Annotated in this window: 106 protein-coding genes and 1 other annotated feature (2 of these 107 running past the window's edge); of the genes, 94 read left to right on the forward strand and 12 right to left on the reverse strand. The window is 46.4% G+C overall.

Annotated features, from left to right (window positions below):
* The 38 genes from ACDJ59_RS06660 to ACDJ59_RS06845 all read left to right on the forward strand — a co-directional run.
* Positions 1–244, forward strand: the end of a protein-coding gene (locus ACDJ59_RS06660) for a hypothetical protein (RefSeq protein WP_413408030.1). Its footprint begins 536 nt before the window's first position; the window shows 244 of its 780 coding nt (coding positions 537–780); the start codon falls outside the window, past its left edge; the stop codon is at positions 242–244.
* A gap of 453 nt (positions 245–697) precedes the next feature.
* Positions 698–2176 carry a stage IV sporulation protein A gene (gene spoIVA, locus ACDJ59_RS06665; RefSeq protein ID WP_105409092.1) on the forward strand — a complete coding sequence of 493 codons (1479 nt, stop codon included), beginning with the start codon at positions 698–700 and terminating at the stop codon, positions 2174–2176.
* 217 nt (positions 2177–2393) lie between these two features.
* Positions 2394–3491 carry a sugar ABC transporter substrate-binding protein gene (locus ACDJ59_RS06670; protein WP_413408031.1) on the forward strand — a complete coding sequence of 366 codons (1098 nt, stop codon included), beginning with the start codon at positions 2394–2396 and terminating at the stop codon, positions 3489–3491.
* Between the two features lie 114 nt (positions 3492–3605).
* Positions 3606–5123, forward strand: coding sequence for a sugar ABC transporter ATP-binding protein (locus ACDJ59_RS06675; RefSeq protein WP_413408032.1), 1518 nt, complete (start codon positions 3606–3608; stop codon positions 5121–5123).
* Positions 5120–6106: an ABC transporter permease gene (locus ACDJ59_RS06680; protein WP_017687695.1), complete on the forward strand. Its 987-nt coding sequence runs from the start codon at positions 5120–5122 to the stop codon at positions 6104–6106. Before ACDJ59_RS06675 ends, ACDJ59_RS06680 begins: the two co-directional genes overlap by 4 nt.
* A gap of 217 nt (positions 6107–6323) precedes the next feature.
* Positions 6324–6596: an HU family DNA-binding protein gene (locus tag ACDJ59_RS06685; RefSeq protein ID WP_024630670.1), complete on the forward strand. Its 273-nt coding sequence runs from the start codon at positions 6324–6326 to the stop codon at positions 6594–6596.
* 169 nt (positions 6597–6765) lie between these two features.
* Positions 6766–6987, forward strand: a complete 222-nt coding sequence (mtrB, locus tag ACDJ59_RS06690; RefSeq protein WP_017687697.1) for a trp RNA-binding attenuation protein MtrB — start codon at positions 6766–6768, stop codon at positions 6985–6987.
* Positions 6988–7108: 121 nt separating this feature from the next.
* Positions 7109–7660, forward strand: a complete 552-nt coding sequence (locus ACDJ59_RS06695) for a hypothetical protein (protein ID WP_076209915.1) — start codon at positions 7109–7111, stop codon at positions 7658–7660.
* A gap of 101 nt (positions 7661–7761) precedes the next feature.
* The gene (locus tag ACDJ59_RS06700) at positions 7762–8625 is read left to right on the forward strand and encodes a heptaprenyl diphosphate synthase component 1 (protein WP_413408033.1); all 864 of its coding nucleotides are present in this window, start codon (positions 7762–7764) and stop codon (positions 8623–8625) included.
* A gap of 15 nt (positions 8626–8640) precedes the next feature.
* On the forward strand, positions 8641–9369 hold the full coding sequence (locus tag ACDJ59_RS06705; RefSeq protein WP_036607690.1) for a demethylmenaquinone methyltransferase: 729 nt from the start codon (positions 8641–8643) through the stop codon (positions 9367–9369).
* Positions 9362–10228 (forward strand): UbiA-like polyprenyltransferase, encoded by an 867-nt coding sequence (locus ACDJ59_RS06710; RefSeq protein WP_340013576.1) that lies wholly within the window; start codon positions 9362–9364, stop codon positions 10226–10228. The genes ACDJ59_RS06705 and ACDJ59_RS06710 overlap by 8 nt, the downstream gene beginning before the upstream one ends.
* Positions 10229–10849 carry a UbiX family flavin prenyltransferase gene (locus tag ACDJ59_RS06715; RefSeq protein ID WP_017687702.1) on the forward strand — a complete coding sequence of 207 codons (621 nt, stop codon included), beginning with the start codon at positions 10229–10231 and terminating at the stop codon, positions 10847–10849.
* Between the two features lie 343 nt (positions 10850–11192).
* On the forward strand, positions 11193–12167 hold the full coding sequence (locus ACDJ59_RS06720) for a polyprenyl synthetase family protein (RefSeq protein WP_017687703.1): 975 nt from the start codon (positions 11193–11195) through the stop codon (positions 12165–12167).
* 154 nt (positions 12168–12321) lie between these two features.
* Positions 12322–12765: a nucleoside-diphosphate kinase gene (gene ndk, locus ACDJ59_RS06725; RefSeq protein WP_017687704.1), complete on the forward strand. Its 444-nt coding sequence runs from the start codon at positions 12322–12324 to the stop codon at positions 12763–12765.
* Positions 12766–12790: 25 nt separating this feature from the next.
* Positions 12791–13585, forward strand: coding sequence for a CheR family methyltransferase (locus tag ACDJ59_RS06730; RefSeq protein ID WP_047843560.1), 795 nt, complete (start codon positions 12791–12793; stop codon positions 13583–13585).
* A 178-nt stretch (positions 13586–13763) separates the two neighbouring features.
* Complete coding sequence (gene aroC / locus ACDJ59_RS06735; protein ID WP_017687707.1) at positions 13764–14933, forward strand: chorismate synthase; 1170 nt, start codon at positions 13764–13766, stop codon at positions 14931–14933.
* 1 nt (position 14934) lies between these two features.
* Positions 14935–16029, forward strand: a complete 1095-nt coding sequence (gene aroB, locus ACDJ59_RS06740) for a 3-dehydroquinate synthase (RefSeq protein WP_036607679.1) — start codon at positions 14935–14937, stop codon at positions 16027–16029.
* Between the two features lie 5 nt (positions 16030–16034).
* Complete coding sequence (gene aroH / locus ACDJ59_RS06745) at positions 16035–16412, forward strand: chorismate mutase (RefSeq protein ID WP_036607677.1); 378 nt, start codon at positions 16035–16037, stop codon at positions 16410–16412.
* A gap of 503 nt (positions 16413–16915) precedes the next feature.
* Positions 16916–18484: an anthranilate synthase component I gene (gene trpE / locus ACDJ59_RS06750; protein WP_413408034.1), complete on the forward strand. Its 1569-nt coding sequence runs from the start codon at positions 16916–16918 to the stop codon at positions 18482–18484.
* 68 nt (positions 18485–18552) lie between these two features.
* Positions 18553–19593, forward strand: coding sequence for an anthranilate phosphoribosyltransferase (gene trpD / locus ACDJ59_RS06755; protein ID WP_413409737.1), 1041 nt, complete (start codon positions 18553–18555; stop codon positions 19591–19593).
* Complete coding sequence (trpC, locus tag ACDJ59_RS06760; protein ID WP_413408035.1) at positions 19583–20371, forward strand: indole-3-glycerol phosphate synthase TrpC; 789 nt, start codon at positions 19583–19585, stop codon at positions 20369–20371. Before trpD ends, trpC begins: the two co-directional genes overlap by 11 nt.
* Positions 20372–20406: 35 nt before the next feature.
* Positions 20407–21108: a phosphoribosylanthranilate isomerase gene (locus ACDJ59_RS06765; protein ID WP_076210319.1), complete on the forward strand. Its 702-nt coding sequence runs from the start codon at positions 20407–20409 to the stop codon at positions 21106–21108.
* Complete coding sequence (gene trpB / locus ACDJ59_RS06770) at positions 21105–22304, forward strand: tryptophan synthase subunit beta (RefSeq protein WP_017687714.1); 1200 nt, start codon at positions 21105–21107, stop codon at positions 22302–22304. The genes ACDJ59_RS06765 and trpB overlap by 4 nt, the downstream gene beginning before the upstream one ends.
* On the forward strand, positions 22301–23107 hold the full coding sequence (trpA, locus tag ACDJ59_RS06775) for a tryptophan synthase subunit alpha (RefSeq protein WP_076250004.1): 807 nt from the start codon (positions 22301–22303) through the stop codon (positions 23105–23107). Before trpB ends, trpA begins: the two co-directional genes overlap by 4 nt.
* Before the next feature lie 86 nt (positions 23108–23193).
* Entirely contained in the window at positions 23194–24294 is a 1101-nt protein-coding gene (gene hisC, locus ACDJ59_RS06780) for a histidinol-phosphate transaminase (protein WP_413408036.1), read from the forward strand.
* A gap of 26 nt (positions 24295–24320) precedes the next feature.
* Positions 24321–25415: a prephenate dehydrogenase gene (locus ACDJ59_RS06785; RefSeq protein WP_017687717.1), complete on the forward strand. Its 1095-nt coding sequence runs from the start codon at positions 24321–24323 to the stop codon at positions 25413–25415.
* A 726-nt stretch (positions 25416–26141) separates the two neighbouring features.
* Positions 26142–26735, forward strand: a complete 594-nt coding sequence (locus ACDJ59_RS06790) for an RNA polymerase sigma factor (protein ID WP_215076009.1) — start codon at positions 26142–26144, stop codon at positions 26733–26735.
* The gene (locus ACDJ59_RS06795; RefSeq protein ID WP_413408037.1) at positions 26732–27367 is read left to right on the forward strand and encodes an anti-sigma factor family protein; all 636 of its coding nucleotides are present in this window, start codon (positions 26732–26734) and stop codon (positions 27365–27367) included. Before ACDJ59_RS06790 ends, ACDJ59_RS06795 begins: the two co-directional genes overlap by 4 nt.
* A gap of 43 nt (positions 27368–27410) precedes the next feature.
* Complete coding sequence (locus ACDJ59_RS06800) at positions 27411–28010, forward strand: histidine phosphatase family protein (protein ID WP_074095634.1); 600 nt, start codon at positions 27411–27413, stop codon at positions 28008–28010.
* A gap of 234 nt (positions 28011–28244) precedes the next feature.
* Positions 28245–29363, forward strand: a complete 1119-nt coding sequence (locus tag ACDJ59_RS06805) for a hypothetical protein (RefSeq protein WP_036607656.1) — start codon at positions 28245–28247, stop codon at positions 29361–29363.
* A gap of 44 nt (positions 29364–29407) precedes the next feature.
* The gene (locus tag ACDJ59_RS06810) at positions 29408–29914 is read left to right on the forward strand and encodes a gamma carbonic anhydrase family protein (RefSeq protein WP_413408038.1); all 507 of its coding nucleotides are present in this window, start codon (positions 29408–29410) and stop codon (positions 29912–29914) included.
* 23 nt (positions 29915–29937) lie between these two features.
* On the forward strand, positions 29938–30117 hold the full coding sequence (locus ACDJ59_RS06815; protein ID WP_017687723.1) for an IDEAL domain-containing protein: 180 nt from the start codon (positions 29938–29940) through the stop codon (positions 30115–30117).
* 153 nt (positions 30118–30270) lie between these two features.
* On the forward strand, positions 30271–30693 hold the full coding sequence (locus tag ACDJ59_RS06820; protein ID WP_413408039.1) for a DUF2487 family protein: 423 nt from the start codon (positions 30271–30273) through the stop codon (positions 30691–30693).
* A gap of 192 nt (positions 30694–30885) precedes the next feature.
* Complete coding sequence (locus ACDJ59_RS06825) at positions 30886–31428, forward strand: ubiquinol-cytochrome c reductase iron-sulfur subunit (protein WP_017687725.1); 543 nt, start codon at positions 30886–30888, stop codon at positions 31426–31428.
* Positions 31429–31443: 15 nt separating this feature from the next.
* Positions 31444–32115 carry a menaquinol-cytochrome c reductase cytochrome b subunit gene (gene qcrB / locus ACDJ59_RS06830; RefSeq protein WP_017687726.1) on the forward strand — a complete coding sequence of 224 codons (672 nt, stop codon included), beginning with the start codon at positions 31444–31446 and terminating at the stop codon, positions 32113–32115.
* Between the two features lie 21 nt (positions 32116–32136).
* Positions 32137–33021 carry a menaquinol-cytochrome c reductase cytochrome b/c subunit gene (locus tag ACDJ59_RS06835; protein ID WP_047843551.1) on the forward strand — a complete coding sequence of 295 codons (885 nt, stop codon included), beginning with the start codon at positions 32137–32139 and terminating at the stop codon, positions 33019–33021.
* Between the two features lie 111 nt (positions 33022–33132).
* Positions 33133–33759, forward strand: a complete 627-nt coding sequence (locus tag ACDJ59_RS06840) for a DUF1405 domain-containing protein (protein ID WP_413409739.1) — start codon at positions 33133–33135, stop codon at positions 33757–33759.
* 66 nt (positions 33760–33825) lie between these two features.
* Positions 33826–34695, forward strand: coding sequence for a sporulation protein YpjB (locus ACDJ59_RS06845; RefSeq protein WP_413408040.1), 870 nt, complete (start codon positions 33826–33828; stop codon positions 34693–34695).
* A gap of 120 nt (positions 34696–34815) precedes the next feature.
* Here ACDJ59_RS06845 and ACDJ59_RS06850 read toward each other — a convergent pair whose 3' ends face one another.
* A complete protein-coding gene (locus tag ACDJ59_RS06850) occupies positions 34816–35685 on the reverse strand; it encodes a YitT family protein (RefSeq protein WP_413408041.1) in 870 nt (289 codons plus the stop codon).
* A gap of 171 nt (positions 35686–35856) precedes the next feature.
* On the opposite strand from ACDJ59_RS06850, the gene ACDJ59_RS06855 reads away from it, so the two are divergent.
* From ACDJ59_RS06855 to ACDJ59_RS06975, 25 genes are all read left to right on the forward strand, one after another.
* Positions 35857–36186, forward strand: a complete 330-nt coding sequence (locus tag ACDJ59_RS06855; RefSeq protein ID WP_017687732.1) for a nucleotide pyrophosphohydrolase — start codon at positions 35857–35859, stop codon at positions 36184–36186.
* Between the two features lie 50 nt (positions 36187–36236).
* On the forward strand, positions 36237–36761 hold the full coding sequence (locus tag ACDJ59_RS06860; protein ID WP_413408042.1) for a tetratricopeptide repeat protein: 525 nt from the start codon (positions 36237–36239) through the stop codon (positions 36759–36761).
* 80 nt (positions 36762–36841) lie between these two features.
* Positions 36842–37645, forward strand: coding sequence for a 4-hydroxy-tetrahydrodipicolinate reductase (dapB, locus tag ACDJ59_RS06865; protein WP_036607633.1), 804 nt, complete (start codon positions 36842–36844; stop codon positions 37643–37645).
* 11 nt (positions 37646–37656) lie between these two features.
* A complete protein-coding gene (mgsA, locus tag ACDJ59_RS06870; protein WP_017687735.1) occupies positions 37657–38097 on the forward strand; it encodes a methylglyoxal synthase in 441 nt (146 codons plus the stop codon).
* A complete protein-coding gene (gene bshB1 / locus ACDJ59_RS06875; RefSeq protein ID WP_211083466.1) occupies positions 38094–38792 on the forward strand; it encodes a bacillithiol biosynthesis deacetylase BshB1 in 699 nt (232 codons plus the stop codon). Before mgsA ends, bshB1 begins: the two co-directional genes overlap by 4 nt.
* Positions 38793–38891: 99 nt before the next feature.
* Entirely contained in the window at positions 38892–40052 is a 1161-nt protein-coding gene (bshA, locus tag ACDJ59_RS06880) for an N-acetyl-alpha-D-glucosaminyl L-malate synthase BshA (RefSeq protein ID WP_413408043.1), read from the forward strand.
* Between the two features lie 62 nt (positions 40053–40114).
* A complete protein-coding gene (locus tag ACDJ59_RS06885) occupies positions 40115–41413 on the forward strand; it encodes a CCA tRNA nucleotidyltransferase (RefSeq protein WP_413408044.1) in 1299 nt (432 codons plus the stop codon).
* Entirely contained in the window at positions 41400–42377 is a 978-nt protein-coding gene (locus tag ACDJ59_RS06890) for a biotin--[acetyl-CoA-carboxylase] ligase (RefSeq protein WP_413408045.1), read from the forward strand. The genes ACDJ59_RS06885 and ACDJ59_RS06890 overlap by 14 nt, the downstream gene beginning before the upstream one ends.
* 344 nt (positions 42378–42721) lie before the next feature.
* The gene (gene panB, locus ACDJ59_RS06895) at positions 42722–43600 is read left to right on the forward strand and encodes a 3-methyl-2-oxobutanoate hydroxymethyltransferase (protein ID WP_100527241.1); all 879 of its coding nucleotides are present in this window, start codon (positions 42722–42724) and stop codon (positions 43598–43600) included.
* Entirely contained in the window at positions 43597–44493 is an 897-nt protein-coding gene (panC, locus tag ACDJ59_RS06900; protein WP_413408046.1) for a pantoate--beta-alanine ligase, read from the forward strand. The genes panB and panC overlap by 4 nt, the downstream gene beginning before the upstream one ends.
* Positions 44486–44869: an aspartate 1-decarboxylase gene (gene panD / locus ACDJ59_RS06905; protein ID WP_017687742.1), complete on the forward strand. Its 384-nt coding sequence runs from the start codon at positions 44486–44488 to the stop codon at positions 44867–44869. Before panC ends, panD begins: the two co-directional genes overlap by 8 nt.
* A 117-nt stretch (positions 44870–44986) precedes the next feature.
* Positions 44987–45610, forward strand: a complete 624-nt coding sequence (locus ACDJ59_RS06910) for a tetratricopeptide repeat protein (RefSeq protein WP_313771433.1) — start codon at positions 44987–44989, stop codon at positions 45608–45610.
* A 142-nt stretch (positions 45611–45752) separates the two neighbouring features.
* Complete coding sequence (dinG, locus tag ACDJ59_RS06915) at positions 45753–48614, forward strand: ATP-dependent DNA helicase DinG (RefSeq protein WP_340029071.1); 2862 nt, start codon at positions 45753–45755, stop codon at positions 48612–48614.
* 219 nt (positions 48615–48833) lie between these two features.
* On the forward strand, positions 48834–49487 hold the full coding sequence (locus ACDJ59_RS06920; RefSeq protein WP_076317448.1) for a redox-sensing transcriptional repressor Rex: 654 nt from the start codon (positions 48834–48836) through the stop codon (positions 49485–49487).
* Entirely contained in the window at positions 49474–50781 is a 1308-nt protein-coding gene (locus tag ACDJ59_RS06925; protein WP_413408047.1) for an amidohydrolase, read from the forward strand. The genes ACDJ59_RS06920 and ACDJ59_RS06925 overlap by 14 nt, the downstream gene beginning before the upstream one ends.
* 37 nt (positions 50782–50818) lie before the next feature.
* Positions 50819–51349, forward strand: a complete 531-nt coding sequence (locus tag ACDJ59_RS06930) for a hypothetical protein (protein WP_413408048.1) — start codon at positions 50819–50821, stop codon at positions 51347–51349.
* A 301-nt stretch (positions 51350–51650) separates the two neighbouring features.
* Positions 51651–52178 (forward strand): hypothetical protein, encoded by a 528-nt coding sequence (locus ACDJ59_RS06935; RefSeq protein WP_413408049.1) that lies wholly within the window; start codon positions 51651–51653, stop codon positions 52176–52178.
* On the forward strand, positions 52171–53673 hold the full coding sequence (locus ACDJ59_RS06940; RefSeq protein ID WP_413408050.1) for an AAA family ATPase: 1503 nt from the start codon (positions 52171–52173) through the stop codon (positions 53671–53673). Before ACDJ59_RS06935 ends, ACDJ59_RS06940 begins: the two co-directional genes overlap by 8 nt.
* Before the next feature lie 133 nt (positions 53674–53806).
* The gene (locus ACDJ59_RS06945) at positions 53807–54679 is read left to right on the forward strand and encodes a 3-hydroxyacyl-CoA dehydrogenase family protein (protein WP_017687750.1); all 873 of its coding nucleotides are present in this window, start codon (positions 53807–53809) and stop codon (positions 54677–54679) included.
* Entirely contained in the window at positions 54676–55881 is a 1206-nt protein-coding gene (locus tag ACDJ59_RS06950) for an acetate/propionate family kinase (RefSeq protein WP_036671987.1), read from the forward strand. Before ACDJ59_RS06945 ends, ACDJ59_RS06950 begins: the two co-directional genes overlap by 4 nt.
* Positions 55882–55982: 101 nt before the next feature.
* Positions 55983–57278, forward strand: a complete 1296-nt coding sequence (asnS, locus tag ACDJ59_RS06955) for an asparagine--tRNA ligase (protein WP_017687752.1) — start codon at positions 55983–55985, stop codon at positions 57276–57278.
* Between the two features lie 20 nt (positions 57279–57298).
* Complete coding sequence (locus ACDJ59_RS06960) at positions 57299–58003, forward strand: DnaD domain protein (RefSeq protein WP_413408051.1); 705 nt, start codon at positions 57299–57301, stop codon at positions 58001–58003.
* A gap of 247 nt (positions 58004–58250) precedes the next feature.
* Positions 58251–58751, forward strand: a complete 501-nt coding sequence (locus tag ACDJ59_RS06965) for an RNA polymerase sigma factor (protein WP_152416945.1) — start codon at positions 58251–58253, stop codon at positions 58749–58751.
* Positions 58744–59196, forward strand: a complete 453-nt coding sequence (locus tag ACDJ59_RS06970) for a hypothetical protein (protein ID WP_413408052.1) — start codon at positions 58744–58746, stop codon at positions 59194–59196. Before ACDJ59_RS06965 ends, ACDJ59_RS06970 begins: the two co-directional genes overlap by 8 nt.
* Before the next feature lie 28 nt (positions 59197–59224).
* Positions 59225–60523, forward strand: coding sequence for a multi-tm2 domain protein (locus ACDJ59_RS06975; RefSeq protein WP_413408053.1), 1299 nt, complete (start codon positions 59225–59227; stop codon positions 60521–60523).
* Positions 60524–60686: 163 nt separating this feature from the next.
* On the opposite strand, the gene ACDJ59_RS06980 is transcribed toward ACDJ59_RS06975, so the two are convergent.
* The 7 genes from ACDJ59_RS06980 to ACDJ59_RS07010 all read right to left on the reverse strand — a co-directional run bounded on the left by ACDJ59_RS06980 (position 60687) and on the right by ACDJ59_RS07010 (position 68114).
* Positions 60687–61340, reverse strand: a complete 654-nt coding sequence (locus tag ACDJ59_RS06980; protein ID WP_036607600.1) for a methylthioribulose 1-phosphate dehydratase — start codon at positions 61338–61340, stop codon at positions 60687–60689.
* Positions 61341–61343: 3 nt separating this feature from the next.
* Complete coding sequence (locus ACDJ59_RS06985; RefSeq protein ID WP_413408054.1) at positions 61344–62021, reverse strand: 2-hydroxy-3-keto-5-methylthiopentenyl-1-phosphate phosphatase; 678 nt, start codon at positions 62019–62021, stop codon at positions 61344–61346.
* Complete coding sequence (locus ACDJ59_RS06990) at positions 62018–63241, reverse strand: 2,3-diketo-5-methylthiopentyl-1-phosphate enolase (protein ID WP_413408055.1); 1224 nt, start codon at positions 63239–63241, stop codon at positions 62018–62020. The genes ACDJ59_RS06985 and ACDJ59_RS06990 overlap by 4 nt, the downstream gene beginning before the upstream one ends.
* Positions 63238–64098: a pyrroline-5-carboxylate reductase gene (gene proC / locus ACDJ59_RS06995; RefSeq protein ID WP_413408056.1), complete on the reverse strand. Its 861-nt coding sequence runs from the start codon at positions 64096–64098 to the stop codon at positions 63238–63240. The genes ACDJ59_RS06990 and proC overlap by 4 nt, the downstream gene beginning before the upstream one ends.
* Before the next feature lie 36 nt (positions 64099–64134).
* A complete protein-coding gene (locus tag ACDJ59_RS07000) occupies positions 64135–65382 on the reverse strand; it encodes a glutamate-5-semialdehyde dehydrogenase (RefSeq protein WP_413408057.1) in 1248 nt (415 codons plus the stop codon).
* Between the two features lie 58 nt (positions 65383–65440).
* A complete protein-coding gene (proB, locus tag ACDJ59_RS07005) occupies positions 65441–66544 on the reverse strand; it encodes a glutamate 5-kinase (protein WP_413408058.1) in 1104 nt (367 codons plus the stop codon).
* 82 nt (positions 66545–66626) lie between these two features.
* Positions 66627–66841: a binding site (T-box leader), on the reverse strand.
* A 64-nt stretch (positions 66842–66905) separates the two neighbouring features.
* Positions 66906–68114: a pyridoxal phosphate-dependent aminotransferase gene (locus ACDJ59_RS07010; protein WP_413408059.1), complete on the reverse strand. Its 1209-nt coding sequence runs from the start codon at positions 68112–68114 to the stop codon at positions 66906–66908.
* Between the two features lie 259 nt (positions 68115–68373).
* Here ACDJ59_RS07010 and ACDJ59_RS07015 point away from each other — a divergent pair, with 259 nt between their 5' ends.
* The 4 genes from ACDJ59_RS07015 (at position 68374) to ACDJ59_RS07030 (ending at position 72366) form a co-directional block, all read left to right on the forward strand.
* Positions 68374–69369 (forward strand): ABC transporter substrate-binding protein, encoded by a 996-nt coding sequence (locus ACDJ59_RS07015; RefSeq protein WP_413408060.1) that lies wholly within the window; start codon positions 68374–68376, stop codon positions 69367–69369.
* A gap of 202 nt (positions 69370–69571) precedes the next feature.
* On the forward strand, positions 69572–71194 hold the full coding sequence (locus ACDJ59_RS07020) for an ABC transporter substrate-binding protein (RefSeq protein ID WP_413408061.1): 1623 nt from the start codon (positions 69572–69574) through the stop codon (positions 71192–71194).
* 73 nt (positions 71195–71267) lie between these two features.
* A complete protein-coding gene (locus tag ACDJ59_RS07025) occupies positions 71268–72089 on the forward strand; it encodes a carbon-nitrogen family hydrolase (RefSeq protein ID WP_076250027.1) in 822 nt (273 codons plus the stop codon).
* A gap of 91 nt (positions 72090–72180) precedes the next feature.
* Positions 72181–72366: a hypothetical protein gene (locus ACDJ59_RS07030; RefSeq protein ID WP_017687767.1), complete on the forward strand. Its 186-nt coding sequence runs from the start codon at positions 72181–72183 to the stop codon at positions 72364–72366.
* A 249-nt stretch (positions 72367–72615) separates the two neighbouring features.
* Here the strand turns inward: ACDJ59_RS07030 and ACDJ59_RS07035 are convergent, their stop codons facing one another.
* Entirely contained in the window at positions 72616–73536 is a 921-nt protein-coding gene (locus tag ACDJ59_RS07035) for a LysR family transcriptional regulator (RefSeq protein ID WP_036607891.1), read from the reverse strand.
* A 366-nt stretch (positions 73537–73902) separates the two neighbouring features.
* On the opposite strand from ACDJ59_RS07035, the gene ACDJ59_RS07040 reads away from it, so the two are divergent.
* The 5 genes from ACDJ59_RS07040 to leuD all read left to right on the forward strand — a co-directional run bounded on the left by ACDJ59_RS07040 (position 73903) and on the right by leuD (position 80621).
* Entirely contained in the window at positions 73903–75816 is a 1914-nt protein-coding gene (locus ACDJ59_RS07040) for a beta-glucoside-specific PTS transporter subunit IIABC (protein ID WP_413408062.1), read from the forward strand.
* Between the two features lie 36 nt (positions 75817–75852).
* Positions 75853–76692: a BglG family transcription antiterminator LicT gene (gene licT, locus ACDJ59_RS07045; RefSeq protein ID WP_221820387.1), complete on the forward strand. Its 840-nt coding sequence runs from the start codon at positions 75853–75855 to the stop codon at positions 76690–76692.
* Between the two features lie 45 nt (positions 76693–76737).
* The gene (locus ACDJ59_RS07050) at positions 76738–78195 is read left to right on the forward strand and encodes a glycoside hydrolase family 1 protein (RefSeq protein ID WP_413408064.1); all 1458 of its coding nucleotides are present in this window, start codon (positions 76738–76740) and stop codon (positions 78193–78195) included.
* Between the two features lie 370 nt (positions 78196–78565).
* The gene (gene leuC / locus ACDJ59_RS07055) at positions 78566–79987 is read left to right on the forward strand and encodes a 3-isopropylmalate dehydratase large subunit (RefSeq protein WP_036607575.1); all 1422 of its coding nucleotides are present in this window, start codon (positions 78566–78568) and stop codon (positions 79985–79987) included.
* Positions 79988–80018: 31 nt separating this feature from the next.
* Positions 80019–80621, forward strand: a complete 603-nt coding sequence (gene leuD, locus ACDJ59_RS07060; RefSeq protein ID WP_036607574.1) for a 3-isopropylmalate dehydratase small subunit — start codon at positions 80019–80021, stop codon at positions 80619–80621.
* 199 nt (positions 80622–80820) lie between these two features.
* Here the strand turns inward: leuD and ACDJ59_RS07065 are convergent, their stop codons facing one another.
* The 3 genes from ACDJ59_RS07065 to ACDJ59_RS07075 all read right to left on the reverse strand — a co-directional run bounded on the left by ACDJ59_RS07065 (position 80821) and on the right by ACDJ59_RS07075 (position 84104).
* Positions 80821–82164, reverse strand: coding sequence for a serine hydrolase domain-containing protein (locus ACDJ59_RS07065; protein ID WP_413408065.1), 1344 nt, complete (start codon positions 82162–82164; stop codon positions 80821–80823).
* Positions 82165–82347: 183 nt separating this feature from the next.
* Positions 82348–83445, reverse strand: coding sequence for an ATP-binding protein (locus tag ACDJ59_RS07070; protein ID WP_413408066.1), 1098 nt, complete (start codon positions 83443–83445; stop codon positions 82348–82350).
* Positions 83430–84104 carry a response regulator transcription factor gene (locus ACDJ59_RS07075; RefSeq protein ID WP_036607568.1) on the reverse strand — a complete coding sequence of 225 codons (675 nt, stop codon included), beginning with the start codon at positions 84102–84104 and terminating at the stop codon, positions 83430–83432. Before ACDJ59_RS07075 ends, ACDJ59_RS07070 begins: the two co-directional genes overlap by 16 nt.
* A 275-nt stretch (positions 84105–84379) precedes the next feature.
* On the opposite strand from ACDJ59_RS07075, the gene ACDJ59_RS07080 reads away from it, so the two are divergent.
* The 22 genes from ACDJ59_RS07080 to gyrA form a co-directional block, all read left to right on the forward strand.
* Positions 84380–85786 carry an N-acetylmuramoyl-L-alanine amidase gene (locus ACDJ59_RS07080; protein WP_413408067.1) on the forward strand — a complete coding sequence of 469 codons (1407 nt, stop codon included), beginning with the start codon at positions 84380–84382 and terminating at the stop codon, positions 85784–85786.
* Positions 85787–86044: 258 nt separating this feature from the next.
* On the forward strand, positions 86045–87454 hold the full coding sequence (locus tag ACDJ59_RS07085; protein WP_413408068.1) for an N-acetylmuramoyl-L-alanine amidase: 1410 nt from the start codon (positions 86045–86047) through the stop codon (positions 87452–87454).
* Positions 87455–87489: 35 nt separating this feature from the next.
* Positions 87490–88167 carry a GerMN domain-containing protein gene (locus tag ACDJ59_RS07090; RefSeq protein ID WP_413408069.1) on the forward strand — a complete coding sequence of 226 codons (678 nt, stop codon included), beginning with the start codon at positions 87490–87492 and terminating at the stop codon, positions 88165–88167.
* 72 nt (positions 88168–88239) lie between these two features.
* Entirely contained in the window at positions 88240–90978 is a 2739-nt protein-coding gene (locus tag ACDJ59_RS07095; RefSeq protein WP_413408070.1) for an S-layer homology domain-containing protein, read from the forward strand.
* Positions 90979–91141: 163 nt separating this feature from the next.
* The gene (nth, locus tag ACDJ59_RS07100; RefSeq protein WP_036607558.1) at positions 91142–91837 is read left to right on the forward strand and encodes an endonuclease III; all 696 of its coding nucleotides are present in this window, start codon (positions 91142–91144) and stop codon (positions 91835–91837) included.
* Between the two features lie 23 nt (positions 91838–91860).
* Positions 91861–92133 (forward strand): hypothetical protein, encoded by a 273-nt coding sequence (locus ACDJ59_RS07105; RefSeq protein ID WP_017687779.1) that lies wholly within the window; start codon positions 91861–91863, stop codon positions 92131–92133.
* A gap of 232 nt (positions 92134–92365) precedes the next feature.
* Positions 92366–92686: a transposase gene (locus ACDJ59_RS07110; protein WP_413405187.1), complete on the forward strand. Its 321-nt coding sequence runs from the start codon at positions 92366–92368 to the stop codon at positions 92684–92686.
* 23 nt (positions 92687–92709) lie between these two features.
* Positions 92710–93546 carry an IS3 family transposase gene (locus ACDJ59_RS07115; protein WP_413409674.1) on the forward strand — a complete coding sequence of 279 codons (837 nt, stop codon included), beginning with the start codon at positions 92710–92712 and terminating at the stop codon, positions 93544–93546.
* A gap of 200 nt (positions 93547–93746) precedes the next feature.
* Positions 93747–97433, forward strand: coding sequence for a dynamin family protein (locus tag ACDJ59_RS07120; protein ID WP_413408071.1), 3687 nt, complete (start codon positions 93747–93749; stop codon positions 97431–97433).
* 324 nt (positions 97434–97757) lie between these two features.
* Positions 97758–99530 (forward strand): ABC transporter ATP-binding protein, encoded by a 1773-nt coding sequence (locus tag ACDJ59_RS07125; protein WP_413408072.1) that lies wholly within the window; start codon positions 97758–97760, stop codon positions 99528–99530.
* Positions 99527–101377 carry an ABC transporter ATP-binding protein gene (locus ACDJ59_RS07130; protein WP_036672925.1) on the forward strand — a complete coding sequence of 617 codons (1851 nt, stop codon included), beginning with the start codon at positions 99527–99529 and terminating at the stop codon, positions 101375–101377. The genes ACDJ59_RS07125 and ACDJ59_RS07130 overlap by 4 nt, the downstream gene beginning before the upstream one ends.
* A 348-nt stretch (positions 101378–101725) precedes the next feature.
* The gene (locus ACDJ59_RS07135; protein WP_413408073.1) at positions 101726–103228 is read left to right on the forward strand and encodes a helix-turn-helix domain-containing protein; all 1503 of its coding nucleotides are present in this window, start codon (positions 101726–101728) and stop codon (positions 103226–103228) included.
* Between the two features lie 131 nt (positions 103229–103359).
* A complete protein-coding gene (locus tag ACDJ59_RS07140) occupies positions 103360–104349 on the forward strand; it encodes an ABC transporter substrate-binding protein (protein ID WP_413408075.1) in 990 nt (329 codons plus the stop codon).
* A 62-nt stretch (positions 104350–104411) separates the two neighbouring features.
* Entirely contained in the window at positions 104412–105434 is a 1023-nt protein-coding gene (locus tag ACDJ59_RS07145) for an NAD(P)/FAD-dependent oxidoreductase (protein WP_413408077.1), read from the forward strand.
* A 252-nt stretch (positions 105435–105686) separates the two neighbouring features.
* Positions 105687–106874 carry a formate-dependent phosphoribosylglycinamide formyltransferase gene (gene purT / locus ACDJ59_RS07150; protein WP_413408079.1) on the forward strand — a complete coding sequence of 396 codons (1188 nt, stop codon included), beginning with the start codon at positions 105687–105689 and terminating at the stop codon, positions 106872–106874.
* The gene (locus ACDJ59_RS07155) at positions 106864–107322 is read left to right on the forward strand and encodes a GNAT family N-acetyltransferase (protein ID WP_017687788.1); all 459 of its coding nucleotides are present in this window, start codon (positions 106864–106866) and stop codon (positions 107320–107322) included. The genes purT and ACDJ59_RS07155 overlap by 11 nt, the downstream gene beginning before the upstream one ends.
* A 259-nt stretch (positions 107323–107581) precedes the next feature.
* Positions 107582–108394 carry a CAP domain-containing protein gene (locus ACDJ59_RS07160; RefSeq protein ID WP_413408081.1) on the forward strand — a complete coding sequence of 271 codons (813 nt, stop codon included), beginning with the start codon at positions 107582–107584 and terminating at the stop codon, positions 108392–108394.
* Between the two features lie 289 nt (positions 108395–108683).
* Positions 108684–109556 (forward strand): GDSL-type esterase/lipase family protein, encoded by an 873-nt coding sequence (locus ACDJ59_RS07165; RefSeq protein ID WP_413408082.1) that lies wholly within the window; start codon positions 108684–108686, stop codon positions 109554–109556.
* Positions 109557–110522, forward strand: a complete 966-nt coding sequence (locus tag ACDJ59_RS07170) for an ABC transporter ATP-binding protein (protein ID WP_413408084.1) — start codon at positions 109557–109559, stop codon at positions 110520–110522.
* Entirely contained in the window at positions 110515–111504 is a 990-nt protein-coding gene (locus tag ACDJ59_RS07175) for an ABC transporter permease (RefSeq protein WP_036613298.1), read from the forward strand. Before ACDJ59_RS07170 ends, ACDJ59_RS07175 begins: the two co-directional genes overlap by 8 nt.
* Positions 111505–111580: 76 nt before the next feature.
* On the forward strand, positions 111581–113560 hold the full coding sequence (gene parE / locus ACDJ59_RS07180) for a DNA topoisomerase IV subunit B (RefSeq protein WP_036613300.1): 1980 nt from the start codon (positions 111581–111583) through the stop codon (positions 113558–113560).
* Positions 113561–113572: 12 nt separating this feature from the next.
* Positions 113573–115343: the 5' portion of a DNA gyrase subunit A gene (gyrA, locus tag ACDJ59_RS07185; RefSeq protein WP_405170019.1), read on the forward strand. Its footprint extends 692 nt past the window's final position; the window shows 1771 of its 2463 coding nt (coding positions 1–1771); its start codon is at positions 113573–113575; its stop codon lies beyond the right edge, outside the window.

Consider the following 115343-nt stretch of genomic DNA (forward strand, 5'->3'; position numbering starts at 1 on the left):
TCCTTCCATAACGTTGAATAGTGTATATTCAGGTCAGGCGTTACCTTTTATGATGGATGACGAAGGCAAGGTCTATGTAGATTATGCTTTTGACATTATGCAGGCAGTCGAAAAGTCTGACGTATCTCCAGCAGAGACTGAAGATGTTCGGGATTTGCTGGTGGAACACTCCTACTTCGTACCTGTAAAATCGGTTTTCTACGCTTGGCAAAATAATGCGCCAGTTGCCCAGCCGATAAAATAAGTATGGTTGCAATTCAAATGATTAAGCTGTATAACCACCATGGCTCTAATGGTTCAAAAAGAGATATTCCAAATAAGGGATATCTCTTTTTCTTTTGTCAGTATGAGCAATAACCGTCATAAAAGCTTCAGGGATCACATAAAGTAGATTGAAATAAAGACGCGCAGTCCGAGATCGGGGGATTCTCCTAATGTCATCACCTTAAGATAAAAAAACAAAAATACGCGTCATATTGCCGCATACGGATACATAAGATGATACTAGTCCAATTGCATGTACGAGTTAACGCCGCTCTCGCCGGTTTCATCAGAATGCAACGTTCGGCGGCGGACGACTTCCGGGCACTCACAAAGGCGGCTCTACCGTTGCAGGGATTTCAGTCTTCTGATTGAAAAAACGAAGCGGATGCTCTTTAGCATTTTTCCTTCGGAGTAATTTAGGGAGGGGATTTCATTGGAGAAAGTGGACATTTTTAAGGACATAGCTGAGCGGACCGGAGGGGATATTTATCTCGGGGTTGTCGGCGCAGTCCGGACGGGAAAATCAACATTTATTAAACGATTCATGGAAACCATTGTGTTGCCAAACATCACTAACGAGGCTGACCGTGCTCGAGCGGTGGATGAACTTCCACAGAGTGCAGCGGGTAAAACCATCATGACTACCGAACCGAAATTCGTACCAAATAACGCAGTCCAGATCAAGGTGGCAGAAGGACTCGATGTCAATGTGCGTCTTGTGGATTGTGTAGGTTACGCGGTGGAAGGAGCCAAGGGATACGAGGATGAGAATGGTCCACGCATGATCTCCACGCCTTGGTTTGAGGAACCAATTCCATTCCAGGAAGCCGCTGAGATTGGTACTCGCAAAGTTATTCAGGAGCATTCCACACTGGGTGTCGTGGTCACAACAGATGGCACAATTGCCGAAATTGCTCGCAGTTCCTATGTGGAATCCGAAGAACGGGTCATAGCGGAATTGAAAGAAGTGGGTAAACCGTTTGTCCTGGTCATCAACTCCACACGTCCTCGCAGTGAAGAAGCCCTGCAATTGCGTAGTGAGCTTGCTGCCAAATACGATATTCCGGTGATGACACTCAGTGCAGCGACCATGACGGAAGATGATGTGACGGGTGTACTTCGTGAAGTGCTCTATGAGTTCCCTGTGCATGAAGTGAATGTAAACTTGCCGAGCTGGGTTATGGTGCTCAACGAGACTCACTGGCTGCGTAGCAACTACGAAAATTCCGTACGGGATACCGTCAAGGATATTCGCAGACTTCGTGACGTGGATCGGGTTGTCGCACAGTTCATGGAATATGAATTCATTGATCGCGCAGGCCTGAGTGGCATGAATATGGGGCAGGGTGTAGCCGAAATTGACCTGTACGCGCCGGATGAACTGTATGATCAGATTCTCGTGGAAGTGGTTGGCATCGAGATTCGCGGTAAGGATCATCTGCTGCAATTGATGCAGGAATTCTCGCATGCGAAGAGAGAATATGACCGCTTCGCAGAAGCGCTAGAGATGGTCAAAACGACCGGATACGGCATTGCTGCTCCATCTCTTGCCGAGATGGCTCTGGATGAACCTGAGCTCATTCGTCAGGGCACCAAATTTGGCGTACGTCTGAAAGCAACGGCACCGTCCATTCACATGATCCGGGTTGATGTGGAATCGGAGTTCGCTCCAATCATCGGTACGGAGAAACAAAGTGAGGAACTGGTGAGATACCTGATGCAGGACTTCGAGAACGACCCGATCAAGGTATGGGATTCAGACATGTTTGGTCGTTCGCTGCACTCCATTGTGCGAGAAGGTATTCAGGGCAAGATTGCCATGATGCCGGATAATGCAAGATACAAACTGCAAGAGACGCTGGGAAGAATCATTAACGAAGGTTCGGGCGGCTTGATCGCCATCATTCTGTAAAACATCAAAAGACCGTAAGGGGGCATCCCCTCGCGGTCTTTTTTACGTGATTTCTTTATTTTGGATGAAATGGATAGGAAGATTAGTACTTTCGAAAAAACTTAGCGAGTTTTAGCTTTAAATTGCTAAAACCCATTTACATACTAGGGATTAGCCGTTATATTAATATTCAACTATTGTGATCGAGATCACAGAGAGTGGACAGGGGGATACAGAGATGAAAAGAAAAGAGACTAAATGGGTATGGTTGAGTGTGTTATTAGTATTTACATTGGCGCTGTCCGCTTGCGGAATCAAAAAAGAACCGGTAGCCACTCCGGCTTCGGGTGCATCAGATGATACACCAAAAACGGAAGCAGTTACAGGCCCTCTGAGCGGCAAGCGGATCGCACTTATTATGGAATTTAATACAGGTACTTTCTCGCAGCAATATGTACAAGGTGTAAAAGAAGAAATCGAAAAATTCGGTGGAGAACTGACAACGTTTGTTGCCGATAATGACAAAGCAAAGATGGTATCCTTGCTTGATAGCGCTATTAACCAGAAGTTCGATGCCATTCTCACGGATCACGGGGATTCCCTATTAGAGCCAGGCGTGAAGAAGGCAGTAGAACAGAATATTCCAGTGGTCGTGTTTGACGCAGCTATCAGTGTTCCGGGAGCCACAGTCCTGTCGCAGGATGACCAGAAGATGGCTGAACTGACGCTGGAGCAAATGAAAAAAGATATCAATGGACAAGGCAATATTGTAAAAGTATGGGTAGCTGGTTTCGCACCGATGGAACGCCGTCAGATTGCATACGGTGAATTCATGAAAGCAAATCCGGACATCAAGGAAATAGCAACATTCGGTTCTGCACAGAACCCTGCGCTGGATACTCAAGCCAAAATGGAAGCTATTCTCAAGCAATATCCAAAAGGTGAGATTACAGCTGTATGGACTGCATGGGATGAGTTCGCCAAAGGTGCAGCACGTGCGATTCAACAAGCAGGACGTGATGAGATCAAAGTATATGGTATTGATATGAGTGACGAGGACCTGCAAATGATTCAGGACCCGAAAAATCCTTGGGTTGCTTCTGCGGCTGTTGATCCAACGGATATTGGTCGCGTCCAAGTACGTTATGCTTATCAGAAACTGAACGGGGATGAGACGGAAGATGCAGTTGTTCTTAACCCGGTCTATGTTCAACGTGAAGCTCTGCCAGATAAACAAATCTCCACTTCGGAGCTGTCTGAGTTCGTTGAAGGTTGGGGTGGTAGCACACAAGGAATCAAGGACTGGATGAGCGAATACGGAATTACTGCTAAATAAGCAGCGTATGGGAAGCGCGCCGCAAGGCGCGCTTTTTCCAACCATAATAAAGACACGTGAGATATGGATGAGAAAAGGGATACTCCCGGAAGGGAACGATTGGAGGTTAACATCATGAGCACTGCACCAACTCTGCTTCAAATGGAACATATCCACAAGCAGTTTTCAGGTATTCCTGCACTGAAGGATGTGGATTTCTCTGTAAAAGGTGGGGAGATTCATGCGCTGCTGGGTGCCAATGGTGCCGGTAAAAGCACGTTAATGAAAATTCTGTCCGGTGCCTATCCATTGGATCAGGGAACGATTCAGTTAAGTGGACAAGCGCTTCATTTGAATTCTCCGGGAGACGCAAAGGCAAGTGGGATTCACTGTGTCTATCAGGAAGTGGACGCGGCACTGGTGCCACAGCTGACGGCTGCGGAGAACATTATGTTGGATCAGTTGGCTTCATCTGCTGGAGGTTGGTGGAAAAGTCCACGGAAGCTGCAACAGCGCGCGGTTGAGGCATTGAAGCAATTAGGGGCGGACATATCCGTTCACCAAAAAGTGGCCGATCTGACACTTGCAGAAAAACAGATGATTTTGCTGGCACGGATTTTGATTCAGGATGCCAAGGTCATCATTTTTGATGAACCGACTGCACCGCTGAGCCAGGAAGAAACGGATGCATTTTTCCGGATTGTTCATCTCCTGAAGGATCGGGGCGTTGCCTGTATTTTCATTACCCATCGTCTTGCTGAAGTGACGGTTCACTGTGATCGCGTTACGGTTATGAGAGATGGGCAACACGTATTTACCGGTGAAGCAAAGGGACTGACGATCAACGATTTGGTTACACAGATGCTGGGCAAACCATTCGAAGAAGAGTTTCCGAAGACAGAAGCGCCCTTGGGGGAACTGCTGTTGGAGGCGCGTGGGCTTCGTCGTGGAGTGAAGGTTAAAGGTGTTAACCTCTCTGTAAGCCGAGGTGAAGTACTCGCTGTGGTGGGTCTGGTAGGCGCGGGTAAAACGGAAAGCTCTCGTTTGCTGATTGGTGCAGATCGGCTGGAGGGAGGCGAGATCCGGCTTAACAACCGTAATCTCCGCCTGTCTCAGCCTGCGGATGCGGCGGCTCTGGGGATTGTTTCTGTACCGGAGGAGCGACGTAAACAAGGAATCCTGATTCAGGAGAACGTGGAACGGAATTTAAGTCTACCTTTGCTAAGCCGTCTTAGTACATTAGGTTTCGTAAGCCGCAAGCGGGAACGTCTGAATGCAGAGTCATTAGTGAAACAGCTCGGAATTAAAACATCGTCCGTGAAACAGGAAGTGAAATATCTAAGCGGTGGTAATCAGCAAAAGGTAGCCATTGGTAAATGGCTTAATGCGGATGCGGATGTATTTATATTTGATGAGCCAACTAAAGGCGTAGATATTGGGGCAAAAAGTGACATTTTCCGCATCATTAATGAACTGGCTTTGGCGGGCAAGGGTGTAATCTATTTCACCTGTGAACTGGATGAAGGCATGGGAATTGGTGACCGAATCGCTGTCATGTGCGAAGGTGTTATCGTAAAAGAGTTCAAACGAGGCGAGACTAACCAAGAACAGCTGCTATACTATGCAAGCGGTGGACAAGAGGTGCAATCATGAAGGATAAATCACTGGATTTTGCGTTCCGTTACGGGGCGATTATAGTCATCATAGGTGTTATCGCATTTTTCGGAATTAAATTGCCTTATTTCTTTACGTACAGTAACTTGACCGATATTTTGGGCTCGATCTCTATCGTTACGTTTGTAGCGATCGGTGTTACGTTATCTCTCATTGTTGATGGATTTGATCTCTCGGTTGGGGCGACTGTCTCATTAACTACCGTTGTTACTGCTTCGTTAATGATTTGGTATCAACAACCACTGGCAATTGTAATTATTGTGCCACTAATCATTGGCGCTGTTATTGGTTTACTGAACGCTTTGCTCATTGTAAAATTGCGTATTCCGGATCTGCTTGCAACCCTTGCCACGATGTACATCATCGGAGGTATTCACAAAACGTATGCACAGGGATATACCATTTACAATCACATGCAGTTCCCTGACGGGAGCAAAGCTGCGGGAGAGATGGACCCGACATTTCTGCTTATAGGGCAGGGTAAATGGCTTGGTATGCCGATATCGGTTATCATGTTACTTATTGCGGTAATAGGTGTGCATATCTTTTTGACGTATACGAAATATGGGCGCCAGATGTACATTACAGGTGGTAATGAGGAAGCTGCACGGTTGTCTGGAATCAAGGTGAAAAAGGTGCGTACACTCGCCTATGTAGCCGCTGGAGTGTTTGCAGCAATCGGGGGTATCATCTATGCTTCCAAAGTAGGATCTGGGCAAATTGATGCGGGATCACCGTTGTTAATGGAATCCGTAGCTGCAGTATTTGTCGGTTTCTCTGTGTTTGGCGCGGGTAAACCAAATGTCATCGGAACCTTCATCGGTTCGGTTCTGATTGGTGTACTTGTTAACGGTTTAACGATGATGAACGTACAGTATTTCACACATGATATTGTAAAAGGTGGGGTTCTCGTGCTTGCCCTGGCGGTTACATTTTACGTCTTAAACCGCAACCGGACTTGAAATTGTGGGCTGTCTGTATTAGTATGAAATTTGTTCGGCGTCTGAAATGCCAGTGGTTTCAGACGACATTCTGCCGAAAATGACTGTTGACCGCAGGCGGAGATTTGTGTTCAGCGCTCAAGATGTACGTAGATTTTTTGCGTATGAACGTATATTTCGCTATAAAACGGAAACACAGTATAACATTCAGGACATTGATACAGGAGGTGAAAAACAAATGAACAAATCAGACTTGATTACACACGTATCTGAAGCGACTGAATTGTCCAAGAAAGATGTAACGAAAGCGGTTGATGCCGTATTCGAAGCAATCTCTGAGGCTCTTCAAAGCGGAGATAAAGTACAATTGGTTGGTTTTGGGAACTTCGAAGTTCGCGAGCGCTCTGCACGTAAAGGACGCAACCCGCAAACAGGTGAAGAAATCGAAATTCCTGCGAGCAAAATTCCTGCATTCAAACCAGGTAAAGCGCTCAAAGACGGAATTAAATAAGATTTCTACATATTCCATATGTCGACAAAAAGACCGTGACTTGTTCACGGCCTTTTCTTTTGCCCTTTAACGATGATTCTTGCGGTTCATTCGTATAAGGCGCAGGTTGACAAATGAAACAATCTTAATCATCATTAACGCTATCGAACTAAAGAAGGGGACATGCGTGATGGATCATCCAACCGGCAATGATTATATTGTAATTAAGGCAGAGGAAAATGGTGTCCAGGTGATCGGATTAACCCGAGGTCAGGATACACGTTTTCACCACACCGAGAAATTGGACAAGGGTGAAGTGATGTTTGCCCAATTTACCACCCATACTTCAGCTATTAAAATCCGGGGCAAAGCCACGCTAATTACCAAGCATGGACAGATTGAATCGGAGTAATGGACAGATTGAATACATTCAAATGAAGATTGCAGGCATAGCCTGCTTTTTTTCATTGTACAATGAGGTATGAGCCTTTACCGGACAGACTACACTAACAGGTAAAGGCAGGGAGGCGTATATGAAACCGCGGATGATTGTTACTGCTTCAATGCTGGCAACGGTTGCGGCGGTCTTTCTGCTTGTTGCGATACAAACCTTACATATGCGTACATGGGGCGGGGACAACGTACAGCCTGCCTCTGCATCACATCATCCAGTTCAGCTAACAAATGACAATCTGGTTGATGTGCTAAGCTCCATGCAACTATCAACGCCCATTGCAAGAGTGGAATGGAAACAGTCCATTTTGACACTGGACCTCAAAGTTAAAGGAACGGGTACAAGTTACACTGAAATCTATGAGAACATGGCAGCTGTGGCGGATCTGGGCTTTCGGAGCCTGGATAACGTGGATCAGGTGCTGCTACGTGTGATGGCAGAAGATGAATGGATGCATAAACGACATCTGTTACTTGCTGCTGATATTCGGCGTGGAGAATGGCCTCTGTATGCGATTGAAACATTACGGAACTGGAAAAGTGCGGCCTTTTCAGATGAATTGAAGGACTGGTTTCATTTGATGGAGACCGAACTCTGGAAGAAGCAATTCGAAATGACAAGTCAGGGGTAATAGAATAGCAGGATTCAGTGCGTGCCCGTTCAACATATGCTATAATATATAAGATTGTAGTGCAGAAATGGTTTAACAATGTTAAGGCTCGGAGGCTGAGAATGAATTCATATCGCGTACCCCAACTAGCAAAGAAATATACGGATTACGACATGATTCGACAACATACGGAAATCCCATCATTTCCGGATAGCCGGGCACGTCTGTTGCAGATATTTGTGGGCCGCACAGACGAAAAGGTGCATCAAGAGTTATATGCTCTTGCAACTTCGCTCGTTCAGTTGGCCATGGATACGCATGATCGAATCGATACCATTTCCGGTGAGCGGAGAGAGCAGGAGATGCGTTCACGCCAGTTGAATGTACTCGCCGGGGATTATTTAAGTAGCCGTTTTTATCAATTGCTTGCCCAAGCGGGCAGAATTGAAATGATTGGCAAACTCAGTGGTGCTGTATCCGGAGTGAACGCACGCAAGATGACGCTGTATGAACGGATGAAGAAGCTTCTCGTTTCGGCTGACGAATACTTGCGTGAAACGGTACAGCTGAGGATGCAGCTGTTTCTTTCATTTACAGGCATGATTCAACATAACGAAGAGTCATTATGGAACAGCCTGTTGACCGAATTCAGCTCCTGCGAAACGATCGTGGAAGAACTGAAGCGGATGAATGACGCAAAACAATATCTTCACAGCTATGCATATTGGCACATATACGAGCATGGTAATGACGATGAGCGCAATGTGTTGCGTCAGTCTGAACCGGATGCACGTGCATGGAACGCTATGGTGCTGAAGCATAGGGTTGGCGAGGTTTTGCTGGACAAGCTTCGCGAGTGTACACACCGCATTCAACTGTTGTTGCAAGACGAGGAAGGGCGGATGGGCTTGCATGAGATACATGCAATTCTAGAGCCTTACTTGGCATATTTGCAGCCTTCACATGCGGCAGTAAGGGAAGATTGAGGGGGAGACAGACGAATGGGGAGTGGAGAGACCAAACCGAAAGAAGAATATGTCCATTCGGTTTTTCAGAGTATAGCCGGAAAATATGATGTCATGAATGATATCCTAAGTTTCCGCAGGCATAAGGCTTGGCGTAAATTCACCATGAAAAAGATGAATATGTCCAAAGGCGATACCGGTCTTGATTTGTGCTGCGGCACATGTGACTGGACGCTTGCTATGGCAGAGGCAAGTGAAACGGGGCACATGCACGGACTTGATTTCAGTAGCAACATGCTGGAGGTAGGCCAGACAAAGATCAATGCGGTGCAACGTCAAAAGCAGATTACCCTGACACAGGGAAATGCCATGTCACTTCCTTTTGAAGACAATTCATTTGATTATGTGACGATCGGGTTTGGGCTGCGTAATGTACCTGATCTCAGACAAGTGTTGTCTGAAATGAAACGTGTGGTCAAACCTGGTGGTATGGTTGTGTGCCTGGAATTGTCCAAGCCAACATGGCAGCCGTTCAAAGGCATTTATTATTTTTATTTTGAGAAGGTTTTACCGAATCTTGCCAAAGTGTTTGCTAAAAGTTTTGAGCAGTACAAATGGCTGCCGGACTCACTGGCCATTTTCCCGGGAAGGCAGGAACTGGCAGACATTTTTGCAGAAACTGGATTACAACAAGTGCAGGCCTACCCTCTGACCGGAGGTATCGCGGCACTGCATATTGGAACCAAGGAGAATCAGCATGTTTAGGAAAATTCGCATCTTTTTAGAAATGATCAAGATTGAACACACGCTTTTTGCTTTACCTTTTGCATTTATGGGGGCCATCCTGGGCTCCATGGTAGTGAATGATACCTTCCCAAGCTGGATGCAGATCATGTGGGTATTGCTTGCGATGGTCGGTGCACGTAGTGCGGCTTTTGGTTTGAACCGAATTATTGACCAAGCAATTGATGGCAAAAACCCGCGTACCGCGATGAGAGCCATCCCGGCAGGACTGTTGAAAAATGGGGAAGTTGTTATATTTGTCATTATCTCATTTATATTGTTATTCTGGGCCTCATCCAATCTTAATGTATTATCGATGCAGCTGTTACCTATTGCTGTGTTTATGTTGGTACTGTATTCGTACACCAAACGATTCACATGGTTATGCCACATTGTTCTCGGAATGACGATTGGTTTGGCACCACTTGGTGGCTGGGTAGCTGTAACAGGAACGATGGATTGGACAGCGATTGTGCTGTACGTTACGATTGTGTTCTGGACAGCGGGCTTTGATATTATCTATGCATGTCAGGATCTGGAATTCGATCAGGGAGAGGGTCTTCACTCCATACCTTCCCGTTTTGGCCTGGTTAAATCCTTGCAGATCGCTAAGTTCTTCCATGTGATTACTGCAATTGGTTTTCTTGCGTTATTGTTGATGACAGATCTGAGCTGGTGGTATGGCGCAGGCATGTTGGTGACGTATGGAATTCTGTTCTATCAACACTATATTGTATCGCCTAATGATATGAGCCGTGTTCAAACGGCGTTTTTTACCATGAACAGTTTGCTTAGTTTAATTGTATTTACGTTCACTCTGATTGATCTGGCGGTGAAATAAATGGTGCAGCAGCCGGACAATAAACGACTGGTTGTCGGAATTACCGGAGCGAGTGGCAGCATATATGGCATTCGATTAATTGAAACGCTGCTTGATTTGGAATATAACGTTCATCTGGTCATATCCAATGCAGGGTGGCGTGTACTGAAAGAAGAATTGGACTGGGATGTGACGAATCGGGACGCGGTGCTGGAAGAAAAATTCGGCAACCGTGCCGGTTCTCTGATCTATCATCCTGTGAGTGATATAGGGGCCTCCATTGCCAGTGGTTCTTATCTGGCCGACGGCATGATTATCATGCCATGTTCGATGGGAACTCTTTCGTCCATCGCGCAGGGATCGTCGGATAATCTGATGTCTCGCGCAGCCGATGTTATGATGAAAGAGGGAAGAACATTGATCCTCGTACCACGTGAGACGCCTCTTCATGCAATCCATCTGGAGAACATGCTGAAGCTTTCTCGTCTTGGTGTACGAATGATACCGGCTATGCCTGCTTTTTATTACAAACCTCAGACTATGGATGAGTTGATTCTGTTTTTGGTGGGGAAAGTGCTGGATAGCTTGCGCATCCCACATCAACTGTTTACAAGATGGGGAGAACCGGATGAACGGGGATAACGACTGAGTTCGATACAAGGCTGTTTTTTGCCAAAGTGTTGCTCGGTTTATTTGTCCCCCGAATCCCGGGGTATTGGTGAGCACTGATGGTGAGTCTTCATGAACCACAGTCTTGACCCATGCTCCGGCAACTTCTGTATTTTGTTTCAGAATAAGTCGCAGAGTTTAATTTTCGGGTGTCGGCTATGACATTCGGAGAAGAAAAATACGTTAGATTACCTTATAGAACAACACAAGCAAGAACGGTAAGCCGGGTTTTTCGTAACGCCTGCAGGCCCGACTTGCTGGAGGGGAAGGTAAGCATGAATTTATGGACTGACAATACGCTGATACGGGTGAACGAATGAAACTATTGGATATTTTCGGGTTGTTAAAAAAGGACATGGATTACATTGAAAAAGAGTTGTATCGCAGTGTTCGAGGAGAACAGAAGCTGCTGAGTGAAACGTCACTTCATTTGCTCAAAGCAGGAGGAAAACGGTTGCGGCCCGTTTTTGTGTTACTTGGTGGGAAATTTGGTACATATGACATTGAACGTCTGAAATTGGTTGCGGTTCCGCTGGAACTCATTCATTCGGCATCCCTCGTTCACGATGATGTCATTGATAATGCGGAGACACGCCGAGGCAAACCCACGGTGAAATCAAAATGGGATAACCGGATTGCCATGTACACTGGAGACTATATCTACGGTAAGGCACTTGAAATGACTGCCGGATTATCCGATCCAGCGATTCATCGTATTCTTGCCAAAGCTATGGTACAGATGTCCATCGGTGAGATGGAGCAAATTCGCGACTTTTTCAATACGGGACAAAGTGTTCGTAACTATCTGCTGCGGATTCGCCGCAAAACAGCACTTCTGATTGCAGTTAGTTGTCAGTTAGGGGCATTGGCTACACGTGCGCCTGAGCATGTATCTTCCCTGCTGTATACGTACGGATACAATGTGGGGATGGCTTTCCAGATTCAAGATGATGTACTTGATCTGGTGGGTACTGAGAAACAACTTGGCAAGCCACCTGGCAGTGACATGAAGCAAGGAAATATCACTCTTCCTGTACTTTATGCCTTGGAAGAATCCGATCTGCGGGAACCTTTGCTTAAGGAGATTTCCCGTGTCCAGCATGAAGAAGGACGGGCAAGTGCATCGGATGCAATTGGAATGATTCGCCAAAGTCAAGGAATTGCTAAAGCTGAAGCCCTTGCTGACCGATATATGAAGAAAGCGCTCGATGCTCTCGATCAGCTACCTAACATCAAGACGACCAAAAACCTGCGTGATATCGCTCATTTTGTGGTTAAACGTACGCATTAAACAATGTATGACCTTCGACTCTCAGATTACTCATACCCAAAGATGAACAGAACTGTGAGATTCCTCATTGGGAGGATTTGGACATGTATGTTACAATCAGAGGGATTGCGTTTACATAGTGATTAACTTTGAACCGTGAGTGAGGAGTGAGCTGATGGATCGTACATTTTTGATGGTGAAGCCGGATGGTGTGCAGCGTGGATTGATCGGTCGAATTATTAGCCGTCTGGAAGACAAAGGATTTAAGTTGGTGGCAGGCAAATTGGTGCAGATGTCTGAGGATCAGGCAAAACGCCATTATGCTGAACATGAGGGCAAACCATTTTTCGATGATCTGGTTCGTTTTATCACATCTGGGCCTGTATTTGCCATGGTGTGGGAAGGCGACGATATTGTGGCGCTTGCGCGCATCGTCATCGGAAAAACCAATGTGAAGGAAGCAGCTCCGGGTACCATTCGCGGAGACTTCGCCAGCCACACACCACATAATCTGATTCATGGGGCAGATTCACCGGAAAGTGCTTCCCGTGAAGCAGCAAATTTCTTTGCTTCAGATGAACTGGTGGTATACGACAAGAGCATCGCAGCCTGGTTGTAATTATTAGCCAAAAGGGTGATACACGATGCTGGAGCAAGAACAACTACTAGACCCGGATTACACCGGATTCATTCGTAAAATCAAAGAGAGCACAGGCATTGATCTTGCTCAATACAAGGAAGGCCAGATGAAAAGAAGGCTGACCACACTTCGCAACAAAAACGGGTTTCATACATTTTCTAACTTTTTTGAAGCTATGCAGAAAGATAAATCATTGTTTTACGAATTCCTTGATCGTATGACGATTAACGTGTCGGAATTCTGGCGTAATCCCAATCGTTGGGAAGTGCTGCGGGACGAGATCCTGCCTGAGCTGCTGGGGTCCAAGCGTCGTGCTAAAGTTTGGAGTGCGGCCTGTTCAACAGGTGAAGAACCTTATACACTTGCCATGATTCTGGACACGATGGGCATTTTGAAGGACAGCTCCATTACGGCAAGTGATCTGGATGAAGGTGCTTTGGCCAAAGCCAAGGAAGGGCGTTATATGGAACGCTCACTTAAGGATGTGCCAAAGGAAACGGCGAACCGTTACTTCAAGCAGGATGGCTTGGTATACCGTATTGATGAGCAACTCAAAAATTCGATCAAGTTCATGAAACAAAATTTGCTGGTGGACCGTTTTGACGATGGGTACGATCTGATTGTGTGCCGGAATGTCATGATCTACTTTACCGAGGAAGCCAAAAACCTGTTGTATCACAAATTTGCAGCAAGTTTGCGTCCAGGCGGTATTTTGTTTGTGGGCAGTACGGAGCAGATCTTCTCCCCGGGACAATATGGTCTGGAGACAGCAGAGACATTTTTCTATCGGAAAAAATAATGATAATGGTTGTTCAGCCGTCTGAAGCACATGTACATGTGTTCAGGCGGTTATTTGTATACCAAGTACAAGAAAGAGCCGACTTTCTTGTCAAAGCCGGTCAGCTATACTATAATAAGCAAAGAAATTATGGGATTTTAGCAATGTGAAGTTTAACAGTTTAAAGGGGGAACGTATTATGAGTTTACGCTATTTAACCGCAGGGGAGACGCACGGACCCCAATTGACCGCTATTATTGAAGGATTGCCAAGTAATTTGACGATTGATTTTGAAGAACTGAATTTCCAGCTTCACCGCCGCCAAAAGGGATATGGCCGTGGACGCCGGATGCAGATTGAGAAGGATCAGGCGAATTTTGTTGGTGGTATCCGTCACGGATATACAACAGGTGCTCCGGTAGCGCTGGTTGTTCAAAATAACGACTGGAAACATTGGCAGAATATTATGAATATTGAGCCGATTGAAGGCAGTGACGAAGAGAAACGTCGCGTTCATCGTCCACGTCCTGGACACGCTGATCTGAACGGTGGACTCAAGTATAATCTTAAAGACTTGCGTAACGTACTGGAGCGCTCCAGTGCACGTGAGACAACGGTACGTGTGGCATGTGGTGCCATTGCACGTCAATTCCTGGCTGAATTCGGAATCAAGGTAGCTGGACGTGTACTTCGTATTGGAGAGATCGAAGCTCCATATCAGGACCTTCCGATTGATGAACTGATCGCAGTGACAGAAGCTTCCTCTGTACGTGTTACGGATGCTGAGACAGAGAAGAAGATGGAAGCCTACATTGACCAGATTAAACAAGAAGGCGATTCCATCGGAGGAATAGTGGAATGTATCGTTGAAGGTGTACCTATTGGTCTTGGTAGTTATGTTCAATACGATCGCAAACTGGATGCACGAATCGCTCAAGGCGTAATGTCCATTAATGCATTCAAAGGTGTAGAGATTGGTATCGGATTCGAAGCCGGAGTCATTCGGGGATCACAGGTGCATGATGAAATCATGCATACGGATGAACGTGGCTACCACCGGGCAACCAACCGTCTGGGTGGATTCGAAGGTGGTATGACAAACGGTATGCCAGTCGTTGTACGTGGTGTGATGAAGCCGATCCCAACGTTGTATAAGCCACTGCAAAGTGTCGATATTGATACAAAAGAAGCATTTACGGCTCAGGTTGAGCGCTCGGACGCTTGTGCTGTACCAGCAGCGAGTGTGGTTATGGAGCATGTTGTAGCGTGGGAAATTGCCAAAGCATTCCTGGAGAAATTCGGCGGGGATTCCATGGAAGAGATCCGTGCTAATGTTGCTAGTTATAACGCTCAACTGGAGAATTACTAATATGCGTCAGCTGACGGTACAGTTGGAGGAACGCTCATATCCGATTCTGATTGGCAGCGGTCTATTGGCACAAGCCCCTCAATATTTTGAGCAATATGGGTTGACCAAAAAAAGTCCGTTACTCATCATTACAGATGAAAATGTGGCTCCCAAATACTTGTCAGGTTTGGAGCAAACGCTGCGTACGGCTGGTTATACAGTCGTATCGGCGGTTGTACCCTCTGGTGAAACATCGAAATCCCTTTCGGTGTACCAGGATATGATGACCGTTGCGATCGAAGGCAAACTGGATCGGAGTTCTGCGATTCTGGCCTTAGGTGGTGGTGTCGTAGGTGATCTGGCTGGTTTTGTTGCCGCTACATATATGCGTGGAATCAAGTTTGTTCAAGTACCTACAACGATTTTGGCGCATGACAGCAGTGTAGGCGGCAAGGTGGCTGTCAATCATCCGCTGGCCAAAAATATGATTGGTGCATTCCACCAGCCCGAGCTAGTGCTCTATGATGTGGACACACTTCAATCCTTGCCGCCACGAGATGTATCGGCAGGGTTGTCAGAGATGCTGAAGCACGGGCTGATCCGTGATGAGGCTTTTGCACATTGGTGTGAGGAACATGCGGAAGAACTGCTTGCGCTTAATCCGGAAGCACTTGGATACGGCTTGGAACGTGGATGTGGCATTAAGGCGGAGATTGTATCCAGAGACGAACGTGAAAATGGAGAACGTGCGTTGTTGAACCTGGGACATACGATTGGTCATGCCATTGAAGCGATCGCCGGTTATGGAGAATTTCTGCACGGAGAAGCGATCTCGATCGGTATGGCTGGATCAGCATTGCTTGGTGAGAAGCTTGGTGCGCCAGCAGGGCTCTATGAAGATACGGTCCGCATGTTGCGTTCACTTCGCCTTCCAACAACGATGCCTGCGCATCTCGACACGGATGCATTAATGGAAGCGATGATGCATGACAAAAAGTTCCGTGAAGGTCATATGGTGTTTATCATTCCTGATCGGATTGGGGCTGCAAGAATTGTGAAGGACGTACCTGTGTCGGCAGTTCGGGACGTCATTGAAATGCTCAGGAAGGGAGAATAACAGCGATGGTCACACGGGGAATTCGCGGGGCTACAACAGTCACGCAGAACAACGAAGAACAGATTTTGAAGGAAACGGCAGTATTGTTGCAGGAGATCGTGGATCGCAATGAGATCCAACCGGAAGATATCTGTAGTGTGTGGATTACGTTAACTGGGGATCTGGATGCTGCTTTCCCGGCAAAAGCTATTCGCCAACTGGATGGCTGGGAACTCGTACCACTAATGTGTGCACTGGAGGTTCCTGTTAAAGGTGCCTTGGCGCAGTGCATTCGTTTCATGGTGCATGTCAATACAAACAAAGCTCAGAATGAAATCAACCATGTATATCTGAACGGTGCACAGGCATTACGTCCGGATTTGGCAACACCTTCTGGTTCTTAAGTAGTGGGTTGTCAAACCGATCATAATGATGTATAGTGAGAACCAGTTGAGTAGAGTAGAGATTGAGCTGAGAGCAGCTGAGCTAGTGGAGTATATAGCAGAGTCCAGTGGGTGGTAACCGGGGCAACAGAAACCGGTCAACTGATTCACGGTACGTCGTGCTACGGAATAGGTAACAGGAACAGGGAAAACAAACGTGTCATAGGACATCTTTTGTTTTGATATATTTTGGTACAAACACAATCAATGCACTCTCCTATATTTTACGTAATATTGGAATGAGTAGTTGAAGTGTTATAACTAATTTATTTTCCCGATTTGGATGATGTGAGATGCATCAATTCAGCGACCTGTGAATAATCCGACAGCGAAGTATAGGGACTTGTTATTTATGAAGCATCACCCTGTTAAATACAGCTTATAACCAAACCTCTACCTGATGGTAGAGGTTTTTTTGTACATATACCCTTTTCTTCTACCTAAATCTGAAAGGACGTGATCTGATGATAACGCCAAACGTTAATCAAGTACTGAAAATGTCGAATGATTATAATCTGATTCCGGTAGTCAAACGGATTCTGGCAGATATGGAGACTCCGATTCGAATATTCCGCCGTTATGCTGACAACGACCGGGCATTCCTGTTGGAAAGTGTAGAGGGGGGTATCCAATGGGCGAGATACTCGTTCATCGGTACAGATCCGTTCCTGATGATTTCGGCCAAGAAGGGCCGGATTGTTGTAGAAGAAGCAGGGAAGACCCGTGAATTGCCAGGCAAACCGATTGAAGAACTGAAAGCACTGCTGCGTAAGTATCGCAGCCCAAAAGATGATGAACTGCCACCATTCACAGGTGGGGCAATTGGATTCTTTGGATATGATCTGCTCTCCTATTATGAGAAGCTTCCAGCTCACGCGCTGGATGACCTGAATATGGATGACATTCGCTTTATGTTCTGTGACCAGATTATCGTGTTTGACCATGTGAAGCAGCAGATGCTGCTCGTTGGTAATGTACACGTCAAGGACGGTGCAACGGATGATGAGATACGCCAAGCGTATGCAGTGACTTCGGAGAAGCTGGAGCAGGCCGCAGAACGTTTGCAGCAGCAAGGACCAGGAGAGAACCTGAATCCGCGTTCCATTCCGGGAGACGTGGAACTGGGGGATATTCGCTCCAACCTCACGAAGGAGCAATTTATCGGTAATGTAGAGCAAGCCAAAGATTACATTCGCGCAGGTGATATTTTTCAAGTGGTATTATCCCAGCGTTTCCACATTGATACGGAAGTTTCTCCGCTTCACGTGTATCGTGTGCTTCGGACCCTGAATCCATCACCTTATATGTACTACCTCAAAATGGATGATGAGATTATCGTGGGTACTTCGCCTGAAGCGCTGGTTAAGGTGGACGGGAATCGTGTGGAGACACGACCGATTGCAGGTACACGTCCAAGGGGGGCAACAGAAGCGGAAGATCGTGCACTCGCTGCTGATCTGCTCCAGGATGAGAAGGAACGCGCGGAGCATCTGATGCTGGTTGATCTGGGTCGTAACGATCTGGGCCGGGTATCCAGCTTCGGCAGTGTGAAGTGTGACATGTTCATGGAGATTGAACGGTATTCTCACGTCATGCACATGGTATCCAACGTTACGGGCGAGCTTAGAGAAGACAAGGATTTCTTCGATGCGTTTCTCTCATGCTTGCCAGCGGGTACTGTATCCGGAGCACCGAAACTGCGTGCAATGGAGATTATCGCGGAACTGGAGAAAGAGGCACGGGGTGCTTATGCAGGAGCCATCGGATACCTTGGTTTCTCGGGTAACATGGACTCCTGTATTACGATTCGTACGATTATTTTTAAAAAAGGAAAAGCATATGTACAGGCCGGAGCGGGAATCGTATGGGATTCTGTGCCTGAGAATGAATATGAGGAAACGGTTAACAAAGCTAAAGCATTGCTCAAGGCGATTCGAACAGCAGAAGCAATGTTTCCTGCCAAAGAAAAGGACAGCACGTTGAGACTGGCGAATGCAGACTACTTTGTCACACCAGCGGCCGCTAAAAACTGAGAGAGGAGAGACCGGAGATGAACATAAACCCAATAATGAATGAGAACCCTGTAACCCCTATTGCTGAGATTACTCGTGAGGAAGGCATGAAAAATGGCCTGGCGAAGATTCTAGAGGGCAGCCATCTGGAGCAAGCCGAAGCAAGAGATTTGATGTACTCGATCATGAGAGGTGAGGCAACGCCGGCTCAAATCGGAGGTTTGCTGATGGCGCTACGGATGAAGGGTGAAACGGTAGATGAGATCACCGGTTTTGCTGAAGCCATGCGTGGTCAGGGCGGACGAATTCTAACGGATGGCAGCGGCTTGCTGGACACTTGTGGAACAGGTGGATCGGGTATTCACAAATTCAACATTTCCACAGCATCCGCGATCATTGCTTCGGCCGTCTCGGTTCGGGTCGCCAAACATGGCAACCGTTCAGCTTCAGGCAAAGCGGGTAGTGCAGATGTATTAGAGGCACTCGGTGTAAATATCCATCTGAACGGCGAGCAGGCCAGACAATGTCTGGATGATATCGGAATCTGCTTCTGTTTTGCCCAGGTATATCACCCTTCCATGCGACATGCGGCAGGACCAAGAAAAGAGCTGGGTGTTCGTACCATTTTCAATATGCTCGGACCATTAACTAATCCTGCGGGAGCAGATCGCCAATTGCTTGGCCTGTATGATCGTTCTCGGACGCCGATGATTGCTGAAGTACTGAATCGTCTTGGTCTCAAAAGAGCGTTGGTTGTGGCCAGCCATGATGGTCTGGATGAAGTCAGTATCTCGGCACCAACTCAGGTATCTGAACTTCGCAATGGTGAAGTACACACCTATGATATTGATCCACGTGATATGGGCTTGTCTCTGCATCCGCTTGAAGCGGTACTTGGAGGAGATGCGGCACAGAATGCCGAAATTATTAAGAGGATCTTCCAGGGTGAGCAGAGTGCCTACCGAGATGTCGTTCTGTTGAACGCCGGAGCGTGCATCTATGTATCCGGTCTTGCAGATAGCATTGCTGAAGGGGTGACACTTGCCGCAGAAGCGGTAGATTCGGGCAAAGCTGCCGGGAAGCTTGAACAGTTAATTCATACAACGGAGGCGTACAGTCATGTATCTTGATCGAATCGTTGCAACCAAACATAAAGAAGTTGAAGTTCTGGCACAGACATTTCGCATGGATGAAGCTATCCAAAAAATTGAACAACTACCCGCAACCCGGGGGTTTGAACAAGCACTATCGAGCGGACGCAATCGCAAACTCGGCCTTATTGCTGAAGTGAAGAAGGCTTCGCCGTCCAAAGGGTTAATTCGTCCGGATTTTCATCCGGTAGAGATTGCTGAGGCTTATGAACGAGCGGGTGCAGACTGCATCTCCGTATTAACGGATGTATCGTATTTTCAAGGGAGCAACGAGTACTTGCAGGCTATCCATCAAGCAGTGAACATTCCGCTATTGCGCAAGGATTTTATTATAGATGAACGACAGATTGCCGAGGCAAGATTACTGGGTGCGGACGCGGTATTGCTGATTGCCAGCATTCTGACACCTGAACAGATTCGTCAATATCTGGAATTCGCCAAAAGTTTGGGGCTGGATGCCTTGATTGAAGTCCACGATCGAACAGAACTGGAGCAGGTATTGGAGATTCCGCAGGCAACACTTGTGGGCATCAATAATCGTAATTTGAAAACATTCGAAACTAGTCTGAACACGACACTGGATTTGATGGAATTGATTCCAAGTGGCGTTACCTTGATTAGCGAAAGTGGTATTGACGGACCAGAATCAACAGTTCCTCTGATCCAGGCCGGTGTTCATGGTATTCTCGTAGGTGAGCATCTCATGCGCAAGGATGATGTCGAGGCGGCTGTATATGATCTGATGGGACCCAAATGATGAATACTTCCATACACGATGGCACAGGCGACAGTATGTCAGAACTGAGAAACCCGCTGCCAGCGGCCGTAAAAATATGTGGACTTCAGGACGTTGAAGTGCTAAAATCGATGATAAACTTGCCTGTGGATTACATTGGTGTTGTTTTTGCCAAATCACGCCGCCGAATCGAACCCGAGCAGGCTGCTGCATTAAGAACGGTGTTGTTCGAATGGTCAACCTATGATCGGCCGAAGCTTGCGGGTGTATTTGTGAATCCTACGCTCGAAGAACTGGAACACATTATGGACATTGCTCAGCTGGATGTTATTCAACTGCATGGACAGGAGACTGCGGAATTTTGCCAGCAAGTGAAGCAGCGGTGGAATGCCAAAGTGTTCAAAGTTTTTTCTTTTCCCAAAGATGAAACGGGACCGGAAGCTGATGATGCAGCCATAAGGGCTCTTGATACTTATGATAAATTCGTGGATGCGATATTGCTTGATACCCATGATCCTCTATATGGAGGGGGCTCCGGGAAAACATTTGCCTGGGAGCGAATCCCTGCCTATGCTGAATGGGCAAAAAGTCGCGAAATTGCTCTGTTCGTTGCAGGAGGTTTGCAGCCGGACAATGTACAACAACTAATACAGACATATGCACCTTTCGGCGTCGATGTATCCAGCGGCGTGGAGACTGAAGGTGTGAAGGATATTGCCAAAATTACAGCATTCGTAGAAAGGGTGAAGCAGGCATGACACATCAATTGCCGGATCAACATGGGCGTTTCGGTCACTTCGGAGGCCGCTTTGTACCTGAGACACTAATGAACGCACTCATAGAGTTGGAGGAGGCATACAGCCACTTCTCTGAAGATGAGGAATTTAACAAAGAACTGAACTATCTGCTAAGCGAGTATTCTGGACGTGAAACGCCATTGTATCATGCAGAGCAATTGTCACGCCGATTGGGCGGACCGAAAATTTATCTGAAACGTGAAGATCTCAATCATACAGGCGCGCACAAAATTAATAACGCCATTGGACAAGGTTTGCTTGCCAAACGGATGGGCAAAAAGAAAGTTATTGCCGAAACGGGTGCAGGTCAACATGGCGTTGCGACCGCAACCGTAGCCGCATTGCTTGGACTGGAATGCAAAGTATTTATGGGCGAAGAAGATACAGAGCGTCAGCAGTTAAACGTATTTCGGATGAAGCTGCTCGGAGCAGAAGTGATTCCGGTGACGTCCGGAACACGGACACTGAAGGATGCTGGTAATGAAGCACTTCGCTACTGGGTCAGCAATGTGGAGGACACGTTCTATGTGCTCGGATCAGTCGTTGGTCCTCATCCATATCCGATGATGGTGCGGAATTTCCAACGTGTGATCGGTGATGAGACCCGTCGTCAGATTCAGGAGATCGAAGGACGTTTGCCGGATGTGATTGTAGCCGCTGTTGGTGGAGGAAGTAATGCGATCGGTATGTTCTATCCATTTATCGGTGATCAGGATGTGAAGCTTGTTGGTGTTGAAGCCGCAGGCAAAGGGGTCGAAACCGAGTATCATGCGGCGACGATGACCAAAGGTACGCATGGTGTATTCCAGGGATCTATGAGTTACCTGTTGCAGGATGAGTATGGACAGGTTCAGCCAGCGCATTCCATCTCGGCCGGACTTGATTATCCGGGTGTTGGTCCAGAGCATTCCTATCTCAAGGATATTGAACGGGCAAAATATGTACCGATCACGGATCAGGAAGCACTGGATGCCCTGCAACTCCTATGTCGGACGGAAGGAATCATTCCTGCTCTGGAGTCTGCACATGCGGTAGCTCAAGTTGTCAAACTGGCGCCTGAACTTACAGCAGATGATATTGTAGTCATTTGTCTGTCGGGACGTGGAGACAAGGATGTTGAATCCATCATGAAATACACGGGAGGTGACTTGGGATGAATCTGATGGACCAGACCTTCCAGCAATTGAAGGAACAGAATCGTACGGCACTTATTCCATTTTTAACCGTGGGAGACCCGGATGTGGACACAACGATTGATATCATCAAGGAGCTTGAACAGGCTGGAGCGGATATTTTGGAACTGGGTGTTCCCTATTCCGATCCGCTTGCAGATGGCCCAGTCATTCAGCGCGCTTCCGAACGTGCGCTGAAAAGCCAGATTACCATTCGTACTGTTATGGAAACCGCTGCAAAAGCTCGTAAGGCAGGTGTGAAACTGCCGTTTGTACTGTTCACCTATTATAATCCGGTATTGCAGACAGGTCTGGATGTATTCTTTGATGAATTGGTCAAACACGATATTAGTGGCATGATCATTCCGGACCTGCCAATTGAGGAAGCGGAAGAGATGCGAGAACGCGCAAATCGTGCTGGTGTGCATCTGGTGCCGCTTGTTGCACCTACATCTAATGCCCGGATTGAGCGGATTGTAACGGGCGCGAGGGGCTTTATCTATTGTGTATCATCCCTTGGGGTAACCGGAGAGAGAGCTTCTTTCTTTGATGGCGTAGAGAGCTTTATTGAGACGGTGAAAAGTCTGACAGACCTCCCTGTAGCGGTAGGTTTTGGTATCTCCAGTCATGAGCAGGTGGCACATTTCTCCCGCATCTGCGATGGCGTTGTTGTAGGTAGTGCCATTGTTCGTCAGGTGGAAGATGCGATTCCTCTGCTTGAAAATCCGGATACGCGTGCAGCGGGACTGTTGCAAATTCGCAACTTTGTGGCACAATTAAAGGGATAGAGATGTCCTGAAAGGACATCTTTTGGACACATGAGGTGCACGCTGATTCGTGTCTAACATTATTTCAATAACAGGAGGCGGTCGGGTTGAAACCGAAATCCCAGATTGTCAATCTGCCTGTGTACCAGCCGGGCAAACCGATTGAAGAAGTGAAACGTGAACTGGGGCTTGAACAAGTCATCAAGTTGGCCTCCAACGAAAACCCGTACGGCAGTTCTCCTGCCGCTCTGGAAGCCATTACGAAAGAAATGACTAATATAAGCATATACCCAGACGGTAGCTCGGTTGAGCTGACGGGAGTTCTTGCCAAGCATCTTGGCGTTGAACGGAACAACTTAATATTTGGTTGTGGTTCCGATGAGATTATTGCTTTGATCACGAGAGCTTTCTTCTTGCCGGGTGATGAGACCATCATGGCAGATCAGACATTTTCTGTATATAAAAGCAATGCAGATATTGAGGGTGCCGTGTCCATCGAAGTGCCTCTGAAAGATGGCACGCATGATCTGAGCGCGATGCTCGCGCAAATTAACGACAAAACCAAAGCAGTATGGGTGTGTAATCCAAATAATCCGACAGGTACGATTATCTCCGAGCAGGAACTTACAGCCTTTATGGACTGTGTGCCTGCTCATGTGATGGTCATACTGGACGAAGCTTATTATGAATTCGTAACCGATGAAGCATACCCGCAAAGTATACCATTGATCGAACGGTATCCGAACTTGGTCATCCTGCGGACATTCTCCAAAATTTACGGTTTGGCTTCGCTTCGGATCGGATATGGTATTGCACGTCCCGAAATTATTGATTTGATTAACCGTGTACGTGAACCGTTTAACACCTCCCGTTTTGGACAGGTTGCGGCAAAAGCTGCACTACTGGATCAGGATTTTGTTCAAGAGTGCTCGAAGCGGAATGCAACGGATCGGGATTACCTGCAAAATGAATTTACAAGGCTCGGATTGTCGTATTTCCCTTCACAGGGTAATTTCATTATGGTTGACCTGAATATGCCTTCGGCAATTGCGTTCCAATCCTTGCTCAAACAAGGCATTATCGTTCGCTCAGGATTCCACGTATACCCAACTTACATTCGTGTGTCCGTCGGAACATCAGAACAGAACCGTGCATTTGTCACGGCACTGGAGAACACGCTGGCTGAGAAGGCGGTAGCACGCTCTTAATACTGGCGATGAAAGAGTGAGGACCCATGAAACTAAAAATTGCAATGATTGGTGTAGGACTCATCGGCGGTTCACTGGCGCTCTGCTTCAAAGGCAAGCCAGATGTAACCGTGATGGGCTACGCCCACTTGGATGAACTGAAGGACAAGTACATAGCGAGCGGTGTAGTGGATGATGCTACGCTCTCTCTGGAAGAAGCGGTAGAGGATGCCGACTTTATTTTTTTGTGCGTTCCCGTAGGTTTGCTAGAATCCTATTTCGAAAAGCTCTCCAAGCTGCCCTTGAAAAAAGGATGTATCATCACGGACGTAGGCAGCACTAAAGCTTCCATTGCCGCTTGTGCCGAGCATGTGCGGTTGACTGACGCTTACTTCATTGGTGGTCACCCTATGGCGGGGTCGGAGCGTGCAGGCGTAGATGCGGCCTCAGCCGTGTTGTTTGAGAATGCATACTATGTCTTAACCCCTTCAGAACATGTACCTGAGGAAGCCTACAGCAGGTTGTCTGAGCTGCTTGCGTATACGCGGGCACAGATCGTGCGTGTGGAGCCTCTGTTGCACGATGACATCGTGGGGGCGATTAGTCATCTGCCACATGTTATTGCTGTTGCGCTGGTGAATCAGGTGCGTGAATATAATGAGTCGAATCCACTGTATAAAATGCTGGCTGCAGGTGGTTTCCGGGATATTACCCGGATTGCGTCCAGTGACGCGATTGTGTGGAGAGATATCTTGCTTAGCAACCGTGATGTACTGCTGGGCTTGCTTAAGGACTGGAATAGCCAGATGACGGCCTTTACGGATATGTTGGAGCATAAGAACGGTGAAGGCATAGAGGAGGCATTCCGTCAGGCCCGCGAGTTCCGCAGTATATTACCAGAACGACGCAAAGGCATGATTTCGCCGTTATTTGATCTGTATACTGATGTCCAGGATGCACCGGGTATGATCGGTAAGATTGCAACTGAGCTTGGGGCGAATGACATCAACTTGAGCAACTTGGAGATTATCGAAAACCGGGTGGATGTGCCGGGCATTATGCGTCTGTCTTTCCGTCAGGAAGAAGATATGGAACGAGCCAAGACGTTATTGGATTCCTTAGGCTATCAAGTGTGGATATAAGACGAGAAAGAGGGCGAAAGCCCTCTTTATTGTGAGGTTATATTGGAGTTGTTATTTGATTTTCAGTCACAGAAAAAAAGGATGTATTATCCTGATTTACCGAAAGATATAATTAATTCGAACAATTTTACTGAAAGTGTTGACAAAATGAAAACGTATACATATAATAAGGGTACAGTATGGTTTCTCTCCACTCCTATCCAATAACTGTATTGCTCCACGTGAGCAATGGCCGCTTATGTAAGCGGTCTTTTTTTTGTCTTAAAAAGTTATGGGAAAGGCATTGGTATGTTAATAGTTACATTTGAACTTACATCCTCTATTTACATCTCCCTCCTTAATCTGTTAGGATACCTTAGATCCAATAAATATCACATTTTTGTAACCTTTTCGGTATATCGTCCGTCTATATAAGCAAGGGTTACCAAAAAGGCTCAAAATGAAGTCATGAACGTGAAAATGACCGCATATGAATGACAGGTCGGGTTTTGTGGATACCGATGGATTTGCCAGGATGATGCAGACCGTTGTACAATAAATACTGTTAATGTAGAAACGTTGGGGAAATTGCCATTACATAGGGGAATTTGGCGGGAAGGCCAGTTATGGCGCTGAACGCTTTTTATATGCGGTGAGAACCGCAACTTTTTTGTGCCTGTTCGGTAATACATGGATAGAGTCGAACGGGGAGAAGCACATGGATGGGCGAGGAGGGGTCGCACTCAAATGACGGATTCCCAGTTGATTCGAGAGATCAAGGAAGGTAACCTGGAGTTATATTCCGAGCTGATGAGTCGTTATCAGCGTAAAATACTGGCTTTCGTATATCATATGTTGAAAAGTTCCAATATGGAGCTGCTTGCGGAAGATCTCTGTTCTGAGACTTTCTATAAAGCGTACCGCAGTCTGCACTCATTCCGCGAGGTGGATGCCTCATTCTCAACCTGGTTGTATACCATTGCGAGAAATACGGTATTGAGTGAGCTTCGCAAACAGCGCAGCGGGAATATTCCACTCGAAGAGAGCGGTTTTGTACCTGTTGCTCCGTCCGAGAATGCGCCAGAGTATGCTGTATTGCGCAGCGAGCGGGTGATGCTGGTTAGGGATGCGATTAACAATTTGCCGGAGAAGCAGCGTTCTGCGATTATACTCCGCGAGTATGATCAACTAGACTACCAAGAGATTGCGAATATTCTTGGGCAGAGCGTCAGTTCTGTGAAATCGCTATTATTCAGAGCAAGATCAAGCGTAAAAACTCAATTGGAACCTTATTTCTTCGAACCGGTGTACGAGCCATATGAAGGGATGAAGAACCGATGAATTGCAATGAAGCCCAGGAACTGTTTGCACTGGTCTGGGACTTGCCGGAAACTCATCCTCAGCGGATTGCATTTCATGCTCATCTCGCTGGTTGTGAAGAGTGCTCCGAGCAGTTTGAGGTCTGGGAAGAAGCTCAGATCTTGCTGCACAGCATTCCGGTTCCAGTGACAGAACAACAAGCAGAGAGAGTGAACCGTAACGTTATGGACCGGATCTACGCGGAGTCTCCATGGTTACTGCCGGAAGAGGTAAAGGTTAATCGTTTCTCTGCTGTGATCCGCAAGCATATGTCTTTGTGGATTGCCGCGTTCCTGGCTATTTTTTTATGCAGCTTTCTGTATATGGCAATGTTTAAGCCAGACGTATCAGAAGCTGAGCAAACCAAAGTTGTTACTACGGGTATCCTGGAGACAGGGATCGCCGGAAGCGGACCATCGTCCTCTGGAATGTATCAGTACAACATGACTGGAGCGGACAGAGGAAGTATCATAGAACCTTTTGTTGTGAGCATGGGACCTGCTTATCCGCAGTATTGGATGGCCCTCTCTTTACTTGCAATAGGAATGGCGTTATTTTCTCTTGGACGTATGCATCGAACAACGAATAAACGCAAACAAGGTGCGAGTGCATAGGTAATAACCTTTCGTTCGCCGTGTGGAGAAATGAGGGATGTAAGTGCGAATCGGGCTTATTCGTCACGGTCTTACAGACTGGAATGCGGCGGGCCGTATACAGGGTCAGACGGATATTCCTCTGAATGGAGAAGGTCGTGAACAGGCAGAGCGCCTGGGAAGACGTCTGCTGACGGAAGAATACCAATGGGACTATATCATCACAAGTGGATTATCGCGGGCACAGGAAACAGGGGAGATTATCTCTAAACTGTTGAATGTACCTTTGCTTGAGCCGGACGCACGGTTGAAAGAAAGGGCTTTTGGTCAGATTGAAGGTCTGACTTCAGAAGAACGGGTTGCCCGTTGGGGCCAAGCCTGGGAGACATTGGACTTGGGACAGGAGCAGATAGCGGATATCCAGATTCGTGCACTGGCGTTTCTGGAAGATCTATGGTCTGCCTATCCGGACCAAAACGTACTCATTGTCACTCACGGAGCTTTCTTAGCCAACCTGTTAACAGCTTTGTTTAAAGATCGGTATACAGAACGGATTGGAAACCTGTCACTGACGATCCTGGAAAAGGAACGTGATGACTGGAGTCCGCTGTTGTATAATTGCACACGACATCTGTCTTTGGACACAGCGAAACAACCTGAGTAATCCAACTTGGGTTGTTTTTTTTGCGTTTTATGGGGAAATAAAGACTTTATATGATTTCAAACCTCTCATTTTTCTTCTGATTGACCAACTCGGGGCATAGTATGGTTTAAAACATAAAAGATTTCCAAAAAGAGGTTTAGATTATGGGAATTCCGTCAACGATGTTTACAAAACCAAACTATTTCAGGCTCCGAATCAGCAGTCGAAGTAGTTAACGGGCGAGGCGATGGACCCATGAATCTAGCGGATATGCTTACTTTTGCCGATATTGGCCAGCTTAATCGAATAGCAGACTATTACCAATGTGAATGCAAGCCCAATTCCAAACATGAACTCATCCAGAGTATTCTCACTACATTGGGCAGCAGACCCTTTTTTGAGCAGCAGGTACGTCAACTGAATCAAGCAGATCAGCGCTTTTTGAACAACTTGTTGTTTGATCCTCGCCAGTATTATGGTATGGAAGAACTCATTGCCATAGCCCGTCAATCGATGGACAAAAAGGAGAGTGAGGCTGGCGCGAGTCCACGTGATCTCATCGTTCGCTTCAATAAGAGTGGATGGTTGTTCAATGGGACAACGCAGCAGACCAGGTATTTGTATCAGGTACCCCAGGATCTGAAATTAAGATTCAGGGATGTGTTATCCACACATCTGCGAGCAGGGATTACCAAAACAACGGAACCACCCATGTATCGGGATGAGTATCATCTCTTAGCGGATGATCTCAAGTTGTTCCTGCAGTTTGTCCAGCAGCACGAAATTGCCCTTAACGCTGAAGGTATGATGTACCGTCGCTCTCAACAGCAAATTATGGAGCATCTGCACATTAGTGAGGAATTGGTGGGCAAAGGTGGATGGAGATTCGGATATGGCCGTTCCTTCAAGGATTACCCGGATCGTTTCGCACTTCTCTACGACTATGCATTTCACCATCGGCTGGTTCGTGAGGAGCAAGGCACGCTGAAGTTATCACCAGCTGGAGAAGACAAGCTGGGAGCTGAGAAAACAGCCGAAATGATACAGCTATTTAGGTTTTGGTTAAGATTGTATAAAGGTGCTATTCCCAATCTGTCCTCTATTGTGTATTGGACAGGCGAATGTGCCCAAGAATGGTCAACCGCCGAGTCGCTGTTTCGTCAGATCGGTCCGTTCATTCAGCCGTTTTACTATGATACGGCCGAGGCCATCTATGATAACAGAATTGTTAAAATGATGTTGCATCTTGGCATGGTCCGTATTGGGGAACATGAGGAAGGCAGGACTATACAAATGACAGCCTGGGGCACACGTCTTGCTGCATCCTGTCGCTCCATCTCAGGAGACATTACGCCTATTATGTTTGACAAGTGAAGGACAAGTTGCTAAAATCACTCCCAAATTAAGGAGTGATAATAATGATAATTCCATACAAAGGTCTACAACCTCAGTTACACCCTTCGGTATATATGGCTGAAGGTGCAAAACTGATCGGTGATTTGAGAATGGGAGAAGAATCTTCCGTCTGGTTCAATGCAGTCCTTCGGGCTGATTTGGCTCCTATTATCATTGGAAAGCGCTGTAATATTCAAGATAACGTTGTCGGGCATGTCAATACTGATCAACCTTTGATTGTAGGAGATGATGTCTCAGTAGGACATACAGCGATCATTCATGGTTGTTGTATTGGAACAGGATCATTAATCGGCATGGGAGCCATTCTGCTGAATGGAGTCGATATTGGCGAATATACGCTGATTGGAGCCGGTTCTGTTGTTACTGAGAATAGTAAAATTCCGCCCTATACTCTTGCTTTGGGGACACCTGCCAAAGTGATACGTGAGCTGACTGATGCCGATCTGGAGCGGATGTCCAGAACTTCACTGGGTTATGTTACCAAAGGAAAAGAATATAGGAGCTCTTAAATCCGTTTTGGAGGTGCATCCTATTGGATAAAATGAAAGTTACGTATGAAGTCATGTTGGGGCTGGCAGCTGAGATGGTTTGGGACGAAGCGCTTCGCAAACAGCGCAGCGAGAAGCTCTATTTGGAAATCGATAAAGCGTTAGCTACCGGAGACGAAGTAGCTTTCCGGAGTCTGACGGATGAACTGAGGACCATAAACTGATTAGCAAAATAGTTCCTTTCTGAGATAAAAGGGAATGCGCAGATGCGTGTTTCCTTTTTTTAATATGTTTAATTCCGAAATGAATGTCTGGATTTATAAGATATAGTCATATATAATATGGGAATAAAATGGATAGAGAGGGGATATAGGGAATTGAAATTCAGTGAGATGACTCAAGACAGCTGGGCTGAACTGCAACTCTATCTGGATACATGCCTTATTCCATACACAGCTCTTAGCGGTGAGCAGTCGCCAGTTGAAGCTACCGAGGCGTTGGAGCGGCTGAGAGATTTTCTGGATCTGGTCGAAATTCCTTTCAAAGGGAGAATCATGACTTATCCAGCCTTTCATTATGTTAATTCGGAATTGTCAATGACATTAAATTCCTTGTCCGCACAGCTTAAATCCTCAGGATTCAAATATGTGGTTATTATGTCATCAGATGGTCATTTGGACGGCGTGGAAATTCCAGCTGCTGATCTGGTTTTGAGTCGGTCCGTCTTAACTCATGAGGTCGGAGAAGAAGGGATTGCGAGATTTATAGGGGAAAAGATACGAGAGTTGTGGAAAAAATAGTTTTTAGCAACAAATGTGACAATTTTACAACAATTTTTTAATAACGCTTACAATTGAACCTTAAAAATGTGTGACAAATTCTTGACGGTGTTCTAGGGCTACTATATGATTATGTATGTTCTAGTAAGTCGTGGAATTTATGAAAATGAAAACGTTTGAGAGAGTTGGCTGAAAAAGGGGGTTGGAGACAGTATGAGCAGTGAGCATGACCACCACGAAGCTTCATTGAAATTGCCAAGCCGCATGGAGATGTCACGCAGGCAGTTTTTGACGTACACGCTTGGTGGAGCTACAGCCTACATGGCCGCCGGTGCAATCCTTCCTATGGTCCGTTTTGCGGTGGACCCGATTTTGCAACATAAGGGAGAAGGCACCTCTGTCAAAGTAGCTGAAATCAGCAAAATTACGAATGAGCCTCAAGAATTCACCTTTGAACTTAAACAGCAGGATGGTTGGTATCTGAGTAATGCATCGTTAGTGGCGTGGATTCGCAAAGACGAGCAGGGTAAAATTTATGCACTCTCACCTATCTGTAAACATCTGGGATGTACAGTAGGCTGGAATAGTGACAAGCAATACCCTGACGAGTATCATTGCCCCTGCCATGGCGCGCACTATGACAAGGAAGGGAAGAATCTTGCCGTAGCCCCCAAACCGCTGGATGAGTACGTAGTCAAGGAAGAGCAGGGTTGGGTATATCTGGGCGACATTGTTCCGAACACCCGAGTGAATTAGGAGGCGTGAACGCAGATGTTTAAAAATGTCTATGACTGGATTGACGAGCGTCTTGACATCACGCCAATCTGGCGGGACGTTGCGGATCATGAAGTTCCAGAGCATGTAAATCCGGCTCATCACTTTTCCGCATTCGTGTACTGCTTTGGTGGATTGACGTTCTTTATTACTGTTATTCAAATTCTGTCAGGCATGTTCCTGACCATGTATTATGTACCTGATATTATCAATGCCTACGCAAGTGTGGAGTACCTGCAGACCAAAGTAGCCTTCGGCCAAATTGTTCGCGGCATGCACCACTGGGGAGCCAGTCTGGTTATCGTAATGATGTTCTTACATACGATGCGTGTGTTCTTTACAGGCTCTTACAAGGCACCGCGTGAAATGAACTGGGTTGTCGGCATGCTGATCTTTTTCGTCATGTTGGGCCTGGGGCTGACAGGATACTTGTTGCCATGGGATAACAAAGCCTATTTTGCAACAAAAGTAACACTGGAGATTGCCAATACGGTTCCTTGGCTGGGACCGATTATTAAAGAATTCCTGCAAGGCGGTACGATTGTCGGTGCACAAACATTAACCCGATTCTTTGCCCTGCACGTATTCTTCCTCCCCGCTGTGCTTCTGGTGCTTCTGGTCGGACACTTTATCATGATCCGTAGACAGGGCATTTCGGGACCACTATAAACTGAGAAGGGAGGAATCGCAATGGCTCACGGACATAAGAAAGATGATGAGGAAAAGGTTATCTTTGTCGGTGATTCACGGGTCCGTAAAGGGGCGGGTTTCATTACCCCGCCTGATTACACGGCGTATCCCGGCAAATCAGAAGCCTTTATCCCCAACTTCCTGCTGAAAGAATGGATGGTTGGTGTCGTTGTATTGGTGGGGATTCTGGTTCTCACGATCTCAGAACCTGCACCTTTGGGCTATCCGGCCAATCCGAGCGCATCCGTAATTCCTATGCCGGACTGGTACTTCCTTTTTCTGTATCAGTACTTGAAGTATCCATATGCATCGGGCGATTACGTTCTGCTCGGCGTACTGGGGGTCAGCGGAGTCGCTTTTGGAGCTTTGCTGCTGGCACCATTCCTGGATACAGGCAAGGAGCGGCGTTTCTATAAACGCCCAATTGCTTCATCACTGATGATTTTGTCGGTCATTTCTGTATTCTACCTGACGAATGTAGCGTGGACGCACTACGAGCATGAGTTGGAAGCAAGTGGACAGAAACCTGAACATATTCAACGTGAAGAAGAAGCGCTGGAGAGGCGTGAACAGGGACTCCCACCCGTTTCCAATGCACCTGGACAGCAAGAAGAAGTTGCAATCGTGGAACAGGATGATCCTGCAATGGAAACGTACAAGAAGGCCGGTTGTATTGGCTGCCATGCGGCTGATATGAAGGGCGCAAGTGGACCTTCACTTCGGGGTGTGGGTGACAAGCACAGCCAGGAAGAGATTCTGACCATCATTAAGGATGGTTATAACCAGATGCCTCCTCAGTACAATAACGCCATCGCTCAAGGTGTCACGGATGAAGAGATCACTCATCTGACCGAATGGCTTGCGAAACAGAAAGCAGAACAGTAAAATCAAAATAACCAATGAAACCTGATCGTTTATGCGGTCAGGTTTTTTGAAGTGTTTTTTTGGACAGCACTGTATCGTGCACAATATATGATGAAGGAAGGGGCAGGGAATGTGGCTTTATCGTATTTCTGGAGTAGGGAATTTCTAACCAATCGTTATTTCCTGTGGCTATTATTTTGGTGTAATGCGGTAGGAACGGTATACGGATACATCTGGTACGGAGAGCAAATGAAATTGACGCTGGCTGAGCAGCCGGTGTGGCAGATCGTATTTGTGCCAGATAGTCCAACAGCGAGTTTGTTTTTTACTTTAGCGTTGTTATGGGTCTTGTACCCACCACGGTCCATCATTATCAAACGGTTCGGACATGTGATTCAGGCGCTTGCCGTGGTCACATCTGTGAAATATGGCGTGTGGGCCGTATCCATTATTTTCGCTGGCTGGATGCAAGGTGGTACACAGCACTGGCAAGACTGGATGTTGATTGCTTCGCATAGTGCGATGGCCATAGAAGCTCTAATTTTTGTGCGCTTTTTCGGCTTCCGCTGGACTTCCCTTGTCGTTGCAGGTCTCTGGACGCTGTTGAACGATACGATGGATTATACATATGATATTTACCCTTGGTTACCCGCTTCCCTCTATGATCATGTAGATGGTGTGCGTAATTTCACATTCGGACTGACACTGGTGAGCATTCTGTGCGCGTGGCTGGCCTTAAGACAGGCGAAACGAACCTGATATCCGATCTCGAGCTTGTTCTAATGAACTGTCCCCCGCCATACATTGGTGGTGGGAGGGATGTCCATGAAGAGAACGTTTGGGATCAAAACTGGCTTATTGGTTGTATCGTTCATAGCTCTGCTGCTTTGGACGAACTTAGCATATCGTGTATCCGCGCAAAGTGAAGCATTAAATTCGAATTCAGATCAGCAAGTGTCCACAAGCAATTCAATTGCAAAACTGAATGAGGAAGCAGCCATATTGTATCGTCAGGCGCTCGAGAATAATATTGAAGAAGTGCGCGGAAGCATTCTGCGTATCAGTAAAAGTCTGGAGCATATCTCCTTTGAGGGACAAACAACAGTTGAGGGCATTCACGCCTTGTCCGAAACCATAGTTGAAGTGAAACAAGCCGTTGTGAAGGTGAAAAATGACGATGCTTCTCTTCAGCAGTCCTCAGCCAAGCTCAGACTTGCAGCAGATAGTCTCGCGAATCCAACCAAGCCTTTATGGCTTCAGTATTATAAAATCGTGAAAAACGATCTGGACGCTTTATCCGCTGCTACAAATCAAGGGCAAACTGCGGCCGTACTGGCAAACCGCTACACCGTTCTGGAGGAGCATTATGAGACGATTCGTCCTGCCGCACTGATTCGCCGTGAACCGTATGAAATTGCTCAGATGGACGCATGGTTATCTCATACCAAAGGGCTTACCAATGCAAAGCAGCCAGATCTGGCTCAGTTAAAGAGCATGGTGGGCCATGGTGAGGAACTGGTGAACCAGTTATTTGGTCGGGAGAAGGATGAGAGTGCGTTCGTACCATTTGTACAGGGCCCTGATCGCAGGGCGGCCGGGTTGCTCATCAGTTCGGTCATTGTGGCGACGTTAAGTTACGCCGGATATCGTAAATATCGTGCGCAGCAGCAGGGGATTTTTCCTTTTCGGCGTTAATAGAACATGAACTTGATCCTGGTCTATAAGTATTATATAAAAAAGACCTCTTTCCGCATGAATAGCCACGCTAACGGCTCTTCATGTAAAAAGAGGTTTTCTTGTAGTTTCTGTGTTATATCAGCTTTCTTTGAAACCTTCGCCATGTACATCGTGAACATCGCTGATGATGACAAAAGCTCTCGGGTCAATGGAACGTACAATGGTCTGCAATCGCCTGAACTCTTGCCTGGAGATCACGCAGTAGGCCATGTGTTTGGCCTGTTTAGAGTATGCACCAATGGCTGGAATGAGGGTGACGCCACGATCCATATCCCGTGTGATCTGGTCCGCAATCTCGGGTGCATGGTCACTAATGATCATAAATGCCCGGGCAGAATATGCACCTTCCTGAATAAAGTCGATGACTTTAGAGGCGATGAATACAGCTACAAGCGTATACAGAATTTTTTCTTTGGGGATGTAGATAAGAGAGAGCCCGATAATGATGAAGTCGATGCCCAGTAATACTCGGCCCATACTCCATCCATACTTGCGGTTGAGAATACGGGCAATGATGTCTGAACCGCCTGTCGTTCCACCCCAACGGAATACAATGCCAAGACCGGCTCCAAGAGTGACACCTGCATATAGGGCTGCGAGCAGGAGGTCATTCTCGGTATGTAATGGTTCAATCCAGCCCAGATGAATCAACTTCTCAAACAACCATAGAAAAACGGTCAATGCCCCAATGCCGATACCCGTATAGATCATCTGTCTGCCGCCCAAAATTTTGAGCCCAATCAGAAAGAGGGGAACATTCAGAATCAAGGTTGTAAGTGAAGGTGAGATGCCAAAAGCGTAATTGATCAGCACCGTAACCCCGGTGAGGCCACCTTCCATAAGCTGGTTGGGGATAATGAAATAGAGGAGCCCAAAGGCATATAAGGCTGTACCCAGCACGATGGGAAGAACCAGTTTAACTTGTATCCAGGTTTTGGCAGTGCTCATAAGATCCCTCGCTGTAGATAAATTAGAATGAAGAAGCAATCATTCCCATCTAGTATACCTGTTTATTGATTCTTTAAAAATGATTTGTCGCTGATGATGGTGGAAGTGAATCTAAATAACTGATATTATTAGGAACAAATACGACATCATTTCAAAGGAGAATCCGTTCTCATGGAGAAAAGCATCGCAGAAATGCAGCGTGAGGTTGATCAGTATATCTCCCAGTTCAAGGAGGGATATTTCAGTCCTCTGGCCATGTTGGCCCGGATGTCTGAAGAGGTTGGGGAGCTCGCCAGGGAAGTGAATCATGAATTCGGCGAGAAGCCGAAGAAATCTTCCGAAGCAGCCAATTCCATTGAACTTGAGCTTGGAGATATTTTATTTATCACGATTTGTTTTGCGAACTCACTGGGAATTGATCTGGCTGAGGCGCACGATAAAGTCATGCATAAATTTAACACCCGCGATGCCAATCGGTGGACTCCCAAAAACACCGATTAGGCGTAGATTACATATGCTGTACCATCACCCGATCGGGGAGGGTCAGCTTAATGATGAAACCGGAAGAATATATGCAGCAGGCTTACCGCTGTATATTGCAAAATGATTTTGAGCAGGCGATTCGTTGGTTCGAGTCAGCCATTCACGCTCATCCAAAACATGCGGAGTTATATTATCGCTGTTCCATTACACACGCCCGCAGCAAACATCTGGTTCCAGCGCTTGAATATGCACGCAAGTCGGTTGAATTGTCGCCAGGAACAGAAGAGTATATTTTGCATCTGCAGACGTTGGAATCAAAACAATTGACCTCCAGAGCGAAGTTGCTGTTGGAGCAGGCGGGTATTGCAACACAGGAGCGCTATGTGGAAGCATCTACGCTTCTGCAAGAAGCGGTCAAACTTGATCCGCTCTCAGTGGAAGCTCATGTTATGCTTGCGCTGGCTTACAGTGATTTGAATGAATTTGACTATGCAATTCAGGCGCTGCGTGAGGCAATTTTGCTGGACCCGCAGAATGGGCAACTGCATCAGATGTTACAGGAAATCAAGCAACGTATGAAATCCATTCAATAAGAATTCATTTTGCAAAGATTTTTTTTGATTAGAAATGGATTCAACGATATGATCCAACATAGCGAGGAGATGCAGTCAATATGAGTGAAGTAATCAGAGTTGCCGTGATCGGAGCGGCTGGCCGTATGGGCCGTGAAGTTGTGAAATTGGTACTTCAGGACCCGGAATTGGAGCTTGCAGCGGCTGTCAACCGCTCCGGAGCAGGCACGGATGCAGGAACCCTTGTTGGTTTGCCAGAGTGTGGGGTGCTGGTGACTGATGATATCGAAATGGCTTTTGCCGAAACAAAACCTCAAGTTATGGTTGATTTTACAGTACCACAATTTGCGTTTGCACATACTGAGATCGCGATCCGTCATGGAGTCAGACCTGTCATGGGTGTTACCGGCTTCACGCCGGAGCAGATTGAACAGTTGGACAAGCAGTGCCAGGATAAAGGAATTGGAGGGCTTATTGCCCCTAACTTCTCGATTGGTGCCATTTTGATGATGCGATTCGCAGCACAAGCTGCCAAACATATGCCAAATGTGGAGATCATCGAATATCACGGAGATCAGAAGCTGGATGCTCCTTCAGGAACTGCGATCAAAACAGCGGAACTGATTGCTGCCAATCGGGAAGAACTTCGTCAAGGTAATCCAAATGAGGAAGAAACGATTGAAGGATCACGAGGCGGGTATTACAATGGCTTCCGAATTCACAGTGTACGATTGCCTGGTGTATTCGCGCAGCAGGAAGTTGTTTTCGGAGACTATGGACAGTCACTCAAAATTCGGCATGACTCCTACGAGCGCGCAGGTTATATGCCTGGTGTTAAGATTGGTGTGCAAAAGGTTATGGAGTATACAGGAATGATCTACGGATTTGACCACTTTATCGACTAAAGGAGATTGTCATGTTGAAAATAGCATTTATCGCCCATGATCGTAAAAAAGAAGAGATGGTTAACTTCGTGACGGCATATGAGCCTGTTTTTACGGACCATCAATTATATTCTACAGGAACAACAGGCCTTCGTATTATGGAAGGAACGTCTCTGAAGATTCACCGATTCGAATCAGGCCCATTGGGCGGAGATCAGCAGATTGGAGCTTTGGTTGCGCAAAATGAGATGGATCTGATTATTTTCTTGCGCGATCCATTGATGGCACAACCTCACGAGCCGGATATTAATGCGTTGCTGCGTCTTTGTGATGTGCAGGGTATTCCACTTGCCACAAATATTGCAACTGCTGAGATTCTGGTTAAAGCTCTGGATCGTGGCGATTTTGCCTGGAGAGAGCTGGTACATAAGTACAAGCCGGAGGCTGGATTGAATTCGGGTGATTCCGAATGAGTCTGGATATTCTCATCTTTGGAGCACATGCAGACGATGCGGAGATTGGTATGGGTGGAACGATTGCCAAACATACCGCTGCTGGCTTGAAAGTAGGCGTGTGTGATCTGACTCGTGCTGAGATGTCTTCCAACGGAACAGTAGAGCGCAGAACCGAGGAAGCGGAGCAAGCCTCCCGCGTCCTCGGTCTTTCGTGTCGAACGAATCTGGGGCTTCCTGATCGTGGTTTATATCTTACGCCTGAACATGTACAGGCGGTGACGGCTGAGATACGACGTCATGCCCCTCGGATGGTATTTGCTCCGTACTGGGAAGATCGTCATCCGGATCATGTCAATTGCAGTAAGCTTGTGCAGGAGGCTGTATTTAACGCCAAGCTTCGCAACTACATGCCGGACATGCCTGCCGTGCAGGTGAAGGAACTTTATTTTTACTTTATTAATGACATCGGGCCTACGGATTTGATTGTTGATATTACGGAACACTATGAGCAAAAAGAAACATCATTGCTCTCTTATCGTTCCCAATTCGAACTGGGAGACGGAGCGGTCTCGACGCCATTGAATCAAGGGTATATTGAACGTGTAAGAGCCCGTGATTCCTTGCTCGGACAACGCAGTCTCATCCCGTTTGCAGAAGGTTTTGCTACAATTACACCTTACGTGGTTCATCAATTTGGCTCGGGTGCCCAATAAACGATTTCACATTTTACGTTTAATGAAACGAAGGGTTTCATTATTCCATTGCATTATATCAACCTGCATGAAGCGGGAGATCAAAGGAGCGTCCACAGGATGGATAAAAAGCTAAAAATCGGCATCACCTGTTATCCGTCCCTCGGCGGGTCTGGCGTTGTCGCAACGGAGCTGGGCAAATTACTTGCCGAACAGGGGCATCAGGTTCATTTTATTGCCAACAGTATCCCGTTCAGACTGGGTACGTTCCAGAAAAATATTTTTTATCACGAAGTTGAAGTAAATGATTATTATGTTTTCCGTTACCCTCCGTATGACCTGTCACTGGCAACAAAGATGGCTCAAGTGGCTAAGTCACAGCAGCTGGATCTGCTGCATGTTCATTACGCCGTTCCACACGCAGTATGTGCCTTTCTTGCGAAACAAATGGTAGGGGACGGCCTTAAAGTGGTTACCACGTTACACGGAACGGATATTACGGTTCTGGCTCAGGATGAATCTCTGAAGGATCTGATACGTCTAGCCATTAATGAAAGTGACGCGGTTACTGCCGTATCACAAGATTTGATTCGAGAAACGGTCGAATTGCTGGATATTCAGCGTCCAATCGATCTAACCTATAATTTTATTGACAAACGAATATATTATCCGCGGGATGCTGCCAGTCTGCGAAGAGACTTTGCTGCGCCCGACGAAAAAATATTAATGCACATCTCCAATTTCCGACCGGTGAAGAGAACTCAGGATGTGGTAGAGGTCTTCCGTCAGGTACAGGAGCAGGTTCCTGCCAAACTGTTATTTGTTGGTGAAGGACCTGATTTGCCGAAGATGCAATGGAAAATTAATGATCTCGGGTTGAATGATAAAGTTCATTTCCTTGGCAAACAGGATGACATTGCTCAGGTCATTTCCATGGCTGACGTGTTGATGCTTCCATCGGAGAAGGAAAGTTTCGGACTTGTGGCGCTCGAAGCAATGGCTTGTGGTGTACCCACGATCGGTTCACAGGCCGGAGGAATTCCGGAACTGGTCTTACATGGTAAGACAGGGTTTTTATCCGCGATCGGGGATACACAATCCATGGCTGAGAACACCATCCGTTTGTTGACAGACGATCGTTTGGCTGCGGAGTTCAGGGAAGCGTGTCTTCAACGCGCTCATCATGATTTTTGCAATGATAAAATTCGGCTTGAATACGAACAGATTTACTACCGGGTGTTGGGAAGGGAAGTTCCGAATCTGAAGCCGGTTTGCGGTTAATCATTTCTTTGACGAAATCATACTGTGCATACCACAACAGGCAAGAGAAGAGGTGATATGTGGTGGTTCAATGGACACAGGTAGATCGTGAAATGGCAATGCAAAGTGAGAATGTACTCACAACATTAAACAAACATGGCTACAAGGCATATTGGGTAGGTGGTTGTGTACGTGACGAATTGCTGGAACGAGTTGTAGATGATATGGATATCACTACTTCTGCTTCTCCTCAGCAAGTCATGGAACTGTTCGATGACTGCATTCCTACAGGTTTGCAACACGGTACGGTTACCGTGCGTTCAGGCGGTTATTACTTTGAAGTGACCACGTTTCGAACAGAATCCGAATATCAGGATAACCGCAGACCTGCTGCGGTTCAATTTGTTCAGGATATCAAGAAAGATCTACAGCGGCGTGACTTCACGATGAACGCTCTTGCTATGGACGTCACTGGGACAATCGTTGACCCGTTCGGTGGACAGGCAGATATCAAGGAAGAGCGAGTCAGATGTGTGGGTTCTGCGATGGAACGATTTGGTGAAGATGCACTGCGGATGCTCCGCTGTGTCCGGTTTGCTTCCGTATTTGATTTCAAAATTGCCCATAACACGTGGAAAGGTCTTGTAAGGCAGAAAGACCTGCTTCAACATATAGCGATGGAACGGGTACGCACCGAGATGGTAAAAATGATGTCGGGACCGCATCCTTTAAGAGGGTTGGAGCTGTTATACAGAAGTGATTCCCTTGCGCATATCAAAGCGCCGGTAAGCTCGACCCGATTTAACAAGATGTTGTTATCCAATCTGGAACAATTGTCAGGTCAGCATGTGTTGCTTCGTTGGTCACTCATCCTGATTGCTGGCGGTTATAGCAAGGATGAAGCAGATGTATTATTACGTCAGTGGACATTTTCCAATGAACATCGTTCTCGTATAACAGGGGTCCTCCAGGTGGAACAGTTGATTCATACTTTCGTTCAGGAGCCGAAGGATACGGTCAGTCTCCGTTCCGATTGGATCGTTACGGTTCTGGCTTGTGGCGTTCAGGCGGCGGATGATTGGCTTCGAATACAGTCTACACTGCCAGCAGGATGGCGGAATCAGTCCGAACAGGCAGAAATACAGGTTGTTTTGGTTCAAGAGCTTGCAGGCGAATGGAGTCAATCGATCCCTGTGCATGACTTGAAAGAGTTGGATATTACAGGGGAACAAGTGTTACAAATGGTGCAGCGCAAAGGCGGGCCTTGGCTGGGGCAACTAATGAAACATTTGTTACGAGAAACGGCGATTGGAACGATAGCGAATCAGCATGAAGCACTAAGTGCAGAAGTGAAGCGGGTGGTTCAAGATGACCAAACATGAAGATCTGTTACATATGTTATTAAATGCAGAAGGACGATTCGTATCGGGTGAAGAGATCAGCCGTAATCTGTCCATCAGTCGGACCGCTGTGTGGAAACATGTGAACAAGTTGCGAGACATGGGTTATGAGTTTGAAGCGGTATCCCGCAAAGGATACCGTCTGTTAACGAAGCCGGATAGCATTGACGCTACTGGGCTCCAATTGGCCCTGGATACAACCGTATTTGGCCGTAAGGCTGTTTTGTTGACCTCGACCCTGTCTACGCAAGGGGATGTTCTCAAGCTAGCTGAGCAAGGGCAGGCAGAAGGCGCTGTGGTCATTGCGGAAGAACAAACAGGAGGAAGAGGACGTTTCGGTCGACAGTGGTTCTCTCCTCCGGGTAAAGGAATCTGGATGAGTGTCCTGTTACGCCCTGATCTACCACTTCAGCATACGCCGCAGCTAACTTTATTAACAGGAGTGGCTGTATGTCGTGCCGTTCGAGCTTGTTCAGGAGCTGATGCGGGCATCAAATGGCCAAATGATGTGTTGATTGACGGACGCAAGGTATGTGGCATATTGCTTGAATCTACAGTGGAAGATCATGAAGTCAGATACTGTATTGCTGGTATAGGCGTTGACGTGAACTTTGATCCCGAGGATTATCCGGAAGATCTTACAACTATAGCTACTTCGCTCAAGATGGAGACGGGGCAATCCGTTGATCGCACCAAACTAACGGCTGCCATTTTGACGGAGCTTGAACAGTTGTATTTTTTGTATCAAAAAGAAGGATTTGGCGTGATCTCAGCTCTATGGGAGGCCCTGTCCGTATCGATGAATCGAGAGATTACAGTGACGAATCCTCATGGTGTCATTGAAGGGAAGGCAATCGGTCTTGACCCTTCTGGAGCACTTATCGTGGAGAAGCACGATGGAGAACATACACTAATCATCTCTGGTGAGATTTCCTGGAAATCATAAACAATTTGTCGAATTTTCACTGGTAAAATGAACATAAGACGTGAAGTTTGAGCAGAACTTTGGTATACTGTGTTCGTGAGGCGATATCGGCTAATGCAGACCGAATTGCACTCCCGTAACAGTAACCTTTGTTCTGCTTTGATGTGTTTTATACAAGCAGACCGCAGTGTAAGAATGAAGTACGTTTAAGTGAGTTGTTGGATTCTGCTCTGAGCCGAAGAGGACCGAGACAGAAGGGACGATCGCAAGTGACTCTTTTTTGACTTTTCGGGACTTTTTAGTGGAAAACTAAAAGGTTTTTTTGTTGCGTTTATTTGAAAAGAAGAAAGGAGCCATGAGAGAAAATGGCGAACAAACAAGCGTTGAATATTGTGAAAATGAAAAAATATAAGCAGGATGGCGTGCCGCTTACCATGATCACGGCTTACGATTATCCAACAGCGCTCCTAGCAGAGGAAGCAGGTATCGATCTGATCCTGGTGGGTGATTCACTCGGCAATGTAGTACTGGGTTATAATTCGACGCTTCCGGTGACCATCGATGACATGGTATACCACACACGTTCCGTAGTGCGCGGTGCTGAGAAGACATTTATTGTGGCTGATATGCCTTTTATGACGTATCATGGCAGCGTGGATGAGACGCTTAAGGGTGTCCGTCGACTGATGCAAGAGGGGCATGCCCATGCGGTTAAAATGGAAGGCGGAGTCGAGATAGCGGACACCGTCAGAGCAGTTGTGCAAGCAGGCGTGCCTGTTCTTGGACATATCGGACTGACACCTCAATCGGTTAATCAGATTGGTGGTTACCGCATTCAGGGCAAGGATGCAGCAGATGCGAAACGTCTGATGGACGAAGCCAAAGCCCTGGAAGCTGCAGGTGCGTTTGGCATTGTGCTTGAACTGGTTACGGAAGAAGTTGCACGGGCGATCTCGGAGGAACTGTCCATCCCTACCATCGGAATTGGAGCAGGACGAGGCTGTGATGGTCAGGTACTGGTATTCCACGATGTGGTTCAATACGCCTCTCCGTATACGCCCAAACGATTTGTCAAAACCTATGGAGATGTGGGTACATTAATCAGAACGAGCATCGAAGCTTACGTGAAAGATGTGAAAGATCGTTCGTTCCCGGCCGAAGAGCATGTATTCAATGCTGCGGATGGTGTTCTGGATCAACTGTATGGCGGACAACGCAAGGAAAAGGTGGGGAGTAACTCATGAAAGTATTACGGACAATCGCAGAGTTAAGACAGGAATTAAGCTTGAAGCGTCAAGCGATTCGGTCCAGTGCGTCCGTTGTAGGTCTGGTACCAACAATGGGTTTTCTTCATCAAGGTCATGCAAGTTTGATGCAGGCAGCCAGACAACAGAGCGATATCGTGGTATTAAGCATATTTGTTAATCCGATTCAATTTGGCCCTAATGAAGATTTTGACAGCTATCCGCGGGATGAAGCCAGAGATGTGGAAACAGCACGCTCACAAGGAGTGGATATCGTATTTATTCCCTCTGTTGAAGAGATGTATCCACAGGCAACACAAACGACGGTATCTGTCTCAAAACTGACGGAGCGCTTATGTGGCGCTTCCCGTCCGGGGCATTTTGACGGGGTAACAACTGTAGTCTCCAAGCTCTTCAACATCGTACAGCCACAGCGTGCATTTTTTGGTATGAAAGACGCTCAGCAGGTTGCGGTCATTCAACAGATGGTGAATGATTTGAATATGCCTGTAGAAATTGTACCCTGTCCGATTGTTCGCGAAGAGGATGGTCTTGCTCTCAGTTCACGTAATGTCTATCTTAGCGCAGAACAGCGTACACAGGCCTTGGTTCTGTCGAAGGCACTGCGTGCAGCTCAGGAAGCCGCAGATACAGGTGTAGCTACTACAGCCGCAGATATCCGTCGTATTCTGCGCGAGCACATTGCAACCTCACCGCTTGCCGTTATCGACTACGCCGAGATTCAGGCTTTTCCAAGTCTGGAGCCGCTCACAGATCAGGAAGAAGTTCAAGGCCGTGACGATCTGCTCATTGCACTTGCGGTGAAATTCGGAAAAACAAGATTGATTGACAATATAAGGTTGCAAAAATCGGAGGTACTGTCCCATGTTTAGAACACTGATGAAATCCAAAATTCACCGGGCTACGGTAACGGAAGCCAATTTGAACTATGTGGGTAGCATTACCATAGATGAAGATTTGATGGAAACATCCGACTTGATGGAAAACGAGAAAGTGCAAATTGTGAACAACAACAATGGTGCACGTCTGGAAACTTATGTGATTCCAGGACCACGCGGAAGCGGGGTCATATGTCTTAACGGCGCAGCTGCACGGCTGGTACAGCCTGGAGATAACGTCATTATCATTTCTTACGCCATGATGTCGCAAGAAGAGGCAAATACTCACAAACCAACCGTTGTATTTGTAGATGGACAGAATAAACCTGTACAAACGATGAAGCAGGAAGTCCACGCAACAATTATGTAATCGACTGGTAAGGAGAATGAAATCGGCCCTTGAAGCAAAAAATGAGTACAGGTCACTGCACTAATCCATTTTTTCAAGGGTGGGGATGCATCGATGTTCCAGCATGTTTTCGCAGAAATGAACGACATGTTAGATGAAATTATCAAGAGCTATCCTTCCGCTGAAGGCCTGAACAAACAGGAATTACTGCAAAAGTGGAATTTGCTTAAGCGGATGAGTGACGGAATGCTGGATGAATGGCTGATGTTTGAAGAAAAGATGAGCCAGGTGAGGGAGCGGGAGATGGATAAGCCTGCTTCCCTTGAACCGGAACAGGAAGCTGTTACCGCTCTGCCTGAACTCCATCTGGAATGTTTCAGTCGAGGTCAGGGGTATTTCAAATTACAGATGTATCCGCAGGCGATCATGCAGTTCTCCCGGGTTGTGACCGACCATCCGGAGAGTGCATTGACTCGTTTTTACCTGGCACTCGCGTATCTGAATCTGGAACAAATGGCGGAAGCCGGGACACATTTGCAGCAGATCATGTACCTTAAGGGTTCACCTCGCTTGAAAGGGCTTGTATGTAACGCCCTGGGCTGTATTCAAGCCAAGCTTGCGAATCCCGAAGCTGCATGTTCACTCTTTGCACAGGCCCTTCAGTATGACCCGACATTGACCGAGCCACTGTACAACATGGAAGCTTGCAGGTTGAACAGGGGAAAATTGCAATATGCTAATCAGCTGACGACCCTTCATTAAGCGGGAATTCGGCGACAAAAAAACGGTGTTCCCTCCTTTGGCATAGCGGCGGGGACACCGCTTTTTTGTCAGTTAATTTTCAAATCCTTTTTTTTTTGCTATGCTGTAACATAGACTGGAATGGAAGGGACCGTACATTGCAATGAAATTTGCCGTATTGGATTTCGAAACAACCGGCACGCAGTCCGACGGTGAGATTATACAGGCCGGACTTGCCATCATAGATCATGACTACAGCATAACTCAAATATATAGTTCTTATGTGAACCCTGGTGTACCGATTCCCCCGTTTATTTCGGGGTTGACGGGTATTACCGATGAAGATGTGGCGGACGCTCCTTCACTCGAAGAGATGATGATGGAGATGGTTCCGCTGCTTAATGATGTGGTGCTTGTTGGACACAACGTCGCTTTTGATTTTCACTTTTTGCAGAATGCTCTTGACCGTTGCGGTTATTTGCCGTTCACTGGCCGCATTCTGGACACGATTGATTTTCTGAAGATCACATTCCCATCACTGGGTTCTTATCAACTCGGTTATGTGTCTTCCGAATTTGGATTTCAACATGATCGCCCTCACCAGGCAGACAGTGATGCACTTGCGACAGCCTATGTGCTGCTCAAGTGTCTGGATGAGTTAAAGGAATTACCGCTCATAACGATTCAGCGCCTCAGTGACCTGTTTGCACCAGAAGACAGTGACTTGGGCTGGTTCTTGGACGGGATGCGCAGTGAGAAGGAAGCAGAGCCGATTCAGGATCTGGACGGACATACCTATTATCGTCAGCTTGCTCTTAATGTAAGTGATTGGACCGATATTGGTGCACCACGCGATGAGCGGGAGGCTAACCCTCTCGATGGTGTAAGCTTCGAACAGTTCATGGACCAGGTTCGGGAGAACCTGAAGGATACGCTGGATCATTACGAAGAGCGTGAAGCGCAGACTCAGATGTTCAGCAGTGTAAGGCAAGCCCTGGATGAAGAGAAACATCTCTTGATCGAAGCTGGAACGGGTACCGGTAAATCTCTAGGGTATCTGTTGCCTGCTATTTACGAAAGTGTGAAGCAAGAACAGAAAGTTATGGTCAGCACGCATACGATCAATCTGCAGGAGCAATTGAGAGAGCGAGACATTCCGATGCTGACCCAAGTGGTTCCATTCCCGTTTAAGGCTGCTGTATTCAAAGGACGTGGACATTACCTGTGCCTGCGCAAATTTGAACACAAAATCAATAAACGTGAATTCGCCACACCTAAAGAGGATTATTTCACAGCCGCTCAGATGATTGTCTGGCTTACGCAGACCGAAACCGGAGATGATGAGGAACTCAACCTTAGCGGACGCGGAGGGGACTTCTGGGAGACGGTACAGAGCGAATCTGAGTCTTGTCTGGGAAGATCATGTCCATGGTTCCGCAAATGTTTCTACCATCGTGCCAAACATGAGGCCGGGTTGTCTGATATCGTAATCACCAATCACTCCAAATTATTTACGGATGTGAAAGCCGCGCATCAGCTGCTGCCAGCTTATGAGAGTCTTGTGATCGATGAGGCACATCATCTGGAGGATGTCGCTGGTAAACATCTTGGAATGCATATGAAATATTTCACCTTGGTTCATACACTGACCCGCCTGTTTAAAGACAGTCGTAATGGTCAGCTGCCTATGCTTCGTTCGCAGTTATCCGGGCATGAAAATTCGGTGCAATGGGGCTCCATGGTGGATCAGATGTTCCCGCTCGCTCTTGAAGTTAAGGAGCTGTGGGATCGTATGAGCGATGCCTTGTTTGGTCTGTTGCCTGAACGAAGTGATGCTTCACCGGGAGAGACGGGGCAATTTTCACTGCGTCTGAAAGCATCTCAGAAACCTGCAAAATGGCAGGAGTTGCAGGATCTGGAGAACCAGATCTATGTGACTCTGGGTGATTTGGTTCGCAAAGGGGACAAATTGCTGCTTGAGGTGAAAGAGGATCAGGATGATTATCAATCGGACAGTCTGATCACGGACATTACAGGATTACTGAAAGATCTGACCACATTGAAGGAAAATCTACGTTTCTTCATGCGTATGGATGACGCCAAAACGGTGTACTGGATGGAAGCAAGCGGTCAGTTCCGCAGTAAATCTCTCCAGCTGTATGCCGTACCTGTAGATGTCAGTGCACAACTTAAGGATTTATTTTTTGACAAAAAGAAAAGTGTTGTGCTTACTTCGGCTACGCTCTCTGTAGATAAGTCATTCCAGTTCATGATTGAGCAGCTTGGCTTACAGGAAGCCTCTGAGAATAATCGGCTGTTAACGTCGATGTTGCCATCACCTTTCAATTATCGCGATCAGGCACTTCTGGTGATTCCGCGTGATTTCCCAAGTGTGAAGGGAAGTGTGGGAGATGCGCACTTTGTTAATATGCTGGTGCAATCACTCGCAGAGACGGCAATTGCTACGCGTGGACGCATGATGGTTCTGTTTACTTCATACAAGATGTTGCGACAGGTCTATGATCCGCTGAAGGAGGCGCTGTCTGGCAACGACATCTCGTTGCTTGGTCAAGGCGTTGATAGTGGAAGTCGTTCCAAATTGACTCGCAGGTTTCAAGATGCCAAAGCAACGGTACTTCTGGGCACAAGCAGCTTCTGGGAGGGTGTAGATATCCCGGGAGAGGCGCTAACCTGTCTCGCTATTGTGCGACTGCCTTTCCAGCCACCGAATCATCCGTTGGTGGAAGCCAAGAGTGAGTTGCTTCAGGAACAGAAGAAAAATCCGTTCATGAAACTGTCCGTGCCACAAGCGGTCATTCGTTTCAAACAGGGATTTGGCCGATTGGTGCGTACAGCAAAGGACAGAGGAATTGTCATTGTTTATGATACACGGGTGATTGAAGCGTATTATGGTAAATTCTTTTTATATTCATTACCTGGTCCCAAAATGGAACATATGCTCACGGAGCAGATGGTTCCACGAATTACCGAGTGGTTGGAAAAACCTGCTAATGAACAAAAATAATGGTTGTTTTGTTCGTTATATCATTGCATGACACTATCGTTTGGCGTTAAACTTTATTAGATATTTCCGTATCCGATTAAAGCAGTTGGACGTAAGAACTTATAACCTAAATTACAAGGAGCATTCTGTATAAAATGTCACGTTTATCTTTGAGTTTTATACAGAATGCTCATCTTTTCATCTATTATTTTATCGTGGCCTTGGTAAGGGGGAGCAAGAATGAAATCGGATAAAATTTCGGAAGCGGTGGTACGACGTCTGCCTGTATACTTGCGTTATTTGAACGAGTTGCATCAGCGTGAGGTGGCTACTGTTTCTTCTCAAGAGCTTGGACAGAGGCTGGATCTGAATCCGGCCCAAATTCGTAAAGACCTGGCTTACTTCGGTGATTTTGGTCGTAAAGGGATCGGGTATGATGTATCCTATTTGATCGAGAAAATTCGTCACATTCTCAAAATCGATCAGCAAATTAATGTAGCTCTGGTAGGCGCGGGTAATCTCGGACAGGCCTTGTCCAACTACAACGCATATCTGAAAGACAACATGAAGATTGTTGCTGTATTTGATGCATATGGACCAAAGATTGGTAGTCAAATCAACAGTTTGACGGTAAAACCAATGGATGAATTGACGGAAGCGGTTAAAATGGAAAACATTCGCATCGGAATTATCACGGTTCCGGATACGGAAGCCCAAAATGTAGCCGATCAGCTTATTGAATCAGGAATTGAAGCGATCCTTAATTTTGCACCAACCATTCTAAAAACACCGCCGCATATCCGCATTCACCATGCTGACTTTACAACAGATCTGCTTAGTTTGGCCTATTACTTGGAGACTGGAAAGGACGACGAGGAAGATGACAACAAATAGATGGGTAATTCACAACGGCAAATTTGCCGTTAATGAAGGCGGCACAACATGGAACGTGGTCCAAGGATACATGGTTGTTGAGAATGATAAGATTGTGCATATTGGTGAGACATTGCCGGATGAAGACAAAAATTGTACCAAAGTGGATGGAAAAGGACTGTTCTTCCTGCCGGGTCTGATCAATACGCATGGTCATGCAGCGATGTCGTTGCTCAGAGGGCACGGAGACGATCTTGCATTGCAAGTATGGTTGCAGGAAAAAATGTGGCCGATGGAAGCGAAAATGACTTCAGAAGACGTATATTGGGGAACTTCGCTATCGGTGCTTGAAATGTTGAAAGGCGGAACTACAGCATTCCTGGACATGTACGATCACATGGATCAAGTTGCCAAAGTTGTGGAGCAATCCGGCGTTAGAGCAGCACTGGCACGTGGTGTAATCGGGTTGTGCTCGGAGGAAGAACAATTGCGGAAGCTGGAGGAGTCGGCTGCGTTTGCGCGTGAGTGGAATGGACAGGCAGATGGTCGCATTACAACCGTAATCTCGCCACATGCACCATATACATGCCCTCCTGACTACATAGAGAAGCTTGTGCAGGTCGCGAACGACCTAAACCTTCCCCTTCATACACATATGTCGGAAACGCTTCGTGAAGTCGAGCAGAACGTGGCTGATTATGGACTGCGTCCTGTGGCACATCTGGAGAAACTGGGCTTTTTCTCTCGTCCATCCCTGGTTGCACATGCGGTGCATCTGAATGACGAAGAGATTGATATTCTGGCCCGTCATGATGTGGCTGTATCCCATAACCCGGGAAGTAACCTGAAACTCGCTTCCGGTGTTGCGCGGGTACCTGCGTTGCTGAAAGCAGGAGTTACCGTGTCACTCGGAACAGACGGACCGGCAAGCAACAACAACTTGGATATGTTCGAGGAAATGAGACTGGCTGCATTGATCCACAAAGGTGTATCCGGTGACCCGACGGCAGTGCCAGCAGGCGAAGCGTTATTACTCGGAACGTCATACGGTGCCAAATCTATCTTCTTGAACAATACCGGAGCACTCCAGGTCGGCATGAAGGCTGACTTTATTGCCTTGGACATTGAACAGGCACATTTCTATCCACATACAGACCTGATCTCACATACGATCTACTCGGCTTCTGCCAAAGATGTTGAGCACGTATGGGTGGATGGAAAACAAGTGGTGAAACATGGCGAATGTCTGACGCTGGATGAAGAACGCATTTTGCGTGAGTCTCAATTGGCATTTGATGGTCTGCTTGCTCGTTAATTGCAGGACAGCATCATAGGGAAAGGAAGTTCGGCTTTTGAAGAAAAAAAAGAAGTGGATATGGATTTCGCTGCTTGCACTGGTTCTGATTCTGTTTGGACTTCAGCGTTATTACGTCCATGTCACGCAGGACCAACGCAAGGAAGAAGCGCTCGCCATACAAGCAGCACAGGAGCAACTGGGCATTACATCCTATGATGAATTGCGTAAGTACATCTGGGGAGACAAAGAAGGCTCTGACAACATCTACTGGACCCTGATCGGCAAAAATAAGGATACCCAGGATGTTATGGTCTGGGTTAAATTCGATGCAAACAATCAACCGGCTAAGGGTGCAAACGCTGTACACAGTGAGCTACTGCAAAATGGCATGTCCGAAGCGCAGATACGCAATCGCTTCAGTTCTGAAGTTCCTGCCGGTGAGATTAAACGAATCATGCCCGGAGTTGTGAATGGAATATATGTGTGGCAAGTGTACTATAAAGACGGTACGCATAACCACTATCGCTTTTATCGTTTTAGCAATGGAGAACAGGTGGACCTTGTCTACACACTCCCGAACAGCTAGAACAAGATAGAGTGACATAGCTAGAGAATTAAAGAAATAAAAGAACCGGCAGACGGATATCCGACTGAACCGGTTCTTTGTGTTGTCTGTAAACATTTTTGATTTAAATAGTTAAAATTAATAATTTATTCATATTTTCGCCTTCGAAATTGTATATACGATGTGATATACTCAGATATGTACTCAAAGTTACATTCAAAACAAATAATCCTGTCGAAATTCTCGCAGGAGTCAATATGCACATATTCGTATATACCAATAAGCCAGTAGGTTAGGCCGAAATCTGGGAGGGGTAATTCACTTGAAGCTAAAAGTATTGCCTATTGCTTTAACTGCCGTCATTTCAGCCGTTGTGTTGTTTGGAGGTTGGTTTGTATATCGTCAGGTGGCCGTGCAGAATCCGATTGAAAAGATGGTTACCCAGTATGATGGAGTCAATGACGTTCAATTAACTATTAACCGCAATGAGGTACAATTGAAACTGGATCTGCAACCTGATGTTGATTTGGGCAGACTGGTACAATATATTCACAAAGAAGGACAGACCCTGATTGGAACACGTTCACTAAAGTTGGATGTTGTGGATCATTCAAGTGAAGCACTGGAAAGTTGGTGGGGTGATGCGATGTTCACCGTAGCTCAAGCGATGGAGAACAAGCAATACACCGAGATTACACCAACGTTGTCAAAGATGGCGACGAATGGAATTAAGGTAAATACAGCGATGGATGACAACAATGTATATGTCAGTCTCAGAGACGGAGATGCCAGCAAGTTTATTATTCTGCCGCGTGTGCCCGGTCAGATAGGAGTGTGGCCTAATGCCTAAGTGGACAAAAGAAGTTGCCATCGGATTTTTTCCCGTATTGATTATTTTCCTTGCTTTTACTGGTGTTAATATTGTTCCGATTCTGATTGCAGGGGTGCTTGTCGGAGCTTTATTGTTCATGATGCAAATGCGTGGCGGGATTACAGTAGGCGCTGCACAGGAACGTAAACGGAAGAAAAAAGGACCTTCCAAGCTTACTTTTGAAGAAATTGGAGGTCAGGACAGTGCCAAGCAGGAATTGCGTGAAGCGCTTGACTTTCTCATCAAACATGAAGAAATCCGGAAGTTCGGGATTCGTCCGTTAAAAGGGATCTTGCTGACGGGCCCTCCAGGGACAGGGAAAACGTTGATGGCCAAGGCTGCTGCCCATTACACCGATTCTGTTTTCGTAGCAGCATCCGGTAGTGAATTTGTGGAAATGTATGTTGGTGTAGGTGCCAGCAGAATTCGGGATTTGTTCAAGGACGCGAGAACCCGTGCCACCAAGGAAAATAAGGAAAACGCAATTATCTTTATCGATGAAATTGATGTCATCGGTGGTAAACGTGAAGGTGGTCAACAGCGTGAATATGATCAGACCCTGAATCAGCTCCTGACGGAAATGGATGGAATCTATACTTCTGATACGCCAAGAATTCTGGTTATCGCTGCAACAAACCGCAAAGAGATGCTGGATAGCGCCCTGACGCGCCCGGGACGTTTTGACCGCCACATTCAAGTGGACTTGCCTGACAAAAAGGGCAGAAAGCATATTCTGGAACTGCATGCGGTGAACAAACCTCTGATGAAGGAAGTTAATCTGGAGAAGACAGCGGAAGAATCATATGGTTTCTCCGGTGCACAGCTCGAAAGTGTGATGAACGAAGCAGCAATATACGCCATGAGAGACGGGCTGTTAAACATCGAGCAGCGGCATCTGTCCCTGGCTATTGATAAAGTCATGATGGGTGAGAAGACAGACCGTGAGTCCAGTGTGGAAGAGAAGAAAAGGGTCGCCATTCATGAATTGGGACATGCCATTATGGCTGAACTCGTTCGTCCAGGCAGTGTAAGTCAGGTAGCACTCAGTCCCCGTGGACAGGCGCTGGGATATGTACGTCATAACCCGCAACAGGAACAGTTCCTCTATACGAAGCGCTTCCTGGAAGAGCAGATTATGATTGCACTCGGAGGAGCAGCTGCGGAGGAAATGTACTACGGTGGTCGTTCCACAGGTTCACGCAATGACTTTGATCAGGCAACCAATGTTGTACAGACGATGATGGCTTCGGGATTGACTTCACTTGGGATTGTGAACATGGATATGGTCACAACCGAGGAACTGATGCGAGAGAATAAATTAATTCTGCAAGAACTGATGGAACAGACAAAGCAGTTGCTTGAAGAACAACGGACAATTTTCGACAATTCACTCGACATCTTGATTCGTGAGGAAGTTTTGTCTGGCGAGCAATTTCGTTGTCAATTTCGTGACAGTGCCCTTCTACCAGCATAATTTATTTATGCTGGTTATTTTTTTTTACATTTCACTCGTGCTAAGATATTATTATATGTTGGGTCGAAATTTGTAATTTTCGGCGAACAGGGTACAATAGAGAAATAGAGAACCGAAAGGATGGAGCAGAACCATGTTTTTCAAAAAAATAGGAGTTGTCGGCGGCGGTACGATGGGACAAGGTATTTCCCAGATGCTCGCAGCCAAAGGACTTGATGTGCTTCTCGTGGAGCATACAACACAAAAGCTGGATCATGCATATGACATGATCGAAACCAATCTGGATAAACAACTTGAGAAATGGGCGATTACAAAAGCGGAGAAGAAATTGATTCTTTCCCGTATTACCAAGGTAGCTCATTTAGCTGAACTTGGAACTTGCGACATGGTCATTGAGACAATTTCAGAGGATCTGGATGCGAAAAAAGCAGTATTCAGCCAACTGGACCAAGTTTGTCCAAGCAATGTCATTCTTGCAAGTAATACATCCACGCTGAGTTTGACCGAGCTTGCAAGCTCGACCAAATACCCAGAGCGTGTTATTGGTATGCACTTTATTCACCCGGTATCCCGGGTTGATCTTGTAGAGATTATTCGTGGACTGAAAACTTCGGATACAACATTCGAAGAGACCAGACGTTTTGTTGAAGAAGTAGCGGACAAAAAAGGAGTCATGATCTATGAATCACCTGGATTCGTAACCTCCCGCTTGATCTGCCTGCTAATTAACGAAGCGTTGCATGTATTGCAAGAAGGTGTTGCATCTGCTGAAGATATCGATGATGCAATGCGTATCGGATACAACTTCCAACATGGACCACTCGAAATGGCTGACCGTTTCGGATTGGATTCTGTTGAAGCTGCACTCGAAAGAATGTTCCGTGAATTCGGAGAATTGAAATATCGTCCTTCTACAGTCCTGAAGAAAATGGTGCGTGCAGGACACTTAGGTGCCAAAACAGGCGAAGGATTCTTCAAGTACGACAAGGATGGTGACCGACTGTGAAAGTACTCGTAATTAATGCGGGGAGTTCCTCGCTCAAATATCAACTGTATAATATGACTGACGAATCTGTACTGGCTAAAGGTTTGGTAGAACGGATCGGAATGGATTCCTCCATCCTGACACACAAACCGACAGGCCGTGAGGATGTTACAGAAGTTAGTGAGATTCTGGAGCATACAACAGCGATCCGTAAAGTCATTGATATTTTGACTCACAAAGAAAATGGTGTACTGGATTCTGTAAGTGAAATTCAAGCTGTTGGACACCGTGTTGTTCACGGTGGTGAAGCATTTAAAGAATCTGCATTGGTAGATGATGCTGCCAAAGCTGAAATTCGTCGTTTGTTCGACTTGGCTCCACTTCATAACCCTGCAGCAATGATGGGTATTCGTGCGGCTGAATTAAATATGCCTGGTGTGCCACAGGTTATGGTCTTTGATACAGCGTTCCATCAGACAATGCCTGAAAAAGCTTACCTGTATGCCATTCCGCGTGTACTTTACAAAAAATATAAAGTACGTCGCTACGGCGCACATGGTACTTCCCATGATTTCGTAAGCAAGGCAGCTGCTGAATATCTGGATCGTCCAGTGGAAGATCTGAAAATTATCACTTGTCACGTCGGTAACGGTGGTAGTGTAACAGCAGTTAAAGGTGGCGTATCCGTGGATACTTCGATGGGTATGACACCGCTTGAAGGACTGATGATGGGAACGCGTTCTGGTGACCTTGACCCAGCCATCGTACCTTATGTGATGAACAAGGAAGAACTGAGCGTAAGCGAAGTGAACTCCATGTTGAACAAACACAGTGGATTGCTTGCGATCTCCGGAATCAGCAGTGACATGCGTGAGATTACGGAAGGTATGGAGAATGGCGATGCCAACTCCACGCTTGCTTTTGAAATGTACGAATACCGTCTGCGTAAATACATCGGCTCATATGCAGCTGCAATGAACGGTGTAGACGTGATTGTCTTTACGGCTGGTGTAGGTGAGAACTCTGTTGTACTTCGCCAAAAAGTATGTGAGCAGCTCACTTATCTGGGTGTTGAACTGGATGAAGCGCTGAATGCCATTCGTTCTGGCGAACCACGCCGGATCACAACAGCGAATTCCAAAGTGGAAGTTCTCGTTGTGCCAACTAACGAAGAATTGGTAATTGCACGTGATACACACCGAATCGTATTGAATTCTCAGTAATCTAACTGTAAAGTAAATATAGAATGACAAGGAAGTGCAGGGGACAGGCATAAGCCTGCCCGCTGCATTTTCAAATTCAGGAACCAAGGGGAGATATGGGCATGAATACGAATTGTGTAATTCGTAATGTGAACGAGCATGTGGGCGAAACCGTAACAATCGGTGCCTGGATTAACAACAAACGTTCCAGCGGTAAAATTCAGTTTTTGCAGCTGCGTGATGGAACCGGATATATCCAAGGGGTTGTTGTGAAAAGTGAAGTTAGTGAAGAGATCTGGAACAATGCCAAGAGCCTGACTCAAGAAAGCTCTTTGTATGTTACAGGTATTATTCGTGAAGAACCTCGCAGTGCGTCCGGTTACGAGATGACGGTTACAGGGGTTGAGATCATTCACCTGACTGAAAACTATCCAATTACGCCTAAAGAGCATGGTGTTGATTTCTTGATGGACCATCGTCATCTGTGGCTTCGTTCTACGAAGCAACGTGCTGTTATGGTGATTCGGGCAGAGATTATTCGCGCTGTTCAGCAGTTCTTTGATGGTAACGGATTCACACAAGTTGATCCTCCGATTTTGACACCATCGTCTGCGGAAGGAACAACGAACCTGTTCCACATCAAATACTTTGATGAAGATGCTTATCTGACACAAAGTGGTCAATTGTATATGGAAGCCGCAGCTATGGCGCTAGGCAAAGTATATTCATTTGGTCCAACATTCCGCGCAGAGAAGTCCAAAACACGTCGTCACTTGATTGAGTTCTGGATGATTGAGCCGGAAATGGCATTTGTAGATCACGAGGAAAGTCTGCGCGTACAAGAGAAATTTATCGCTCATGTCGTTCAATCCGTGGTTAAAAACTGCCGTGCAGAACTGGAATCTATCGGTCGTGATGTATCCAAACTCGAAGGCATCGTAGCTCCATTCCCGCGTATTACGTATGATGAAGCGATTGAATTCCTGCATGGACAAGGCTTTGATATTCCTTGGGGAGAAGACTTTGGTGCACCGCACGAAACAGCAATTGCTGAGAAGTACAATACACCTGTCTTTATCACGCATTACCCTGCTGGAATCAAGGCATTCTATATGAAACCAGATCCGAATCGTCCTGAAGTTGTTCTCTGTGCTGATATGATTGCACCAGAAGGCTACGGAGAGATTATTGGCGGTTCGCAGCGTATCGATGATCCGGAATTGATGCAACAGCGTTTTGAGGAGCACAATCTCTCGGATGAAGCTTACCAATGGTATCTGGATTTGCGTAAATACGGATCGGTTCCTCACTCCGGTTTCGGTCTGGGATTGGAGCGGACGGTAGCATGGATCTGTGGATTGGATCATGTACGTGAAACAATCGCATTCCCACGTATGCTCTATCGTCTGTACCCTTAATGCTTAACCGAGGAGCGTCTATGGAAGACACCACATCCAAAGCTTGGTTGGATGGAGCAGCTTATGGCATGACATCGGGTACAGCTCATCTGCCGTATGCCTTGTTACGTTTTTATCACCAGCTTGGTCTATCAGATGCAGAAGTGCTTCTTCTGATTCAACTGCTAGGGTTCCGTCAGGCAGAGTTCAATGAGTTTCCCACGCTTGAAGAGCTTGCGACGCGCATGGGACTTGCACCTGAAGGCATTGCCAGAATGTTGCAACGTCTGATGAGGGATGGGTATATTGCAATTGACGAGCACCGTGACGAAGAACGGGACATCCAGTACGAGCGATATGACTTACATGGATTATATGCCAAGCTTGCAGCGTGCACTGCTGAAGAAGTAGCCGCATTCCGTGCGGAGCAGCAGAGTATCAATACAGCACGTCAAGATTCGAACAGTGTTCAAAAAGAAGAGGAAGAACGGAACATGTTCTCCATCTTTGAAAAAGAATTTGGACGTCCGCTCTCTCCAATGGAGTGCGAGACGATATCCGGCTGGTTGGATCAGGACCGTTATCAAGAGGAATTGATTCTAATGGCTCTGAAGGAAGCGGTTTTTGCAGGCAAAGTACATTTCAGGTATATCGATCGAATTCTGCTTGAGTGGAGTCGCAATCGTGTCAAGACCGTTCAAGACGCGAAGGCGTACACGCAGCGGTTTCGTAATGGTGGACGTTAATTCAAGTGTAGGCAGGGACAAGAAACAGGCCAGAAGTCATTCTGTGCCTGTTTTTTTTGGATTAAAGATTGGATGAGTGATCAGCAACATCAACCTTTCAGGCAATGAATTCATTTTGTTTTACAAAAATTTGATAGATCACGCAGGGGTTAACGCACAAGCTGTCGTCTATTGTATTGGAGAGGAGGGGAGAGTTATTGATGAAGCGCGCGTAATCGAACAAATCCGTCAAGGAGATACATCCCAGATGCGTACTCTGATTGATAAGTATAGCCAGCATGTATACCATGTGGCCTATTCCGTACTCAGGAACGATCAGGAAGCACAGGATGCAGCTCAGGAGGCGTTCATACAGATGTATAAGTCTCTCCCCGACTACCGTTCTGAAGGTTTCAAAACGTGGTTAACCCGAATTGCCTTTCACAAAGCGATTGATGCCAAACGCAAGCTGGGCAGACGAACTGCTGAGGATCTGGGTGGAGAAGAAAAAATAATCAATATGCCCGGACGGGATGAAGACGTTCTTACCCGTCTCGTTCGTGAAGAACGTCAGGATAAACTTCGCGAACGAATTAATCAGTTGCCTGCTCAGCATCGTGACATTATCACTGCGTATTATCTAAGCGAAAAAAATTATGAGCAGATTGCCAGTGATGCACAGGTGGCTGTGAAGACTGTGGAATCCCGCTTGTATCGTGCCCGGCAGTGGATTCGAAAACATTGGAAGGAGGATGAATGGCGTGAGTAAACAGGAGAAGTATACCGCTGGCCAATGGACTGATTATATTGAAGGCCATATGAGTGAAACTCAAGCGAACCAAATGGAACAGCTTCTGCTGGAAGACCCGGATGCGATGGACATCTATCTGGAAGCGCTTGGTATCCATGGAGAACTGCCTCCGTTGCCTGACCCGACAGGGTTTGCGGATTCAGTCATGCATCGGATTGAGGGTATTCAACCAACCAAATCACAACGAAAACCCCGCGCTGGACGAAACCGACGCTGGCTTGAACATAAAGTGTTTCATTATGCGGTAGCAGCCTGTTTGACATTGATCTTCCTCTCGTCTGGACTTTTTGACAAGGTAGCACCATATCACAAGTTCCAGGATGGCGACCACAGAGGGTCTTTTACCGAGAAATGGACGGAGGCAGCCACTTCATGGCTGGATAACCTCAAGCCTAAACCATAAATAGTTTCGCATTGCCTGAAAAGAAAGGATGACGACTGTGCACTCAGATCGTAACAAATTACTCGCATTTCTATTAAACTTGATACCCGGTCTTGGTTTTATGTATTGGGGACGGCCTACCAGAGCTGTGGTCTATCCATTACTCTTTTTTGGAACAGGCATTGGCTTCATCATGTTGGCGTTGTTGACTGATCAAAAGGAATTGATGATTGTCGGGTTCCTGGGAGCCATATTCTTCTGGTGTATCAGCATGCTGGATATGATTATCGTTCTACTCCGTGCCCCTTCATTGCACGAAGTTCAGTACCAAGGTTATGGGACACATTACGGTGGTCTCCATCAAGGCGCCGCTTACCAGAAAGCATATGCTGGCCAGGAAGAGCCTCTCGGACAGATGGATCAGGAGGAGCCACATCAGGATCATGGTGGAGTGTATGGTGTGCCCGAGGGGCCCTATGGTCAACCCATGTACCGAAAAGGCAGTGAGGGTGAACGGTTCTTCACCATTTTGCTCTCATTTGTTCCGGGATTGGGCCACCTTCATCTGGGATTGTTGCATCGCGGTTTGTCGTTCTTGATGGCGTTCTTTGGTTCATTTGCCATGATGGTTTTTGTAGCTTCGATCACCAATGAATCGGTATTTTTGATGTTCCTACTCATACTGCCTGTAATATGGGTATACTGCATGTTTGATGCGGTGCAGCATGTCCACCGTAAGCAGGCTGGTGAGATATTGCAGGATCGGACATTATTCGAAGAATTGGAGATGGGCAGAGTAGCCGGACGACGTAGCAAAGTGCTTGCAACGCTGCTATCCGCTTTTCCAGGTGCAGGTCATCTCTATCTGGGATTGCAGAAAAGAGGCATGCAATTGATGTTCCTGTTCCTGGGCAGCATCTATGTTCTGGACCTGCTTCACTTATCGGTGTTTCTGTTCATGATTCCGTTGATCTGGTTCTACAGCTTCTTTGACGGGCTCCAGTGCTCCAGTCGTTATGGACGCGAACCATTGGTTGATCAACCAATCTTCAAGGACTGGGCCCGCCATCAGCGTCTGATTGGATTCGGGATTGCCGCGCTGGGTCTATATTACCTGACGATCCGTCTTGTCATTCCACAGCTGAATGAGCTCTTCCCTAATGCATTTATGACGTATGAGATACGTTCCTATTTAAACACCGTCATCGTATCCTTGCTGCTCATTTTTGGCGGTTTGAAACTGCTGTTTGGCAAGCAACGGGGGACGGGTATCCAAAGTGCTGCTCATCAAAATGATGAGGGAGCAGACAGTCTCTTTTTATTCAAGGATCGGGATGATCGACTGTAATTTACGATCCAAGTTGAATTAAAGATTATTTACACTGACACTACGATGACAGAGCAACCTTCTAATCGCTGTTATCCTACAACATAAAAACACGCCAAGGACTATGTATATCAGCCTCTGGCGTGTTTTTGGTTGTGCAGCTTTGATTTCGAATAAATGATTGCTATTTCGTGGCACCCTTCAGCAGAAGTTGACGGTACATCACTTCGAACAGGAACTCGAACGCTTCCAGATGACGTTTCGCTTCAAAAGCATCCTTGCCCCACGCATATATACCGTGGTTACGTAGCAAGATCCCTGGTACGTTGGCATCAAGTACACCTGGCACCAATTCAGCGATAGATGGAATATCTGCAAAGTTAGGCAGGACGGGTACACGAATCTCCGCATTTTCTTCCCAAATGTTGAAAGCTTTGATCAATTCGATTCCTTGAATCGGTACGTGTCCATCTGCTCCAAAGAATTCACTGATTAGGTTGTTAAACACGGTATGCACGTGGAATACAGCACCACAACCCGTCAAGCGATAGATTTCGCAGTGAATCAACGTTTCAGCACTTGGTTTCAACGTTGTTGTTTCAATTGCTTTGCCATGCTTGTCTACAAAAAGGAAGTCTTCCGGTGTGCGAAGAGATTTGTCTTTGCCTGAGGCGGTAACCGCAAAATAAAATTGCTCCGGGTCAAAGTCTCCTACACGCATCGACAGATTGCCGCTTGTTCCAGGGAACCAGTTACGACTGGCGAACAACGCTTTAATATCAGCCAGTTCTTCAAGGACCTGACGTTTGTGTTCCAATGTAATCTTTTCAAAGCCCATCGTTTACAGCACTCCTTGTGTTTGCTTCTGTTTCATATCTTCGATGATATCGTAAAAGGTAGCGAATGGCACATGGTCCACACCAAGTTCAATACACTTATCCGTCAAAATGGAGCGGGAGTAGACGAGATCAGCGATCTTTGCACCCTCAAAATCTGTCAGACTGTCTCCAATAAGAATTCGATTATATTGATCTTCCGGGAAGGTACGAATCACGGTTGTTTTACACATGCCGCAGCCGTTCTCACAAGGAGGCTGGCAGGGATTCGGCCATTCAATCTGAATGGTTTCACCCGAGAAGTCAGCTCCGTTGCAATAGACATGATCCTGCGGGATATGAAATGGTGCGAGTAACGGTTCGATAAAGAAGTCCATACCACCGCTGGTCACATTGAATTCGATCCCTTCGCTGCGAACGTAGTCAAGGAACTCGCTGAATCCTTCACGGATCCCCGCTTGTCCAAGCACAAATTCCACAATTTCATCTTTCCGTGATGCAGGCAACAGAGCAAACATGGCTCCAACTCCTTCACGCAGCGAGATTTTTTGCTCAATCGTATCTTTCATAATCGCTTCAATGCCCTCAGGCTTGAAATGTTTCATGATTGCGACAATATTGTCCGAGAGAGTAATCGTACCGTCAAAGTCACAGAAAATGACTGTTTTTTTATCACTTCTCATCGTTCGCCACCCCACAGGTCCAATGCACTTTTCAGCTCCGGATGCTCGGTTGCATATTGCGCGAGTGGAATGGAACGCTGAGCTGCCTCAATGGCTTGCAGGAATGCACGTCCGCCTGCCTCAGTGCCCATAGGATGTCCATGAATACCGCCACCAGCATTAACGATAACATCTGTACCAAAGTCGCGCAAAATGAGCGGTACAAGGCCTGGATGGATACCGGCTGAAGGCACTGGCATACTGGTTCGTACTGGCAGATCAGCTGTCAGTAATTGCTCCGTGATCGCCATATTTTCTTCCTTCGGCATCGTAACCGAACCATAAGGAGAAGGGAAGAGCACCAGATCGGCACCCGCAAGACGCATCAACTGGCCTAGTACAACCGAAGCGGACATGCCGTAATGTGGTGAAGGATACAGTGCACCTGCAAGAGCAGGGTGAGCCATAATTGGCACATTGATGTCAGGATTACTGCTGAGTTCATGCAGCACATCATATCCGTAAGACAATACGTTGAATAGCAGGGCGTTGGCTCCTGCACCAATAGCGCGTTCAGCTTGCTCTTTCAGACGAGATGTAGGTCCTGTAAGATTGGTTGCATACAGAAGTTTCTTGCCGGTCTCCTGACGTGCCTGTTCGGCAGCTTTCATGCAGACCTCGACTCTTTTTTCGATAGGTGTCAATTTATTCTCAAACAGAATCTCATCGTCCTTGATCAGATCAACGCCACCAAGAGCCTGACGAATAAATTGTTCACGCAGTTCATCTGCATCCAGTCCGATAACTGACTTAAAGATACTCATTAACAGTGGACGATCATGCACACCAAGCAGATCACGAACACCATTCAGTCCAAACTTTGGACCCGGGAATGCACTGAGGAAGCCATCCGAGAAACCAAGCTTTGTTAATTTGATCCGGCCATCCATTGAGATTTTGCCAAAGACCGTCACGAGCAGGGCAGGGATATCACGGCTGAAGTTAACATCAGGATATCCGATGGTAATATCGGCGTAACGCTCACCCGCAGCTATTCCTTCCGCTTCATTTACTTCTATGCTGATTACTTCACCCAGATGTTTCTGCATCGCTTCACGCTGGGCTTGCGGCAACTCAGTCCAGCTACCCACGGTCATGCCAATCGCGATGGACTGAGCCTTCTTGCGAAAGTCTGCATGGTCATCATGCAGACGATATGTGGCTGTGCACATGTTATTCATTTTAAATCCCCTTCCAAAGCAGCTCCCATCTCCCGTGAGCGCTCTGCACAGCGGTTGACGGCTGCGATTACATTTTCAAAGAAATCTCCTTCGTCCAGCGTCTTCAGTGCTGCTTGCGTTGCCCCTCCTGGGGATGTCACATCACTACGAAGCTTCATCGGTTCCAAACCGGTTTGTTGTACCATACGTGACGCGCCCAGCACCGTCTGAACAGTGAGATCACGAGATTGCTGGCTGGATAAACCACCACGAATACCTGCGGCAATCATGGCCTCCATTAAATAGTATACATAAGCAGGGCCGCTTCCGGAAATCCCTGTGAGTACTTCGAGTTTATCTTCAGGCACGATGGTCACGATACCAACCGCTTCAAACATGGTCATCACCGTACTACGCTGTTCATCCGTAATTTCCGCAGAGAAGGCAAGCCCGGTTGCACCGAGTCCAATGGTACTGGATGTATTCGGCATGGTTCTTGCGATGGGCTGTTTACGACCGAGCAAGGACTGCATTGTACGGATCGATAAACCAGCAATGACAGACACGATCAGTTGATCCGGTGATAACAGCGGACCCAGTTCGCGCAGCGCTGCGGCAGCATCTTTGGGTTTCATACAGAGTACAATGACCGGAGTGGAGGCAAGATGATCCAAGGAATGCGAGGCAGTTCCGGTATGTACAGCATAACGGGTGCTGAGCTCCTCCTGACGTTTCTGGTTGCTGCGGTTCAGCATCGTAATATCCTGAGGACGAACGACTAGGCGGGAGATCAGTCCGCGCACGATGGCTTCAGCCATCGCGCCTGCTCCGTGGAAAGTAATCTTCTGTTGTAGTAACGTCTGTTGCTCTTGACTCATATTTATCGTTCCTCCTATATAACTGGTGCTGGGATATTATTGACGAATCTGTCCATTGCCTGTAATCCGATATTTGGTTGATGTCAGTGCTGGTAGTCCCATCGGTCCACGTGCATGCAGTTTCTGAGTACTGATTCCGATTTCGGCTCCATAGCCAAATTCAAACCCGTCGGTGAAACGTGTGGACGCATTGTGATAGACGGCTGCTGCATCCACATCATGCATGAAGCGCTCTGCATGGGCTGTATCCCGGGTTACGATACACTCGGAATGTTTGGTTCCGTAATGTGCGATGTGCTGCATCGCTTCTTCCAGGTTCTCGACCACCCGGATATTTAAAATATAGTCGTTGTACTCGGTCGCATAGTCTTCCTCGGTTGCCTCAAGGGCAGAAGGAACAAGACGGCGCACCGTGTCGCAACCTTTCAAGACCACATTGGCCTCACGGAATTGCTCGGCAAGAGCAGGCAGATGCTCTTCCGCGTATGCGGCATGCAGCAGCAACGTTTCCATGGAGTTACATACGGATGGACGTTGTGCCTTGGCATTGATGGCAATTTCGGCTGCCATAACTGGATCGGCTGATTCATCCACATAGGTATGGCAGATGCCCGCCCCAGTTTCGATGACAGGTACCGTTGCGTTGGCAACTACATTACGAATGAGGGAAGCTCCTCCGCGTGGAATGATGACGTCCAGCAGTCCGTTCAACTTGAGCATCTCATCTACGGAAGCACGATCTGCATCTTCAACCAGTTGCAAAGCATCAGCAGGCATGTCTGTCGTTGTGAGTGCCTGATGCAGCACCTCCACAATTTTTCGATTGGAGGACAGGGCAGAGGAGCCGCCGCGCAGAAGCACTGCATTACCTGTTTTGAGACATAATCCGGCTGCGTCTACAGTTACATTAGGACGAGCTTCGTAGATGATGCCAATCAGGCCAATCGGCACTCTTAATTTTTCAACATGCAATCCGTTTGGACGGGTGAATGTCTCTAACACTTCACCGACTGGATCAGGCAGATCTGCAATCTGACGTAACCCCTCAGCAATGCCTGCGATCCGCTCCTTATTAAGGGCGAGTCGATCCAGCATGGAATCCGGCGTACCTTGTTCTCTGCCTCGTGCCAGATCTTCGGCGTTTGCCGTAATGATGGAATCCGTCTCCTTAATCAAAGCATCTGCCATAACACGCAGGGCCGTATTTTTCTGTTCTGTATTCAATCGGTTCAGCTGTGGAACCGTGGCTTGAGCTTTGATGGCTTTTTCTCTGACCTCACTCATCTTAATTCCTCCTCATATATATAAAGTTGAGTATTCCAACCACTATATTGCTTCATGTTTATTTTAACGTAATCCATTCGTCTCTATGAATAACTTCAAGTCTGTGGATGCTAGCGAGTTGTTTCATCACTTCGCCACTGGGAAGTCCGGCAATGAGTCGAAGCTGGTCATCATCATAATTGACAATACCGCGACCGAGCAAGGTTTCGTCCATGCCAATGACCTCTACAACGTCTCCTGCATGAAACGTTCCCAGTACCCGCTTGACCCCTACAGGTAGAAGACTATGGCCCCCATGGACAAGGGCTTCTTCAGCACCATCATCCACAACGACGGTACCCAGCGGAGTAGACATGAAGCCCAGCCACTGCTTTTTACGGGATAGCGAAGCAAGTCGTGTCTCAAAGTAAGTTCCTTTGCCCGTGCCCTCAACCGCCTTCTGCATATCTCCGGGTTCTTTCACACTTCCCACGAATACAGGTACGCCTCCACGTGTAGCAACCTTGGCTGCATCAACTTTGGATCGCATTCCGCCTGTACCAACCGTTGATCCTGAACCACCGGCAAAAGCATAGATCTCCGCCGTGATTTCGGGGATACGGTCGTAACGCATGGCAGAAGGATCTTTACGCGGATCTGCGGTGTACAGGCCGTTGGTATCGGTAAGAATGATCAGATGCTGTGCCTTCACCAGGTTTGCAACCAATGCGGACAACAGATCGTTATCACCAAACTTCAATTCGTCCACCGATACCGTATCATTCTCATTAAAAATCGGAATCACTCGCTGTTTAAGCAGCTCTTCTACGGTCATACCTGCGTTACCCATGCGTTTACGACTGTGAAAGTCTGTACGAGTTAACAAAATTTGCGCTGTAGTAACGCGGTGCGCTGCAAAAGCCTGTTGATATGCCTGCATCAGTAATGCCTGCCCAACGGCCGCTGCGGCTTGTTTCTCATGTAGCAGTTTGGGGCGCTGAGGGTAACCGATCTCCCGGAATCCGGCCGCTACCGCTCCTGAGGTGACCAGAAGTACTTCATGACCCTGATCAGCCAATGCTGCAATTTCTCCGGCAAAAAAAGTGATCGAACTGCGATCCAGACCGCCTTCTTCCGTTGTAAGCGAGCTGCTTCCAATCTTAACTACAATACGTGAAGTCATGGTTTCACTTCCTTAAACATGATTAATAAGTGCTTCTGGAGCAGGCTTTAGCGGGTACAAAAAAAACTTCCGCCCTTTAGTTAAAAAGGACGAAAGTTCGTTACTTCCGCGGTACCACCTTTATTGATGATTAGATCATCCGGCTTCATGCCCTGTAACAGAAGGCACTGTCCTGCACGTAACAGGCCGCTCAGGGGTAGGTTTCAGAGAAGAGCCGCGGTAAATTCTTTCAGCAGGGTGGAATTTACTCTCTGGGCGCGACTGATATTCTCTTACTGGTCCCGTCATCACGTTTCGTTCAATATTTCTTATAACATACCATGGAAACTTGGCATATGCAAAGGTGTTATGGTCCTGTAAATTACTTGAATAAATTCAGCTTGCCAATCCGCTCGACAGCTTCGCGTAATCGGTTTTCATCACTTAACAGTCCCGCGCGCACATAGCCTTCGCCATGCGAACCAAAACCAATACCTGGGGCTACGGCCACCTTGGCTTCTCGCAGTAACAAGTCTGCAAATGAAGCGGAGGTATAACCGGCAGGTACAGGTAACCAGCTGAAGAATGAACCCGCTGGTTTCGAAGCTTGCCAGCCAATCGAGGAAAGAGCGTCATAAAACGTATTGCGACGGGATTCGTAACGTGAAACGAGCGAAGTAACACATTCCTGAGAGGCAGTAAGTGCTTCCGTTGCCGCAGCCTGAATTCCACCGAAGAGACTGACATAGATATGATCTTGAAGCAGATTGATTTTAGAGACAATCTCTGCATTACCAAGTGCGAATCCAACACGCCATCCAGCCATATTGTACGTTTTGGATAACGTATAGAACTCAATGCCCACTTCTTTGGCACCAGGGGCTTGCAGGAAACTTACGGGACGATGTCCGTCAAATCCAATTGCACCGTAAGCAAAGTCGCTGGCAATGACGATTTGATTTTGAATGGCAAATTCAACCGTATCTTCGTAGAACGAAAGGGGTGCCGTTGCTGACGTTGGGTTGTTGGGATAGTTCAGGAACATCAGCTTGGCCTTCTCCCGATCTTCGGCTGTAACAGCTTCGTAATCCGGCAGGAATGCATTGGACTCGAGCAAAGGCATAAATGACATGTTTGCTTTGGCGAGTGCAACACCAGACCAGTAATCCGGGTAGCCAGGATCTGGAACGAGAACGGTGTCGCCGGGGTTAAGCAGGATCTGAGGTAACTGAACCAATCCGGTTTTGCCTCCGAACAGAATGGCTACTTCAGTCTCGGGGTCCAGATCAACATTGTAATCTTCCTTATATCGTTTGGCGACAGCTTCCTTCAGGAAAGAGTGCCCTCTAAAAGGGGAGTATTTGTGGTAAAGGGGATTCTCAGCCGACTCTTGCAGTGTTTTCACAATATGAGGTGGTGTAGGTGTATCCGGGTTCCCCTGACCCAGATTGATCACGTCATGTCCACTTGCGATTTCACGATTTACATTTTGAACAAGGGTAGCAAAAAATTGCGTTGGCAGCTGTGTCATCACATCAGAAGTCGGTATCTTAAAAGCTGAACGAGCAGATGTATGGTCTGATTGGGTCATTATATTCATCACTCCGGTATCAATAATGGCAAATAGTTCTCATTAATTTATCACGTCAATCCCGAGCTGTATAGAGGGAAATGCACTTGAATATACAGTACATAGGAGCAAAGAGCGGAGTATTGTACAAAATTGAAAGTACTCATTTAGTTTTGTCCATTGAGCTGAGAGAAGCCATGTTTTATGATAATATCCGATAATGATAATCAATATCATTAATTTCTAGCACAACGCACATGATATAGGGGGAGAAATAGAAATGAAAAAGGGCATACGAAATACGGGAGTATTATTAACGATCACATGGTTATCCATCCTGCTATTGGCTTGTGGAAATCAGGCTGCAACACCTGCTGCTGGCGCAGATGATTCCAAAGCAGCCACAGAAACCACAGAGACCCAAACTGCAACGGAAGAGACGAATGAGGGCGAGACACGGATATTCAAAGACTGGACTGGCCATGAAGTTGAGATTCCTGTAAATCCGAAGCGAGTGATCTATCATGGAGAAGTTACAGGGGATCTGCTCGCGCTTGGTGTTGTTCCTGTCGGCATACTTCGTCAAGAGGGAACCGTATTTGATGATCAGGTTGCTCAGTCAGAAGATGTAGGATTTCCGATCAGTGTGGAAAAGGCGTTAGACTTGAATCCCGATCTGATCATTTTCTCTAACAGTGATGAAGCTCAATATGATCAGATCGCGAAGGTTGCACCCACAGTTACATTTGATTCGTTTGGTTTAATAGAAGATCGCATGCGTATCCTTGGCGATTTGTTGAATAAAAAGCAAGAAGCGGAGGATTGGATTACGGCTCATCAAAAAGCGACGGAAGAGATGTGGACGCAACTTCATGAGAACGGATTGAAAGAAGGGGAGACCGCTTCGGTATTCACCATGTATCCCGGGAATCGTCTGTTTGTCATGGCGGGTGCAGGATTGCCACAGTTGTTATACGGAGAAGACGGGCTGAAGCCAACCGCGGAAATCCAGAAAGTATTGGATGAAGACATGGGATTTGTAGAGATTTCGACTGAAAAATTATCTGAATTTGCCGGTGATCGGATATTTATTCTGGATCCTGTGACCGACGATGCGAAGCAATCCACCAAGGAATTGCTGGATAGTACAATCTGGAAGAACCTGCCTGCGGTGAAAGAAGGAAAAGTATATCGTTTTAATATCGTAAAAGCTTCTAGTGATGCCCTTTCCAGGGAGTGGCTGTTACAGGAGCTGCCAAAACAGATGATTCAATAATGGTGACGAGCTAGTGAGGCGGCAGTAACACCTTTGAGTAATGCAGTTATAAAAAAAGTAAAAGGGGCCTTCAACATTTCGTTGAACGCTCTTTTTTGCTGATTAAACTCATATCTGGATTATTGACTATCGCTCGCTTATAATCAGACCATACAGAATGATTGATAATTATTCTCATTTTAGAAAAACGAGGTGAACCGACATGCAGGCTTTGGATGCCGATGGGGGAGCGTTGTTCTTTTCAGCATTCATGTTTCGGCTGGATCATCTGGTACGTCGAATTGAACCACCTGAACAGGTGATGCTGGAAGTTGCTTGCGAGAAACATACCTTCCTGATCTGTGAAGAAGGGGATGGGCGTTTATATATTGGACATGAACAGTTTCCGTTTACTACGGGATGTGTTTATCCGCTTTCTCCGGGAGAGGGGTACCAGATTGAACATCGTAATAACTCGGAATTGAAATATATCGTAATGGCTTTTGATGTTATTCATGTGTTGACGGGTGATCCCGAACTCTTTACCCGCGCTGTATTTGAGCACAGAAACCAATTAAATGGTTATCCCTATGCTCCGTTAAGTGGGCTGCTGGAGCAAATGTATGTCATTCGGAATTATAAAACAGATGCCGAATACAGTCATTTGAATGCACAGTTCCAAAAATGGATGGAGTTGATCATTACCCGGTACACTTCTCCAAAGACGGAACAGAGTATGGAAGCAAGACTACACAGTACGATTCAGTATGTGGACGACCATTATGCTGAAGAAATCACTGTACAGAAACTGGCACGTCTTGCGGAGATCAGACCTGTACAATATACGACCCTTTTCAGACAACTCACGGGTCACAAGCCGCTCGATTATGTGAATCATGTTCGCATCAAACATGCCAAGGACTGGCTTCGCAAATCAGATGAACCACTTCGGGATATAGCGAGCCGCGTTGGGTTTAAAGATGAGTATTATTTCAGCAGGCGTTTTCGCCAAATGACCGGATTATCTCCTCGTCAATATGACAGATCGATTCAGCAGCAGACGTTAGTACAAGATTGGTTGGGTCATGATGTGAATATTCCAGTAAATCCGGAGCGAATTATGTATTACGGAGATTCTGCTGGGGATCTGCTGGTGCTGGGCATTCAGTTGTTGGGAGATCAGACATATGACGCGGTCGCTCCGGTTAATGTGGAAGCCGCTGTTATCATGAAGCCGGATTTGATTATTTTTGATAGCAGCAATAAACAACAGTATGAACAACTTTACCGGATTGCACCGACGCTTGCTTACAATTCACATGCCACGTTGGAAGAACGAATGCACAGATTGGGCAGCTGGTTTGGCAGACAACCGCAGGCTGAACAATGGCTAACCTCCTATGCGGAGCGTACTGAGCAGATGTGGGCGAAGATCCATACTGTAATTGAAGAGGGGGAAACGGCATCCGTATTTACATACCATCGGGGTGCACGATTATTTGTTATGGGCAATATCGGTCTGGCGCCTATGTTATATCATCCAATGGGATTCAGGCCAGTTATCAAAGTGAAGGAAGCACTTGCATCAGGCAGAGCCTATAAGGAAATTTCGGCTGAAGCGGTACGTCAGTACGCGGGAGATCATGTGTTTGTTATGCTGCCTGAGGAAGTTGTGGCAAGACAGGCTACAGAAATGCTGATGAAAAGTCCCAGTTGGCAGGCCCTTCCGGCTGTGCAGAATGGACGGGTATACCCTGTGGAGGAGTCAACTTGGAATGTGGGTGATGCACTCACGAGTGATCGATTGTTGGCCTTGCTCCCTGAGTTGTTGTGTGCAAGTTCATAATAAAAACAGGCTTGCAGTCCTCAAGAGGATCAAGCTATGATAGCAGGTATTACGGTTCAGAGGAGTGCTTGTCATGACAGAAAAACAACAGGGAGAAATGCGTGTAGCCCTGATTCAGGGCGATATTCAACTCGGAGACCCTGAGGCCAATCATAAACATATGCAGACGTTGCTTGAGCGTGCGGTAGAACAATATCCGGATCTGGGGCTGGCTGTGTTACCTGAGATGTGGAATACCGGATACGCTTTGACGCAAATTCATGAACTCGCTGACCCGGAAGGCCAGAAATCTCGGGAATGGCTGTCTGCTTTTGCTCAAAAACATCAAATTTCCATCGTTGGCGGTTCAATTGCTGAGAAACGGGATGGTCAAATATACAATACAATGTACGCTTATGATCGTGAAGGAAAACAGGTAACACGATACGATAAATTACATTTGTTCCGTCTAATGGACGAGGAGAAATATTTACAGCCAGGTGCGGAACCTGAAATTTTTGAATTGCAGAACGGTCTTACAGCGGGTGCTTCGATCTGTTATGACATCCGGTTTCCGGAACTTGCTCGCACCCTTGCTCTCAACGGGGCCAAAGCATTGATTGTACCCGCCGAATGGCCGAAACCTCGTCTGCACCACTGGCGTACGTTGCTTACAGCACGAGCGATTGAGAATCAGATGTATGTGATCGCATGTAACCGTGTAGGTAAAGGGGGAGAGACCGAATTTTTCGGACATTCCCTCATCATTGATCCTTGGGGTGAGATTGTGGCTGAAGGTGGCGAAGGGGAAGAGATCGTGACCGGAATTATTCGTCCATCTCTGGTAGATGAGGTTCGCGGACGGATTCCCGTGTTTGAAGACCGTCGACCTGGCGTTTATTTTGGCGGAAAATAAAAACTGAAATGAAATTCTTCAGAAAACGTGTTTATTCTTCCAGGATACGGGTAATGATAACTATCCCGTCACCAAGGAGGATGATCAATCAATGGACAACCATGTGAAAGATACGCTCAGGAGACTGGAACAGGATAACACAAGGGAAGATCACTTAAGGGCATTCTTAGAGAATGGAGCAGGAGGGCTATCACCCCCTGATTCAACTGTTCAGGACGAAGGCCGTGTAATGAATCAGCAAAACAGGCTGACAAGCGATCGTAATTTGCGTAAATAAAACCGCCAGACATGAAGTTTTCTTATGTACGTTTCTACGTTAACATTATAAATTAGCATTGTAGCTAAACAACTTAACAAGCAACATTGTACTGTAACCAGTTACTGTGATTGCAATGTAAGAACTCTATTCTGCGGATGCGGGAAACGAGTATATGACAAAGGCTTGGCCCATAAGGGTCAAGCCTTTGTTTTGTTTCAGTATGAAATGTATCTAATGTAATGTCTCCATACCCACAGGAGAAATTTTTTAGTCTCCCTTTGACAGTTCGGCCACGGTTTGTTGAAACGTATGGATGAATGCTTCGGCTGCCTTCGACAGCACTCTGCCTTGACGATAAGCCACAACAAGTGTTCTGCTGGGAGTAGGCTCAGCAAGTGGCACATACACAGGCACGAACTCACTGCGCGGAGCACGGGCGATAAAGCGTGGAACCAGGGTAATACCCATACCTGTGGCGACCAGCGACTGAACGGTTTCAATATTGGTGCTCTCAAACACAACTTGGGGATCAAAACCAGCCTGCTCACAGAGATCAAATGTAAGTTTGCGGAAGCCCTGTCCTTTTTTCAATACAACAAAGGGTTCATCCCGAAGTTCTTCAATTCGCACAGGAAGCGGATGTTCCGGATCTGCCCTGCGTGCCAAAGGGTGATTCGGGGGAACTGCCAGATCAATCTTTTCCTCTCCAATGGCAACGTAGGCGAGACTTGGCTCTTGTAAAGGAAGAGATAACAGACTGAGATCTGCTTTGCCGCTTGCTGTCAATTTCTCAAGCGTAAGCCCGGAGTCTTCCAATAAGGTAACCTCAATCTCGGGATAAGCTTGTTGAAACGCAGGAAGCACATGTGGGAGCAGGTGTGATCCCGTGATCGGCATGCTGCCTACAACGACTTTACCTTTGCGAAGTTGGGAAATGTCGGACATTTCCTGACGCAATAGCTCCACGGCATCTACGATCTTTTGGGCTTGCTCGACAAACGTAACACCCGCATGGGTTAACTCCACGGTACTAGTATTACGCTGAAATAGCAGGACTCCCAATTCTTTTTCCAATTTGGATAATTGCTGGCTTAGTGAAGGTTGGGCAATATGCAGCTTCTCTGCTGCCCGGGAGAAATTGCGTTCGGCCGCAATTTGCAGCGTATATTGAAGTTGTCTGAATTCCATCGTCATCGGTCATTCCTTTCGTTATGCCACCATTATATCATTACAGATGAAGAAATCATTAATTTCGCTTAACCGCTTGCACTCCATCAGAAGAGTTGATATACTGATTTTGAAAACGCTTAATAAGAACCACTTACCCGGGTAAAACAAAATCAACGTTTTCATGTGTAGCAGTTTCAAGTGTTAACAGTACCATTTCAATTGTTCATATTCTTTTTCGTTTATATAATTGAATAACATTCATCCAACGATGGCGTGTTACTGTTCGGCAGGCAAGACCTAGATTGGGTGGGAAGAGTTTCTCTTTTCCTACCCTTTTTAGGTCTTTTTTTGTTCCCATCAAGAAGAAATGGCGGAGGTGTCGTTATGAATTCCAAAAAGCTGGCTCAGGAAATTTTGGAGCATGTAGGTGGAAATAATAACATCAATCAAGTAATTCATTGTTCAACAAGGTTACGTTTTACACTTAAAAATTCAAAGCTTGCCAATACAGAAGAGATCAAACGGTTGGATGGAGTTATAGGAGCCGTAGATAGTGGCGGGCAATATCAGGTCATCATTGGTAATGATGTAAGTTATGTATATAACGAACTGGCTCCATTAATAAACATGGAAACGGCCAGTGATGAGGTTAAGTCCCCACGGGATTACAGTCCCAAGGGTCTGTTTAATGCCTTTGCCAATATCGTCGCAGGCATCTTCCAACCGATTATTCCGGCCATTGCAGCCTCTGGAATGCTCAAAGCTCTGTTGTTGCTGGCTACCGTTTTTGGCATTATGGCAAAAGAAGATCAGGCCTACGTATTTTTGAACGCAATCGCGGATGCAGGCTTTTATTTCCTGCCCATGCTACTTGCCTTCTCCAGTGCAAACAAGTTCAAGGCCAATCCATATATAGCCGTATTACTGGGAGGCGTTTTGCTTCATCCAAACATGATTGGTCTTCTGGGTGGAGAGGAACCGGTATATTTCCTTGGCATGAACGTACCAAATGTCGCTTATGCCACTTCCGTTATCCCGATTATTTTGACCGTTTGGTTCATGTCTTATATTGAACGCTTCGCTGATAAAGTATCACCCGGTCCTGTGAAAATATTTTTGAAGCCGCTCATCGTGATCTTGATAGTTGCCCCCATTTCATTGATTGCACTTGGTCCATTAGGCACATATATCGGAACAGGAATGTCGGAGGCTGTCTTCTGGATACAGGATAAAGTGGGCTGGGTAACCGTCGTTATTATGTCGATGTTGATGCCATTTATCGTGATGTTTGGGATGCACAAAGTGTTTTATCCTGTGATCTTTGGAGCAATTGCTTCACCAGGTTACGAGACGCTGTTCCTCGTTTCCATGCTTGCTGCCAATATGGCACAAGGAGGAGGGGCACTCGCCGTAGCTTTCAAATCGAAAGACCCAAAAATGAAACAGATCGCTCTTTCTGCCGGAATTTCCGGTATGTTCGGGATTACTGAACCAGCAATCTACGGGGTGCATCTCCGTTTGAAAAAGACATTTTTGGCATGCCTCATTGGCGCAGGAGCGGCGGGCATGTTCGCGGGAATCGTCAATCTGAAGGCGTATACAGCAGTTGGCCCTGGTCTTGCCACATTGCCGATCTTTGTCAGTGATGATCCCAACAATATTTTATATGCCCTGATTACCGTTGCGATTTCTTCCGTTATTGCCTTTGTAGGCGTGTTCCTTATCGGGTTTCAAGATACAGTAGCAAGTGCGGAGTCTGGTAAAGCGGGCAAGCCATCTGCTGAGCCCGTTTCTCCAGTCCGTATGGATTCTCAGCCGCAAACTTCGGCTTCCGGCATGAAGTCCAAAAAAGTGGTGTTTGCTCCATTGGAAGGTAAAGTTCTGCCATTAAGAGAGGTGAAGGACGAGGCCTTCTCGCAAGAAGCCATGGGACAAGGTATGGCCATTCAGCCAAGTGTTGGCAAGGTGTTTGCCCCGTTTGATGGTACCGTTGAGACGGTGTTCCGCACCAAACATTCCATCGGTTTGAGATCGGTAGAGGGGGTAGAACTTCTGATTCATGTCGGATTGGATACGGTGAAACTGAAAGGCCAGCATTTTGATGTAAAAGTGAATGAAGGAGAACAGATCTCTCATGGTCAGCTCCTGATCGAATTTGATCTTGAAGCTATACAAGCTGCAGGTTATGACACTACGACCCCTGTAATTGTGACCAATTCATCGGATTATCTGGAGATACTGGGCAATGAAACTGCGGCGACAACAGGACCGGGGAAACCATTAATTACGGTGTTATAACTCGCTGAAATATGAATGAAAGGCAGGCAGCCTGATATGGAAGTCATAAAAATACTGAATTCGAGCATTGTTCTTGCCAGACGTGGTGAGGATGACAAGGAAATTATTGTGATGGGAAAGGGCATCGGCTACAGGAGCAAACCGGGAGATGTCGTGGGGGAGGATGAGATCGAGAAGATCTATGTCCTTGAAAATGAAACGATTTCTTCAGATCTCACCGCCCTGATGAAGGAAACACCAAAAGAATATCTGATTCTGGCTGATGAAATCATCTCTCACGCGAAACATACATTGTCCCGCCATCTGAGTGATCATCTCTATGTCGCATTAACAGATCACCTGTATATGGCCATGAAGCGATTCAAGGACAATATGACGATCCAGAACCGAATGTTGTGGGAAGTGAAAAAGTTCTATCCGCAGGAGTTCAGCATCGGGTTGCATGGTCTGTCTCTCATTCAAAAACAGCTTGGACTCTCCCTGCCTGAAGAGGAAGCGGCGAATATTGCCTTTCATCTCGTTAATGCGCAGCAGAATGATGACAATATGAATCAGGTCATGATGATGACCAATACCGTCAAGGATGTACTCAATATTATCAAAATTCACTATCAAGTGGAGCTGGATACACACAGCATCAACTATTCACGCTTTTTGACCCATTTGCAGTTTTTCATTCAACGGCTTTTTGAGCATAAAACGTTAAATACGCAGGATCATGAGCTCTTTGAGCAGATCGCGAATAAATATCCGCAGGAAGAAGCCTGCGTACTGCTAATCAAGGATTATATTGAAGCTCGGTTTGAACATACGATCTCCAATGAAGAGATGATGTATTTGATTATTCATATCAATCGGGTCATGAGTCGCAATTAAGCAAGAATTCAAGAGTCAAAGAGTAAACCCAGGGAGGAATACACAATGAAAAATACAACAAGAACGTTTCCAGAAGATTTTCTATGGGGAGGGGCAATAGCTGCCAATCAAGCGGAAGGAGCCTGGAATGTGGACGGCAAAGGTCTGTCTACAGCCGACATTGCTATCTATCGAAAAGGTGTAGCCAAGAGTGAGTATAAGAAGCATAATGCCATTAATGAAGAACAGATCAAGACTGCGATGGAGTCTACCTCGGATAGAGAATATCCGAAACGCAGAGGCATTGATTTCTACCACCGTTATGAGGAGGACCTGGCCTTGTTTGGGGAGATGGGTCTCAAAACGTTGCGTCTATCTATTGCTTGGACCCGAATTTTCCCGAATGGCAACGAAACAGAGCCGAATGAAGCCGGTTTGCAGTTCTATGACCGCGTTATTGATGGCATGCTGAAACAAGGAATTGAACCTTTGATTACGTTGTCGCATTATGAGATGCCGATGTATCTGGTGAATCACCACGGTGGATGGACGGATCGAAAAGTCGTCGATTATTTTGTTCACTTTTGCAAAACCGTGTTCACCCTCTATAAGGATAAAGTGAAGTATTGGATTACATTTAATGAAATTGACAGCATTGTTCGTCATCCGTTTACTAGTGGTGGTATTGTTCCGGAACGTTTCGAAAATGTGGAGCAGGCCGTATATCAGGGGTTACACCATCAATTCGTAGCGAGTGCGCTCGCAGTGAAGTACTGTCATGAGATCATTCCCGGTTCCCAGATCGGATGTATGCTTACCAAACTGACAACGTACGCTCATACATGTAATCCCGAAGACGTACTCGTTGCTTCCCGGGATAATCAATTCAATCTTATGTTTACGGACGTACAGGTGCGTGGAGCGTATCCGTACTTTACGAAGAGATTTTTTGCCGAAAAAGGGATTAACCTGGATATGCTTGAGGGGGATGAAGAGATCCTGAAAGTACACACTGTGGACTTTATCTCATTCAGTTATTATATGTCCCTCGTATCAAGTGTGGATGGCGACCGATTGGAGCAGGTGAGTGGCAATACAACTGGAGGGGTGAAGAACCCGTATCTGCAAACGAATGATTGGGGCTGGCAGATTGACCCGGTAGGTCTGCGTATCTCACTGAATGAACTGTATAGTCGTTACGAGGTGCCTTTGTTTATCGTTGAAAATGGAATTGGAGCGGTAGACACGATTGAAGCGGATGGTAGCATTCAGGATGATTATCGTATTGATTATTTCCGCTCTCACATTGAACAGATGCATGAGGCGATTCTGGACGGTGTTGAACTGCTCGGCTATACCAGTTGGGGAGTAATTGATCTGATTAGTTATTCTTCTTCAGAGATGGAGAAACGATATGGCTTTATTTATGTAGATCAGGATAATGACGGCAATGGAACACTGGAGAGAAAACGCAAGAAGAGTTTCTATTGGTACAAAGATGTGATCGCGAATAACGGTTTGTAATACAGTAGTCGGACATGCACTCTCATAGAAGGCGTTGATATGATAATTTTCATTTCATAACAGAAACTAGGAAAGCAGCTCTGGGTTCAGGGCTGTTTTTTGATGTTCTAGATAAAAGCATTGACAGCGAAGCAACGGAAACGTAGTATAAGACATATCTGATAATGATAATTGTTATCAATTGAAACCTCTGCGATGAGCAGTGGTTTATTTGTCTTTCTCTCATTATAGGTTAAACCTATTACATCTATAGATATTATATCTTGGAACAATGAAGGACAGGGTGATATATTTATGTCATTCAAGAGCTTCACTTTTTAAAGAAAACAGAGGCTCTTCCAAGGACCGAACTTATAATGAGGTGAAAATGATGAGTAAAAAAACGATGTTTGAGAAAATTTGGGAAAATCACGTAATTCATCAAGAAGAAGGCAAACCAAGCATTCTGTATATCGATCTGCATCTGGTGCACGAAGTAACTTCTCCACAGGCATTTGAAGGTCTTCGTCTCAGCGGACGTAAAGTTCGTCGCCCTGAACTGACATTTGCAACAATGGACCACAACGTTCCAACGAAAGACCGTTTCAACATTACAGATCCTATCTCCAAACAACAAATTGATACACTTTCGCAAAACTGCCGTGATTTCGGCGTGAAATTGTATGATCTGGACACGATTGATCAAGGCGTTGTACACGTTATGGGACCTGAACTGGGTCTGACTCACCCGGGTAAAACGATTGTATGTGGTGACAGTCATACGTCCACACATGGTGCGTTTGGCGCACTGGCATTCGGAATCGGAACAAGTGAAGTTGAGCACGTTATGGCAACTCAATGTTTGCAACAAGCAAAAGCCAAAACGATGGAAGTTCGTTTTGTCGGCAAACGTAACCCGGGTGTAACCGCAAAAGACATGATCCTCGCAGTTATCGCCAAATACGGTACAGACTTTGCAACAGGTTATGTTATTGAGTACACAGGCGAATCCATCCGTGAGTTGAGCATGGAAGAGCGTATGACGGTCTGCAACATGTCCATCGAAGGTGGAGCAAGAGCAGGATTGATCGCGCCGGATGAAACAACATTTGAATATCTGCGTGGACGTGAATACGTACCAGCCGATGCGAAGTTTGATGAAGCTGTAGAGGGTTGGAAACAACTTGTAACCGATGAAGGTGCCGAATTCGACCATGTGGTTGAAATCGATGTAGAGACATTGATTCCGCAAGTAACTTGGGGAACAAGCCCTGGCATGGGAACCGACATTTCTTCGAAAGTTCCTGTTCCGGCTGAATTGCCTACAGAAAACGAACGCAAAGCGGCTGAAAAAGCGCTTGAATATATGGGACTTGAACCGGGAACACCAATCGCCGAGATTCCAATTGATTATGTATTTATCGGTTCTTGCACCAATGGTCGGATCGAAGATCTGCGTGCAGCAGCACAAGTGGCTAAAGGTCACACGGTATCCAGTCAGGTTACAGCAATTGTTGTACCAGGCTCAGGACGTGTTAAAATTCAGGCTGAACAAGAAGGTTTGGATAAAATCTTTACGGAAGCCGGATTTGAATGGCGTGATGCGGGATGCAGTATGTGTCTGGCGATGAACCCGGATGTATTGAAGCCAGGTCAACGTTGTGCTTCGACGTCCAACCGTAACTTTGAAGGACGCCAAGGACGCGGAGGACGTACGCATCTGGTATCTCCGGCAATGGCAGCAGCAGCAGCGGTTAAGGGTCACTTTGTGGACGTACGGGACTGGAATTTCAAAACAGAAGCAGCGATCTAATCTATAACAGACAGAAGGGAGAACGTTTAATATGGAAGAATTCAAAACATTACAAGGCATCGTTGCACCGGTAGACCGGGTCAATGTAGATACAGACGCAATCATTCCAAAACAGTTCCTGAAACGGATTGAACGTACCGGATTTGGACAATTTTTGTTCTATGAATGGCGTTTTGATGAAGAGGGCAACAATAATGCTTCCTTCGAAATGAACAAACCTCGTTATGAAGGGGCATCCATCCTGATCTCACGTGCCAACTTTGGCTGTGGATCTTCCCGTGAGCATGCGCCATGGGCGATTTTGGACTATGGATTCCGTTGTGTCATCGCTCCATCTTATGCAGACATCTTCTATAATAACTGCTTTAAGAACGGAATTTTGCCAATCAAGCTGTCAGAAGAGCAAGTTGAAGACTTGTTCCAACGTACAGCGACACATGAAGGCTATGAGATGAATGTAAATCTGGAAAACAAAACGATTACTGATGCATACGGACTGCATATCGATTTTGATCTGGATGAGCACCGTCGTCAATTCCTGTTGCAAGGATTGGATGATATCGGTCTGACTCTTCAACATGATGATGAGATCGCTGCTTACGAACAACGCCACGCGGCAAAACTGTTCGGTTAATCGTTAAAGTATTGCATAACAGAAAGCTTCTGCCACGCCAAAGGGACCTTGTTCCCATCGGTGAGACAGAAGCTTTTTGTAATTTCAGAAGCTAAATTAGCTTAATAAGTCAGCTATACATAGAACTCCTGATTTTTCTTGACCGAATACTTCAACAGATACTATAACAGCCGACTAAATAGAGGAACCTAAAAATCGATTACTGTGGTAGCTCCAATGGGTCGTTTTTTGTATTCTGAAAATAGACGTAGATATAACAAGCCAAATGCACGAAATTCACAAGTGACCATACCATAAGCCATAGGATTGGAGTTGATAGGGTAGTCCAGATGCCAAACCAAGGTAGCACACGTCCTCCGCCGATAAACGTAACCAGGTGGGACAGAGATAAGAGAATTAGAACTGGGATCAGTCTTCCGACCGTGATCAGAATCAATTTGCTGATCGTTAGGCGGTGGTAGTTCCGAAGTATGCGAGAATAGCCGTAGATGCCCCATGAAAGCGTAGCGACGATCAGCGCAATCATGATCATTTCCATATTCCGACCGTTTACAAAAGAGGTTTGGGGTTTCTGCCCCCTCATAATATCCGCTATCCCATCAAGAAATGCCGAGTAATTCACATAAGCGTTTATACCAGAATTAAACATTACGGCAATGCCCATTTGCTCGTTCAAATAAACCCGTTCTTCGGACTTGTAAGTCCAGAAAATGCCGCTGTGGGAGATCGTTTGACCGTTAGATGCATCTTGGTCTGCAAGCCAGCCCATGCCGTACGGACTGATATCTCCTGAGGCATGATATTGTTTCATCAGCACAGGGGAAACGAGGCGGCCGTGATATTGGGAAAGCATCCATAGGGACATGTCCTCTGCGGTTGAAACGATGCTGGCGGGGCCCTCAATGAACCAAAGCGGTTCGGATTGACTTATAGCGCGTCCCAAACTCAGGTAATGTCCTAGCGGGATAGTATTATTCTTATAGAATTGCTGCGTCGTGCTGACACTGAAGGTATGATTCATTCCTAGCGGTTCAAAAATATGTTCTTTCAGATAATCCGAAAAGCGCTCTCCGCTAACACTTTCCACGAGGTTCGCCAGCAGCACGTAATTGGGATTATGATAGCTGTAGGCTGTTCCGGGGATATGGGCAAGTTGAACCGTGTTTAATAATTGGTTCGCTTCAGCCAGTGATTGGAATTGCGGAGTCTTTGTCATATCGGGATTAATCTTGTCATTGAGACCACTTGTCTGATTCAGTAAATGACGGACCGTGATATCAAGAACGTGGGGGTCCTGTGGAGAAAGCTCTGGAAAATAGGAAGCGTAAGTAGCATCCAAGTCGATCCGACTCTTGTCCACTAGCTGCAGAACAGCCAATGCAGTAAAGGACTTGCTAAGTGAAGCAATGGGAAAAGGGGTGTTGCCCGTAACCTTCTGGCCATCCGCAAATGTCCCGTAGCCTTTTGCGTAAAAGACCTCATCGTTATTGGCAATCGCCAGTGAAGCAGCCTTAATGTGATTGGCCTTCATGCTCCGATTCATATATTCATCGATCTCCTGCAGAACTTCTGTCCTGTCTCTGGCTTCAGTGGCGGATAAGGGGGGCGCCCACGCGATACATAACAACAAGCAGCTAATTGTTGTGATATACATTCTTTTTTTCAGTTTTAGCATGATAACACTCCTTGAATTTAAGATAAGGAGATGTTATCAGATCATTTTCAACTATTTATCAACTTGGGTCCCAATACTTGCCGTGACGCTTCCACCTCCGTTAGGACCGTTTGCAATCCGAAGACTACCTTCATGTTTTTCGCAAAACACCTTGCAAACGTAAAGGCCCAGTCCGCGATGTTCGCTTGCATCCCAAACTTCGCCTCGGTAAAAAGGGAGTATGGCCTTGCTCAGGGCTTCCTCAGAGAAACCAGGACCGTCCTCTGAGACGGTAATCTTCATAATGCCTCCCTGAACGTCATAATGGACGTTCACTTGACTGGCTGCGTATCTCGCCCCATTAGCCACTAGATTCTCGAAAATCTGCATGACGAGATAGGGATCTACATGTACTGAGGCATTATCATATTCCACGGATGAGATGAAACGAATACCGAACTGTTTCGCGATTTGTTCAGCGCTGCTATCCAGCAAAGCCGTCAATGAGATCGTATCCATCGATTGGATGTTCAACGGCAAATCCTCCAGCCTCTGAATGGAGTTCATGGCCTCTGCATAACTCTCCAGACGCAAGATGTGAAGGTTCATAGTATGGATCAGGTCCAGCACCTTTTCTTCCGACAACTTCTTCTCAGGAAGATAGGTGGCAAGAAGCTCGGCGTTTCCTTTTAACACGGACAGGGGTGTTCTCAGATCATGGGCAAAAATAGCATTGATCTGCTTGCGCTCTTCAACCGAACGCCAAAGTGTCTTAAGGTTTTTTTCCAATTGTGAGCGCATGTTTTCAAATAGCGTGATCAGCTCGCCCATCTCATCCTGGCTGTCATAGGAAATGCGGAAGTCTAGATCGTTGGCCGAAATGTTCTCGGATGCTCGTTTTAATAGCTCCAGCGGACGTTTTAGCTTCCATCTGTAAAATAGAACGGCCATGGTGACAATACCAGTCGCTACGGTGAGCAGAACCGCCGTGACGAGGGAGGGCATCACCCAATTCGTATCTCCGAAACGCAGCCGCAGGTTCTCCGCCCAAGCAAACTCAATGGTTATAATGCCCAGCACAGCAATGAGTGTGACCACACACAACAGCATAAAAGAGTGCAGTAAGGACAATCGCTTTAAAAACAGGAGCCTAGTCATGAACTTGGCCATTTGTACCCTACTCCCCAAACGGTCTCGATTTGATTATCACAGCCGTATTCCTTTAATTTGTAGCGAATTCGCCGGATATGCTCTGCGATCACGTTACTGTCACCTTGCTCGTCCATGCCCCAAATCTTTTCGTATATGCGTTCCTTTCCAAACACCATATCAGGATGCGTGGACAGCAATTCGACAATATCAAACTCTTTTTTGGGCAGTGAAATTCGCTTATCCAGGTAGTAGAGCTCCCTGGCCGTATAATCAATGACCAATTCATTGTTAAACCTTACCGAAGATTTAGTTTGGATTCGTTGTTCCCTGCGTATATGTGCTTCGACCCTGGCGCCCAACTCGCGAATGCTGAAAGGTTTCAGGATATAGTCATCGCCTCCGGCACGAAATCCCGCTATTTTATCAGCATCTTCGATTCGGGCCGTTAAGAATAAGATGGGGCAAGAGACGAAGTCGCGAATTTTTTCACATAATTGAAGGCCGTTCTGTTCAGGCATGTTGATATCTAACAAAACGAGATCGGGTTGTTTTTCCACTTTCCGCAGCGCTTCCCGGCTGTCCTTGGCCGTCATGACGGAATAACCGTTAATTTCAAAATAATCAGTCAGTAGCTTTCGAAGATCTGCTTCATCGTCCACGATCAGTATTTTAGGCATCAAGGCTTAGTCTCCTGTATTCAAGTATTTGAACTCAGCATAGCAAAAATGGATGAGAAATGTAATTTCCATATGATTTCGGGTACTGGACGAATGGAGAAAGTCACCTTTTTGCCACTCAGTTTCCGACTAAATATGACAACGTTGTAACCGGATGATCAGACAATATCTGATAAACTGATTAGTAGATTATGGAAGGTTAAATATTGTCATTGATGTTACGCTGCAGAGAATCAGGTCGGACGTTCAAAAGACAAAAGAATGGTGGATGAGGTATGAAAAAATGGTCGGCAGCAGTCGTTTTTCTTCTGTTCCTATGTTTATTCCCAGTCATGGCCCATGCAGACACCACTCCCTCGATTGTACTCGACGGTGTAACCATTAACCAGCAGACGGGTGCACCTGCAGAGAATATCGGGAAAACGGTCATGGTTCCAATTCGAATTGTATCCGAGAACCTGGGTTATAAGGTGAAGTGGGAAAAGGAAACTCAGTCAGTCCAGGTTCAAAAAGGAAACAGCATGATTCAAATGACAGCTGGCAAAGATGCAGCTACGGTGAATGGAAACGTGGTGAACTTGGATTCGCCCCCACTGATCAAACAGGGAACTACGCTTGTTCCGTTACGCTTTGTTGGGGAAGGCATGGGTCTGCGTGTTGGCTGGGACAATGGAACCAAGACAGTAAGCCTATTTAGTATTCCTCCCGTAGTTGAAACGGAAGGTGACAGTGACCCCGTCGAGGCACCTGTCCCGGATGGTTTGACAGAACTTCAAGGCATCAGCTTCAGCGGAGATCGCTTGATTGTAGCAACAAACGGTAATATTAGCCCCAAAGTATCCAGTATTGGTGGGCCAGACCGAATTATTGTTGATCTGCCTTCAGCGAAATTCTCTCAGGAATTCATTCAGGGACAAGCCTCTAACCCGGATGGCAGTGGACAGATTCTCGTTACGGGTTCATCAATAGTTTCCAAAGTCCGGTATGCCATGTTCAGTAAATCGCCTTCTACCGTGCGTGTCGTTCTGGATCTGAATCAGACGGCTACAGCCAAATGGTCTGTTGGAGATAACAATGTCTTGCTCGTTGACCTGACAGCCACGAGTGGAGAACCGACAAGCCAACCGGCAGTACCTACCAATGACGGTAAAACGATTGTGGTCATTGATCCGGGACATGGTGGTCGTCAATCGGGTGCAGTGAGTTTGTCAGGAGCTTATGAGAAGGATTTCAATCTGGCTGTAGGGCTTAAGGTACAGGCAATCCTTCAACAATACCCAAATATTCAAACGGTCATTACACGCCAGGATGATACAGAACTTTCGCTCAAACAGCGTGTGGATATTGCTGAATTGAATCAGGCAGATGTTTTTGTGTCCATTCATGGAAACAAATTCACTACACCGGTACCAAACGGCATTGAAACGCTCTACAGTCGTAAAGAAAGCAAAACATTGGCTGACACTCTTCACAAATATGTGTTGCCGGTAACAGGACTCAAGGATCGTGGGGTTAAAACGGCTAGTCTGCATGTGACGCGTGAAACAACCATGCCTGCTGTGTTACTTGAACTTGGTTTTCTAAGTAACCTTACAGATGAAGCAGTCATGCTCACGGAAGAATACCAGGACAAATGTGCACAGGCGATTGTGGACGGAATTGTTGAATTTTTGGGACTGTAAATTGAATTGTGCGCAAATATGAAGGTTAGGGTAGTACGTTGTTTGGAGATGTATATTTGATAAATAAGGAAAAAAGAAGACATTAAAATGTAAAAAAAGCTTGATCTGACAACGTTTTTTTTCTGTTATGTTGGAATATATTCGCAACTTTTGAGAGCGAGGGGCGTCTAATAGGTGTCTGGTAATGCCCAAACGGTCAGTCGGAGTTGGAAAATGACAACATGCGGCAAAAAAATATGAGAATGGTAGGGGTGAAGGATGAAGAAGTTCGGTTTTTTGGTACTGTTATTTGTCTTTGGGCTCGTATTCCCGGGCTATAGTCACGCAGCAACAGACACGAAAATTATCCTAGACGGAAAAGAAATCGTACAGCCATCGGATACAAAAGCGGAAATTATCAACAGCAAGGTGATGGTTCCGATCCGGGTTGTGTCCGAAAATCTTGGATATAGCGTGGAGTGGAAGCAGCAAACGCAAACGGTGACTATTAGCAAAGACAACACTGCCATGCAGATGATTGTTGGACAGAAGACGGCAACGGTGAACGGCAGTAACGTAAACCTAGATGCCCCGCCACTCGTTAAAAACGGTACTACACTTGTGCCTCTCCGATTTATTGGTGAGGAAATGGGTCTTAAGGTGGGTTGGAACAACACCACGAAGACGGTAACATTAGTTACCCAGAATTCAGGTTCCGGAAACGGGACAACCACACCTCCGAACTCTGGCAATGAAGGCGGAGGATCGGATCAAGAAGGTCTTGTACTGGTGAACGGCATCAGCTTCAGCGACAACCGCTTCATGATTGCAACAAGCGGAAGTACGAAGCCGAATGTCTTCACGATGACAGGACCAGATCGAATCGTTATAGACTTGCCGAATACCGCATTTGCTGATTCGTTCAGTGAAGGACAGGCTTTAGACAGCAACCAGAATGGACAACTCGTCGTTAGCGGCTATCCGGATGTGTCGAAGATTCGTTACTCGTTATACAGCAACAGTCCATCTACAATTCGTTTTGTAATCGATCTGTCCAGTTCAAAAGGGTACAGTGTGCAAAATGATTCCGGACTGGTTATGATTAACCTCGACAATCAAAGTGGTACACCTGCTCCTCCGGTTGGTAATAATGGCAAAAAAGTTGTCGTTATTGATGCAGGTCACGGAGATCAGGATCCTGGGGCAATCGGTGTAACTGGTAAACGTGAAAAAGACTTCAATCTGGCAATGGCTCTGAAAGTGGAAGCATTGTTGAAAAAAGAATCCAAAATTGACGTTGTGTTAACGCGCAGCGATGATACATTTTTGGCATTGAAAGAACGTGTGAAGATTGCACAAGACATAAAAGCGGATATTTTCATCTCCATTCATGCTAACAGTGGCCCTGCTGCTGCGAACGGTGTAGAGACATTCTATACACGCTCCAACAGCAAAGCACTTGCTACAGTGATGCACAAGTATCTTTTACAGTCTTCCGGACTGAAAGATCGTGGAGTGAAAACGGCAAGTCTCCATGTGACCCGTGAAACGACAATGCCAGCAGTTCTGCTGGAAGGTGGATTCCTTAGCAATAAGAGCGACGAAGCAGCCCTGTTCACTGAGAGTTTCCAGAGCAGTGTTGCCAAAGGGATTGTTGCAGGAATCAAGGAGTATCTGGGAATTAAATAAGGGACAAGCCCTTATGTTGAGGAGGCGGAGTTAGAATGAACAAGAAAATATGGATTGCAGCCTTGCTGGTAACGGTTATGGCAGTTGCTGCTGGATGCGGAAGCAAGCCAACAGCTGCTCCGAATCAGACGCAAGGCGCAGGAACTGAAAACAATGTGACCGAGGTTGAGGGCGAAACAATTACCGAACCGGTGACTGCTGAGCCTGAAGAGAATACAACGCCTACAGAATCGACGGAAGGCAGTTCGGAGGAAGCGACTACAACTACTCCGCCAAGCGATACGTCTACGGAGAAGCCGGCAACCTCCGAAAGTAATGAAAAGAAAACGATCACTGTTTTCTATACGGATGAAGAAGAACTGGAGTTGCACAAAGCTTCGGCAGAGATTTCATACGCATCGGATGATGCAAAATATAAAGCTGCCTTTGAATCACTGCAACAGAGCAAAGACGCTAAACTTGTTCCGCTGTGGTCTAAAGAAATTGAATTGAAGTCTGTTCAGTTCAAGGATGGAGCTCTTACGCTGGATATTCATATGCCAGATACGGCACGTCTTGGAGCAGGTGGAGAATCTTATGCGCTGGATGCTCTAAAACAAACGTTCTTCCAGTTTGATGAAGTAAAATCACTTGATTTACTGGTGGATGGTCAGCAGACGGAGAGTCTGATGGGCCATGTGGATCTTGAACATCCAATGACAAGATCCGAATAGGCGGTTCAGCATACTGTTGTACCGTGAATCCACGGAATATGGGTCGTTTTACATGAGAGAGGGGAATCATAGGTGACTTTTAAATATAACCATACATCACACTCTAAAAAAGTAGTATCAGCCGTGCTTGCAGGCATGATGGCCCTTAGCGCCGGCGGAGCTGCCATGGCAGCAGAATCAACAGAAACGGGGCAGGGTCAGACTGCTGCAATAACAAATACGGCTGCACCAACTGGTTTGTTCAGTGACATCAAGGTCGGATACTGGGCTGAAAAACATGTGTACAAACTGGCATATCAAGGTATTCTTCTCGGTAACAACGGCCTGTTCCGTCCAGGAGACGCGGTAACACAGCAAGAAGCTGTAACGATGGCAATCCGTTTTATGAATCAAGAGGGCCAGTTGAATACCGACACGGCTGCGGCATTACCGACAAACATGGAAGTGGGAAATTATTTCAAGCCATATGTCGCGCTGGCACTTCAACTGGGACTGATTGACAAAACGGAAGAATCAACGGTGGATGTATCCAAGACCTCTTGGGGTCAAAAACCGGCTTCACGGGAATGGATTACGAAATTGTTAATCCGTTCATTGGACAAGGATGCTGAAGCGAAGGCACAAAACAATCAATCTACCGGATTTGCTGATAATGCAAGTATTTCCGAAAGTGGTAAAGGTTATGTCAATCTGGCTGTTAGCCTGGATCTGGCCAAAGGTGTGGAAGGCAACAAATTCAATCCAACTGGTTCCGTAACCCGTGCTCAACTGGCTACCTTCTTCAGTCGTGGTGAATCGTTAACGGATACAACGTACCCGAACACATCCACGGGTTATGTGACAGGATTGAAAGATGGGCAGATCACGCTGGTTGTGGACGGCAAAGCCGTTAACTTCGCAGTGAACAGCAGTACGCCTTACTTTACGAAAGACAGTGAGACTCGTGCTTCCGCCACAGATGTGAAGTTGTATACGAAAGTTATGGTTGTAGGTTCGGCAGGTGGGGCTTCCTATGTGGAAGTTGTTGATGCTACACCGCAGGTGGAAAGTGTTGAAGGTACATTTGCACGTTCATTGTCTGGTAATAAAATTGGTATCTTTGTGGGCGAGAATTACGAAACGTACAGTTATGATGAGGCAACTGCATTCATCGATCAGAATGGTAATGCAATCAAACTGTCCGATATTACGGCAGATAGCATCATTGAAGTACAGCGTGAGACGTTCACGGCTGACAAAAAAACAGTCGCTATTCGTGTGAAATCGGGCATTGTTAACAAGAGTGACAATGGTGTAATTGCTGAAGTATCCACTTCTGGAAAAACGATCAAACTTGTCAATGCAGCGGGTGCTACAGAGCAGTTTGCATACAATGACAATCTGCTTATCACATATCAAAACCGTATCATGTCAGTGGCTGATCTCAAAGCCGGCAGTGCCGTAAAATACACTGTAAAGGACAGTGTTCTGCAAACTATCACATTGTCTCAAGGTGTGGAGCAATCTGTGCGCGGAACATTGGTTGAGATCGGTGGCAACCAGTCCACGTTAACGTTCAAACGTGAAGGGGGTTCCCTTGAGGCGAAACTGCTGACTGAAAAGCCGGAAGTTATTATTAATGGTATTCAGGATGCGACGCTAAATGATCTCATCACGGATGCAACGAACGGGGATCAGGTGGAGTTGTCATTGAACTCTGACGATCAGGTAACACGTATTCAGGTGATTGGACGTCAAATGGAACCTATGAACGGAGTAACGGTTGTATCTTACAACAGCAAAACAAAGGTACTTACCGTGTTGGACAACAACAAAAAACCGTTTGTATTTACATTGGATGAGAAAACCAAACTGGATTACAATACGACCAAACCTACACTGGCTGGTCTGGAGTCATTCTTAAATGATGGCCGCAAATTGGATCTGACCTATGTGGGAACACGTGCGTTGTCCGTTAAAGTGATTTACAAGTATGAAGGTACGATCAGCAACATTGACACAACGGGCAGAAAAATCAGTGTGTTGTCTGGTAATCAGACGATTACAGTGCCTTATACTACAGCACCTACGGTTGAGATCTATAACAAATCGGGCGCAAGTCTGGGAGATTTGAAGATTGGTGACAAAGTGACCGTAACGCTTGGAGCAAATCAGGATGTTGTGCAGAAGGTTGCACTGAACACTGTGGCTCAATTCGAAGTGGTTGCCTTGGAAGCAAATAGTCGTATTCGAGTAAAATCCGATCTGTTGACAAGTCAGTTCTACGTGGATCAAGCGACACTGACAGGAGAGAGTGGTCAGACGATCACGCCTTCACAACTGACAGCAGGCAACCTGATTAATGTAACGTTTGAAGGTGCTACGCCAAAAGCGGTTCAAGTTGTGAAGCGAACGCTGGCTGAAGTTACAGCGGTGGATGCTTCATCTGTAACGCTCAAACAGTTTAACGGCCAGACTGAAACCGTGCCTGTTAGCGGTTCTGTTAAAGTCGTAAAATCTGGCTCCACATTAACTTCATTGTCTAGTCTTACGGTCGGAGATCGTGTGGAAATGACAAAAGATACGGATAATTCCACACGCTTCAGAGTACTAACTGTCATGAGCAAACAATTCTGGTCTTATGATGGCGTTGGTAACCAGATTTTGGTTAAACGGGAAACGACAGCAGACACAAACTATCGTTTTGCACTCGGATCAAGTGTATTTGTTCACCACGGTGACAATACTTTAAGCGTGCAATCTCTCAGAGATAATGATAATATTGTATTGTATCTCCTGAACAATGTTATTCTGGAGATTCAAAAACAGTAATCGTTTCTTTTCGAGGATCAAAAGAATGACCGTCTTGATACGGGATCTTTCCCGCATCAAGACGTTTTTTTTGCAAGCTTTTTGAGGTCCCCGCAAAGTACTCGGATGAAGCTTCGAAGTTAGGCTCCGCAGCGTGGAGTCATTTTGTGGGAGGTAGCTCTTCATGAATGCAGCGACGGTTAGACATATACTCGAAACTATGGAAGCAATGTTTCCTGATGCACATTGCGAATTAAATCACAGCAATGCATTTGAATTGACGGTAGCTGTCCTTTTGTCTGCCCAGTGCACCGATGAAACGGTGAACAAGGTAACCGCAGATTTGTTCCAGAAATACAGAAGCCCAGCAGATTATCTGGCGGTTCCTCTCGAAGAGTTGGAACAGGATATTCGGCGAATCGGTTTGTACCGGAACAAGGCCAAGCATATTCAGAACATGTGCCGAATCTTAATAGAGCAGTATGGCGGTGATGTACCGCAGGAACATGATCAGCTTGTGACGCTACCAGGTGTCGGGCGGAAAACCGCGAATGTAGTTGTTTCCAATGCGTTTGGAGTACCGGCAATTGCGGTAGATACTCATGTTGAACGTGTATCCAAGCGGCTGGCGCTTGCGGGTTGGGATGACTCCGTACTTGAAGTCGAAAAGAAACTAATGAAGCGCGTACCCCGGGACGAGTGGACTTTAACTCACCACCGGTTTATATTTTTTGGACGCTACCATTGCAAGGCACAGAACCCGGCTTGTCATATCTGTCCATTGCTGGACATATGCAGGGAAGGGAAAAAACGTATGAAAACGTCCCAAATCAGGAAAGATAAGGAACGTGTCACCACCCGAAAACGAAAAATAAATTAATGAGCAGAAAAGGATGAATAATCATGAAATGCATTTCCGTGTACACTGACAATTTTGAGGCCTTCTCCGATATCTTTGAACAAATCGTTGAACAGGAAATGGCTGAAAATGAAGAAAAAGAAGTAGAAGGCATCACAGTAAGCCACTCGGGCGACGTGCCTGAACATTATCTGGAGCGTATGTCCGTTAAACCCGAAGTTGTTGTTATGAGAGACAAAGGCAGAGACATTACAATTCTGCAACATGGACAAGTATTTGAAATCTTGCTGCCTTCCATGGAGAACGCAGTTTCATAAGAAGTGATTACACTATTGTTTCTGTTGTATTAATGTCATGAGGATCGTTGTGGTTACGGTGATCGCATCGCATTCATGCAACAGACACTTGGCGTAAGCATTTGCTAAATACCGAGTATAAAACGTATTACAGATAAAACCGACTTGTTGGTATTATCCCCTTTAAGTAGACACTTAAAAAAACCTTCATGTTATCATGGAGGTTCAAGTGATACTTGGAGGGGATATTTTTATGGCGAAAAAAGGGCAAACATTTCAGACGTATACGGAAGAATTCAAATTGAATGCAGTTAGATCCTATGTCGAAGGTTCTTCAAGTTACAAAGTAGTCGCTGAACGCGAAGGAATTCGCAACTGTTCACAACTGAAGGTGTGGGTGAAAAAGTGGAAAAACGGGGAAGCGTTCGATGAACGAAAAAACAGTGTGCCCAATCCATTGAAGGGACGTCCCCGTACAGCCTTTGGTAGCGTGGAGGAAGAACGAGACTATCTTCAAGCACAGGTGGATTATTTAAAAAAGCGGTATCCAAATCTAGTAAAGGAGAAGCGCTGAGCCAACGGGAGAACTACGATATCATCGATGAATTGCGCTGCTCGCATGGCATTACACGCCTACTATCGATTACAGGAATACCCCGATCCAGTTACTATAAATGGCGAGCAACCCAGCCGCAGCGAGACGCAAGACAAGAACGTGACCGTGAGATCAAAGAACACATGATGGCTATTCATTTTGCAAACCGAGAGTTTGGTTATCCTCGCATGACAACGGCGTTGTGGGAGGCTGGTCTGAACGTTAATCACAAGAAAGTATGGCGAATCATGCGGGAACTATCGATCCAATCGGTAATTCGTAAGAAGCGGAAGAAGTCCAGCTATACGCCATCTGTGATCTATCCGAATCGCCTGAAGCGCCAATTTCACGCTACAGCACCCCAGCAAAAAATGGTAACGGATATTACCTATATTTCGGATGGGAGCGCATTCGTTTACCTGTCTGTCATTCAAGACTTGTTCAACAACGAGATTGTAGCTTGGCAGTTATCTAAACGGAACGATGTTCAGCTCGTATTGGATACGGTGGAACAATGGACACAAAAAAGAGACGTTTCGGAAGCCGTGCTCCATTCGGATCAGGGCTTCCAGTACACGTCTCAGGCGTACAACTCACGATTAGAAGCATTTGGCGTCAAAGGCAGCCACTCTCGCAAAGCAACCTGCCTGGATAACGCATGCATCGAATCTTTCTTTTCGCATCTCAAGACAGAGAAGCTGTACCTTAACCAGTGTAATTCAGAAGCAGAGATTCGACAAGCCGTGGAAGATTACATGTACAATTACAACTACCGACGCTTTCAAGCCAAACTCAAACAGCGCGCACCGATTGAATATCGATGCGCACTGGCAGCATAGCTTTTTTCATCTGTCTACTTGACAGGGGTATGACCACTTGTTCGGTTTTATTTTTTTTAGATTAAAGATTTATACGATCATTTATGTATATTCAATTCCAACCGTTCAAATTCAAACTTGATAATGTTAAAATAAATGTTGTAAAAGAGATAGACGTCGAAACGGATGTCAAATTAGAGGAGCCAGGGGGAAGGCCAGTCATGTCCAGAACAGATTACCCAAAAGAAATGGCCAAACCTCTGCTTCCGCTGCGTGAAGCGATGGAGCAGACAGGGGACCATACGGCTGTACAGGCTATAACGGATTTAATCAGCAAGGCGGAAATGAAACATCTGACGATTGCGTTCTGTGGTCATTTCTCTGCAGGCAAATCGAGTCTCATCAACAGTTTATGCGGTAAGCGGGTGCTGCCTTCAAGTCCCGTGCCAACTAGTGCAAATGTGGTATCCATACGTAATGGTAAGCCAAGAGCGCTTATTTATACTACTCCAAACGTAAGCGCTGACAATGGAGCAGGAACACTTGAAGTTTCTCCAGAGGAATTGGAGGCGTATTGCAAAAATGGTGGAGCTTATAGCTCAATTGAGGTATGGGATGATATTCCTCTGCTGAAAGATGATGCTGTCCTGCTGGATACACCAGGTGTGGATTCAACAGATCGCGGACATAGTCTCGCAACCCATTCAGCGCTCCATCTGGCGGATGTGGTGTTCTATGTCATGGACTATAATCATGTTCAGTCCGAGACAAACCTTTCATTTGCCAAGAGTCTGTCGGATTGGGGCAAACCGTTGTTTTTGATCGTGAACCAGATCGACAAGCATCGGGAGCGTGAGCTCTCTTTTGACCAATATACCGAAGGTGTCGAAGCTATATTTGCGGCCTGGGAAGTCAGATATGACGGACTGCTGTTTACTTCCCTCCGCGACAAGCAGCATCGCTACAACCAGTGGGATGTGCTTCCGGAACTCATTGGACACATGATGCAAGAGAAGGAAGCGTTAATTACGCACAGTTTGGCAAGTTCGGCCAGTCATGTAACGGAGCAACACCTGACGAGAGAAGCGGAGAAACGTGAAGACGAAGAGAATTCCCTGCTGGGTGAGATTGGTGGCAAGGAAGGAATTGAACGCTTGGAACGAGAGTTGGAGCTTCTTGATCAACAAGCAACAGACATTCGTACCGGGCCTTCGCGAGTGCGTGAGAAATTCCGGGCGGAGCTTGAACCTCTTCTGGCGAATGCAAATCTTACTCCTGCGGATATTCGTGCGTCTGCTGCCGCCTATTTGGAGAGCCGCAAACCAGGTTTCAGGGTAGGTTTATTGTTCTCAGGTGGAAAAACCGAGCAGGAGAAACAACGTCGTGCTTCTGAGCTGGTCAGACTGTTACAGGATCAGGCTTCCGGACAAGTTGAGGTACATATTCGTACGATGCTTAGACAGCTGGGTGAATCCCATCAGCTATGGGGAGCGGAGTGGGAGCAGGCGCTTAATACGGAGCTGCCTGCTGTAGATGAAGCACTATTGGAGATGAAACGCAGTGCCAGTGCAGAGGTATCTCCAGAATATGTGATTCAGTTCAGTAAAGATGTGCGGGGCGAGATTGAGGCCCGCTATCGCAGGTCGGCCATGATGCTGGCCGACCGCATGCTGGAGGCGCTGGCAGCGCGAGGAGAAGCCGCGCTTCAGGCGCTGGACGCCAGCCGCGCAGCGCTGCTGGCGCAATCCGCGGCGGCGGCGCGCTACACGGCGCTCCAGCGCAGCGCCGCCGCAGAGGCAGCAGGGCTGCGTAGCCTGCTGCCCCATGCGGGCCCTCTCCCCTCCGGGCTATTGCCGGAGGTGAAGGGCCCGCACGTGCCCGCGGTGCCAGAACCGGGCGAAGTTCCCGGTTCGCATGCGGGCACGTCAACGTCTGTGGCTGCGCAGCCACAGACGCCAGAGGCACCGCCGCAGCAACGCGCAGTCGCAGCGGCGGTGCCTGGGCCATCGGCGGCGGCTGGCGCTGAACGCCGCCGACGCCTGGACGCAGCAGCGGCACGGCTTGAAGCCGCTGCTGCGCTGGTGGAGCCGTACCCCGCCATGGGGTCGGCGGTACGGGATCTGCGTGCACGCGCGGCTTCGCTTGCGGGCGGCACGTTCACTTTGGCGCTGTTCGGAGCATTCAGCGCCGGCAAATCCTCCTTCGCCAACGCGTTGCTGGGCGAAGCTGTACTACCCGTCTCGCCGCATCCAACAACAGCGGCGATTAACCGAATCATGGCTCCTGCCGGGGGCGCGGAGCATGGAACAGCCCGGGTCCGGATGAAAACCCGGGACGCCTTCCAGGAAGACCTCGGCTATTCCTTCCGATTGCTCGGACTGGGTGAGCCTGGAGCGGAGTGGCAGAAGCGAGTACGTTCCCTCTCACCACAGGATGTACACCCCGCTGGGCGCCCGCACTATAGCTTTTTACAGGCGGCAGCATCCGGCTGGGAAGAAACAGCGGGTCAGTTAGGTCAGGATGTGCTGGTGGATCTGGACGGTTATCGTAACTTTGTCGCAAACGAGAAAAAGTCCTGTTTTGTAGACAGTATCGATCTCTATTACAGTTGCGATGTGACTGAACAAGGCATTGTATTGGTTGACACACCAGGAGCGGACTCCGTGAATGCTCGTCATACGGGTGTAACCTTCAATTATATGAAGAATGCGGATGCACTCATTTTTGTAACGTATTACAACCATGCGTTCTCACAAGGAGATCGCCAGTTCCTGAATCAGTTGGGGCGTGTTAAGGATAGTTCTGCCATGGATCAGATGTTCTTTGTTGTGAATGCCAGTGACTTGTCTTCCTCTGAGGAAGAACTGGAGCAGGTTCTCGATCATGTGAGCACCCAACTGCGCAGTAATGGAATTCGGGCACCACGACTCTTCCCGGTATCCAGCATACTGGCGATGGAAGGCAAGATGGCAGGTGATTCGAAGTTGCTTGAGCAATCCGGTTTTATCCGTTTTGAGGAAGAGTTCAACCAATTTGCAGGCAGAGAATTAGCCGATCTTGCTGTAGGTGGAGCTTCCGAAGAGATGGCACGTGTCATTCAGCGGCTGAAGAAGCGTGCGGAAGATGCGGCTCAGGGGGAGGAAGTATTGCAGCAACGGCGGGATGAACTGGAGACGATCCAGGGACAGTCACGCCAGCGCATACAGCAACTTGCAGCAAGATCCATGAAGGAAGAATTGTCACAGGAAACAGCAGAATTGCTCTTCCATGTGCGGCAGCGACTTGCCTATCGCCTTGGTCTATTCATGGCAGAAGCATTCCATCCTTCCGTACTTCGGGAGGATCGGGGCAATCTGAAGATGGCTTTTGCAGCCTGTGGACGAGAACTGTTACGCATGATTGCCATTGAACTGGAGCAGGAACTACTTGCTACCACCCTTAGACTTGAACAGGCAGGTCAGACCTGGCTGATGAAGCAAGTTACGGATTGTATAGATGAGGTGAGACAGTTATCAGGGGGCGTGGATGTGTCACTGCCACTGAACGAACGCTGGAGTACACCTGTGCTCGAAGAAGTTCGTCTGGAAGAACCGTCTGGATGGAAAAGCTATTTGAATTATTTCCGCAATCCGAAACAGTTCTTCGAAGGAGATGGACGTCAGCGATTACAAGAGGCACTTGATCCTGTCCTCAAACAGATGATCATTGAAGTTCTTCCCGCTGCGCAAGACAAACTGATTCAGTTTTATGACAACCAGATTTGTCAATCATTGCAACACCAATCCCGTCAGTTGGAAGAACGTCTGGACGAGGCGGTGAGTGGAATTCAAGATACACTGGAGAGCGGAATTCCGGCGGAGCAATGGACCAGCTTGTCTAACCAACTGGAACAGATTGAACGCAGTTAAAATCACGGCATAACGCGTATTCTCTGGAAGTCTTTGTAAAACAAAATGAATGATACAGCAACACATTGAAAATGTTGCGAAAATCAACCCAAAAAGGCCCCTGCCGAAAAGGCATATGGGGAGCCTTTTTTTGGTACGAACAACCTGAAATAAAGAGAATATTCAAACATTTGATTGAAAGGTGGGTATTTACCTTCGTTAATGCGTCAATAAGCTGAAAGCAGGCAGAATATGGTCTGTTATTCGCTTTGCCGCGAATGGGGTACGGTGATAAACTTCATAAATGTTCATAGTATTTTTGAACGACATAAGAGGAGGAGAAACATGGATGTTCTTAGGCAACTGCAAATCTTTTTTTGGGAAAAGCGAACGTATTTATTTGTATCAATCTTGTTCCTCGCCTTAGCGACCGCACTTGGGTTAGTGTATCCGTACATGCTGAGGATACTGATTGATGACATCATTGTTCCGCGAACTTTTGAAGACGTTCCCATAATTGCCTTGACTGTGTTAGGTGTAGTTATTTTGAAAGCGGGAATGCAGTTTTTACACGGCTTTTATGGAGGACGCTTGGGTAACTTCCTGGCGTACAGACTTCGTAATGCATGTTATGAAAAGCTTCAATTTTTATCCTTCCGTTATTATGATACGGCCAAGACAGGTGATCTGATGTCCCGCCTCACGGGAGATTTGGAAGCCATCCGTAACTTTATCGGATTTGGTTTCGCCCAGATTCTTAACATGGTTTTCATGGTCGTATTCGGCGCAATCATGATGATGACCATGAGTTGGCAGCTTACGCTGTTCACGCTCATATGCATCCCATTACTCGCCTTCGTTGCGCTGAGATTCGAATCCAAAATTCACCCTGCGTTTCAGGAGATGCGGCTGGCGCTCAGTTCACTGACAACAGCGGTACAGGAGAATATCACTGGCGTACGTACGGTAAAATCCTTTGCACGTGAGCCATATGAAGTGGAGAAATTCTCCATACGTAATGAGCGTTACAAAACAAATCAGATTCATGCCGCAACATTGTGGAGTCGCTATTTTCCGATCATGGAGATTCTTGCTTCGGTGAGTATCGTGCTGTTGCTGGTGATCGGTGGAAGAATGGTTATACAGAAGACGCTGACACTCGGTGAACTCGTTGCCTTTTTCAGTTTGATCTGGTACATAATCGGTCCAATGTGGAACCTTGGGTTCCATATCAACAACTATACGCAATCCAAAGCTTCAGGTGAACGGGTGCTCGAGCTGCTGAATACGCCAGTGGATGTGGAAGAAACGCAAGATCCAGTCATTGTTGAGGCAGACCAAGTGAACGGCCATGTGACATTTGAATCCGTTACCTTTGCCTACGGCAACAAAATGCCAGCGGTAACCGATATTAATTTTGACGCTGCACCCGGTTCTGTAATCGGTTTCCTCGGGGGAACAGGGTCAGGTAAATCGACCATCATTCAGCTTCTGATGCGTGCATATAACGTCAACTCGGGAACGATCAAGCTGGATGGCAAAAACATCAAAGACATAGGTATTCGCAGTTTGCGGAGTCAGATCGCTTCTGTTTTCCAGGAAACATTCCTGTTCTCATCCAGCATTCGCAATAATATTTCCTACGGGCTTAAGAACGTCACCATGGATGAGATCATCCGTGCAGCGAAGCTGGCCAAGGCTCATGACTTCATTATGGAGTTCCCGGACGGATATGACACGGTGGTTGGTGAGCGCGGCATGGGATTATCGGGTGGACAGAAACAGCGGATTGCGATTGCAAGGGCTTTGCTGAAAAATCCGAAAATTCTGGTACTTGATGATGCAACCAGCGCCGTGGACATGGAGACAGAACACGAGATTCAGTCCGGTTTCCAGGAAGTTATGCGCGGCAGAACGACATTTATTATTGCACACCGGATATCTTCACTACGACATGCAGATGAGATTCTGGTGCTCGATGAAGGCCGCGTGGTACAACGTGGCAAACATACCGAACTCATTGAAGTGCCTGGACCATATCAGGATGTTTATAAAATTCAATATGCAGATTATATTGCCCGCGGTAAGCGGGAGGCTGGGGAGCAGGTGAATTCATGAGTGCCGAAACGATAGCAGACAGGCGCGAGGCAAAAGTGGCCTCTGAGAAGAAACTGAATGAACGATTTGTGTATCAGGATGATGAAATTATTGAAAAACCGTTTAACTGGAAAGAATTTGGACGTTTATTTGCATACATGAAACCTTATGCAAAACAACTGTTACCACTCGTTATTCTAATGATGATCTTGGGTACCATTACAAAATTGTCCGTACCTTTTCTGATCAGTCTGGCGATTGACCGTGCCATCGCACCGGCAACGGGGTTGCCAAGTATGACTATGCTATATCTTATCGCAGGCTCCATATTTGTGTTGTATCTCATCCAGTGGGCTGCCAATACGTACCGGATCAAATTGACAAACATTATCGGACAGCGTGTTATTTATGACCTTCGCTCGGATCTGTTCAAGCATATCCAGAAGCTGTCCTTTAACTTTTTTGACAAAAGACCGGCAGGTTCCGTACTGGTACGTGTTACGAATGATATTAACTCCCTTCAGGATCTATTCACGAACGGTGCAGTTAACGTCATGATCGACTGCGTACAGTTGCTCGGGATCATTGTGATCTTGCTGTTGATTAACTGGAAACTGGGTCTTGCCGTGATCATTACGGTGCCAATCATGTTTATCATCTCGACCAAACTGCGGGTGCTGATTCGTCGGGCTTGGCAGGATGTGCGCATGAAGAACTCTCGTATTAACTCCCACTTGAATGAATCCATTCAAGGGATTCGAGTGACTCAGGCTTACACACAGGAAAAAGAGAACATGAAGTATTTTGACAACATGAATCTGTCCAGCAAAAAGTCATGGGATAGAGCATCAGCGATGAACCAGGGCTTTGGACCGCTGATTGAGATTACCGGTGGATTCGGTACATTAATTCTTTTCTGGTTTGGTGCTTACCTGATTCAACATGACCAGTTAACCGTGGGATTACTTGTTGCTTTTGCCAACTATGTCGGCAACTTCTGGGACCCAATCAACCGTCTGGGACAGATGTACAATCAGTTGCTGGTTGCAATGGCATCATCGGAGCGTATCTTCGAATTCATGGATGAAAAACCAAGTATTGCGGATAAACCAGGTGCCAAGCCACTTCCTTCTATTAAAGGAGATATCGCATTCGAAAATGTGGTGTTCGAATACGAGAAGGGCAGACAGGCGCTGAAAGGAATCAGCTTCTCGGCGGCTGCGGGCCAATCGATTGCACTTGTTGGTCATACGGGCTCAGGTAAAAGTACGATCATCAATCTGATCAGTCGTTTCTATGATATATCCGGCGGACGTCTCACCATTGACGGACAGGATGTGCGGGATGTAACGGTAGAGAGTTTACGCAGCCAGATCAGCATTGTATTACAGGATACCTTCATCTTCTCGGGTACGATTCGTGACAATATTCGATTTGGACGACTGGATGCAACGAATGAAGAGGTGGAGGACGCAGCCAAAGCAGTCAATGCACATGAGTTCATCATGAAGCTGCCTGGCGGATATGATACTGAAGTAGAGGAACGCGGGAACGTATTATCCATGGGACAGCGACAACTGTTATCCTTTGCCCGTGCGCTGCTTGCTGATCCACGCATACTGATTTTGGATGAAGCTACAGCCAGTATCGATACGGAGACAGAGCTTAAAATCCAGGAAGCATTGAAGGTGCTGTTGCAGGGAAGAACGTCCTTTATGGTCGCTCACCGTCTCTCAACCATCCGGAATGCAGATAACATTATCGTCCTGGATCATGGTGAAATTAAAGAAGAGGGTAACCATGAGCAGCTGATCCAAAAACAAGGCGTCTATAATGGATTAATAGAAGCTCAATACAGATTTTTGTGATGAAACCTTCGGACGCCTGTGAAGCGTCTGAACACATATGAACCTATAACACTCTGGTGTTTTTTAGCCTGATCCTTCAATAATAAGTGCTTCTTATTCATTGAAGACAGGTTAGAAGATAGCCGGAGTGTTTTTTTTATTCTTTAGTGTGGTATGTTATATTTTTGAAGAATGAAATTAATACAATCGTTCATGGCTGGAGGGAGATCAATGCAGATGGACAACAACGAAATAAATTCAAAGCATTTGGATCACCTGGATCATATGAATTTTAGGCTCCTTCACGTGAATTATACGAGTGATCCTGCGACGGAGTGGCTTCTGAGGAAACACTTCATTGAAACATACATGTTATTATTTGTAGCCAGTGGGCAAGGGTGGTTAAAGATAGATGGCAGTTTCATTGAATTAAAGGCGGGCGGACTGTATGTAGGCTTCCCGGGGCAACTGGTTGAGGCAAATGTGCATTCGTTGGATGAACGAGGTGTGTATCACATGAGCTTTGATGTCATGTACGCACTGGAGCAGGAGGGTGGAACAGCCCTTGAAATGATGAAGCAACTTTTACGTAATGAAGTGAATGGCGAGGTCAGCTCATCTTCACCCGTTGCTGTTGGCGTGATCTGTCAGATGATTTACCACCACACGTTGAAGAAGGATGGTTTGCAAAGGTACTATGGTCAGATTCGTTTTCAGGAACTATTGTATACCATGTTTTACGACGTGGCCTGTGCCGAAAAGACGGATCTGGCTTCACCAATTGAACATGTTAAAGGTTATATGGAGCAGAATTATTCGAAGAGATTAACCATTGAGGAATTAGCAAATGTGGCACGAATGAGCCCTCGACACTTCATGCGTTTATTCAAGAAAAGGTATGGTTACAGTCCAGTGGACTATCTGACTCTATACCGAATTAAACAAGCCCAGATCTTAATGAGAAATGATCACAGTTATCAACTCAAGGATGTGGCATCGTACGTGGGTTATCAGGATGAGACGTATTTCCGGCGTAAATTCAAGCAAATCTCTGGCATTCCACCAGCAGCGTTTATACGTAATAGCAAACAAAAAATTGCTGCAATTCATTCTGTGAGCATTGGTATACTGCTTGCATTGCAGATCATTCCCTGTGCAGCGCCAGCAAGTCATCCATGGACATACTATTACCGACGTAAATATGAAACGGACAAAGTTATGCCACTCGCAGAGAGTGAGACCACCTGGCTGGAACAGCTTCGATTAGTTAAACCTGATTATATTATTACGATTGGGACAGAGTCTGAGTCTCTGCAAAGTCAGCTTCAATCCATTGCTCCTGTGTGTGACCTCCCGTGGGGAAAAGGCGATTGGAGAGAACATTTGAGATATGTTGCAAGCTTTTTGGATAGGTCGGATATCGCAGAGGTGTGGCTTCAAAGATATGAAGAGAAGGCAAAGATCATTAAGAATCAGCTTACAGATTTCATACGAAATGACAGGCTGGTTGTACTCAAAGTTCATGGTGAAGCGTTGCAGATGTTAGGCCCAAGGAGCATTGCTTCCGTTTTTTACGTTGATATGCAAATGGAGGGTCCCGAAGGAGTTGAGACTTATTGGGAACGGGGCACAGTGACCATTAAGGAGTTATCTGTTCTCAACGTGGAAAGAATATTATTGATTGTGGGTGAAGATGAGATATCCAGGCAGACATGGTCTGCTGTGCGTAAGTCTGAAGAATGGCTTGCATTGTTAGCGGTAGAGAATGGCAGAATGGATATCCTGTTGTCGAGCGTCCTGCTGGACTACACTGCGTTTACCCATGAGCTTATGTTGGATGAAATATTAAAGTTATGGCAAGATCGTCCATAGCAAAAAGTCTGAATAGTCAATATCATACCTGAACATATTTTAATATACTTACTCCTATATCAAATGATAATGATAATTATTATTAATTAGACATTGTCATAACTAAATGCCATATAGGGGGTACATAAAGAATGAGATTCAGATGGTTAACGGTACTATGCACCATGATGTTGGTGCTCATTATTTCGGCTTGTGGTACAGCGGGGCAAGATGAGGCCACGAGCGAAGGTCAGAAGACTGGTTCTGACAATACATCCACAACAGAAACAAGTCAGGTAAAAAAAGTGACTACAAAGATGGGAGAAATTGAAATTCCGGTTGAACCACAAAGAGTAGTGGGTCTGTCCCTTGTATATCCTGAGTTTTTGTATGCACTTGGCATCGTACCTGTTGCTGTGCAGAACTATCACGAGGATCATCCTTCTTATTTGGAAGAGCCATTCGCGAATACCATGAAAATGGGCATCGCACGAACGCCGAATTTTGAAGCGGTTATGGAGACAATGCCTGATTTGATTATAGCTCCTGACTGGTGGTCCGAAAAGGATTATGATCAGCTTTCTCTGATTGCACCGACTGTACTTCTTCCACAACGTGATGATTGGCGGGACGAATTGCGTGATATTGCCAAAATTCTGGACAAAGAAGAACAGGCAGAAAAGGTTATTGAAGATTTGGTAGCGAAGGAAAAAGTTGCAGCCGACAAATTAAACGAGATGATCGGAGAAGAAACAGTTCTCTATATTCGAGTCATGGAAAAAGAAATCGTCCTTCACGGGGAGAACCTTGACCGTGGAAACTTCGTGCACAAGCGTCTGGGTATGAATCCGCTCCCGAATTTCCCGAAAGACCAAGTTGCCATGTCCGTATCCATGGAAGTGTTGCCTGAATACGATGCAGATCACTTGATCGTTCAACTGGATGACGATAAGAATCCTGAAATTAAGAAGAAATTTGAAGAGATGTTGGCAACTTCACTATGGAAAAATCTGAAAGCAGTCAAAAATGATCATGTGTACATGGTTGGTGGTAAAGAATGGCTCAATCTGGGGATGTCTCCACTGGCTGATCAGTATGTTATTGATGACATTGTAGCTGTTTTTGAAGAGAAAAATAAATAAGGCAAACGGTTCATGTTACACATATCTCTAAATTCACTACTAAATAACAGGATGTGTCCAAAATGAATAAGGAAGATATCTATGACTTGACCATCGTCGGAGGCGGACCGGCAGGATTATATGCGGCCTTTTATGCCGGGATGCGTGATATGAGAGTTAAGATCATTGACGGCAAAGACCAACTTGGTGGTTTTCTGCATACCTATTCCGAAAAAACTATTTGGGATGTGGGTGGCCTGCCACCAATGAAGTGTTCAAAGTTGATTGAGTATCTGGTTCAGCAGGCGAATACCTTTAATCCAACGGTTGAATTGAATTGCATAGTAGATCGGTTCGCTCGACTGGACAACGAGATTTTGGCTCTGTATACTGCTGAAGGCGACATACACTATACGCGTACAATTATTGTCGCAGTAGGCCGCGGTATCGCAGAAGTTCAGAAATTGGAGCTTCAGGAGCCGATTCAATATGAGCATGAGAATCTTCATTACACCGTGCAAAATCCAGAACATTTTTCCGAGAAGCGTGTGCTCATTTCAGGAGGAGGCAACAGTGCAGTAGATTGGGCAATTGAACTTGCTCAACTTGCACGGAGCGTAGTGGTCGTCCACCGAAAAAATGAGTTTCGTGCAATGGAACGCAATGTTAGCGAGATGAACAATGTAACGGATGTCAGAACGCCATATAGCATCACACGGCTTCATAATCATGGTGAACGTATCCATCAGGTTGTAATTACGCATATGGAGAGTCAGGAAAATGTATTGTTAGATGTGGATGAAGTCGTAGTTAGTCATGGATATAAAAGCAATTTAAGTGATCTTGCCAGTTGTGGCTTAGAAATGGACGATGGAATGGTTCTAATGAGCCAACATGCGCATACGAACCTCCCGGGTATTTTTGCTGCAGGGGATTGTGCAACTCACGATAGCAAAGTCAGACTTATTGCCGGAGCCTTCAACGATGCGATTTTAGCTGTAAATAGTGCGAAAAAATACTTGACTCCAGATGCTCCCATGATGGCGTACGTCTCCTCCCATAATGAAATTTTCAGAGAAAAAAACAAACAAATCCCAAGGTTCTAAACTTGGGGTTTGTTTGCTTATTCATGTTCACTGGAATATTAAAATCTGCTGTTTCAACATATCCTTATTTCTGGGAAGAATGGAAAGGTTGACGAATCTGTAAGCGATAATTGTAAAATTTGATCGAAAAAACACAAAAAATCTTGTAAAATTCACAAGAAAAATAGGGAGCACTCTTGCAATCTTTAACCAAAACCCCGAAAATAGAGAGACAGATATAGAAGATTTCTCTTTGGGAGGATTGGAAAGAACATGTGGGGTGCTCCTTTTACGGCTCAAGCCAAAAAAATGCTGCTACTAGGCAGTGGAGAATTGGGAAAAGAGGTCGTTATTGAGGCCCAACGACTGGGAGTAGAGACGATCGCTGTTGATCGTTATGAGAACGCACCTGCAATGCAGGTCGCGCACCGGTCTTACTGCATCGACATGCTGGATGCCGAAGTTTTGAAACAATTGATCCGTAAAGAAAAACCTCATTACATCGTACCTGAGATTGAAGCTATTGCAACAGAAGCTTTACTGGAGCTTGAGGAAGAGGGATTTTGTGTAGTACCTACTGCCCGAGCTGCACGTCTAACGATGGATCGCGAAGGCATCCGTCGGCTTGCAGCCGAACAATTGAAACTTCCGACAGCTGATTACCTTTTTGCGGACAACCTGGAACAACTTCAGGAAGCCGTACGTGAGCTTGGCACACCTTGTGTCATTAAACCATTAATGAGTTCTTCCGGCAAAGGGCAGAGTGTATGCCGAACACCGGGCGACGTAGAGGATTGCTGGAACATTGCTCTTTCGGGGGCTCGTGGCAAATCCGTTCGTGTTATTGTGGAGAGCTTTGTGCAATTTGACAGTGAGATTACATTACTTACCGTTAGGTCTGTATCAGGCACCGTATTTTGTCCTCCGATTGGTCATATTCAGAAGGATGGGGATTATGTCGAATCCTGGCAGCCTCATGCAATGACTCCTGAGCAATGGCAGCAAGCTTGTCATATTGCCAAATCCGTCACGGATGAACTTGGCGGGTATGGACTGTTTGGAGTGGAATTGTTCCTCACATCGGATGGTGTTGTGTTCAGCGAGGTATCTCCTCGTCCACATGACACAGGTATGGTTACAATGGTGACGCAAGACAGTTCCGAGTTTGCGCTGCATGTACGTGCAATTCTTGGTTTTCCGGTCACAGGTGTACATCTGTTGACACCGGGAGCTTCAGCAACGCTGAAGGCTAATGATGAAACATCTGACTTTACTGTAGGCGGGATTGAAGAAGCACTGGCTCTTCCTCGTACTCAGATTCGTGTATTTGGCAAACCTGAGACCAAAGTAGGACGCCGAATGGCTGTAGCTTTAAGTGCTGGTCAAGATGTGGAAGAAGCTCGTAAAACAGCGGTGCAAGCCGCTAATATGCTGAAAGTGGAGGTAAATCATGTCCAATAATGTTGAGGCCCCTGTACTGATGATCCGAGAGTGTGAACTACGAGATGCTGAAGCGGTAACGGGACTGATGCGAGAGGTCAGCTATCCGACAACAACCAATGTCATGAAAGAACGTATTGAATGTTTGGAAACCAATCCAAACGCATGCATGCTTGTTGCCGAAGTGGATGAACAAATTATTGGTGTGATTGGCTTGCAATGTGTGCAAAGTCATGCCTATCCAGAACCTGCCGCACAAATTACTTCCCTGATTGTAGGTCAAGAACATCGTGGTGGTGGGATTGGCCGTCGTCTGATGGCTCGTGCCGAAGATTGGGGCAGACAGCAAGGTGGTAAACAACTGTTTGTCACAGGTGCAAACCGTGAAGTGACTTCAACAACGTACTCTTTTTATGAGCACATTGGTTTTCAGAAGAGAGGTTATCGGTTCAGTAAAGTTCTTCTATAGTATAAATAAAGTTTCTTCTATTGCATGGAAATTCTCATGATATCCTGATCTGCACATTCTGGTGTGGTGAATGATAAATAGATGGTGAAGCGACATTCGACTAGCATTTTTAGTTCGAATGTCTTTTTTTTATGGCTAAAAAATGACAAAAAAGTTACTTTTCCATATTTTATAGGTTCACAATCTCCTGTTGAATTGATATACTGCTAGAGTATTAATTACAAAGTTGTAATAACTAATCTTAAGGAGATGAATGAATTTGAAAAAGAAATGGATGAAAACTGTCGTAACGAGTAGTCTGACAGCCGTACTGGCCGTAGGGGTAATGCTTCCTGCTTCCGCGTCTGCTGCAGATTCAACATATAAGACTATCACAACGTACAAAATTACAAGTACAGACAGCTTGAAAGCTTATATTGAGAAATGGCTCAAACAAAATGGATACACCGTATCCGAGGGGCAAATTGTAGAGAAACCTGCTACGCAGCCTGATCAAACGACGAAACCTGCTGAGCCGACAACAAAACCAACTCAACCAACAACAAAACCTGCTGAGCCTACAACTAAGCCTGAGCAACCGGCTAAACCAACACAACCAGCTCAAGAAAAGCCGGAAACTACACCGGCTAAAGATCCTTCAAACAATGGTAACACAGGTAATACAGGTAACAATACAAGTAATAATGGTAGCGAAAGCACACAATCCGACTTTGCTACTCAAGTTGTAAAACTTGTGAACGCTGAGCGTGCTAAAGCAGGTCTGAACGCTCTGGCTTCAGATGCACTTCTGGACAAAGTAGCTGTTGCTAAAGTAAAAGATATGAGTAACAATAACTATTTTGATCACCAGTCACCTACGTATGGTTCTCCGTTTGATATGATGAAACAATTCGGAGTAACTTACAGCTATGCAGGTGAGAACATTGCCCAAGGACAAAAAACACCACAGGAAGTGGTTACAGCTTGGATGAATAGTGAAGGTCACCGTGCCAATATTCTGAGCAAAAACTTTACGCATATCGGTGTAGGTTTCTACAACGGATACTGGGCACAAGAGTTTATCGGTAAGTAATCGATTATAATGAAGAAAGTATGATTTTCTTTTCCATAAGGTTATGCCAGCACAGTTCAAATCTGTGTATGGTATAACCTTTTTGCCGTAAAATGACATAAGAAAAATGAATTCTGCGAATATAGCGCCAAAATTTGCAAATTAACGACAGAACATTTATGTTATTTAGGAATAGCATCATTAAGGCGTGTCTGAAAACTCCGAAGGAAGCGGGTTTTCAGACACGCCTTAATGTAAAGTCATTATAAATTATAAAGCACCCGGACTGGTGTACATGAGCGGAGATGTGATGATGAAAAAGAAAAAAAGCCTTGATTCAGCACCCTGGATCTGGAGAACTGTCAGTACAGTATCCATCTTGGCAACTTTGCTGTTGTTATTTGGATTTGGATACGCCATAAAAGACGTGATTTTCCCCGAGGGAGATTCCGCATTAACTACAGGCCAGGAGGCAACTGCTCCATCTAAGGATATCGAAGGGGAACCGGCTGTCGTGGAAGATGGCAAGATTCGGATGGCCGTCATCGGCGATTCCCTGGCAAGAGGCACGGGGGATGATGAAGGACTCGGTTTTGTGAGACGTGCAGGGAACCTGCTTAAAGATAAAGGATATGACGTTCAGGTTCTTAATAATCTGGGTGTAAACGGTTTGAGAACAGATGCTTTATTGGAAAAACTCGATGAGCAAGGCGTGCGTTATGTCCTGCAACAATCCAATTTTATTTTGCTCTCGATCGGCGCAAATGATTTGTTCCAGGGAGGACAAGTTCTCCAGGGGGAAGATCCGCCAACAGCAGAGCAGCTGGCAGCGGCTTTACCGGAAACGTCGAAGCGCCTTCAAGAGATATTGAAGAAAGTCAAAGAAATTAATCCCGATGCACAGATTGCGTACATAGGGTTGTACAATCCATTTGGCGATGTGAAGGAACTGGAGAAGCCAGGTAATGCAGTGGTGGCTGCATGGAACGATGCTGCACTGGCTATTTTGAACAATGAGGACAAGATGACACTGGTCCCTACATTCGATTTGTTTGAAAATCATCTGGGGGAGTATCTCTCGTCAGATCATTTCCATCCCAACGGACAAGGTTATGAGCAAATTGCAGTTCGGATTGCACAGGAATTCCAGGCAGATGCACCGGCAGAAGGGAGTGGAAATTAAATGACAGAGCAGCAGTATGATTCCGTCCTATCCGTACAGAATCTGAAAAAGCGGATCGGACGCAAATGGATCATTAAGGACGTTACATTTGACGTAAAACCTGGTGAAATCTTCGGATTTCTCGGTCCCAACGGTGCTGGCAAAACAACTACGATACGGATGCTGGTCGATCTGATCAAACCAACAGAAGGAAAAATTAAAGTCTGTGGTTATGATGTGAATCGGGACCCTGAGCGTGCTTTGAAGTATGTAGGCTCCATTGTTGAAAATCCGGAGGTATATACATATCTGACAGGGTGGGAGAACCTGGAGCATTTCGCTCGCATGCAACCAGGTGTGGACAATGAACGAATTCAGGAAGTTGTAGATATTGTGCGTCTGGATCAGCGGATTCACGATAAAGTCAGAACGTACTCATTGGGTATGCGTCAACGGCTCGGTATTGCACAAGCGCTGCTTGGGCGACCGCGTCTGCTCATTCTGGATGAACCGACAAATGGTCTTGATCCAAAAGGGATTAAGGAACTTCGTGTCTTTATTAAGCAACTTGCCAGCGAAGGTATGGCTGTATTTGTCAGCAGTCACTTGTTAAGTGAGATCCAGCTTCTCTGTGACAGAGTAGCCATTATCAGTGCTGGGCGTGTGCTTGCTGTTGGAGGTGTAAGCGAACTGATTGAAGATCATTCGAAGTTGGCTATATGGCATGTTTCACCACTGGAGCAAGGCAAAAAGATGTTACAGGATGCAGGCATTGCTCTGGTAGGTCGACCTGCGGATGTGATGGATGATACCATTGTTGCGGGACTTGGTCCCAACGCTGTGGTTGCCGAGATGCATGAAGATCGAATCCCTGATCTGGTGCAGCAGATGGTTCAAGCTGGTATTCAGGTTGAAGGGGTACAGCGGATTCAGCCTACGCTTGAACAACTATTCTTAAAAATGACAGAAGGTGAATCCATTGAGTAATATCATGCCGCTGATCCGCAATGAAACGATTAAGATGGTGAAGAAAAAACGGCTTTATATTATATTTATTGTACTTGCGGTCCTCGTACCGATGTTTACGTATGCCCAGATGAAATCTGCGGAGAATAATCGCGACAAGTTTGGCGGCGATTGGCGTCTTGAACTGCAACAGGCCATCACAGACAATCAAAATTCGCTCGGTAGCGATCGGGTACCTGAAGAGTACAAAAAATATAGAACAGTCTATATCCAACAGATGCAGTATTATCTTGAAAATGACATCAATCCCAAAGAACCGGGTGGTGTTACCTTTACGCGGGAGTTCATGAACAACGCGGTTGGATTGTTTATTCCACTGTTAATCATGGCTATAGCTTCAGATCTTGTTTCTGGTGAACGTACGACAGGTACGATTAAAATGCTTTTAACGCGTCCTGTTAGACGCTGGAAAGTGCTTCTGAGTAAATTAATTACGCTGATTATGTTTGTTTCGATCATAGTGGTATCAGCCTATATTATATGTTATGTCATATCGGGTGCGGTCTTTGGTTATAAAGGCTTCAACATGCCAATCTTCACAGGATTTAAAGTTGTGGGAACAGATGTCGATATGTCGGCAGTGCATGCTGTAGACCAGTGGCTGTATATGCTTATGCAGGCAGGACTGATCTGGTTTGTGAGTGTAATTGTGGCTATGCTTGCATTTATGGTATCCGTGCTTGTGCGCAGTACTGCTGCAAGTATCGTTATCATGATGGCCGCGCTGATTGCAGGAACAATCTTGACCAGTATGGCAGCATCTTGGCAGACAGCGAAGTATCTGTTCATGGTTAACCTCGAACTTCCGAATTATTTGTCTGGCGGATTACCTCCAATCGAGGGTATGAATTTAGGTTTTTCCCTTATTGTGCTTAGTGTTTGGGGCATTGCTTCACTCATTGTGTCATTCCTTGTCTTTACGAAACGGGATATCTTGAATTAAAATGGACAAGGATAAGAAAACATCTGTTTGCATTTTAGGCATTTTTTTAGTTGCAAGTTAAGAAGGGGGAGCATGAATGGTCGAGCAAATCGATATGTCGGCAGGTTCGACAGGCGGAGGACAGGGGTCTTCAGGCTACGACGCGGACGACATTCAAGTACTTGAAGGGTTGGTAGCGGTACGGAAACGGCCGGGGATGTACATCGGCAGCACCAGCACTTCGGGTTTACATCATTTGGTATGGGAAATTGTCGACAACGCTGTCGACGAACATCTCGCCAAATTCTGCTCCAAAATCGATATCACGCTGCATAAGGACGGTTCTATTACGGTTCAGGATAACGGAAGGGGAATTCCGACAGGTATACATAAAACAGGGATTCCTACTCCCCAGGTCGTGTTTACGATTTTGCACGCAGGCGGAAAGTTCGGTGGATCAGGATACAAAAAATCAGGCGGTTTGCACGGTGTAGGTGCGTCAGTTACTAACGCATTGTCCGAGTGGCTTGAAGTCGAGATTTTCCGTGATGGCAAGATTCATCGTCAGCGATTCGAGTATTGGAAGGACAAAAAAGGGATTGAACATGTAGGTGAACCGGTCTCCGGTCTCGAAGTGTTGGGCAATACCAATCGGACAGGTACAAAAGTTACATTTAAACCGGATATTCGGGTGTTCCAGAGCGGTATTCAATTTAATTATGATACATTGGCAGAACGTCTTCAGGAGATTGCTTTTCTGAATTCGGGTCTGAGAATTGTGCTCAAGGACGAACGTTCGGGCAATCAGGATGAATACATGTATGAAGGCGGAGCAAGCCAGTTTGTTGCTTTTCTTAACGAAAATAAAGATGTGCTGCATGATGTTATTCACTTCTATGCGGAGAAGGATGACATTGAAGTCGAAGTGGCAATCCAGTATAACGCAGGTTATACCGAAACGCTGGCTTCGTTCGTGAACTCGATCTCTACTCGGGGGGGCGGTACACATGAGACCGGATTCAGGGCTGCGTATACTCGTGTAATGAATGACTACGCGCGGCGTACCAGCATGATTAAGGAAAAAGATAAAAACCTCGAAGGCAATGATTTGCGTGAAGGTATGATGGCCGTCATCAGTGTCAAGATGTCAGAGGTTGAGTTCGTAGGTCAGACCAAGGATCAGCTCGGCAGCGCTTCCGCTCGAAGTGCAGTGGATTCGGTCGTGTCCGAGAATATTCAGCGGTTCCTGGAAGAAAACCCGCAGGTAGCGCAAACGTTAATTCGCAAAGCGGTTCAAGCCTCCAGAGCCAGAGAAGCAGCCCGCAAAGCACGTGATGATATGCGCACAGGCAAGAAACGTAGCGAAAGTTCCAACCTGAACGGCAAACTAACGCCGGCGCAATCAAAGGATTTTACCCGAAATGAGTTATTTATTGTCGAAGGGGATTCCGCAGGTGGTTCTGCCAAACAGGGACGTGACTCGAAGATTCAGGCTATTCTGCCGCTCAAGGGAAAACCGCTCAATCCGGAAAAATCAAAGCTGGCCGACATTCTCAAAAATGAAGAATACCGCGCCATTACAGCGGCGATCGGGGCGGGCATAGGAACCGAATTTGCAGTTGAAGACAGCAATTATTCCAAAATTATCATTATGACCGATGCGGATACGGACGGCGCACATATTCAGGTGCTGCTGTTGACCTTCTTTTATCGTTATATGAAGCCTTTAATTGATGCAGGCAAAGTATATATTGCTCAGCCGCCATTGTACAAACTTACTCGTAAGTCTGGTAAGCTTGCGAGTGTTCGATATGCATGGACGGATGAAGAACTGGCGAATTATATGAAGGAATTCGGTAATAATGTTGAGCTTCAACGTTATAAAGGTCTTGGTGAGATGAATCCGGATCAACTGTGGGAGACAACAATGAATCCGGAAACTCGTGCGATGCTGAAGGTACAGATTGTTGATGCAGCAAAAGCAGAACGTCGTGTATCTACGCTCATGGGTGATAAGGTTGATCCGCGGAAACGCTGGATTGTAGAGAACGTCGACTTTACAGAGTACGAAGAATAGAAGGTGCTTGGAATGAGTCCATCAGAACAATTTATGCCGGCCTTTCTCGAAGAGGTCGTTGGAGACCGTTTCGGTCGCTACTCCAAATATATTATTCAGGATCGAGCCATTCCGGATGTCCGGGATGGGTTGAAGCCAGTACAACGGCGTATTCTATACGCCATGTACGATTCAGGTAATACGCCTGACAAGACTTACCGCAAGTCTGCCAAAACCGTTGGGGACGTAATGGGTAATTATCATCCACATGGTGACTCATCCATCTATGAGGGCATGGTGCGGATGGCTCAGCCATGGAAAATGGGCCATATGCTCGTGGACGGTCATGGTAACTGGGGATCACAGGATGATGACCCGGCAGCGGCGATGCGGTATACGGAGGCCCGTTTGTCGCCCATCGCGATGGAGATGCTTCGCGATATCGAGAAACGGACGGTTCTGTTTAAGGATAATTTTGATAATACGGCCAAAGAACCGGTTGTATTGCCATCCCGTTATCCGAACTTGCTGGTTAATGGTGTCAGCGGTATTTCCTCCGGATTTGCAACGGAGATTCCTCCACACAATTTACGTGAAGTCATTGATGCTTCGATCGCTGTGATGGAGAAACCGTCGATTGAGCTGGACGAAATCATGATGTTTATGAAGGGTCCTGACTTTCCAACAGGCGGATTGATTATGGGCGGTGACGGCATTCTGGATGCCTATCGCACAGGTAAGGGACGGATCTATATCCGGTCCAAAACCGAGATTGAAAACATGCGCGGTGGCAAACAGCAGATCGTCATTACCGAAATTCCTTATCAGGTCGTGAAATCTCGTCTGGTTACAGCGATGGAGAACATCCGACTTGAGAAGAAGGTTGAAGGTATTGCCGAAGTGCGTGATGAGAGCGGACGTGAAGGTCTGCGAATCGTGGTTGAGTTGAAAAAAGAAGCGGACGCACAAGGTATTTTGGCTTATTTGCTGAAGAAAACCGACCTGCAGGTCACCTATAATTTCAATATGGTTGCGATTGTGAATAAAGCACCTCATCAATTAGGATTGAAATCGATTCTCGAGGCTTACATTGCCCATCAGCGGGAGGTTGTAACCTTCCGTACCCGGTTTGAGCTGGAGAAGGCGCAAGACCGTGCGCATGTGCTCGAGGGCTTGGTAAAGGCACTTAACATCCTTGATGAGGTCATTGCGGCCATCAAAGCGTCGAAGAACCGTCAGGATGCTCAAAATAACCTGATGTGGATGTTTGGATTCACGGAACGCCAAGCAGATTCCATCCTTACTTTGCAATTGTACCGTTTGACGAATCTGGAGATCAATTCTCTGGAGAAGGAACTCGGTGAACTGATGAAAAAGATTGCACAATTACAATCCATTCTGGATAGTGACCGCAAGCTCATCGGAGTCATCCGCAAGGAATTGATGGAGATTCGTGAGAAATACGGCATAGACCGTCGTTCTGCGATCCAGGGTGAAGTGGAAGAACTTAAGGTTAATCTCGAAGTACTTGTGAATGCGGAAGATGTATTTGTTACGTTATCCAAAGAGGGATACGTGAAACGTACAGGCATGCAGTCCTTTACACGTTCTGGTGGTGAACGGAGCGGAAGTGGTGTGAAAGACGGCGATTATATCGCTCAGGTTCTGGAAGTAAATACGCTTGAGAATCTGCTTGTCTTTACGAGGAAAGGTCAGTATTTCCTGTTACCTGTTCACCAAGTACCTGAATTCAAGTGGAAAGACCCGGGCACAGCCATTGTGAACGTGATTCCACTTGCGAAAG

Source organism: Paenibacillus amylolyticus, assembly GCF_047302515.1.
In the GTDB taxonomy this organism is placed as follows: Bacteria; Bacillota; Bacilli; order Paenibacillales; family Paenibacillaceae; genus Paenibacillus; species Paenibacillus amylolyticus_G.

Coding starts and splice junctions, on each gene's coding strand:
- ACDJ59_RS06670 (WP_413408031.1), top strand. CDS start 2,394: ATGAAAAGAAAAGAGACTAAATGGGTATGGTTGAGTGTGTTATTAGTA.
- ACDJ59_RS06675 (WP_413408032.1), top strand. CDS start 3,606: ATGAGCACTGCACCAACTCTGCTTCAAATGGAACATATCCACAAGCAG.
- ACDJ59_RS06680 (WP_017687695.1), top strand. CDS start 5,120: ATGAAGGATAAATCACTGGATTTTGCGTTCCGTTACGGGGCGATTATA.
- ACDJ59_RS06685 (WP_024630670.1), top strand. CDS start 6,324: ATGAACAAATCAGACTTGATTACACACGTATCTGAAGCGACTGAATTG.
- mtrB (WP_017687697.1), top strand. CDS start 6,766: ATGGATCATCCAACCGGCAATGATTATATTGTAATTAAGGCAGAGGAA.
- ACDJ59_RS06695 (WP_076209915.1), top strand. CDS start 7,109: ATGAAACCGCGGATGATTGTTACTGCTTCAATGCTGGCAACGGTTGCG.
- ACDJ59_RS06700 (WP_413408033.1), top strand. CDS start 7,762: ATGAATTCATATCGCGTACCCCAACTAGCAAAGAAATATACGGATTAC.
- ACDJ59_RS06705 (WP_036607690.1), top strand. CDS start 8,641: ATGGGGAGTGGAGAGACCAAACCGAAAGAAGAATATGTCCATTCGGTT.
- ACDJ59_RS06710 (WP_340013576.1), top strand. CDS start 9,362: ATGTTTAGGAAAATTCGCATCTTTTTAGAAATGATCAAGATTGAACAC.
- ACDJ59_RS06715 (WP_017687702.1), top strand. CDS start 10,229: ATGGTGCAGCAGCCGGACAATAAACGACTGGTTGTCGGAATTACCGGA.
- ACDJ59_RS06720 (WP_017687703.1), top strand. CDS start 11,193: ATGAAACTATTGGATATTTTCGGGTTGTTAAAAAAGGACATGGATTAC.
- ndk (WP_017687704.1), top strand. CDS start 12,322: ATGGATCGTACATTTTTGATGGTGAAGCCGGATGGTGTGCAGCGTGGA.
- ACDJ59_RS06730 (WP_047843560.1), top strand. CDS start 12,791: ATGCTGGAGCAAGAACAACTACTAGACCCGGATTACACCGGATTCATT.
- aroC (WP_017687707.1), top strand. CDS start 13,764: ATGAGTTTACGCTATTTAACCGCAGGGGAGACGCACGGACCCCAATTG.
- aroB (WP_036607679.1), top strand. CDS start 14,935: ATGCGTCAGCTGACGGTACAGTTGGAGGAACGCTCATATCCGATTCTG.
- aroH (WP_036607677.1), top strand. CDS start 16,035: ATGGTCACACGGGGAATTCGCGGGGCTACAACAGTCACGCAGAACAAC.
- trpE (WP_413408034.1), top strand. CDS start 16,916: ATGATAACGCCAAACGTTAATCAAGTACTGAAAATGTCGAATGATTAT.
- trpC (WP_413408035.1), top strand. CDS start 19,583: ATGTATCTTGATCGAATCGTTGCAACCAAACATAAAGAAGTTGAAGTT.
- ACDJ59_RS06765 (WP_076210319.1), top strand. CDS start 20,407: ATGTCAGAACTGAGAAACCCGCTGCCAGCGGCCGTAAAAATATGTGGA.
- trpB (WP_017687714.1), top strand. CDS start 21,105: ATGACACATCAATTGCCGGATCAACATGGGCGTTTCGGTCACTTCGGA.
- trpA (WP_076250004.1), top strand. CDS start 22,301: ATGAATCTGATGGACCAGACCTTCCAGCAATTGAAGGAACAGAATCGT.
- ACDJ59_RS06785 (WP_017687717.1), top strand. CDS start 24,321: ATGAAACTAAAAATTGCAATGATTGGTGTAGGACTCATCGGCGGTTCA.
- ACDJ59_RS06790 (WP_215076009.1), top strand. CDS start 26,142: ATGACGGATTCCCAGTTGATTCGAGAGATCAAGGAAGGTAACCTGGAG.
- ACDJ59_RS06795 (WP_413408037.1), top strand. CDS start 26,732: ATGAATTGCAATGAAGCCCAGGAACTGTTTGCACTGGTCTGGGACTTG.
- ACDJ59_RS06805 (WP_036607656.1), top strand. CDS start 28,245: ATGAATCTAGCGGATATGCTTACTTTTGCCGATATTGGCCAGCTTAAT.
- ACDJ59_RS06810 (WP_413408038.1), top strand. CDS start 29,408: ATGATAATTCCATACAAAGGTCTACAACCTCAGTTACACCCTTCGGTA.
- ACDJ59_RS06825 (WP_017687725.1), top strand. CDS start 30,886: ATGAGCAGTGAGCATGACCACCACGAAGCTTCATTGAAATTGCCAAGC.
- qcrB (WP_017687726.1), top strand. CDS start 31,444: ATGTTTAAAAATGTCTATGACTGGATTGACGAGCGTCTTGACATCACG.
- ACDJ59_RS06835 (WP_047843551.1), top strand. CDS start 32,137: ATGGCTCACGGACATAAGAAAGATGATGAGGAAAAGGTTATCTTTGTC.
- ACDJ59_RS06845 (WP_413408040.1), top strand. CDS start 33,826: ATGAAGAGAACGTTTGGGATCAAAACTGGCTTATTGGTTGTATCGTTC.
- ACDJ59_RS06850 (WP_413408041.1), bottom strand. CDS start 35,685: ATGAGCACTGCCAAAACCTGGATACAAGTTAAACTGGTTCTTCCCATC.
- ACDJ59_RS06855 (WP_017687732.1), top strand. CDS start 35,857: ATGGAGAAAAGCATCGCAGAAATGCAGCGTGAGGTTGATCAGTATATC.
- ACDJ59_RS06860 (WP_413408042.1), top strand. CDS start 36,237: ATGATGAAACCGGAAGAATATATGCAGCAGGCTTACCGCTGTATATTG.
- dapB (WP_036607633.1), top strand. CDS start 36,842: ATGAGTGAAGTAATCAGAGTTGCCGTGATCGGAGCGGCTGGCCGTATG.
- mgsA (WP_017687735.1), top strand. CDS start 37,657: ATGTTGAAAATAGCATTTATCGCCCATGATCGTAAAAAAGAAGAGATG.
- bshB1 (WP_211083466.1), top strand. CDS start 38,094: ATGAGTCTGGATATTCTCATCTTTGGAGCACATGCAGACGATGCGGAG.
- bshA (WP_413408043.1), top strand. CDS start 38,892: ATGGATAAAAAGCTAAAAATCGGCATCACCTGTTATCCGTCCCTCGGC.
- ACDJ59_RS06890 (WP_413408045.1), top strand. CDS start 41,400: ATGACCAAACATGAAGATCTGTTACATATGTTATTAAATGCAGAAGGA.
- panB (WP_100527241.1), top strand. CDS start 42,722: ATGGCGAACAAACAAGCGTTGAATATTGTGAAAATGAAAAAATATAAG.
- panC (WP_413408046.1), top strand. CDS start 43,597: ATGAAAGTATTACGGACAATCGCAGAGTTAAGACAGGAATTAAGCTTG.
- panD (WP_017687742.1), top strand. CDS start 44,486: ATGTTTAGAACACTGATGAAATCCAAAATTCACCGGGCTACGGTAACG.
- ACDJ59_RS06910 (WP_313771433.1), top strand. CDS start 44,987: ATGAACGACATGTTAGATGAAATTATCAAGAGCTATCCTTCCGCTGAA.
- dinG (WP_340029071.1), top strand. CDS start 45,753: ATGAAATTTGCCGTATTGGATTTCGAAACAACCGGCACGCAGTCCGAC.
- ACDJ59_RS06920 (WP_076317448.1), top strand. CDS start 48,834: ATGAAATCGGATAAAATTTCGGAAGCGGTGGTACGACGTCTGCCTGTA.
- ACDJ59_RS06925 (WP_413408047.1), top strand. CDS start 49,474: ATGACAACAAATAGATGGGTAATTCACAACGGCAAATTTGCCGTTAAT.
- ACDJ59_RS06940 (WP_413408050.1), top strand. CDS start 52,171: ATGCCTAAGTGGACAAAAGAAGTTGCCATCGGATTTTTTCCCGTATTG.
- ACDJ59_RS06945 (WP_017687750.1), top strand. CDS start 53,807: ATGTTTTTCAAAAAAATAGGAGTTGTCGGCGGCGGTACGATGGGACAA.
- asnS (WP_017687752.1), top strand. CDS start 55,983: ATGAATACGAATTGTGTAATTCGTAATGTGAACGAGCATGTGGGCGAA.
- ACDJ59_RS06960 (WP_413408051.1), top strand. CDS start 57,299: ATGGAAGACACCACATCCAAAGCTTGGTTGGATGGAGCAGCTTATGGC.
- ACDJ59_RS06965 (WP_152416945.1), top strand. CDS start 58,251: ATGCGTACTCTGATTGATAAGTATAGCCAGCATGTATACCATGTGGCC.
- ACDJ59_RS06975 (WP_413408053.1), top strand. CDS start 59,225: ATGACGACTGTGCACTCAGATCGTAACAAATTACTCGCATTTCTATTA.
- ACDJ59_RS06980 (WP_036607600.1), bottom strand. CDS start 61,340: ATGGGCTTTGAAAAGATTACATTGGAACACAAACGTCAGGTCCTTGAA.
- ACDJ59_RS06985 (WP_413408054.1), bottom strand. CDS start 62,021: ATGAGAAGTGATAAAAAAACAGTCATTTTCTGTGACTTTGACGGTACG.
- ACDJ59_RS06990 (WP_413408055.1), bottom strand. CDS start 63,241: ATGAATAACATGTGCACAGCCACATATCGTCTGCATGATGACCATGCA.
- proC (WP_413408056.1), bottom strand. CDS start 64,098: ATGAGTCAAGAGCAACAGACGTTACTACAACAGAAGATTACTTTCCAC.
- ACDJ59_RS07000 (WP_413408057.1), bottom strand. CDS start 65,382: ATGAGTGAGGTCAGAGAAAAAGCCATCAAAGCTCAAGCCACGGTTCCA.
- proB (WP_413408058.1), bottom strand. CDS start 66,544: ATGACTTCACGTATTGTAGTTAAGATTGGAAGCAGCTCGCTTACAACG.
- ACDJ59_RS07010 (WP_413408059.1), bottom strand. CDS start 68,114: ATGACCCAATCAGACCATACATCTGCTCGTTCAGCTTTTAAGATACCG.
- ACDJ59_RS07015 (WP_413408060.1), top strand. CDS start 68,374: ATGAAAAAGGGCATACGAAATACGGGAGTATTATTAACGATCACATGG.
- ACDJ59_RS07020 (WP_413408061.1), top strand. CDS start 69,572: ATGCAGGCTTTGGATGCCGATGGGGGAGCGTTGTTCTTTTCAGCATTC.
- ACDJ59_RS07025 (WP_076250027.1), top strand. CDS start 71,268: ATGACAGAAAAACAACAGGGAGAAATGCGTGTAGCCCTGATTCAGGGC.
- ACDJ59_RS07030 (WP_017687767.1), top strand. CDS start 72,181: ATGGACAACCATGTGAAAGATACGCTCAGGAGACTGGAACAGGATAAC.
- ACDJ59_RS07035 (WP_036607891.1), bottom strand. CDS start 73,536: ATGGAATTCAGACAACTTCAATATACGCTGCAAATTGCGGCCGAACGC.
- ACDJ59_RS07040 (WP_413408062.1), top strand. CDS start 73,903: ATGAATTCCAAAAAGCTGGCTCAGGAAATTTTGGAGCATGTAGGTGGA.
- licT (WP_221820387.1), top strand. CDS start 75,853: ATGGAAGTCATAAAAATACTGAATTCGAGCATTGTTCTTGCCAGACGT.
- ACDJ59_RS07050 (WP_413408064.1), top strand. CDS start 76,738: ATGAAAAATACAACAAGAACGTTTCCAGAAGATTTTCTATGGGGAGGG.
- leuC (WP_036607575.1), top strand. CDS start 78,566: ATGAGTAAAAAAACGATGTTTGAGAAAATTTGGGAAAATCACGTAATT.
- leuD (WP_036607574.1), top strand. CDS start 80,019: ATGGAAGAATTCAAAACATTACAAGGCATCGTTGCACCGGTAGACCGG.
- ACDJ59_RS07065 (WP_413408065.1), bottom strand. CDS start 82,164: ATGAATCGGAGCATGAAGGCCAATCACATTAAGGCTGCTTCACTGGCG.
- ACDJ59_RS07070 (WP_413408066.1), bottom strand. CDS start 83,445: ATGGCCAAGTTCATGACTAGGCTCCTGTTTTTAAAGCGATTGTCCTTA.
- ACDJ59_RS07075 (WP_036607568.1), bottom strand. CDS start 84,104: ATGCCTAAAATACTGATCGTGGACGATGAAGCAGATCTTCGAAAGCTA.
- ACDJ59_RS07080 (WP_413408067.1), top strand. CDS start 84,380: ATGAAAAAATGGTCGGCAGCAGTCGTTTTTCTTCTGTTCCTATGTTTA.
- ACDJ59_RS07085 (WP_413408068.1), top strand. CDS start 86,045: ATGAAGAAGTTCGGTTTTTTGGTACTGTTATTTGTCTTTGGGCTCGTA.
- ACDJ59_RS07090 (WP_413408069.1), top strand. CDS start 87,490: ATGAACAAGAAAATATGGATTGCAGCCTTGCTGGTAACGGTTATGGCA.
- nth (WP_036607558.1), top strand. CDS start 91,142: ATGAATGCAGCGACGGTTAGACATATACTCGAAACTATGGAAGCAATG.
- ACDJ59_RS07105 (WP_017687779.1), top strand. CDS start 91,861: ATGAAATGCATTTCCGTGTACACTGACAATTTTGAGGCCTTCTCCGAT.
- ACDJ59_RS07110 (WP_413405187.1), top strand. CDS start 92,366: ATGGCGAAAAAAGGGCAAACATTTCAGACGTATACGGAAGAATTCAAA.
- ACDJ59_RS07120 (WP_413408071.1), top strand. CDS start 93,747: ATGTCCAGAACAGATTACCCAAAAGAAATGGCCAAACCTCTGCTTCCG.
- ACDJ59_RS07125 (WP_413408072.1), top strand. CDS start 97,758: ATGGATGTTCTTAGGCAACTGCAAATCTTTTTTTGGGAAAAGCGAACG.
- ACDJ59_RS07130 (WP_036672925.1), top strand. CDS start 99,527: ATGAGTGCCGAAACGATAGCAGACAGGCGCGAGGCAAAAGTGGCCTCT.
- ACDJ59_RS07135 (WP_413408073.1), top strand. CDS start 101,726: ATGTTATTATTTGTAGCCAGTGGGCAAGGGTGGTTAAAGATAGATGGC.
- ACDJ59_RS07140 (WP_413408075.1), top strand. CDS start 103,360: ATGAGATTCAGATGGTTAACGGTACTATGCACCATGATGTTGGTGCTC.
- ACDJ59_RS07145 (WP_413408077.1), top strand. CDS start 104,412: ATGAATAAGGAAGATATCTATGACTTGACCATCGTCGGAGGCGGACCG.
- purT (WP_413408079.1), top strand. CDS start 105,687: ATGTGGGGTGCTCCTTTTACGGCTCAAGCCAAAAAAATGCTGCTACTA.
- ACDJ59_RS07155 (WP_017687788.1), top strand. CDS start 106,864: ATGTCCAATAATGTTGAGGCCCCTGTACTGATGATCCGAGAGTGTGAA.
- ACDJ59_RS07165 (WP_413408082.1), top strand. CDS start 108,684: ATGATGAAAAAGAAAAAAAGCCTTGATTCAGCACCCTGGATCTGGAGA.
- ACDJ59_RS07170 (WP_413408084.1), top strand. CDS start 109,557: ATGACAGAGCAGCAGTATGATTCCGTCCTATCCGTACAGAATCTGAAA.
- parE (WP_036613300.1), top strand. CDS start 111,581: ATGGTCGAGCAAATCGATATGTCGGCAGGTTCGACAGGCGGAGGACAG.